This window comes from Staphylococcus sp. GDY8P72P (genome assembly GCF_016890655.1).
In the GTDB taxonomy this organism is placed as follows: Bacteria; Bacillota; Bacilli; order Staphylococcales; family Staphylococcaceae; genus Staphylococcus; species Staphylococcus arlettae.
Genome location: NZ_JAFEQJ010000035.1, coordinates 1 through 83,840 on the forward strand (window position 1 = coordinate 1; position 83,840 = coordinate 83,840).

Genomic DNA, 83,840 nt, shown 5'->3' on the forward strand with positions numbered 1-83,840 from the left:
CAATTATACGGACTTTATCATCGAACTCATAATACTAGTTACTTCTCTAAAAGATTCTTCAAAAGCTTTATCCATATTCTTTCTAACCCGCAACATTGTTTCTTCAAGTATCATTACCAACACCCCTTCAAAGTGAATTAATTAAATTCAATTCGATTATATACCACAACAATTGCTGTATCACTTTAAGACTAAAAAAGTTATTTATTATAAAATTAATTGTGTTATATTAAAATCATATAAACAATTTAATATATTGTTATATAAGGGATGAGACAATAATGAAATTAGCAGTGTATTCCATAAACATAATTAATTATATATTCATTTCAGCAATGTTTCTATTATCTATTACACCACCCAATTGGTATGGAGCTGACAAATTAGATGTCTTTATATCAAATAGTAGTGCGTTATTAATATTTTCTATACTTATGTTTTTTATTTCTAAAAACACTAAGACAATATGGAAAATTAGCATTTTTCTTAATTTAATCAACTTATTTATATTAACTCCACTCATAATGTTCGTGTTATTTTTTGGTATACCATTTACTTAATTACTTAGGAGGTACTAATGAAAAAATTGTTATAACTTTAATGTTAGCTGCTTTATTATTTTCTCAAATATCATTTGAAGGATTAGCTGAAACACAACAATATAAGTGATGAAGAAATTAGAGAATTAGCACAGATTAGCCATTTTCAATTCATATCTATTGTTTCTCAATCGCTATTGTTCCATCAATCATTATTTTTGAAACTCCGCCTAATTTCAATACATTTTCCTTTTTAATATAAACTCTACCATTTCTGTTTATACATTCTCCTTGAGAATTTGAAAATTCTTTTTCCTCTAATAAACCGTATAAATCATTCATTACAGCAACACAACCATTACCACTACCACAAACTGGATCTTCGTCCACACCTTCTTTCGGAGCAAATGAACGAACTTCAAAAGTCGTATCTTTATCTTCTTTGTTTTTACCGAAAATCGTTACACCAGTGGTACCTTCATAAATATATTGTTCCATCAATTTAAAATTAGGTTCAATATTTTTAACAATACTCGCATTTTTTAATTCCAAAGTTAGCCATTCAGCACCGATATTAATATTTTTAGAATGAACTACATCACTTTTTTTGATACCTAAACTATCTATTATTCCATCAAACTGTCGGTCTTGTAACTCACTAATTTTAGGCTCAGGCAAACTAAAATATGTTTTATCTTCCGTAAAATCTATTTTCACCAAACCTACTCCACATTCTTGTACGAGATAATTTTTATTTTTAGGCACTAAACCATTTTGTAAAATAGCAAAAGATGAACCTATAGTTGGGTGACCAGCAAAAGGTAACTCATTGTTGGGAGTAAAAATTCTCAATTTGTAATCTGCATTTTCATCTTCAGGTTTACAAACAAAAGTTGTTTCAGATAAATTAGTCCAACTTGCTATATCTTTCATTTGTTCTGACGTTAAATCATCAGCATCAAAAATTACTGCAACAGGATTACCTTTAAATGCTTCATTTGGAAATACATCAACTTGCTTAAAATTTAAATACTTCATAACCAAACCTCCAAAATTAAATTGAGACTAAAAAAATACATTTACTTATACTTCAATTACTTTCTTTATGTTAATTCTTATAATAATTTATTTAAATGATAACATGAAGAATAAGATAACTAACTATTAATTTCCACAGTAGTATTTAACTTATTGAACATTCATCTAATAAACCTATTAATAATATAATATTCTCGCAGTAACAGGCTTGGTTAATTGTATTACTATCAAAACAAGAAGAAACTCATTTAACAACATACAAAACAAAGGAGCAATATATGGATAATTGGATTAACTTTATTATAATGTCATTACTTATTCTTATAGCGCCTGGACCAAGTTTTTTTGCTGTTATAAAAAATAGCGCTCACGGTGGAATTAAAAGCGGTATTTTTACAACATTTGGTATAGCTAACGCTCATTTAATTTATGCTACTTTGGCAACTCTAGGTATTATATTTATATTCGTAAGTTCCCAAACCGTATTTTTAATAATTAAAATATTAGGTGCAGCGTATATTATTTTTCTTGGCCTTAAAAACATATTAAATGCCCATAAATTTGAATATAATACTATGGAAGTCACGAAAACAACAAATGCGAATTTATTCAAATCATATCAACAAGGATTTATAACTATGATTCTAAATCCAAAAGCAATTCTATTTTATATAAGTATTCTACCTCAATTTATAAATCACCAAAGCAACCAAAATGTACAAGTCGCATTACTTTCAACATTATTTATTATAACTGTAATTACATGGTTCAGTTTTTGCACTTTTGTTTTCAATTATATCAAAGCAGTTTTTGAAAAACCTAAATTTAAAATGATATTTAATTATATTGTCGGGACAACACTAATCGCTTATCAATCAAAATATTAACTACAAAGCATTAAAATTGTGATCTTAGTAATTTTATTCTAATTATCTTTTTAACAATGAACTTCATAAAACTTCAACCATCTCGAAATTTATCGAAGAGTCGGCTAATAATATCATATTATGCCGACTTTTGTTCACAAGTTTACTGTAAATGTCCTTGTCTATGACTAATAAATTGTTTCCTTCCATACTATTAAATAAAGCAGCATATCAACATTTTGCTAAATGAGATATAGCGAGGAATATCGAATAAACGGAGAGTGAGGGATTGGCAAATTCATATTATTATTAAATTACATGGCTTTTATTGTCCATATTTTGCCCGCTTTAAAATTTTCTACATTAATCACTCTACTTAATTTCAATTATATCCTTCAAATTAAACTCACTTAATCCATTTCCAAAAAGTATGCGACATTGCAAATGACGTGAAAATAACACGCAAATAAAAAGACCACCTATAGCAAAGGTAGCCTATCTGTACTTATTAAAAAATCTAAATATTGTTCTATTTATAATACTTTATAAACCTCACTATATATAATATATAGGCTATAAATATAAATATATTCATTAATATTACCTGATTACTATTAATATTACCAAACTTGATACTAATCATTGTCCAAAGTGCTATTACTAAAAATAATAATAAACATACCCATATGTTAAAAACTATTTTCATAGTATCACTCCTTAAATATTAGCAGAAAGTTGCTCCTCCAGTTAATCCACCACCTACTGCCCCACCGACTGCTCCAACTACTCCCCCACCTACTGTACCTACTATTGGTAAAGTTACAGTTCCGACTCCAGCACCAGCTAATCCTAACGTAGTACCTCCTGTAACAGCTCCTCCTGCTATACCAGATATACATTTTCCAATGCCTCTATCTTGGTACATATTTTGAGCATATACACCTAAATCACCTTTATCTTCAAAATATACTAGAGAAATGTTATTACCATTTCTATCTTTTGCAATGGATGGTAATTTTTCAATATCACCCGTGTTTTCATTTCTTAAAGATGCTATACCGTTTTTATCAATGTCATAAGTAAGATTTTGATTCAAATCAATTCTAGCCGTATGGTCATTTACCTTAACGATTTTGCCTGAACTATTTCCTGTGCTGTATGTCTCATTTCTTTCAGCAGCATAAGAGTAATTATCAACTAAATTAGGACTAACTGTTACTCCAGTAGTAATTGCTAATGCAATAAACCCTTTTATAAATCTTCGTTTGTAATTTAATGTTTTTGCCATTTTACTCACTCCTGATAGGTATTTGAGATATAAAAACAACTCTATAAATTTATTAAAATAAGTAGTTTAAAAACTTAATGAATTAAGCATCTCTCCAGCATTTTGGGAAACGTTTACAAAAATAATACAAGCTTATATTGTTAAAATCTATAGAAATTTATAATAAGTAAAAATATTACATATATATGTAATAGCCACTTTAAAACAAAACCCTACTTCTATTAGTAGTCAATATCTTTTTAATACTAGTGTGACGTTAAATACAAATAAAGCAGTCACAACCACTTTTAAAGAATTCTTATTGGAAAACAATACGGGGAACTAAACATTACATGCCTTACGACACACGCGTCTATGCAATTGGGTAAAGGTTTCTCTATACAATATGTTAGCAAAAGATTAGGTCATGCAGACATAACGACTACCCTATCCATATACAGTCATTTATTAGAAGAAAGTCAAAAACAAGAAGAAAATAAAACACTGGAAGTCTTACGTAGCATGTGATTCAAAGGTTTCATGTCAACAAACCTTAAATTTTGACATGAGAGTGACATTTTTTATAAAAACTAACCATAAACAAAAACACCGAAACCCTATTGTATCAAGGATTACGGTGCTTCATAAAAGCTCAAAATATGTATTGAACGGAGAGTGAGGGAGTTTATAAACCCCATAATATAAGTGTTTGAGCCATTTTATTGGCGTACCGTTGGCATAAAAAAATAACCACCCAGTGACATGTGTGGGTGGTGGATAAAAAAGAATATTTGAGAAAGGACTTATGCATGTAAATAAACTATAACATAAAAAAAAATAGGGCAAGTACATAAGTGCCTACCCTTAATATGATCACGTGGTGGTAACAAATCATAGTAACAACTTATTAACTCTACTTATATTATAGCATGTCTAATAAACTTCTACTATTCTTAAACGTTCGTGCCATACCCAACCATTATTATTGTGCGAGTATACTCGACACCAACCGTCTAACACTTCAAAAATATAAAAATCATCATATCCAGCCTTATAAACTTCGTTAGTTAATGACCACTTGTAATTTTCTTTTTTGCCACTACGTTTAGCAACAGTTACCCCATAATGGTCAACTCTACCTCTAAACTTGCACTTTTTACTCCAAGAAACTTTGCTAGGTGGAATACTTCCTACCTTCAAACCACTTGTTTTCTTAGCGTTCGTTTTTTGATTAACAGTTTGTTTATCAGCTTTGTTTTTTAGATTTTCTCCACCACCCGGTTTGTATACTTCTGTAATTCTTAAACGTTCATACCAAACATAGCCGTTGTTACTAGCACTGTATACTCTAGCCCAACCATCTCTAATCTCGTACACATAGAATATGTCTCCTTGACCGTATACTTCATTTGTAAGAACCATTACATTGTTATGGTTAGGTCTACAAATTGTAGCGCCAGCATTGTCTGCAACTGCTTTGAAGTATGGTTGGTTGGACCACGTTAATTTCTTAGGTGGAATGCTGTTTAATTTCAATGATTGACCTTTAGATGGTGATTTAGGTTTTACGTCTCCAATTGTGGTTAAATCAACACTGTCATCTGCAAAATCTGGAACAATAAAATGTGTTAATCCACTATAGTTATCTGTTCTTAATTTAGCAGGAGTATTAGCATTTCCATCATAGTTTTGCTCTAGTATTGTGAATGAATTAGTACCTCCACTGTTATCCCAAACTAAACCTGTGTGACCATATTCTCTATATATTCCTGTAGTGTATACTGCAATAGCTGTAATAGGTGGAATGTAATTAGGAGTGTTTTCTACAACTTTCCAACCTTTAGGCATACTATTTACAACGTGTAAGTCTTTAGCATTACCCCAAAATCTAACGCCGTTCGTTACATGGTCGACAAAATCAACTACTAAGTCAGCACATTGATACGCCCATGCATTATCAAAATCAATATACTGCCCTTTCAAACTATGCATGTATTCAATAGCTTCTTTGTATTTTACGTTACTTTGAGGTGAAGGCGTAGGTTTCTTTTTAGTCGGCTCTGATAAGAATTTAGATGGCTCTTTATTACTGTCTTCTTTAACGCCATTTATATATTTAGCGACTTGTTTATCAAAATTACTTACATTTCTGGAATATCCAGCAGCTTGTAACAAGTTGCCGGGATCTACTTTATCTGATTGAATATCTTGATGTCCTGGAACTTCTGTTTTATAGTCTATTTTCCAATAATTACATAAGTAAGCCATAACACGTGCCATATTATCTAATGATTTTTTTGAACGTGCTTTATCATCAAAATAAGAACCTTCGATACCGAAAGCAGCATCATTTGCATCAGCTTTATACCAGTTATTATCGATAGGTGTATTATATAATACGTGCCACGCCTTTTCTGTCACTGGTATACAAACTATGCATTCTTTGTCGTCTACGAAAATATGCGCGCTAGCAACCAATGACCAATCAATATTATAACTGTTTTTATAGTAGTTCACGTTATCTTGTGCTGTAGTGTTTGGATTTCCTGTGTCATGAGCAACTGCGAAAATTGGCTTACCACTTGTTAATTTTTGCCCACTTCTACGTGTTCCTATAGGTAACCAGTCATATTTAACAGGTACTCCATTCCATTTTTCTGTCATTTTATATTACCTCCACCAATTTTATTATTACTTTCTTTAGTAGTGCCTTCACGAGTACGCAATGTTTCCCATATTCCTGTGGCCATCAATCCACTTATTAACCCAGCTAACAAACGACCTGCTATAGATAATTCCGAAACAATTTCTGGTATAAAAGCAGTTAACCCACCTACTACCACACCAATAAATATTGAAATAATTGGTATAATATTTTTCGGAATTGCTTTTGTTCGTTTTATTACTTCTGTTAGTGCAATAGTTAATACAGAGATAATCCCTGCAAATGTTATAATCTGTTCCATTTATAAAAACCTCCATAATAAAAAGCCGACGCAGTGCGCCGACTTATTTAAAGAAGATGTTTGCTACCAAAGAGATAAGTGGGACTAATACAACCCCTGCAAATCCCAACCAGTAGCCGATTACTTCTCTATTTCCTTTTGCTTCTGCTTCTACAGTTCCTTGCAAACTTTTAATTTCTTTCTCGTGACTTTTTGTTTCATATTCTAAATCAGTGACTCTAGTTCCTACCGTCGATAATGATTCACTCATTTTTTCTAAATGTTTCTCAGATCTAGCTTGTGATTCAAATGCTTTCTCTTGTAGTAATGTTTGTCTATCTACTTTATTAAGCAAACTATTAAAGTTGTCTGTGTGTTTTGTGTCTACTTCGTTTATGCGTTCGTGTATCTTGCCCCTTGATTTCTCCCATTCATGTCTCAATACATATTTATCTTCTGCCATAAATACCTAACCCACCTAAGAAACCAACAAATCCGAGCCATGCAGTCACAGCTACAAATTGTGCCGGTGTTATCCAGTTGATTGAATTATATATACCTGCTGAAGCCATTAAGAAGTGGACAATTGCACTTCCTGTGCCACCAATTAACATAAAGTAGTTAGAAACATTATTGATTGAACGTTTCCCAAAGAATAAACTAGCTAGAATTAAAGATGTGCCAAAAACGAGTAACAAGAATCCCCACAACCATATTGGCATAACTTCATGTAGTGCCCTGTAGAATTCACTTTCATTTAGTACTGATTCTTGGTTAATAAACCAATAAACACCTCTTATATCTACAAACACACCTAAGCCAAATAAAGATAAAGTAGCTAGCTTTTGTGGTAACTCAAATTTACCTTCCATCTGTTCACCTACTTTCTATATAATAAAACCCCAAGCTTATGCTTGAGGTTCTGGGTATTTTTCTCCAGTAATTAATGCGTATTCTTCTTTGTCGATAACTTCCATATCTACAAACCATTTGATTTGGTCGTTTGTGTAACAACCCCAACCATACATTACTTTTATATCTTCAAATGTTGGAAATAACATCTTCATTATTCACTACCTCCATCTAGTTTTTGTTTTATAGATACCACTTCTTGTGATAAATTAGCATTTTGTTGCGAAAGTTGCATAACCATTGTGTTTGCTTGTACTAACTGTACTTGCATATTTGCAAACATAACTCGTAATTCTTCATCTGTGCCAGATAAATTTAAGTTAGGCGGCTCTATCAAATTGCCTTCTTCGTTAGGATGTTCTTTTTCCCACTCTTCTTTAGAGACACCCTCCCATTTTTGTTTATCTATATTGAAATGCAAGGGTTGGTATAAACCTGGCTCTGGGGCAATATCTGTTGCGTTAGTTGGTATATTGTATTGTCCGTTTTCATCAGGGAGTATTATGTCGTTTTCTCCATTGGATTTATAATCATTATCATAATAATAAATAACTTTCATTTAATCCCTCCATTAAATCATTATTGTTACATCTATCGGTAACCAGTGTGTATCTTTAATTGTTGTTAAAGTTGAAGAATCCAATCTAACTTCCCCATTACTTGTTAAAGAAAATCTATTAAAGTTAGTACCATTATCAATACTGGTATTTTGAACAAAACTTCTAGTTTCTCCTATAGCATCTGCTACTACTTTAGGAGCCATGGCGATACTACCTTTACCTTCAACACCTTTTACAGCACCTTTTAAACCAATTATTTTCATACCGTTCATACTAAACATTCTGATTTTAGGTATAGTATTAGAAGCATAAGTTACTGCTCCATTTATTAATGTTAAATTTACCCAACCAGTATCAGTAAATGTACTATCAATGGTTTTTTCTAATTCTTTTTTAGTATTAGATATTAAAGTATTGATTTCTTCTTCAGAGAGCGAATCATCATCTATATTCAAAGCGTTTGATTTTTTCCATTCTTTTATAACTCCGTTGTTAACCCATGCTGTATATTTTTCTTTTGAATTATTAAATGGGTAGATTTCAATTAAACCATCTGAAGTTTCTGGTTGTTCATAATCTGTTTGAGTAGAATTTTTAGCGTACTTCAATAAACCTTCTGAAATATCATTAGGTCCATTAATCCCATTCACGAAATAATATAACCCTGAGGTTTTAATTGAAGCATTAAAGTAATCGAAATCTAAATCTTCAATCTTAATTGCACTACCTAGATCAGTTGTTATTTTTGATTTCTGCCAATCTCCATCATCAATATATTTTCTTAAGTTATCTATTGCAGTATCAATTTTTTGGCTAGCATTCGTTTTAGTTTCCATATCAGAAATCATTTCTCTTACCTGTGATTCTTTAACCAATTCTGCGCTATTGATAGCTTGTGTAACTTCTGTTTTAGCGTTTTCTGCTTGTTGAATAAAGTATTCAGAACGCGCTTCAATTGTTGACTCACTTTCATTTAACGCTTGTAATACCTCTGATTTGTAATTATTAATTGCCGTTTCAATCTCTTGTTTAGTTTGATTAACTAAATTTGTTATATCTTCATATGCTTGATTGCGCACTTCTGTAATCTGTGTTACATAATCAGCAGCATTGTTAATGGCGTTTTCTATATCAACGACCCTTTGTTGAATAGCTGCGTATAAATCGTCAAACATTCTGATATAACTTAATTTAGTATCAGCATCAATTTGATTAATATAATCATCTTCAATAGTAAAAGTGAATTTACGTTCTACTACAATATCTTTAAATCCTTTAACATCAATATAGACTTGTGCATGATGCGTACCTTGATGTGCTAATACATCATCTGGCAATGTGTAACTCAAAATACCATTCAACTCATCATCAAAATCTAAGTAATCCACTTTTTTATAACCATCTGGCGTGATGATAGTGATATAAACATCTTCATTCACTTCACTCAAAGGCACGGGTGAATTGTTTCTTGTAATTGGAAATTTTAATACAGCTGTGTTTTTATCATTGCTGTAAACTTTAACATTGGTGTTTAACAATTTTTGATAATAAGCTGTTGTATCTAAATTAATTTTAGCGATTTTATTTAATGCCATACTAATTCAACTCCGTTCTTTCAAGTCTTGTTTCTGAATAGAATCTAATTCCATCTAATACACAGAATGGTTTATCTGAATTATCTGACGTAGCAACAAGAATCACTTCTGTTAAACCAGTATCGACATTTCGGCTAATCATAATACGATTACTCTTATCTGGATTACCACCTGCCACTGATTTAAAAAACTGATTAGTATAGTTAACGTAAGGATAGGGTAAAGTAAATAACACTTTATTCATCTCAGTCCATTCTTCATTTCTGTTTCTTCGGTTATAGGTACAAACACCTCTAAGTGTTATAAAACCATCTTTATCAATCATATATTGGGGGTGCTCCCACCAATATTTAGAGTATGGTTTAGTATCATTTTTAAAATCTTTGACGAACTTCCAATTAGGTATAATAATATTACTATTATCTTCGTCCACATCAATAACCGCAGCATCTCTTTCCCCTACAATGGTTAAAAAGGCATTTCCAGATTGTGGTAAAACGTGCATTAAAATCAAGTATTCATTCCCATCTTCACCTAAATAAACATCTGAACCTTCTGCTTCATATTCGACTGGAGAATAATTTAATGTTTCATCTTCAAGTGTTTCTGCCAACATGTCTTGCACGCCGTATTTACTTAAAGCAATACTTTTAATAGGTGTACCATTCATATTTAATGTTGTTATTTTAGGTTGTGTTTTCCCTTGTGTTAAAACAAAATGATTACCAACCATTGCGATACTTTGTACTTTCTCATCATATGCTACTGATGCATCAAAACGAATTGTCCGAATTAATTTAGGTTTCATAGCTTTAACTGATTCAAAATCATAAAGATATACACCAAATATTTCGTTTGCATCTCCGAAATTAGAATAATAATATTTCTTGTTTCTATCTGTCCCTTGTTTACTACTTCCTGGTAACACCATATCTTTGTGTTTATAATCACTCTGGTAGTTATAGACACATGCTAATTGATCGTAACTTGTTCTAAGAATAAAACAAACCTCACCAGACTCATTGATAAAGTATGGTAAACCTTCATTATAAGCACTGCTAGAGTTTAATTTAACCACTCTATAATCTATTTCTTCAAAAGTACTTAATTTATATCTAGTGATATTACTATTAGCTAATTTATTGTCTTTTCTTAACACATATAATTCGTTTCGTTCTTGGACGATTGCTAATGCTTGTACAAATGAAATACCGTCTTTCCCACGTATATTAACCTTACCAATTCCCCTTTGATAATTAAGTCTATCCAAAGGATTATCAATAATAGCTAAATTTTTACTTGTATCTTCTTTAAAATCGTTCAACTCTTTCATTATATCTTTATCATTTTTTAACAGATATAAGAAATCTTGTTTAAGGCGATTGTTTAAAGTTGGATAAGATTTTTTATCTGTTATAGCTGTACGAGATTCTCTTGCTTCTTGTACACCGTCACCATTAGCACCTATCACTAAATTATCTTTAATCTCCCATTGGTACTCTAGTTCATCATCAACTGTCCAATTTTTATATTTTATTTGTTTTGAATCATGTGCATTTTTATCTGTTGTTTTATGTTTTTTGAAATTTTCTTGCATTAATTTAAAAGCATTTTCAATTCTATTAAAGTTCTCTATAATATGTCTTCTGAACAGTTGTCCAAGTGATACACTGAAATTCTTTATTAACTTCATTCGCTTTTCACCTTCTCTGTTTGTAATTTCTGTATTTCTTTTTGTAAATTAGCAATTAAATCATCTTGTTCCGATATTCGATTTTCCATCTCCTTAAATTTATCGTTAAATCCGCTTAAATCTTCTTGTTTTGTATAACTTTCCATATCTATTCCTGCCACAGCTTTTATATGTGTTCCTGCAAAATAAGGTTCTCCATTTTCATCTAATGGGTATTTAATTTCTGTTGGTTCATTCATCGACTAACACGCTCCCTATTGAATCAGATGCTAATTTAGGCATAGAAATAGACGCGCCACCAAGTGACCCGCCTTTAACTAGATTATTCATTCGCTTAATATTCCTGTTTATATTTTGTTGTATCTTGATAATGTCTTTAGGTGAGTTACTGAAATCAACTTCAACTGGTTCATTTACCAAGGGATGCGAATACGTTAACTTCACTACTTTCAAATCAAGGTTATAACCTAGTGGTTGATGGATAAAACGTATCTTACTATTTTCATGAATATCATCGTTACCTAAATAATACTTATCTTCCATAGATCCTAAGTAATTAGTAGAAACTTCGACAGTTGGCTCATCATTCAATTCATTTTTTAATTTTTCAAGTAATTCAGCTTTATCTAAAACTTTATCATCAAACACTGTCGGTGCTTCTGAAAAACCAAATACATCATAGTTAGGGGATTTATAAGAAGTGTAAGTGTGATATATGTCTGTACCTTTTAACACAGCAGTGATGTTTAACACTGTTGATTTTTCTGTACCAACATACATACATGGTTTGGACTTTTTATAATCGATACCAGATTTCGCACCTTTGAATATTGCTTTAAACGTATGTTTGCCCTTTGATAAGTTTCTTGCAATGATTATCTTTTCACTTGTAGCTGTTTTGCTATAACACTCATATTGACCAATTAATTTATCGTCTAAATAAACATCAAGTAGACCACCTTTTGACATTTTTTTCAATGTCCATTCAAGTGTTTCATTGCCCCATTTACAATTTATTTCTTTTGAATAACTCGCGCCAATATTTTCTGTTCTCCATGTTCCATCTTTAATAAATGTTCCAGAATAATTCATGTCATTGGGTTTCACTGGATTATAATTTTTGGTTTCTGTTTTTGTTTTCTTTTTACCATAACCTTGGATATAAGTTCTTATATCAGTTGTTGTAGTAGTTGCTTGTACTTCACTAGAGTTATACTTATATATCAATGGTAAATCAGACATCTGATAAAATGTTTTCTCATCATAGATGTAAATCGTTTTATTATTTGCAAAATAAATATAGTTAAACAATTCAGCGCCTTCAGTAAGAAACTCCATTCCGTTTTGATTTCCTAGTTCATCTACTGGTACACGTTCATCAAAATCACCTTTGATTTCATAAGAAAAACCTACTTTATTACCTTTGAATCCGAAGTCTAGATATTGTTCTAATGTCATTGTAGGCTTACTGTCATCTTCTTCATCTTCTTCACTGTTTAGTTCTTCGCTTTCTAAATCTTTCTGGATATAATGATTTTGGAACTCCATGAATATATGTTTCGCAGTAACTTCATTTATTACATTCATTCCATCATATTTAATAGATGTAGACTTTATAACATAATCTTGGCCTTGCCATTCAAGTATCATTTCATTCAGTAAAGATTCGAATATATCCCAATTTGAAGTAGTTTTATAAATAGTAAAGCTAATGGAACGTTCATTGTTCTTTTCATATTCATATTTAAATGAATCGAAATCGAAATCAGTAAGAATTTCACCAAAAGAGCCCTTTCTATTTCTTAATATTAATGCGTCCAATATCTTCACCTACCTATATATGAACGGGAATATCCATTGAGTTTTAACTTCTTTTATATTCTCGCCTGTAATTTCTATATCATTGAATCCTTTTGCCAATGTGAGCCATTGCCAGTTTGTATCAATACCTACACGTTTATTATTAATGAAAGGATGAACTCCGTTTATAACCAGTTGTTGATTTTTCTTGATACTTTTTTTATATTCAAATACATCTGTTTCAGTTCCGTCTTTTAATTTTTTACTCGTTGTTTTGTTCTTGATTTTAAATCCTTTAGGTGCATCAATATTAACTAGTAATTTAAATTGATGTCTTAATAATGGGTTGATTGTATCTGATGAACCATTATAAATTTTAAAAGCTGTTGTATCGTGTGTGTATTTAATTTCATCATCTGATAAAACGCCAGCTTCAAATTGCCAATCTCCACTAGATAAACTGAATTGACTTGTGTCTTTTAATGATTCTGAATAACCTTTGAATACAACGAAAGTTACTTTAAAAGTAGCAAATGAATTAGTTAAATTTTCATTATCATTGCTATCGCAATACACTGCGTATTTTTTACCAGGTGCATCACTGTGCCACACATAATATGGTTCACGTTGGTATAAAATGTTTCTTATTTTCTGTTTATACAGTTTCAAATCTCTAGTATCTAACCCTTTAAATGAAAAGTTTAAAACTAAATTAAAAGGCCCGAACGTAGTCGGACCCATAAGTACTCCATCAGTACCATTGATTTCAGTTGTGTTTGCATTAACTTCCACATCTTCTTCTATATGATCTAAAAACAATAAATTAGGTGTATCAGTCAATTTAACATCAAAATTATCATTAAATAACCTTACTTCTTTTTTCAAATTAGAAAGCACCTCCCATGTTGTATGCCATCATTTGCGCTCGTTTACCTTGTGCCTTACTCATATCTTGCTCGCTCACACCTGTAGGCTTCTGCTCTAAACGTTGATTACTAGCTACAAGTTGCGTTAGCAATTCAACTTGTCTTTGCGTAGCTTCTAACTGTCTAGCCATAACATTCATCATTTCATTGTCATTAGTATTGGTAGTAGAAGGCGTACGCATTTGATTAGGGCGTTTGTTTTTCTTATTACCTTCTATTCTTTGAGTAGCAATAGCAAGTAGTTTCATAGCATCTGATTGTCTACTTGGGTCTGTAGGTATTACAAACTCTGGATGACCACCTTCAGCTAAATTATATAAACCAGATGAATTGATTAATCCACCTGTTGCATATCCATGACCTTTACCAACTACGCCCAGTCCACCATTACCATATTTTCTATGTGCATATCTGATACCAGCTAATAAGTTATCCAAACCGTTCATGATGTTTCCATGGCCCTTAAATTTATTAGCGTTGAATGTACCCGGTTTTACTTGTACTAAACCTTGCGCTCTACCATCTGCAAGTCCGTCAGTACCACCCATAGCTTTAGCGTTTCCGCCTGATTCTGTTTCTATTTGTTTAAGCCATGCGTTTACATATTTAGATGATGTTGGTAAACCGTTCATTTTTAAGGCTTTTTTAACAGTGCCTTTCCATTTACCATTACCACCACCACCGTCATTTTTCTTCAGCCATTTTAAAGGGTCAATTGGAACGCCATTTTTTTGTACCTCAAAGTGTAAGTGAGGTCCTGATGAACGACCAGAGTTACCAGATACACCTAAATAGTCACCTGGTTTTACGTTTTTACTTCCACTGAAAGCGTGTTTGCTCATATGACCATAAATAACTTTAGTTGCACCTTTAACAATGTCAACCATGTTACCAAAGCCACCATTCCAACCTTTGCGAGCAGTGGCTTTACCATTTAGAACTGAATATAATTTGTCATATCTATATCCAAGATCTACACCCATATGCGGTCCTGCAAATGGATAGCCTGGAGCTCTACCATGTGGACTGAACGGGAAGTTGATACCTTTTGAAAGGTCTATATATCCCCCGTCACCTTCTGCTGAATCTTCAAACCATGAAGTAAATGTATCTATAGCAGCTTTTTTAAGTTTGCCGTACATACCTTTCATCATGTTATAAGGTAGCTCTGCTGCTTTTTTAATTCCAAAGCCGTCTAAGTCTAATCCTACACCTTCAAGAACTTTGTCGAGTAATTTACCTGGTTTGTCTATCCAGTCCATTACATCGCCAATTTTATCTTCCATCCATTTCTTACCTTTGGCTGCAGTTTCCAGTGTTTTATTAACCACTGCTTTACCACTGTCTACAACTTTACCAGTAGCAACTTTTGTGCCTGCCTTTATACCAGTAGCTACGTCGCCAAAGAAGTTATCCCCTTTCTTTTTCTTCTTAGGCTTTTTGTTAGATAAAGTACCATTAGCAAATTTAGGAAATCCACTTAACATAGAATGCGTCTGCATACCATTCATAACAGATGAACCTTTAGGTAGGAACGCTGTTGTATCTTTATTAGGTGTAAGTGCCATTTTACCGTTTGGATAACGAATAGCTTCGTGTCTGAAACCATTAGGACCATTCCCACGTCCTTTATCACCAACAGTGGCAAATGTATCACGTGCAATCTTACCGTTCTTAACTACATTTGTAGTCGTATTAGTGTGTTCTGTACCAGTGTGGAGTTTGATTTTAGGAAGTTTATCCATACCAAGTTTTCCGCCAACCCAGTTCACACCATCGATAAGTTTGTTTAATCCACCTTTTACTTTGTCTATCATGCTAGTGAAGAAACCTTTAATATTTCCTGTAACCGACTTGATAGCGTCACCCATTTTGTTCATGACACCAGTTACTTTATTCTTCATTCCAGTAACTAAATTTACTGTACCATTCTTGATACCTTGCCACTTTTTAGACATGAAACCGCCGACTGCATTCATTGTGTTACGTGTTCCTTTAGATAAAGAACCCCAAGCACCTTTTACACCAGACCATAATGCTTTAGCTTTATTTACTGTGCCAGATTTAATACCATTCCATTTGGAACTCATGAAATTGCCTACTGCCTTGAATGTATTAGTTGTGCCTTTTTTAAGATTGTTCCAAGCACCTTTCACGCCAGACCATAAAGCTTTTGCTCTTGAAACGACAGCGTTTTTAATGCTAGTCCACACTTTTAACGCAAAGTTTTTGACTGCGTTGAATATTGCAGTCGTACCTTTTTTAAGCGCATTGAATGTGTTGCGAACACCATTCCAAAGTCCTTTAGCTCGGTTTATAACACTATTTTTAATAGTATTCCAAACTTTAATAGAGAAATTCTTAACAGCATTAAATATAGTTGTTACGGTGTTTTTTATCCCTTTGAATATATTAGCAATACCATTTCTTAAAATTCTAACAATATTTAGTATGCCATTTTTAATCGCATTCCAAACTTTTATAGAGAATGACTTAATAGCGTTGAATATAGTTAGGACAATTCTTTTCACTAAGTTAAAGTTAGATCTAACTTGTGCTACATAAGCTCTAATTATTGCCAAAACGCCATTTTTAAGTAACATCCATATTTTAATAGCTGCAACTTTCATTCCGTTCCATAAAGCAGATAAAACGTTTTTTAATGCTTGTATAGGATGTTGAACAGCAAATTTAATACCGTTCCATATTGTTACAGCGCTTCTTTTAATAGCGTTCCATATAGCAATTGTGGAATTTTTAATGGCATTCCAAATATTAATGATGTAAGGTTTGATAAATCCAAAGATAGATATTGCTGCGTTTTTAATTGCATTCCATGCAGTTATTACAGCATTTCTAAATGTGCTATTCGTTTTCCAAAGATAAACAATAGCACCAACAAGTGCAGTAATCACAGTAATAACTATTCCAACTGGTCCAGTCATAAATCTGATTGCTAATCCTAATCCTCGTGTGGCTAATGCAGCTGCTTTAGTAACACCAGTCCAAATTGTCATTGCTGTTGCTGCAATTTTAGACTTAATAGCCTGTATCGTCTGAGAAGTGGTTAATGTAGTCATTGCAGCTCTATATCCGTTAGCTATACCCCTAGCTGTAGCAGTAACACCATTCCAAATAGCTTGTCCTGCTGCAGCTGTTTTACTTGCAACATTATGACGTATTAAAAATGATATTAACGTAGACATTCCACTAAACATGGTACCTATAGTACTGGTCATTTTACCAAACACTGTTAATACTGGACCCATTGTTACTAAAGTAATACCTAGCCATTTGACTATTCCACCTAATGTCTTTTGAGTGGAACCATCTAAACTTTGCCACCATTTTATGATTGACTGTATACCACTAGCTATTTTAGAAAAGGCGTTACCTAATTGTTCACCAGTATCTTTAGCCCATTCTTGAGCTGCGGGTGATTGAAGTAATTTTTCAAACTCTCTCAAACCGTCTTTAGACTGTTCGAACACACCGCTCAATAGGTTTTCTCCTAATATACCTATATAAGCCTTTGTATTTTGAACCATACCTTTCCACGATTTAGCATAAGAGTTTGCCATACCACCTGCGAAGTCATCCATAACAGTCATGAAATCTTCTGAAGATACTTTACCTTCTGTAACCATTTTTCTAAATTCTTCTTGTGATACACCTAGATGTTTAGACATAGCCATTGCAAATCCTGGCATACCTTCTTCTACCATATTGAGTTCTTCAGTCATTAATTTCCCTTGACCTTGAACGCGGTTGAAAATCATTGCCATATCTCCAACTGGCCTATTCGCACCAACCGCAGCGTCGCCAACTAACTTGATATAATGTTGTAAGTCTTTACCTTCTTTTACGCCTGCTGCCAATGCACCAGCTGCAATATCGGTACCTTCTGCCATTGTGGTCATACCACCTTCAATAGCTTTAGATACTTGGTCAGTGATTGAGCCAACCTCTTTCGTTGAATAGCCTAGTCCTTCTAATTTTGCCTTAGCACTATCTAAACCGACAAGTCTATCGAAACCTAGCTTGGCAGTGATACCTGCCATAGCAGTACCAGCAACTAATGCTGGCTTAGTTATACTACTTGTTAGTGAACGCCCCATGTTTTGAGCTTGATTACCCACACCTTGCATGCTAGTTCCTATACTTCTAAACGAATTACTTAATCGTCCAGCCATAGAAAAGTTTTCTCTATAATACTGATTTAAACGACCGTATTCGTCTTGCATAGCATTAATAGCATTAGCTTGTTTGTTATACTCTGTTTGCAACTTTACCGCTTTAGCACTGTTTGCACCTTGTGATTGTGATACTTGTTTATATTGCTTTTCTAGTTCACCTAAATTTGATGTGCCAACTTTAATAGCTTTGTCGAGATCATTCATTCTTGCTTTATAAGATGATGCACTCTTTTCACCATATTTAAAGTTGTTACTAGATAATTTCAAACTAGAGTTCAAAGACCTAAACTCACGCTTAATACCAGCTAGTGTTTTACTAACTCCCATGTCGCGCATGGATAGGTCAATCTGTAACCCTTTTATTCTTTCTGCCATTACTCCACCTCCTTACTTGTGAGATGTATTACATAAATGCTTGAATCATGCTATCCGTTTTCTTGACGTTTTTCTTATTACTTTCGTCAACTAACTCCATGAAGAAAGCGAAGGGCATATCCAAAATGTCATTAATATCCTTGCCCCCATCTTTCATCATTTGTAGCATGAGTTTCTTCATGTTTTCTTTATGTTCTTTATAAGAGAGAGATTTTAAATTATTCTCGCTAGTTCCTTTTTTCTTTCTTCATCCATTTGTCCTTGTGCGATAAATTCAATTTGTCCTTGTAATTCTTCTACTGCATCTGGTGCATGTAATCTGTCTAATAAGTCGTCTTTTGTGAATTGGTTGTTGTAAATGTCTACGACCATATCTAGCATTTGGTCGATGTTTTCTTGTGCAGAAGTATTTTCATCTGATGCGCCGTCCATTAAATCAGCAGCATCGTATATTTTACGGAATGGAATTTGAGTAGGTGTAATATATGTGTCAAATTTTGCGTTACCTTCTGTATCTGTTACTGCGTTACCTTTTTTGTCGATTTGAGTTAATTTAATAAAGTTACGTTTAGCCATTTATAATTGCTCCTTTAATTTTGTTTTTTATTTGCAAATAAAAAGAGGGCATATAGCCCTCGTTGATGGTTATTCTTCTACTAATTCCCAATCATCTCTGAATGTGAATCCAATAGTATAATCGACATCTTTTGTATCTCTAATGTCTAATATTTCATTTTTCCTTGTATAAATATCAATTGTTTGAGTTCTTTGTTCCAATGCCAAAAGCCTCCCCATTCCGGAAGTTTTATGTCGTGCCCTCTTTTTAAATATGAATATGCTGCTTGAAATTTCATATATTATACACTCCTTTGTTATTCTTCTATTTCTTTAATTAACACCATGCCACGTTTATTATCACTTGTAGTAAGGTCTAATATGCGGTCATGAGTTATCTTTTTGTTTGCTGGTTTAGGATAAGTATCGCCAGCATTATAAACTTTGTTCTTATCTTCTAAATCAATGAATTTGTGTAATACTTCATATTTTTTCTTAGCCATAATCAAACCTCCTGTATGTTATGCGCCTAGTTCTTCTTCTGGTGTACTTGTTCCTTCGTCTGAATTACTACTTTCTGCAGATTCACCAAAGATAGCTTCCCAAATAGCGTCTTTCATAACTGATGTTCCTTTGGCATCATGCCCCATTAACATAGCTTTTTCTTCTTCAAATCCTTTAACTGGTGCTTGCATGAATTCTGCAGTAGTAGAGTCTGAACTGAATTCAACGCCATCTTCTTTAGTGTTACCTTCAACCTCTGGGAATGTGAATAATCCTTTAGGTAATCCTACATATTCACGAGAACCATCTTCCATAGTTTTAGCAAACATTACGGCCACATATGGAGGTGTGTCGTTACCTACAGACACAATGCCACTTTCTGATTTCTCTAGGCCGAATAAAGCTACTCTATCTTCTAAAGGTAGTTTGTGGAAACCAGCTTCTACTTCGATAGTACCGTTAGCAACTGCCATTTCTGCTACTTGGTTATCACCATATGCTTTTTCAATGTCTTGGTCTTTCGATACTGAAATTTCTTGTAAATATTTAATACGCTCTGGATCTGTAACTTGTTGTACATCTTCACCGTGAACTTTGTAATAAAACTCTGTTAAACCTGTAAATGAACGGTAATTTTTCTCTGCCATATTAAAACACTCCTATAAATTAAAATATTGTTTACCTTCAAACCGTTTAGCTTGTCGGTAGATGTTGAACTCCTTGATATATTCGGGTTTCATGGAAGATGTTTCGCCAAATCCCAATACTTCCCACATCATTCTTTGCAATAAAAAAACGAGCCTATCTGATAGGACTCGTCCGTTTACGCCTTGCTTTTGTTTTACAAATACATCTATTTGATAAAAGTATTCGTAGGTTAAATTATCGTTGTCTGCGAAATCAGAAGGTTTAGGTGTGTCTAATGGATCTATGACAATCACTACATCTTTGATTTCTTGTGCGTTAGGATAATCGAAGAACTTTATATTGTTCTTAGGAACATGTTCCATGATTTCTTTGTTATCTGTAATCGCTTGGTATATCTTCATTGTGATGTCGTCCAATAAGTTACACCCTCCTTCTTATTTCTTCTTTTACTGTTCTGAAATACGTTTCTCTACCTTCACGCATAGCGTTTTCAATAACACCTTTACCAGCTGTATTAACCCACTTACCTGCACGGTCAAAGTGACCATATTCATTTAAGTGGATAATCCTATAACGCTGTTTAGGTCCACGCCAATGAATCTTCACTGTACGTACACCGTTTATCGTCATAGGCTTAGATACTGTAGTTTCTTCTACAGATTCTCCAGTATCTTTAAATGACTTCATGTTGTTTTTGATTATTTGAACAACCTTTTGCCCACCTTTAGTTAGTGCAAAGTCTGTTATGCGCTTTGTGGCAGATTTACCATATTTCTTTTCTAAGTACGCGATTATTTCTTTATCACCTTTAACAGTTACTGTCATTGTTCTTCACCCACCACTTTGACGTAGTTAGGAGACTTAGCAGGTGCCACATTTTTGACATTAAAAAACAACCCTGCATACATACCGTTTTGTATTTCAAATGTTTGATTTACATTAGGTATAAATTGAGGTTGAGCATTTCTAATATTTAATGTGACCGACCTTTTACTAAGTTCTAAGTTGCCTAACTGAACATCTTTTTGTGTAGGTTCATACAATCCAGCAAAACAACTATATAATTCGTTTCGTTCGTTCATACCAGCTTCTGGACCGTCATTAGTGTTCTCGTAAAACGTAATTCTGTAATCTAATTGGTTAAGATTCATCGGCTATCACCTCGATGTTATCTCTACGCCATTTAGCCAGGTCGCTACGCAATGTTTGTATTAACTTCATCGAAGAAGCTGGTACATCGAAACTTTGTTCATTTGAAGTGATTGAACGATTGTCATTATGATGAGCAATAATGTTCAACACTGCTAAATTAAACGTTGGATTATCCTTATAAAAAGGTTCATCCTCACTATTTAATGAAACAGCAGTTTTCACTTCATTAATTGCTCCGGGCAAATATACATGCATGATTAAATCATCATCGAAATCATGGTCTACACGTATTGCCCGCTTGATTGATTCAACGTTGTCTATTTTAAACATTGAAGTCACCTACTTTGCTTATGCTCCTAAATCTCCGCTAGGTTCTGCTACATCTTCAAATGTTACGAAGAAACCAGCATTTTTATCAGCTTGTTTTACATCGAAACGGAAAGCACCCATCAAGTATTTACCGTAGATTTCGTTTTCAATCCATTGCACTGACACGTCTGTACGGTCTGCGAATAGAACACCACGTTTTACATCACCAATGAAAGCTTTAGCATCACCGTTAGCACCTAATAGGTCGTCACGAACTACTGTTACGTTCATACCTAATACAGTGTTACCTGCAGTGTTGATAATGCTATCTTGTAATAAATAACGACCGTTACCATCTTTCAAGGTATCTAGCTTTTGGTAGAAACTTTGTGTACAGATGATTTGACGGTCGTAACCTGGATCTAATTTAACGTTGATGATTGCTTTTAAGTCATCCACATCAGAGATTGAAGATGGATTGAATGATTTTAGTACTTCCCCAATACGTTCGTTTAAAGTATTGATTTTTTGTTCATTAATGTTTTCAGACACAATAGCAGTTAAGTTAGCAACTGAATCGTCTAATGCTTCTTGTGAAATTGGAATAGATCCACGATAAGTGTCTACTTCCCAAGCAATCGTTTCGAATTCTGGACGAGCTAACTCTGGGTTTTTCTCTAATTCAGCAACAGTGTTGAATTTAGCGTTAGCACGTTTTAAGATTGGGTACTTACCACTTGCAGTTGATACTGATGTTTTTTGTACCAACTCTGATAAATCTTGTACTGTGTTTACTTCTTTTTCAGGAATATATTTAATATCCTCTGGGATAGTTACGCCAACATCGTCTGATTTAACGTTGTCACGTTTAGCCCCTTTTGATTTCATGTATTGTTCGAAACCTAAGATTTCTTCGTTTGTTTCTGGATTTTGAATTAATTTCGCCATAGAACGTTTCGCTCCTTCTTTTTTCTTTTTGTCTTTTTCTTCTTCTAATTCTTCTTCAGTAGGTTCTTCTACTTTCTCGATAGCAGGCGCTTCTGGTTTTTCTTCAGATTCAGTTGGGCCATCTGATTTCGGTCTATCGTCAGGTTTTTCTTCGTCTGACGGTTTCTCCTCTTTGTCGTCAGATGGTTTACTTTCTGACCCTTCTCCAGTGTTACCACCTTCGTTATCTTCCGCTTCTGCACCTTCGTTTGTAGATGGTGTTTCTTCTAGCTTAGGTGCTGACGCTTCAATTTCTTGTGAAAGCTGTTCGAGTTCTTCAAACTCTTTTTTCTTTGCATCAATATCAGCTTTATAATTACGTGCAGTTTCAAGGTCGCCCTTTTCGACTGCTTCTTGCGCTTGAGAAATCAAACTAGCGATTTCTTTTTTGCGCTCGTCTAAATTAGCCATGTGTATGCCTCCTTGTTAAATTTAGGTATAAAAAATAGCCTTACGTTTTAAAACGTAGGCCGTCCAACTCAATCGATATTTTCAATTTTTCTAACTCTTTAGCTTGCGTTAAGTCTTGTGAACGTTGAGCAACCAACACGCCAGTATCTTTATAGGCAGGTGTGGTAACGATGCTTACATCAATTAGCTTTTCAAACTTTTCAACATTCATGACGTAATCTCCATCTTCAACAGTCCAATAAAAACCAGTTGTTTTACCATTATTATCTTTTAAGTACCAAGCGTGAAAACTACATTCATTAACGTTCCCCACGTCAATATTTTCGTATATATCTTTTGCGTAAGATGTTTGTGGCAACCAACATTTAAATTTCAATCCTTTGTTGTCTACAGATAGTTCAAGAGTTCCAGCTTGTGTCCTACCGATAACATATCTATCTTCGTGATTGATTAAACACTTAACGTCATCTATGTCCACATCGTCTAAAGCATTAGGTAAAACTCTTTCTTTAAAACCACCTAAATCATTGCTCAATGTATTAAAAGTTAAAGCGTAACCTTCAATAACCATATCCTGTGTTGTCTCAACGTTACTGTTCGTCATACTCATCACCCCCTTTAATGGAGTTCTTTTCGACTTCTTTGTCTATCTTAGATTCTTGATAGTTCTGTAAAGTAGAAAGTGGCGCTCTGTTAAGGTCCACAAGCGGTTCTTCACCGTGTTCAATAGGTTGATAACCAAATACACTTCTTGCCTCGTCTGTAGATATAATCCCTTTACTATGCAATTCTGTGATACGTTCCAATTGTAATTCTGGGTCAATATCAATAAGGCGTGATGAATCAAACTCTAATTCATAACCAGAATCAATAAACTTAAATATCTTGGTTTCAAGTTCAGCAATCATCATTTTGAATATTGGATCTAATGTGCTTTGCAAATACTCAAGGTTTGCTTGTGTGATAGATGTATTGACTGTTTCAATACCTAATTTAGATACTGGCAGACCAAACGCTTTAGCAACTTGTGAAGTGCTGAACTTATAACTGTTTAAGAAGTTCAAAACTTCAACTGGTATTTGCAATCGTTTAAAGTCCATCGTGTCGTCAATAGCAACTAAACCACCATTGTTTTTCAACTGACTTTCTGCAAAGTTTTGTTTCAGATCTCTCAATTGTTCTGCGTTAATTTGTCCTTTTTTGTATTGCAACACAGATGTTGAAGTACCACCATTGTCAAAGAAGTTACGCAAGAAACTCTTTGAGCCTTGTGATATACCAATCTCATGTGCTAGTGCATACAAAGGACTGTAGCCAACATATCCATCTAGAGTGATATATCTAAAGTGCAATATATCTTCACTGGTTATCTTAGCTGAATTACCTTCCACATCTTCACTAACGTTATAAACAAGCTCTCCGTCTTTTTCCTCTATTCCTACTAAATCGTTATGTAAGAAGTGGAAGCCGACTGGAAAATCATTTTTATCACGTATAATTTCAACAAAAGATTGGCCGTTAAGTAACATATTCGCAATGATTATGAATTTGAAATGCCAACCCGGTAAATCAGAATGTGGATTGTTATTGAATAGATTTAACACATCATTCATTACCGTATTTGTTTCGTGGCCTTTAACCTTTAACTTGGTACTAGCAATATCCGCAGATATAATACGTGTCGCAGTGAACACATCACTGTTTTTTAACGCGTTTATACCAACATAACTTGCATGTGTACCATGTTCTTGCCAATACAACAATCGTTCTAAATCTCTGTTCATTTTTTCTTGTTTACTTGTAAATCCTAAATCAAGTAATGGCATCTTTAATTGTCACCCCCTTTACTGTTCGAGGTATTGTCGTACGCTTGGTTTAAAACACCTGAGAGGCCTATGAGCAGCAATCCACCAATAATATAAGCTAATGGTTCCCAAAGTATAAACAAGCCGTAGAACAGCCCTATTAAGCCCACAACGAACAGTAATATCACCACAAGTGCATATAAGGTTTTCTTCATCGTCACACCTCCTATAAGAACATCGGCATAAATGTTTCTGCGTCCCATTCATGCTCACTTGCTATCACATAAGCAAATATAGTACTCATGAGCGGATCTATTTTATGTCTGTTCATTTTCTTTTCAATCATTATTGAATCATTCACATTCTTAGCAACAGCGTTTTTTACTGCTGTATCTAACAATGGGTTTTTATGATGCTTAATATCTCCATTGATTACGTTTAACCTAAAATCTAAGTTAGGATTAGAAAGTGTTTGCGGTCCTTGTCTTATTTCATACAAGTCGTAATACCATTCTCTACGCTCAATCTCCGCTAACACGCCGTGTATTGAATACGGGTCGTAACAAATGGCTTGTACATCTAAATTGTGTCTATTCACATAATTTTCAATGTAATCTAAGACTTGGTCTGTATTTATAATCCCACTAGACAAGTTTGTGATAGTACAATAGCCATCATTTGCTAACTGATGATAATCTATAAGGTCTCGCTCAATCTTTCCTTGTAACCCTCCTTTAGTGCCCACAAAGGAGTGAGAGGTTATATAGTATTGTTTGTTGGTTTCATCTAGGTGTATAAAGGATATTGCTGTTAAATCATCTGCGCGAGATAAGTCTAAGCCGATATAAACTTTTGAATTATTAATGTCGAAGTCAGTTTCGTTTTTCTTCCAATCATTGAAATCAAGGTAAGATTCTTCACTAGCTTGCATCCAATAATTGAAGTTTTTCACTAACACTCTGAACATTGTATTTTTCTTAGTAGCTTCTGCTACACGCTTTTCAAGAAAATCTTCTATTTGTTCTTTCAATTCATCTGTCTCGTTAATCAATGGGTTAGATTTAGCCCAAGTGGACTTATCTTGCCATTCATCTTCCGAATCCTGTTCGTAGATCACTGCAAAATATTCATCATCCGTATATACTTCTGCTAATATATCTTTTGCATACGGCCATTCATCTGTGTACATTGGCGCGTTAAGATTAAAGCCCGCTGTTGAGATAATAAAAATTAAACTTTGTAATAAGTTCCCTTGACCAGACTGTATAAGTTCTAGCATTTCGTTTGTTTTAGCTGCATGATATTCATCTATTACTGCTAAGAAAGGTTCGAAGCCGTCCACTGCTCCAGTATCACGAGAGAGAGGCATTACATATGAATCATCTTTAGTGTTTTGCAACAACTCGCGCACTTTCTTAACATCCTTTTTCAGTTCTGGTACCTTAGATACAAAATACATCAATTGTTTGGCAACCATATTAAATACAATACTTGCTTGTTTTTTATCATTAGCTGCAGCAAACATTTGTCGTCCTTCTTTAGGTTCTTTATCAAATAGGAAAGCATATAATACCAAACCACTTACCAATAAAGATTTACCAGATTTTCTTGATACAGAGATAAAAGCTTTTCTAAAACGCAACATGTCATTGTCTTTGGTAAACCAACCACGCACGCTAGCGATAATGAATTTTTGGAACAGGCCAAGCTTGTTGATATTGCCTTTAGTATCGGGTAGTGCTTCAACGAATTTAATAACCTTTTTAGCGCGTTTAGGCTTATAGGTATAATTCCATTCATCATTGTTTATTGACCGTTGTATGTCCTTTAAATGACGAATACAAGCCAATCGAGTATCCTTACACGTAACATAAGCTCCAGACAAGACCATGACACAATATTTATAAGCGTCATCTCTGTATTCATTAGGTATATCTAATAATGTTTCATACGCTTTAGGTATTTTTACGCTAGTCATCTTCATCAACACCAAATTCATCGTACACAGATTGTTTAACTTCACTTTCAGTAGGTACAACTAACCTCATACGTGAATCGATTGTCATTCCTAATTGCCCACAAATAGAACGTAACTCTTTCAACGACTCCATATAAGCCATGAAGGCGCCTGTTTTACGATTAGTTTCTGGGTCAACCATACCTTCAATACCATCTTTCGAACTAATTGCGCGATATAAAGTATCGTTTTGATCTACCACTTCGCAATACTTTTTAATAAGCGAGTAATCTAGTTCAGCTATAGGTAATTGTTCGAGTAATGGAACTACTCTCGACCATTCTTTAGCAGCGTTTTCGGTTAAACCGTCGGGTACAGAATCAACATTTATTTTTGTAAACTGATTTAACCCATTTTCAACCTTTTCAGATTGCTCTAATTCTTCTTTAGTTCGATTTCCTAGTTTATTAGCATTTAATTTTGGCTTTCTTCCTGCCATAACAGCACCTCCAGACGTTATATGACTTTGTGAAAAGTTTCATTTTGGGATTTTGGTCGCAAAAAAGGTCGGCTCGTTGTTCGCTCGTCTCAGAAGCGACGGGGTTTTTCTTCGCCCCGCAAAAATATTTTCAAAAATTTTCAAGAAATTATTTGCCGTGAATTTTGTTGTGGCATGAAACACACACTACCTCTAAATTTTCCATATCCAGTCTTTTCGACCAATCCCGTTTCAATTCAATCTTGTGATGGACAATTAAATCTTTGTCGTTCACAACGCCTTCAGCCAAGCAATGTTGGCAAAGATAGTTATCACGTATTAACACCTGTTGACGTAGCTTACGCCACTGTGTGCTATTGTAGAACGCTGTATACTCCTTATTACGTCTATTCTGCCTAACCTCTTGGTTATACCTTTTGGTATTGGCTTTCCTATACCTTTGCAACTCGGTTTGAGTATAGTTCTTGTTACCAAGTCGAACCTTTGGTTGAACAAACAAATGAATCAACTTCTTTCATTTGAATTTTATTTATTTAATTTTGTTTTATTAATTTCAATTTGTAATTTAGTTTTAGAAATAATAAAAGACAAAACGAAATAAGAAATTATAATCTCAAATCATTTTGTCTTTAACTTTAGAAATTGTTTCATCAATCAAATGCAAATTAATCTAATAAAGTTTATGATCAATAAAACAATTCTTTTAATATTCAATTGTAAAGAAACAACAAACAAACTTTATATTCTAATTATGATTTAATGTTTCAATTAATCTTTATGAACTAATGAAACCTTTTTAATATATAAATGAATGTTCATTGTTCTGTCTGTCATACACTCAATGTGTAAGTGATGACCTTAAAGTATGTGACCTAAACTATGTGACCTTAATTAGTATGACCTTTAATCCCCACCTTAATAAGCAGTGTCCTTTAATATGTGTGTCCTTATTGTGTGGGTCATTAAGATTAGGTGCATACAAAAAGACACGCTACAAAAGTAACGTGCCTCATATAATATAGTATTAAGTTTACACACCTACTGAATAATAACTTCACCTCTAAAGCTACCATCCATTTTACCTATGTGTATATTATATAATGTATTGGTATTAAACATCTAACATCGTTCGATGTGTTCGATTGGTTCGATGTGTTCGATTCGTACACTAATCGAAATGTCCTTGCTGTGCATCCATGTATACATTTACTATTTCGTTTAAACAACCATAGAATGTTGACTTACTTTTTATCTCCATTAAATCCATGACAGTCTTATGTTGCGTACCTAACTTAATCATCTGTAGTATGTGATAATTCATCTCGTTAGTTATGTACTCCTCATACTTATCAATGAACTCAATCTTCTCTATTAGTTTTATATTACGTCTCCGTGCTTTGTTTCTATTCATAACCTTTAGCAGCACCTTATCTCCTGATTGTCCTTTAGCTTTAGGCATAACAGATTCAATACCATACTGTGCAACTGACGTACTATCTACATCATAAACTTGTGATGCTACAACATTGTTCATCCATTTATAATTGTCTATCATTTCTCTTACTTCTTCTCGTGTATACATGCACTACCTCCAGTTATCCTTTAAATCTTTCCCACTCATCTAACGCTTTCTTAACATCCTCATCACTACTTGCCATGTATATAATTGTGTAGTTCAACTGTGCTATCTTCTCACTCTTTTGCGCATTAGATATTAACGTCAATATTGTAATCAATCCCAATATAATACTTACTGCTATCCAGAACATTACTCGTCCTCCTTAATAGACACATTTATAATCTTTCTAGGTAAGCTCACGTTATCTGGATGACTGTTGAACACTTCTTGTGCTTTTGTCTTAGCTTCTTCTTCATCTCTAGCATCTACCACTGTGTAAGGGTGATACATTAAAGGGATAACCCCTTGATACAAATACGGTACTTCGAATTGTACTTTATACTTAGTCATTCACTCACCTCATAATCCATCGGGTACTGATCCACCGCATCGTTCGCTTGTCTGCGTGTAATAATTTCATTCGTAACGTATTTGCTTAGTTCGTATAGGGTAATGATCATTAGTGTTTTGAGTATTCGTTTGCGAATAGTGTCTTTAGGTTGTACTTTTCTGAAGAAACGTTTCAACGTATTGTCTTGCAACCTGAACCCTGTATCTACTATTTCATAATGTAATTCTGCAGAAAAAGTTAAATCTTCAAATTCATATCTTTCCGTTATAGGTTCGTCCAATTTGTTAATTTCAACGATGTCGCCCACTTCATATTCCTTTGGACTGAAATCCATTTTTCTTACACATATATACTTAGTCATTTATCTACTCTCCAATCCTAGAATATCTGTTCTAATCTTCTTAACTTTAAAGCCATAAGTATCAGCTAGCTCTTTAGCGTCTTTGTAAGTATCAAACAATACAGCTCTTTCAGTGTCTAGTGTAGTTGTTACAATCGTTTCCGCATGAGTATCACCATACATTTTTACTACTTCATCAAACATTCTGTGCTCATTGTTAACCACAACGTAATAGTATTTACCTATCTCCAAATTACTCACTGCCCTTTCTATACATACCAGCTTTTAACGCTCTACTAATAGGACCGTTATTAAAACTAGATGGTACTACTTCCAATAATCCTTTAGGTTTCTTAACCTTCTCTTTCGCATCTTCCTTACTCTCTGCATCCACAATAGAGAAAGTTTCATTCTCGCGTGCTTTAATCACTTCTTTAAACTCATGCCCTGTAGAATCGGTAAGTGTGCGTATTAGATATTGCATTGCGTCACTCCTTACCTAATATTATTCGTACACGTTCAACGATGTCTTTATCAGATGTATCCTTTGTCTGTATCTGCTGTTCCATCTTGTCTAGCGTGATTCCTTTCCATTTTCTTTTTATATGCTGTGATTAGTTGGTCGACTGAATAATATGATTTAGCAATATGCAAAGCTCTTAATGCTTGTTGTAACGGTTCTATATCATTTCTCAAAGTTGTGCTTACAATACTCGTTAAATATCTTCTTGTTCCTCTTTCATAACTAAAATCTATAGTTGTATCATTTTTGTTTATAGATTCAGTTGCTATTTCGATTTCTTCTTCCTTAGTCCACGTATCGCTATAACCTAACGTTTGATTTGCAATACTTAACCCAAACGCCAACATATCTGCTAATTCATCTAGCTGCACATCTAAAGGCTTGCCCGGTTTCTTCTTCCAGTTCTTAAACGTTTCTAATGTGTTAAACCATTCAAAGAACTCAACCACATATGCTACTTTGCTATCCTGTAAATTAAGTGTTGGTATTCTACTGTCAAAATCCTTTTGTATTTGTAATAATTCTTTTAACTGATCTACTGTAATTGTGTTAGTCATTTTGTTTGTCCTCCTTGATTTTTACATATCTAACATCTTCAAAATATAAAATATGTTCTACATCTACTAAAAATTCGCTATTATCAAAATTTTCAGGGTAATACAGACTTTGTTCGAGAACTTCTGCTTTATATTCTTTTTCAAATCTTTTTTTAATTTCATCAAACGCCTTCGCTTTGCGATATACCATTTCTAATTCATTAATAATTTGTTGAACTTTTTCTGTAGTTCCCTGTTGTTCATGCACTCTTTTAATACAACTTTCTATTGCTATTTTATTTTCATACGCCATACTACTCACGCTCCTTATACAAATGTCGTTTCTCCAAATCGTCCATAACCAATCCCAAACTAATAAGTTGAGCATCATTTTTATCAATCTCTAACATATCCCTACGCCAATCTTTCAAAGCGTGCCACATAGTACGGTGGATTGTTAGTTTGTGGGTCAAGCGTGTCAGGCGTTTGTTTTCGTGTTGTAGTCTGTCAACCTTTGCTTTATACCAAGTTAGGTCGTCTATTAAAGCTCTTTCTTTGTTTTCGCACATCTTACACATTCACCTCCGAATCATATCTGCTTTTATTGTTAACAATCCTCCAGATAGTAGCTTGAGTCACATTGAATTTTCTAGCTAAATATCTTTGGCTTGATTCTCCTTCAGAATAAATACGTCTTATATCTAAAATTTGAACATCTTTCAACTTGGCTTGCGAGTGTTTTTCTCCTTTTTTCATCAAACCATTTTCATACCCGTGCCTAGTGTTCTCTTTAGGAGTACACCATTCTAAATTTATTAATTTATTGTTAGATTTATCACCATCTATATGGTTGATAACCCTGCCTTTTACTCTTTTGTTGGTAAATGTTTCTAAAACCAAACTGTGGACACTTATAGACTTTTCTTTTTTGTCTTTGTATAAATTAACTCTATAATAACCATGTCCACTATCTTGCGGCTGTAAAACTCTTTCATGAATAAGTTGCTTTTTCCCATCACTTTTTAATATGATTCTTTTTAAACTTTTAACTTTTCCTTTATTACTCACTTGATATATACCTTCATAACCTTCTATGTCCTTCCAAATTTCTTCATAACTCACTCGCCATCACTCCTTATTGATTAGGTAATCCATAGGTCATACATTCGTTGTACAATTCATCTTCTGCAATCGCCTTTTTAAGCTCATCTATAACAATACTTATTTCGTTATGGCCCATATTTTTTATTTCTTTTTCTGTGTAATCTTCTGCACCATATTGTTCTTGTAATGATTGGACATACTTTACTTGTTTATCTGTAGCCACCGCCATCACTCCTCTTCATAATTTCTAGTATTCCATATCTTAACTAATTTACTCACACTGTCAGTTTCTACTCCTAACCAAGTAGATGGTTGTATTTTACACTTAGTGTTAGTACATTCAACTAATGCTTTGTCGAAACTATACCTTAAATCTGCACGACTTCCACAAAAGGGGCAGGGTTTTAATAATTCCACTCGCCATCACTCCTCTACATAGTTGCCCACATTATCAATAGCATCATCGCCAGTATGATTACGACTGCTAGCCAAACTGTGAATTGTTTCATTCAATCAATCTCCCGTCACGCCATATTAATTCTTTTTGCCCTCTTAACGGTTGTGTCAAAGACTTTTCTACACTCCACCCCTTTTTCACTCTTTTCCATAAAGTTTTGTAAGGTATACCTGTTAATTCAGACCATTCAGCCATAGTATTTTTTTCATTATTGTATTCTAAAATATGATTATTTCTTCTATTTCTTTCTTGATGTGTATAATCAGACCATTTACAATTACTAGGTTTGTAATCCCCATCATTATCAATTCTGTCTAGTGTTAAAGTATTATCGTATTCATTATTCATCGCCCATTTATAAAAATTTTCAAAGGAATTAAACCAATTATCGCAAACCTTTATACCCCTACCGCCATAATTTTTAAAACTTATACTGTTCGGATTAATACATCTCATCTTCATATTGTTCCAAATATTATACAATCTGCTGTTTCTATTTCCGTGTTTTCTTGCTCTATCCCCAGCTAATTTTTTATTTAAGCAACCACATGATTTAGTGTTTCCAGTTCGTATATCAGTAGATCTAACTACAAAATTGTTGCCACAATAACATCTACATAACCAACAAACATTCTTACCTTTGTTTTCAGCTCTTTTTAATACGACACATCCATTAAATTCATAATTCGTCATATCTTTTAATCTAGTCATAACTTAATCCCCACTCAATCAACTGTGGTAAGTTTAATTGTTTCTTAGTTTTTATTTTCATTGTCATTACTCCTCATCTCGCCCGAAATAAATATCGCTCATTTCTTCTAAGTGTTTGAACAATTTATCTAACACTGCTCTGATTTCTTGACTACTTTTCATATGTGGATTGCTTTCAGCTTGCCACTTAGTACGAACTAAATCCCAAAGCACATCTCCAATGAAACTATCGATAACTTTTATTTTTTCACATGCTTCGTTATCTGCACTTGTTTCTCCATGAAATCTAATACCATATGTCAAAGTTTTACTTTCTATTTCTGCATTTACATTAATCTTTACCATTCCTTAACCCCTCCATCGCTTTCCTGTTATGTGCTTTATCCTCTGGCAACACTGCTACGATAAAGCTATTTTTATTAATCGCCTTCAAGAATCCACGAAATCGATAATATTTTAATAACTGTGCCATTTCTTTAGTGTTCATCCCACCAGTTTTATATTTGTAACGAATGTTGATTGTGTTGGATAATTGCATTACTGTAACTCACTTTTAAGTTGTCTAGCTATATTAATTAAGTGATCTAATTGTTCTTGTTTAGTTGGTTTATAACTTTTATCTGATACAAGTAACTCACTAATTTCTATATTGAAGTAATCACATAATTTCTCTAATGTAGAAAACTTGATACCTTGTGCGTCATTACGCATTAGTGATAGTAATGTAGGTCTAGTAATACCTGTAGCATTAGCAATATCGGTTTGTGTAACCTCGTGGCGTTCTATTAAATCTTTTAATGTACACTTAATCATCTATTTCACATCCCAATTATCAAACGCACGCTCGATATACCACTTAGCTTTTTCAATATCCTCTTTGCCGTTCTTGTGCGGACTGCGTGCAAGGTACTTAATTGCATTGCCAATGTGATAAGCTACGTTTGGATTATAATGTTGCGTGACTTGTTCTATAAAATCGATTATTTCTATATCACCGTAGTTGTAATGTGATGGGTGATTTACTGTGTCCTCTGCATACTCTGGTACTGCATTCCATTCTATTATTGTGAAATCATAGTTATCATTGATAACTCTATACACACCATCATCCACTTGTATTTCAGCAGATTTACCGTTATCAGCTATTTCAGTAACTTCACCTGTCATGTTGTCACCCAACACTTTGACTTTATAACCGACTTTTAAATCTTTAATTTTAAATAATCCTACATTTTCATCTTTACGCTTACGTTGTTGCACGTCGTTGGATTGATGTTTAACACCTATATACTCCGTCTTATTTTCCATATAGTCATTCCAGTAATCGAAATAGTTATCATCTGTTACTGTGTAACGTTGAAATGGCATGGATTGTATGATTGCAGCGTTATCATCCTCATCATTAAATATTAATTCCACCACTTGACCTACAACTGCCATACCTTCTGAATACTCACTCTTGCCCATGTCATACACAACGATGTATCTACCTTTGTCTAAGTCACGAATTTTCATCTATCTAGCCACCTTTTTAGGGAATATGTTGTTAGTTGCTAAATGTTCGAACCACTTACTACGTACTTTTGCGTTCTGTATGTTACGCAGACGTTGTTCCTCTTTACGTTGTTTCTCTAACATTAATTGTTGCTTACGTTCCTTTCGCTCACGATCTTCACGATTTAAACGTTCGATGCCTTCCTTGCGTTCACAATTTGCCATATATCGTCTTAAGCCAGCTATACTGTCGTTCGCATATGAAATTATTGTTCTGTTGTGAATACCTAATGCTTTGGCCTCTTTATAATCTTCAACAGGTACCAATGCACTTTTCTCTTTATCTACAATTTCAAAGCAAACCTCATTATGTTCATCTCTAACTCTTTGCATTCTCGTTTCCTCCTAGTAATCTCTAACTTGTACGTCTGTTACGTCTCTAAATTTAATTTCTTCAAATCCTAGTAATTCTGGATTGCTTTTATATTTTTCTGCTGCTTTATCTGCTTCACGTTCTTTTATATCGTCTAAATCGTAATTGGGCGGTACTGGAACAGTTACCTCTTGTTCGATTTCCACTTTAAGTTTCAGTGTGATTGTTTCTTCCACGCAGTATCACTTCGCTTTCTGATTATTCTGAATAAATTCCAGATAACCTTTTACTCTATGAATAACTTCATCAAACTCTCCATGTGCTATGCGTTTGTAACCTTTACGTTTGCTACTGTTCAAAATGTACGTTTCTCTCCACGCCATCCATCTCGTATCTATCCATTCAACATATACTGTTGATGTCTTGCTGATAGCCATAAAATATATTTCGTTGGAAATGCCAATGATTAATCCAGCTTTTTTAGCTTGAATGTCGTTATTTATTGTTTCATCCATATTCGTATCTCTTTTCTTGTTCCAGTTTCTGTTCCAAAAATAATACTTTTTTTAAAAATTTTGGAACACCTTCACTCTTACTCTCCCATGACTTTTAGAAGCCTGTTCCAAAAGTTCCAGTATTTTCAACTTCTCACTCATATAATGTTTAATCTACTTACCTATATATTTATATTTATTTTTCTATAGACTTAAAAAAAGTGGAACAATTGGAACAATTGGAACAAAGGTTGATATGAAAGGGTTTATCTGTTCCAAAACTTAAATATTAATGGAACAAAATTGGAACAGTTATTATTTAGCCACTCTGTCTGTATGAATAAAACACCATTGTGGATTAGTGTGGTTGTCTAATCTCAATTTTTTATCTACATATTCTCTCTCTAAAACTTGTTTTCTAAACTCTTTTCTAATAAGTGGCTTCTTATATCCTTCAAAGTTTGCCCATTCTCTGTATTCTTCGTAAGCATCAGAAATTCTTTTACCATCCAAATCAAACTCATCAAGAAAGGCAGCTAATGGATCATTACTCTTTCTAAATTCATCCATTTCATCTTGAACAACTGTTGGTAAGAATATGCCATTATTCTTTAATACTTTCTGTAACCCTTGTAAAGCTACGTTAAAGAGATAAGACTTGGCTTCTTCTGTTGTTACCTTCTCTGGTAGATGTGGGTCCTCTTTATCTGTGCCACGAATACGTGCATTGAATGGAACAATAATTAACCTGTCGAACACACCATTACTATTCTCATACCAACGTGGAATGCCGTTAGCACTAAAGACAAGTTTGGCGTAGTTACTAAATGCGAATACGTCTTGACCCTTGTATGAAGCTAATACTAGCTCGCCCGTCGATAACTTCTTAAAGTTGGATGCGTCATCAACACTTTTAAGTGGAATGTCGTCCCCTGCGTTTAATAACTTATGGTGTAAAGATGAAACGTTAAATTGTTCTGTTAATGCCTGCAATGACACACTGGATGTGTTCTCGTTACCAACTAATGCTTGCATCATTCTTAGTAGTAATGACTTACCGTTACCACCACTACCAACGAATAGGAATGATTTACCGATGAAGTTTTGCTTAAAAAGTAAGTAACCGAATATTTGTGTAAACATTTCAACGACTTCTGTATCTTCATTTGCAATGGTGAATAGTGTTTCTGTTACAATGTCTGATTTTGCATCAGTATCGTAATTAACGTTGAACCGTGCTGTGAATATTAATTCTGGTGTGTGTGGTAGTAATGTCTGCTGTTTAACGTCATACACGCCATTTTTAAGTGGTATCAGATATGGTGTTTCTTCTTCCTTCTCTGGTGCCATTGTTCGCAAATACTCTAATACTTCTGATTGTTGCGTACGTCTTAGTTTAGGTATCTGTGTGACCATTACACGTTTAATTAGACGCTCATCATCTAAATAAATGCCGTTATTATATATGTGCAAACGATTATTAATGTTCACAACGTGGTACTTAGTCATAATGTATTCTGCAAATTCGTCATGATGGAACTTCGGTTGTTTATTATCTTCTTTTCTAAAAAACTTTTCTTCGTTTTCTTTCAACGTTTTATCTGTTAACTTTTGTGCAAAGTCATAGATGTTAGTATCATCTGGCATAATATCCTCCTTTCTTACTTAATGGGTTCGTATTTAATGTTGTTGTTATTACAGTGTGTTTTATATATGCCATTAAAATGATGGAGTAATTTATCTTCATCTAATGGTGGATGATTCTGTAGGTTCCATACATTCAGCATTTCATAGGCCAAATCACGACTGAATTTGTTAATGAAAAGACCAGCTAATGCTTCTGTTGCATGTGTACGTTGGCCATCACCGACACCTTGTAGAAGAGTTATCCATTCATCATCCTCTTTGCTACGCTTGTACGTTCCATTTTTCTGCATCTTCAACTCTTGTTCCTTAACACGTTTGGCTTGTTCCACTAATGGTTGTGGATCTAAGATTTCAGTGTCACGATAGTATATTTGATAATTAGACCCATCATCTTCAGTCGTAGGCAAATTCATCGCATGACACTGTGATAAACTTGCTGGGTCGAAAAAGACAATAGACTTACTATCTTTATATTTGTCTTTCTCTAACTCACTTTTCATCTTCAAAAATTGCAATATATATAAAGCTATTTGCTTATAATATTTAGCTTCTATTTCTTGCGATAATGGAATACACAACCTATAACGTTGATTTGATTCAGAATGTGAATGTGTTGGATAAATCACATAACTGTATTGGAATCTGTTATCTATAAATTTAGGGAAGTTAATTGTGTTTGGTATATCATCAATATCAATAGTTATCATACTTCTTGATTTAGTTTGTTCATTGTTGCGATATGTGGCATAGCCAGCCACCATTACACCGGCACTACCTTTACCTGCATTACTTTTCACTTTAGATAATGATTCAATAAGTTGTTCAAAGGTCAATTGATAATGTAATGGATTGGCTACGTCACTATGACTTTTAAAATATGTGATTGTGTGTTTAATAGTCATCGGAATCAATCACTTTTGTATTACCAGTTTCATCAAAAACTTTTTCACAGTCATCACGTAAATCTACTATGTGCCATTTATCAAGATAAACTTCTTCAGCTGTTTCTTCTGATGGGAGATAATCATATATATCGTCATAAATGTCTATAATTTCGTTTAACTTTTTAGTTACATAATCTTTATGGCTCATTTTAAATGTCCTCCTTAGAACGGTAATTCTCCTTGTAAGTCATCAGAACCATTAGCAAATGGGTTATCTGATTTCTTATCTTGGCTATTATTACTATTCTTGCTATCCAGCAAATCTACAGCTTGAACATTAATTTGTGGGTGTTTAAATTTGTGTCCGTCTTTTTCAGATGTGTTAATGTTTAGCGAACCACTAACTCCTACTTGCGAACCTTTACTTGTATACTTTTCAACAACACCTACAACTCTTTCGTTAAACACAACACAGTCTACAAAGTCTGTTTCATCATTGAAACGATTAATCGCAATTGTAAATCTTGCAAACTTCTTACCTGCTTTAGTTTCTTTAATATCTGCTTCTCTTACTAAACGTCCGATTCCGTTGAATTGATTCATTATTTATCATCCTTTTTATTATTTTTATAGTATTGAATCCCGTTATCTAATCTCATCAATGCTTCCTCTGCATCAGATGATGAAAGTTTTTGTGGTATGTTCATTTTCTTTTTTAATTGTGATTCTGTGAGATTCATAAGTGGCGCTAACACCTTCACCTTTTCGTCTACTTCCTTAATTTCAGAATCACTAGCAGCTTCAAATGGTTGTTCAGGGCCATCTTCACCAAGATACAAATAGTTTCCTAAACCAAATTTAGCTGCACACTTAACCATGCATCTTTTAGTCGCTTTGTTTATGTCGAACGTTGTTGCAGAACCTTTGGCTAACGATTTGTTTCTATAGTCTAAAACTGGTAACCATTCACGTTTGGTCACATTAAAAACAGTTAGTTCCACACAAACCATGTAACCTTCTTCTGTTTTGAGGTAAGGTAAGAATATGTTTTCGTTTGTTGCATCAGGCGATGGAAACTCGATTATTTTCTCAACATAATTGGGATCTAATTTAGTTAACTCTTGTTGAACAAATGCCCAAGATAAATAACTTAAGCCTTGCTTTTTTTCAACATGTTCATTTACATTTCGGCTATTTAACTCATTAAACTTTTCTGCAAAATCAGCCATTTTCAACCTCCTTGTATTCAATGGTTTCTTTCACTGTTTTTTTAATTGCTATGTGATAATCCATATTAATGCTAGCTTCTTCCATACCGTTAAATTCTCTTGCTCTACTTCTGTTAGTTGAATAATTTACTTCTGGGTTGCTATCGCTAGGTTTATTAGTAATGTAGATTGGAATTTCTTTGTGTCGAATGAGGTATGTTATTTTTTCGCTCATTGTTTAACCTCCTCAAGTAAATATAATTTTTCGTCAAAATCTTGCTTATTATCTAATGCTTTCCACACTTGCGTTTCAATAGTGCCTTTCGTCTTATATTTAATTATTTCTACACGTTCTTTGCCGCCATGTCGGATGCATCTGCCACGTGATTGTTGGTATTGTGTATAACTATATGTTGGACAGTAATAGATGACTTGATTAGCGTATTTAAGTTCAATAGCTGCACTTCCTGCTTGAATTTGTACTAGTGTTACACTATTAGTTAATGTTTTGCGTTCATCTTGTGTTGGTAATTCAAAGTGTTGTCCGCTGACTTCAAATACTTTCTTGTCTAGTTTGTTAATGACTTCAAGTATATTGTCTTTTTCTCTTGTGAATTGGTAGAAGATAACTACATTATCATTCGTGCTTTCAAGTAACTCTTTTGTATAAGCAGCTTTAGCTTTTTGATTAGTTAAATATCTTAATGTTGCCCCTAATTTAGGTGGACTATCTAAAATAACTTGTTCACCGTTAATCTCAACAACTCTATCTTTAGCAGCTTGTGTATACGTAGTTGATTTATTAAATTCAACAAAACGTTCACTCACTTGTGGCAAATCTACAAAATATGATGTTTCTTTCATGGTTGCGATTGTTTGCCAATATCGTTCTAAAGTGTAGGTGTGTTGAAAATCGACAATTTGTTTTATGGATCTACCACCAAAATGTTTCGTTTCATATATGGCGTGTTTCTTTAAAAATTCTGTTTTGTTCTTATAAAAACCAAAGATGATAAAGTAGTTCATAAACTTGCTCCAGGATTCACCTGGTGTGGCAGACAACATTACGTAGTTTGTTGAATGCTTACATAGTTTTTGTGCTGCTTTTCCTCTGTTACTCGTAGGGTTCATAAAGTAATGTGCTTCATCTAAAATCACAAAGTAATTTGAATAATCACTGTATTCTTTAGCTAACATCGATGATGCTATTACTTCATAATCAATGTTGATATTTTCGTGCTGTTCCACTTTTTCTATTTCATGGTCCCATTCATTCGATTTCTTTTTCGTAGGTGGGCATACAATTAATAAAGGTTCGCCATTGTTATGTTTCAAATAATGATAGATTGATATAAGTGTTTTGCCGGAACTTGTACCTAGTCCATAGAAAAACGAGGGCTTAGCTTCGTGCATAACTTTCTCTTGTGTTGGGTATAGCATCATTGTTTAACACCCATTTCATTAGCCATATTGATAGCTGTTTGAATATTTTTCCATGCACCTTCTGTTATCAAAGTATCGATAGTTCCTATCAGATCTTCTACATATGAAACATCATTCGAAATAATAGCGATTGTGCCATGTCGTTTTAAACTGTCAATTTGTGCTATTTGAATAGGCTTAACCCTGCCACCTTTTTCACGTTTAACCTCAATGAAAATAGCTATACCTCTATATATTGCAAACAAATCGGGTATACCAACGGGTACTCCAGGACTTCCACCATGTGTTTTCATAACAAAAGCGCCGTTATCTTCTAAAAATCTACGAATTTTATTCTCAACTCTTTTTTCTGGTCCCAATTGCAAACCTCCCGAGTATGTTATATAATTAATTTGTTAAATTTATTAAACGTTTGACTGTTAGCAACTGCCATTGCTAGCGGTCTTTTTTATTGCTTCTAACCAGTTGTTCCAGAATGAGTAGCTTGCGATGAAACTTAAAATGCTGAACACAACGCTGTAATGAAAATCAGATGTGACCATTGCGAAAATCGCTGTAGATAAAACAGCTGTCGACCATGCTAAAAAGTGTTTCATGTTATCCCTCCTTTAAATTTTTAAAATTATCAATCAAGTATTGCTGCATGTATGGGCCAACGAATCTGTATTCATCATTGTTATGTTTTGGTAAATACGAGAAGTCTTTGATTTCAGACCATACATTTTCATTTTTGATTAAATTGTTCATAATCCATTTGCGACTTTCATTCGATTCGTTCATTAAATCTTCCATGTTCCACCATGTTTTAGTAGTCATTGTTTCCACCTCCGTTTCATTTCGGGAACGTTCTAGTCAAAAAAATATCCGACTTCTTTTTTGTCATATCCTAAAATTTTTGCAATGGCTATTAATTCATCAGCACCAATAGATACCTGACCATTCTCTCTTTTAGAATATTGTGATCTAGATTTCCAATTTAATTTTTTTACCATGTCCTCTTGGCTAAGATTGTTGTCAATTCTAGATTGTTTTAATCTCTCTAAATTAATCATTTTCTCACCTCAATCTGTTTCCTATCGGGAACAATTACTATTATTGCATTTACGTTCCCATATGTCAACGACAAAGTACAAATTTCTTTTAAAAAAGTAAAATTACCTAGAATCTTCCTATTATATGCAATTTTTTTAAATATCACTTGTGCTTATTGGGAACGTATGATATATTTAAGATGTTCCAAAAAGGAAACAATAAAAGAAGGTGGTAATTACAATGAGAAACAACGACGAAATCATTTCTTTAATATCGAATTTAATGGACAAGCACAACTTATCAACAAGCGAATTAGCACGTAGAACAGATATGGCTAAATCAACTGTTTCAAGATATTTAAATAAATCAAGAGAATTTCCATTAAATAGAGCAGATGATTTCGCTAGAGTTCTTAAAGTTACGCCTGAATATTTGCTAGGTTTAGAAGAAAAGAAAAATTCTTTCGATACAATAGCAGCACATCTTGAGGGAGAATTAACTGATGAAGAATGGCAAGAAGTAATTGAGTACGCTGAATATATTAAATCTAAGCGTAAAAAATAAGGGGTTGTTTGTTTGAGCAGATATGAAAATATAATGATGGCAAACGATAACTTATGCATTACTGAAACATGCCATCTACCCACTAAATTAAGTGGTGTTACCTTAGATGATATGATTTTTATAAAGAATAGTTTAAATCGAGTACATAAGTTAGAAACTCTAGCAGAAGAAATTGCTCACTTACAAATAACTTATGGAGATATACGCGATCAAACTAAGCTAATTAATAGAAAATTTGAATTAAAAGCTAGAAGATACGCGTATGAAAAATTGATACCACTACAAGGAATTATTGATGCCTTTCACTCTGGAGCATGTAACTTATATGAAGTCGCCCTATTCTTCGAAGTGTCAAAAAGCTATGTGTTAGATGCTATTGAACATTACAAAATGAAATATGGTTTAGATGTTTATTATAAAGGTTACGTAATAAAATTTGAGCCGTTGCAAGTATTCGAGCACCATAATTGGGAATAGCCAATCTGCGCTCACACGTTTTATACGTGTATGCAAATGTAGGTTGTTTAATATATATTAATTTTATTATAAGGAGAGATGCAGAATGAAAAAGGTCTTATATTTATTGTTAGCAAGTTTCTTAGTTTTAGCTGCATGTGGGAATAAGGAAGAAAGTAAATCAGAAGATAAAAAAGAAACAAAGTCAGCATCAAAAGAAGATAAGAAGGAAAATGAAAGCAAGAAATCGAATGACGATAAAAAAGAAGATTCAGATAAAAAGGACGCTACTAACACTGACGAATCACAACAAGCAAATACCGAACAACAACCACAAAATGTTGAACAACCACAATCTACACAAGAACCAATTCAATCACAAGAACAACAACCTGTTCAACAAGAACCTACTGACCAAGAGAAAGCAGAAGCAAATGCAAAAGTAGCAAAAGAAAATGGATACACTGGTATACCAAACGGTGATGCTCATAGCGATGTTCCGGTTGGGCAAATTGAATTACCCCCCGATGAATTAGCTAAAGAAGAAGCGAAACCAGAATATCAAGACGTAGTCGAAACGGAAGAAGAAGCAGACGCAAGAATGGGAGAATAATTACAAGGGCAGTCACCTCTGCCCTATATATTTTTATCTTTTTTAGGAGGAGTACATTATGACAGTTCAAAAATATGCCAATGGTAAATGGGGTTATTACTTTGGCCACGATGGTAAACGTTACCGTAAGCAGGGATATAAGACGAAACGTGAGGCTACAGAAGCAGAAACACAAGCTAAAAATCATTTGATGCAAGGTATCATTATAAATAACAAGAGTTCATTTATCGATTATTATAATCAATGGATAGATGTGAATAAAAAAGGAGTTATTACTGATCGTGCCTATCAAACATTCGTAAATGCTATTAATCAATTTAAAACATTTCTTGAAATAGAAAATATTACAGATATACGTATGGATAATTTCAACACTACTTTATACCGTAAGTTTATTAAATGGTATGGAGAAAATCATGCAACAGAATCAGTACGGAAAATACACAATTGTATTAAAGCGTCAGTTGAAGATGCAATTCAGGAAGGGTTAATGCTAAAAGACCCTACTTATAAGGCTGTTGTAAAAGGCACTAAGCCAACACAACGAGAAGATGATAAGTTTATGAGTATAAAACATTATAAGGGATTAAAAAACTATGTAAAAGGCACATACAAGCAATCATACTTGTTCATCTATATATTAATCATAACTGGTGCAAGATTTGGAGAAGTACAAGCATTGAACAAATCAGATTTAAACTTTTTAAAAAATACTATCCACCTACCCGGTACAAAGACAGAAACATCTGATAGAACAATTGACGTACCTAAAATGGATATGAAATATATTGAATCTGCCCTATCACATATGCCAACGAATATGAGTGGGCAAATATTTAATACTGGTACATCATTAATTACGAATAATGCAGTGACTAAAGTTTTACAAAAATACTGTTTAGAAAATCAATTAGGTAAATACACATTGCACTCTATCAGACACACCCACTGCTCTTACCTACTCCATAATGGCGTATCAATTTATTATATTTCAAAACGACTAGGCCATCGAAATATAAAAACGACAATGGACGTGTACTCCCACCTATTAGATGAAACTGCAGAAATCGAGAAAGACAAGGCTATGACTGCATTAGAAGCAATGCCAACGTCGTTGGCGTAAATGTACATTTTTGAGTGTTATATTGGCGTAACGTTGGCGTAAACATTTTATTACGGTGCATAGCGAAGAATATCGAGATATAACAAAACCCCGTTATATCAACATCTTAACCAATGAAGAATAACGAGGAATATCGAAATAACGGAGAGTGAGGGATTCGAACCCTCGAGACGCTTGTGGCGCCTACACACTTTCCAGGCGTGCTCCTTCGGCCAGCTCGGACAACTCTCCAAATATAAGTATAAAAAAACAGAAGCGATATTTCACTTCTGTTTGTATGACCCCGACGGGACTCGAACCCGTGTTACCGCCGTGAAAGGGCGGTGTCTTAACCGCTTGACCACGGGGCCAATGGCTCCACAGGTAGGACTCGAACCTACGACCGATCGGTTAACAGCCGATAGCTCTACCACTGAGCTACTGTGGATCAATAATTAATATGGAGCGGGTGATGGGAATCGAACCCACAACATCAGCTTGGAAGGCTGAGGTTTGGCCATTAAACTACACCCGCGTTTAACGATTATGGGGCGGTTGATGGGAATCGAACCCACGAATGTCGGAACCACAATCCGATGCGTTAACCACTTCGCCACAACCGCCAACATTAAAAGTAATGGTTCAGGACAGAATCGAACTGCCGACACATGGAGCTTCAATCCATTGCTCTACCAACTGAGCTACTGAACCATAATGGCGGTCTCGACGGGAATCGAACCCGCGATCTCCTGCGTGACAGGCAGGCGTGTTAACCGCTACACTACGAGACCATTATGTAATTGCGGGAGGCGGATTTGAACCACCGACCTTCGGGTTATGAGCCCGACGAGCTACCGAACTGCTCCATCCCGCGGTAATAATATTAATTGGCTTTTATTGGCTTACTTATCTAATATAACATTTCTTTAACTTTGTGTCAACAATTAATTAATTGTTTTTAACATTTAATTAACATGAATTTAAAATTTATATGTCAAAATTAAAAGTTATATGTGGTTTTCTTAAGTACTTAATTAGTATATTAAGTTTTGCTTATATAGTCAATAACCTTTCAAAAGAAATTGGTGTAAAAAAGGATTATAACGATAATTTTCTATTTTTAGTGTGTAATTTATGTAATAATTTTGTTATTTATTATAACTTTGTAAAATACGTGCATGTAGCTTTATAATTTTAAGTTGTAAAACGCTAGAATAAGTAGCTTTTTACTCTAGCGTTAAGTTATTGAATTTTTATAAAGTTAACTACTCATCACTGCTTGCATTTTACTTTGTAACTTAATAAACGTAGAAAAGCCATCTTCTTCTGTAAAGTGGCCACCACTTTCAGTAACTTTACATGTCCCATCTAACGTTTCAATAAGACGCTGAGTTTCTTTATACGAGACTTGTTGATCGTTTTTTGCACATAAACCATAGAACTCACATACTTTACCTTTAATAATGTCATAATTTAAAGTAAGATCTTGGATATTCAAATCTTCTGATATAGCTTGTGCATCATCTTTAAAACCAGCTATGGAGAATAACCCTTCCACTACTGGCATGTCAGCTAATTCAATATATTTTAATGCTGCTAACGTTCCAAAACCATGTGTCACAAAATATGTATCTTCTTTCTTAACTGATATTTGTCGTTTCATCTCTTCTATCCACTGTGCTAAATTGTCATTACTTTCTATAGCAATATTAAACAATGTAACGTCGTATCCTTCTAATATCAAATTGTTTTCTAACCATTCATACCAATGATTACTTGAATCACCATGTTTAGAATGTACTATTATTATATCCGTCATGATTTTACCTCCTAATCTAAAATTGAAACCGATTATACATACAATATAAATATATTAATATTATACTTATTATTCAAGTTTAGCTACTTCTATAAATATAAAACTGGAACATTAATAATGTTCCAGTTAAAATCAGCTCGTTAAATATTCTCTTAAAAATCTTCATTTCACCTTTAAATTGTTCAGTTAAGGTTTTAAAAATGATTTATAGTTCTGATAAAATGTCATCTACTGCTTTTTGGGCTTGCATTACACAATCTGGAAGACCGACAGCTTCAAAAGGTGCACCCGTGATAGCTAGTTTTGGATACGTAGCACGTATATGTTCTTGTATGGTCTTAATTTGTCCGATATGACCGACATGATATTGTGGCATACTATGCGGTAATCTATTAACAATGCTAAACTCAGGATCACCTTTTATAGTCATCATATTACTTAAATCTTTACGCACAATATTCACTATCTCTTCGTCTGAATGTTCATTAACAACATTATCCCCTGGTTTCCCTACATAAGCACGTAATAATACTTTTCCTTGAGGTGTCGTAAATGGCCATTTTTTACTAGTCCAAGTACAAGCAGTAATATTTGTGTTACTTGTTCTAGCGATAACAAAACCAGTACCTTCATAAGTATTTTCAATATCCGCTTCATCAAAAGCGAGGACAACCGTTGCTACTGTCGTTGATTGCATCGTTTTAAAATAATCAAATCCAGGGTCATGGTCAAAACATTTCATAAATGCTTCGTGCGCTGTTGCTACAATAAGTCCATCATATTCTTGCACTTCATTATCTAGGTGTAAATGATAGCTTTGTTGAGATACTTCAATATCTTTTACTGGTGTATTGTATTTAAAGTTAACGCCTGCTTGACGTAGATGAGTTTCTAAAGCTTCTATAAATGAACTCAAACCATGTTGAAATTGTTTGAATTGGCCTTTAGGCGCACCAGGATATAATTTGTTCTGTTTTTGACGTTGTTCTTTCTCATAGCGCATGCCTTTAATTAAACTACCAAACTGGGCTTCTCGTTCTTTAAATTGAGGAAAGGTACTTAAAAGACTTAAATCATCTATATTTGTACCATAGATGCCACCCATTAACGGTTCAATTAAATTCTCTAATACTTCATTCCCTAACCTATATCTGAAAAATGCGCCTACTGAAATATCATTTTCAATTGGCATAGTCTTTTTAAATAAATCTAGTCCCGCTCGTAATTTACCTTTAGGTGAAATTAGTTTTGTTTTTAAAAATGGCTTGATATCAGTTGGAATTCCCATGATTGAGCCACCGGGAATTGGATACAGTTTATTTTTAGCATAGATATATGATTGACCGGTTTGATTTGTTATCAAATCATCTGCTAGACCAATATCTTCAGCTACTTCTGTCATAATTGTTTTACGACCTAAATAGGATTCTGGACCTAGTTCAATCGTATAACCATCCCGGCGATATGTTTGAATTTTTCCTCCCGGTCGATTAGTCGCTTCGTAAATTGTGACATTGACATCGGGTTGTTGCTTTTTTATAAAATATGCACTCGACAGTCCTGTAATGCCAGCACCAATAATTGCAATATTTTTAGCCAATTTGGATCACACTACCTTTAATAAAGATTTCTTATTTCGTCAACAATCGCATTTATAAATAATGGATCAGTATTAGGCATTTCTGGACGATAATATTTTGCTCCAACTTCATCACAAACTACCTTACATTCGTAATCATTATCGTATAACACTTCTAAATGCTCACAAACAAAACCAACTGGTGTATAAATGAAGTTTTTATATCCATGTTCTTGTGCAAGTTTTCTAGTTAAATCTTGCACATCAGGTCCTAACCATGGTGTTCCTGTGTTACCTTCTGATTGCCAACCTTCTGCAACGTGTATAATATTAGACTTTTCTTTTAATAATTCTGCTGTATCATGCAGTTCATCTGGATATGGGTCATTACTTTGTTCTATCATACCTTTTGGCAAACTATGTGCAGATACAACCAATACAGTATCATCATGTTCTTCCGGTGAAATTGTTGCTAATGTTTCATTAATTTTTTCAGTCCAATATTGAATGAATTTTGGTTGATGGTAATAATGTGAAACGTGTGTCAATGAGATTCCATAATCATCTGCTGCTAATTTAGCTCTTTTATTATATGACCCCACGGAGAAATTTGAAAAGTGTGGTGCTAACACTACAGTTATTGCTTCTGTAATACCATCTTTGTTCATGTCTTCAACTGCATCTTCAATAAATGGATGAATATGTTTTAAACCTATATATAATTTAAATTTTACATCACTATATGCATCATTTAAGGTACTACACAGTGCTTCAGCTTGATTTTGTGTCGTACTTGCTAAAGGTGATAAGCCTCCTATAAATTCATATCTATCTTTTAAATCTTGTAGTTCTTCTTCTGATGGACGTTTACCATGTCTAATATCTGTATAATAAGCTTCTATATCGCTTTCGCTATATGGTGTACCATATGCCATAACTAATAGTCCTACTGTTTTTTTCATTGTGTTATCATCCTTTTTATCAATCATTTCTGCGCATTTTAATAATCAATGCAAATTCAAACCCTTATCGCTTAGTGTAATTGTGTACAAATGTTGTTATTTTCTCCAATGTTTGTGGTTGTACTTCTGGGAAAACGCCGTGCCCTAAATTAAATATATGTTTACCATGTGCCATACCTTGATCTAAAATTGGTTTTAATTTTCGTTCTATGACATCCCACGGAGCTAATAATAATGAAGGATCTAAATTCCCTTGTAATGTCTTGGTGATATGCAAATCTTGAGCTTGTTGAATAGAGCAACGCCAATCTAATCCTAAAACATCAATTGGTAAACTATCCCATTGTTTGATTAAATGACTTGCACCTACACCAAATAAAATTACAGGGACATCGTATTGTTGTTTAATTCCTGTAATGAGTTTATCCATGGCAGGCTTAATATAATAAGCATAATCTTCTTCATTTAATGCTCCGCCCCATGAATCAAATACTTGGATTAATTCAGCCCCTGCTTCTACTTGTGCTGAGACATAAGTAATAGACATTTCTACTAAATGATTCATCAATGCAAACCACGTTTCTTCGTCGGAATACATCATGGCTTTAGTATTGTTATAATTTTTCGAAGGACCTCCTTCGATCATATAACTTGCCAAAGTAAATGGTGCTCCAGTAAAACCTATTAATGGCACATTTAATTTCTCTTCAGTTAGTAATTTAATAGTATCTAATACATATGGTACATCGCGCTTAGGATCTATCTTCCCTAATTTTTCAACATCTTGTAGAGATTTTATTGGATTGTGAATTACAGGTCCTATACCCGACTTGACCTCTACATCAATGCCAATTGGTTGTAAAGGGGTCATAATGTCTTTGTATAGCACGGCAGCATCTGTATTATAATTATCAACAGGTAAGTGTGTTACGTATGCACATAATTCAGGTTGGTGCGTGATTTCAAATAATGAGTACTTTTCTTTTAGTTTTCTGTATTCAGGTTGAGAGCGCCCTGCTTGTCGCATAAACCACACAGGTGTATGGTCAACTGGTTCACCTTTTATCATGTGTAGTATTGTGTTATTTTTATTAAGCACCTGCGATTCCTCCTAGATTATAATCATTCTCATCTATATTATCATACTGTACTACCCTGCGTATTTTAAAGTGCATAAATGTCATAAAAATGCCATAGAGTGTACTTTATTGCTTTCTAATCATTTGACTATTGTATTCTAATGTAAATCTATTATAATATTACCAAAGCATAATTTTTTATTACATGTTTATTTAACTAAGGGGGACCAACGATATGAAAATCTATGCATCCTATGGAACATTTGGTTATTTAAATCAAATCCGATTGAATAATCCTAATCACAACTTACTACAATTTTCGACATCAGATTCTTCAGTAATTCTAGAAGAAACAGATAATGATACTGTCTTAAAAGAACCACTGATTTATGAAATTATAAAATCTGAAGGTGATTTAAAAGAAGATTACTTTTATTCGGTCATATTCATACCTGCATCCGAAGATCATGCCTATCAATTAGAAAAAACACTCCAAGGGGTTACGGCAGATTTCAAACAGTTTGCTGGATTTAGAGCTTATCGTTTCTTGAAACCAGATCAAGGTTTAACTTATAAAATTTACTTTGGTTTTGAATCACGTAGTGCTTATGAAGACTTTAAAGCATCTTCTGTTTTTAAAAATCACTTCGATAAGCTTGCATTAAGTCAATTCTTTGGACTAAGCGGGCAACATTCAAGTTACTTCGAAAGATTTTTATATCCAATTGATGATAATTAAATAGCAATGTTAATACACTAAAATAGGAGTGAGACAGAAATCTGATTTTAATAAAAATGATTTCATCGTTTCACTCCTGCTTGTAAAACTAGAATTGAAAGCTTGATTAACGAGCATTTTCAGTCATCTACTGGCAATATAAATTGAGGCTGGGTCATATCAATTATGACCCAGCCTTTTTGTTTAATCTCGTAATAAAGCTTCTTGATATTTAAGTTTTTTTGTCACATTTCTAATTGTGATAGCACCCACTACAAAAAAGATTAAAGCGTAATAGAAAAACAATGGTTGCACACTTGTATAAGTGATAAATAATATTACACCTACAATAGTCATTAACCGATATAAAAATTGTTCGTATCCTTTAATCACTTTAGCATCAGACACTGGCCATACTTGTGGCCACAAACCATAGGCTTGTTGCGTATAAAATTGTGCCATTTGCAAAATAATAATATACATAAATAAACTTCCGATTATTAATGATATTATCATTTGGTCAAGCCATACCATTAAGACGATTGCTATCAAAATCAACCTTAAGATAATGTTAAATGCATCTTTACCTCTAACAAAACTGCGGATAAATAAATATAAATACATATTATTTTCATTAAATCGTTTCCCCTTAGGTGTAGGTAAAAGAGGATCTAAATAACTTCTTCTTACTGCAGTTGTTTTGATATGTTTTACATCTGTAAACATATTTACAAATTTATAATAGTTCATATGATGTTGTTCTTCAGCATTAATCATTCGTTCCCACGGAAACAATTGCTTTTGGTTTAAATAACGCAGCAATACAATTAACGCTATTAATATTATTACGATAGGTAGGCCAGATAAATTTTTAACTTCTAACGTTACATAATACATAGCCGTGTATAGAATAAACAATAACGTATGTACTGACCAACCTTCTAATTTATACTTGTACCATTGCCATTTTAACAGCAAACCTAACATTGGATTTATGAGTGCAACAATAGCAAATACAATATAAAAACTAAAGGTCTGATTATTCAGCACATAAAATAGTGGAAAGAATATGAGAACAATAACAATTTGCATCCCAACTCTCAACATATAACTATAAACAAGACTTTTCTTCATATAAGTACTCATATGTTGTTCAAACGGTAATAAAAAGAGTTTATCTGCTTCTTTCAGCAATGTTCTTATTGGAAACAGTGATGTAATAGCTACAATTATACTGACAATCAACGCATAATTAATATTTTTAGGCATCGTTTGTAACCATTCACCATAACCCAAAATAAAAGCACCTAATAATATAACTAAAAAGACTGAAAAATGACCGTTAAAAATAAATTTATTATAATATTGCTTTTCTTTTGTGATTGCTTGCTTTCTTCTATTAAATAAAGCTTTTGCACTTTGACTCATGATTGTTGTCCACCTTGAGTAACATGGATATAAATTTCGTCTAGTGTTTTATCTGTCATTCCAGTTTGCGACTGTAAGCTTGCTAAATCACCTATTGCTACGATTTCACCTTTATCTAGTATAATAAAACGGTCGCAGTATTTCTCTGCAGTTGCCAAAATATGGGTACTCATTAATACTGTTCTACCCTCTTCTTTCTTTTCTACCATTAAATCTAACATTGATTGTATACCTAATGGATCTAAACCAAGAAAAGGTTCGTCAATAATATATAATTCAGGATTAACGATAAAAGCGCATATTATCATGACTTTTTGTTTCATCCCTTTAGAGAAGTGACTAGGAAATATACCTAATTCTTGTTTAAGGCGAAAAGTTTGTAGTAATGGTTCTGCACGTTCCATAGCAGTCTCTCTATCTATACCATAAGCCATTGCTGTCATATAAATATGTTCTTGTAATGTTAGTTCGTCATATATGACTGGTGATTCTGGTATATAAGACAATTTTTTTCTATAATTTTCAACATCTTCATTAATATCAACATTCGAAATAGAAAGCTTACCTTGCATTGGGTTAAGTAGTCCTAACATATGCTTAATAGTCGTACTTTTCCCTGCGCCATTCAGTCCAATCAGCCCTACTATTTCTCCTGATTTCAATTCAAAATTTATATTGTTAATTACAGGTGTTTTACCATACCCACCTGTTAGATTTTCTACTTTTACTGTCATTTCGCACCTCCATAAAATACATTGTATCAAAAAAATAATTTCAGTGATAAATATATAGTTGAAATATTACGAATCATAACAAGGAATGCTATAATAGTCCATAACAATGATACAAGGAGTGTAGTTTATATGACTGAAACAATCTTTAGTAAAATCATCGCAGGTGACATCCCAAGTTTCAAAGTTTATGAAGATGACTACGTTTATGCCTTTTTAGATATTTCTCAAGTAACTAAAGGTCATACGTTATTAGTACCTAAAAAAGTATCAGCTAATATTTTCGAAACCGATGAAGAAACAATGAAACATATCGGTGCAGCTTTGCCAAAAGTAGCAAATGCTATCAAATCAGCATTTAATCCAGATGGTTTAAATATAATTCAAAATAATGGTGAATTTGCAGACCAATCTGTATTCCATCTACATTTCCATTTACTACCAAGATATGAAAATGATACTGATGGTTTCGGTTATAAATGGGAAACGCATGAAGATATAATTGACGATGCACAAAAAGAAACTATTGCTAAACAGATCGCTGCACAATTTGAATAATAATGCTTAATTATTCTTTAAAATGGGTAATAGTGTAATATTAATTATTGAGATATTTTAGAAATGAGGAGAGTATTTATGAAAGTAGCTCAAGTATTATTAGGATTAGGTGCAGGTGTTGCTACTGGTGTTGGTGTCGTGTTAATGAATCGTGAAAATAAAACACAAAACCAATTAACTGGTAATCAAGTAAAACCAACAGGCGCTGATTCTGAATTAAGTCGTGAAGTAGATTCAATCAAACAAAATATTAACGACATTACAAACTATGTCGCTCAAATCAAATCAGAAAGTACTGAATTCGGTAGTTCAATAGGTGATGAAGTTAAAGAAATGATTGGTTCGTTTAAAGCAGATATCAACCCAAATATTGAACGTATCCAATCACATGTAGAAAATCTACAAAACCGTGGAGAAGAAATAAGTAAAACATTTGAAAAAGATAAATAATCTATAGTTAAATTAATAGTATTTAATAGAGACATTGACGTTAGTTATGCGTGTAATGTCTCTATTTTTTATAAAACTATCTTGACGATTAATTCAATACGGTAGATAATACTTAGATATATTACACTTATCATTTAAAGGAGAATTGGTGTATGTTTTTATGCTCACGTCATATTGATATTAATGCACGCTTTGGTCTGCCAAGAATTGCTTTTTTAAGCTTTGTTGCAACCATTATTTCCTATTTAGTTTGTTTTGAAATTATGCATTATTTTTCAAACACTGCCTTAACAGATAGATATTTTTTGTTATTTCTTGTTATCGTTATTTTGCTTTATCCAGTGCATAAAGCTATACATTTAATTTTTCTGTTCCCTTATTATAAATCTTTTAAAAAATATAAACTCATACGCCAAAAGCGTGTACCTTTTTATAATACTTACGTAAATACACCTATCAATAAAATATACTTTTGCATTGATTTGGTTATGCCATTTATCATCATTTCGTCAATTTGCATTTATCTTTGCATACTTTTTCCATTCATAGGTCACTATTTGATGTTTTTATTAGCACTCAATATTGGTTATTCTATTATGGATTTCCTCTATTTAAAAATCATCGTATTTTCTAATGAAGGGACGCATATCGAAGAACACCAAACAGGTATAAATATTTTAAATTGGGTTGAACGCAGACAACTAAAATCCAATCGCGTATAAACGTTAACTCGAATAAAGCTATTCATATATGACAAAAGTACCTACAATCTTGTTAAAAACATCGATTGTAGGTTTTATCATTTCACAACCATTTACAGAAAAAATTTGATAATATGCTAATAGGTCTTTTGTATAGCGTAGTTACTCTATAGGCTATAACAACTAATACTATAGTCTTATATCATTAGTTTATAATTGGTCAAATCTTGAGTTTATGTTATATTTACCTTGTTATTATTACAAAAGGAGTTTCCAACATATGAAATCATTTAAGAAAGTCTTAATACCAGTCACTGCAAGTGCCCTTTTATTAAACGCATGCGGCAATAATACTACAGATTCTAAAGAAGATACGCTAATTTCTTCAAAAGCTGGAGATGTTAAAGTAGAAGATGTTATGAATAAAATGGGTGATGAACAAATTGCTAATAGTTCATTCCAAATTCTATTGAACAAATTGCTAGCTGATAAATATAAAGATAAAGTTGATACAGAAAAAATTGACAAAGAAATTGAAAAAGAACAAAAACAATACGGTGGTAAAGATCAATTTGAAAGCATGTTAAAACAACAAAGTATGACTTTAGATGATTACAAAGAGCAAAAAAAATTACAAACTTATCAAAAACAATTATTAAATGAAAAAGTTGATATATCTGATAAAGAGATTAAAGAAGATACTAAAAAAGGTTCTCATATTTTAATTAAAGTCAAAGAAAATAAAGACGATAAAGAAGGTTTATCAGATAAAAAAGCAAAAGAAAAAGCTGAAAAAATACAAAAAGAAGTAGATAAAAACCCTGATAAATTTAGTGATATTGCTAAAGAAGAATCTAAAGACACAGCTTCTGCTAAAAAAGGTGGTAGCTTAGGTTACGTCATTAAAGGACAAATGGATGACAAGTTTGAAAAAGCCTTATTTAAACTTAAAGAAGGTGAAGTATCTGATATTGTGAAAACAGATTACGGTTATCATATCATAAAAGCAGATAAAGAATCTGATTTCGATGATGAAAAAGGTAAACTTAAATCACAAATTATACAACAAAAAGTTCAAAAAGAACCTAAACTACTAACAGATGCATACAAATCATTACTTGAAGAATATAAAGTAGACTATAAAGATAGAGATATCAAAAATGCAATTGAAGATTCAATTTTAGATCCCGAGAAAATCAAGCAACAACAGCAACAACAGCAACAACAACAAGGTGCTAGCCCTGCTATGTCATCTGGACAATAGAAATAAAAACGACACGTATGAACTTTATCATACGTGTCGTTTTTTTATTTAGTCTAACGTTGTAGGTTTATAAAATTGTCTGCCATCTAAGCCAAAGATACGTTCTGTAAACTGACCTTTTTCAGTTTTATTATATGCTTTTTCAAACATATTCATTTTCGCATCAATATTATCAATAAAGAATAAGATTTCAGCTTCTTTAATATGAGGTAACTTAGGTGAGCCAAATTCCATTTTTCCATGGTGGGCTAAAATCATATGTTTAAGCAACATGATTTCTTCACCTTCAATATTCAATTCTTTCGCTGCTTCTGATACTTCTTCACTTGCGATGGAAATGTGTCCTAATAAATTTCCTTCGACCGTGTATGTGGTAGCAACCGGTCCACTTAACTCTCTAACTTTTCCTAAATCATGTAAAATAATTGAACTATATAATAAGCTACGATTTAACAACGGATAAATATCACATATTGATTTGGCAACTTGTAACATTGTCAAAACGTGATAACTTAACCCACTGGCAAAGTTATGGTGGTGCGAACTAGCTGCTGGAAACGTAAAGAATGCATCTTGATACTTACGAATCAAATGACGTGTGATACGTTGCAAATTAGCATTTTCAATTTCTAACATATAGTGTGAAATTTCTTCTTGGATTTGGTCTGGTGTTAATGGTGCTCCACCTACAAAATCTTGCGTTTTCATATTATCTTCAGGAGTTGCTAATCTAAATTTATTAATTTTCATCTGCTTACGTCCACGGTAGTTTATAACATCACCAAGCACGTGAATAATTTTTTCAGGTTCTAATAATTTCATATCTTCTTTAGTAACTGTCCATAACTTAGCTTCTATATCTCCACTTTTATCTTGTAAATATAAAGTCATATAGTCTTTGCCTTGTGCTGTAACACCTTGTGTCGCTTTATGAATTAGGAAGAAATGATCTACTGAATCTCCTGCATTAAGTTTCTCAACATTTCGCATTATTTACCGCCTTCCTCAGGTTTATTTAAAGTGACGATTTGTTTTGTTGGTATAGATGAATCTCTCATACATGTGAAGTATAAAATCTGGTAATCATGTGGTAATGTTCTTAAATAATTTAACATCAATTCTTTACGTTTTTTATCAAAATGAACAAATGCATCATCAATAATAATTGGAAACGGATAATACGGTTTTAATGTCATAATCAAGCTCAAACGTAATGCAATGTATAGCAATTCTTTTGTTGATTGACTTAATTCAACAGGAAAATACATTTGACCATTGCTATGTTTAACCATTAAATCATTGTTAGCATAAGTTACTTGAACATAATTCCCACTTGTTAAATGATTAAAGATACTCGTTGCTTCATTAATAACTTGAGGCAATCTTTTATCTTTAATTTGTTGTATGTGACCGTCAACAAGTGCTTGCAGATAACTTAAACTTGCCCAATCTTTCGCTTCATCATTCAAGCGATTTTTCAATATATGATATTGATGTCGTAGATTTGCCAGTGTCGTATCTGTTTCCATATGTGTAATCTTAGAGTTTAAGTCACTAACTTCAGATTGTAGTTCAAGAAATTGATCATTATAGTCATCGACTTGTTTTGATAGAACTGAATCTTCTTGTGCAAGCTGTGCATACGTTTTACTACTTAATTTTGAATTATCATCATAGGAATAATTTTGATTTTCTAGATATTTAGATAAATCATTAAACCTGTTTAGTTGTTGATGATACTTTTGATAGCGTTCATGTTGTTGATAATACGATTCTTCATCTTCAACATTAACATGCTCAAACAATTGAGATACAACGTCTTGATTTTCTTGTAATCTTAATGACAATTGTTTGATTTCATTTTTTATTAATTTAATTTGATCACTATTACGTGTGAATTGCTCTAAATTACTTCTAGCCTCATTTAACCATTGTTTAACATCATGGAAAAACGCGAGTGCATTAAATTGTGTAAACTGATTTTTAGTTACTTCTTGTGCATGATTATAAAAGTTGTCAATATCGTCTTTTAAGTTATTTCTTTGTTGAATTAATTCGTTAATATGTGTATCAAACTCTTTGGCTTTATTGATAGTACTTATAATATCTATAATTAATTCGTCTGATATTTTATCAGATAAATTTAATTCTGTCTTTGCATTAGAAATATTAGTTTCAGCATTATTAAATAATTTTTGCGCATGACTATAGCTATTATTCAAATATTGCTCTTTTTTATCTAAAGCTTCTTGTGTTTTCAGAGCATTATTCCATTGTTCTCTAATGCGATATTGTTCATCTAAATCAAAATCTAAATCATAATTTTGTTCCAAGTCAGCAACTTGTGATTCTAAATCTTCTATCTCTTTAGAGAAAGTTTCGCTGTGACCAACTTGTTTCGTTTTGACAAAGAACACGCCTACAATAAAGACCACTGTCAAGATTGCAAAGACGATAGCGAAAATAAGGTTCGCAGACATAAAAGCAAAAATCGTTAATCCCAAACCAATAATAGATAAAACGATAAGGCTCATTCTTAATAAATTTTGTTTACGTTCTTTTTCTTTTTGCTCGTTATCAAATGCTTCTTTCATTTTATGATAAAGATTATTTTTTTCTTTTAACTCAAATTGTTGACGGCTATGTTGCTTTTTCTTTTCAAATGTTTCTTCTGGAACGATATCTGCTTCTAAAGCATCTAGCTCGCCATCGTTTGTTTCATTATCAATTTTGTTTTCTTCTATATCTCGCTCTAATCGTTGTATATAGGCTGCTTGCTCTTGCTTCACCTTGATCTGTTCATTGACATGACTCTTCATAGCTTCCGAACTGTCTACGTCATGATAAATCTCTTGCCAGCCTATATGTGTTTGCAGACCAGCTTTTTCACGTTGTTTGTCTTGTATCTCTTTATCTAATGATTTAAGTTCAAATTCTTGTTGTTTTATTTTGTTCTCTTGCTGATACAACGCATTAATTGCTTCTATATCTTGTTTTTCAGCGACATTAATTCTATTATTTTCATTTTCTAATTGCGCTAATTTCTCTTCACGTAAGCTAATGTCTGTTTTTAAAGTGTCGATTTGACTTTTTGAAGTTTCATAACGATCAATACCTTGTTCTGGAAAATGTACTGGTTCAATATTGAGTGAACCTTCCAATGATTTCCATTCTTGTGTTTGTTCATGAAGTGCAAGCTCTTTTTGTTTTTCGTTATGCATTTTCGATAATTGTGCCAAATTTTGCTTCAAATTATTTAAACGTCGCTCTGCTTTGTCTTTATCATCTACATATCTTTGGTACGTTGTTAGTTTAGCTTCTTCGTCACGAATTTGAGCTTCTAACTGATTTAATTGTTCCAGTTGTTGATTAATTGTAGGATTCCGTCCAGATTTTTTATAAATTTCATCTTTACGTTCATGTAATTGCGCACGCATACTAGTAAATTCGGTAGAACCTAATGCGCCTGCTTGTAACAAATAATCTTGTAACTGAGTTTCATTCATATTTTTATGAATATCTTGCAGTCCTAAAACATCAAATGAAAATATGCCTTGATATGTACGTTTAGTAATATAATTTAAGTATTGTTTCAACCAGTCTTCGTCTTTAATAGCACCATTAGGTAAATATACTTTAACATCACCTGTAGCACTACCTTTAACTCGTTCAACTTGGATTTCTGAACCATCGTCCGTAATTAACGTTAACTTTCCACCGTATTGATTTCCCAATCTAGGTTCAAGCCTTGGCTCGTTTTCTTTTTTAGTTGGAAAGCCGAACAATATAGAATGGATAAAAGCTTGTATTGTAGATTTACCCGTTTCATTTTCTCCATATATTTCAGTAAAAGTATCATTGAATTCAATTTTACTTTCAATGAATTGACCGTAACCATAAATATCCAAAGATTTTATTTTCAATTTACTCACCTCCCATGTCTTCTTTTAACAAGTTTTCCGCATGTTGTATTAATGTTCTTCTATCAAACTCTGAAAAATTATCTAAATACTTCGATGCTTTGGGATTCAAGTATAAATCGTTCATCGCTCGTTCAAATAGATTATCATCATTTATTAAATCTTGAGAAAATTCATTCACGAGCGGGTGTCTACTTTCTACATTTGGTACGATATTTAAATCTTCTATAAACACAAAATTATGCTCATTTTTTTCATAATCACTAATCATCTCTTGGACTTGCAATTTGTCTTGTTGTGATATAGCCTGGTCAGAATTAACTAATACATCAAGTCGATAAATTGCCTTACCTTGTTCTCTAACACTTGCTTTAAAGCTTTGAATTTCTTCAAACAATCCTTGTTTAGTAGTTTTATCTGAAGTAATTTGAGCTTGTTCGAAACGAATGTGTTGTGTAGCTATAAATTGAGCTGTTAATTTTAAGTGATCTCCTTCTACTAATAGACAACCTTTTTCTCCTTGTTCTTTAAAGTGTCTACCTTGAATATTACCTGGATATTGAATTTGTGGCATTTCACTTAACGTTTGTCTCTCATGTATATGACCTAATGCCCAATAATGATACAGCTTTTTATTTAAATCTTCGAGTATAAATTCTGTATAACGGTCTTTAGCATTTGATTTACTATAAGTACCATGCAAGATTCCGATATGTATGCCTTTTTGACCTTGACTAGATGGGTATGCATCTATTTTATTTTCATAACTGGCATCATTTTGATAACTAAAACCATGTAAATAAATTTCTTCTCCGTTTTTAGTTATTGTTTGATATGTTTCAACATTCTCTGAAAATACAGAAACATTTTCTGGCCATTCAGTTCCAACTTTATTTGACAGTGGATCATGATTACCATGACAAATATATACAAATATTTGTTCTTTATTCAATCTCTCAAATTGTTCTTTTAGAAATACTTCAGCACGCAATGTTCTGTTTTGTTGATCAAACAAATCACCTGCAATAATTAAAAAATCTACTTCTTCAGTTAAGGCTAAATCGACAATTCTTGTAAAACTTTCATAAGCACTATTTTGCATATCTTCAAATATTGATTGACTTAAATAACTTCTAGATTTGAATGGACTATCTAAATGTAAGTCAGCACAATGAATAAATTTAACCATATCCAATAGATCTCCTTTGTACAAGGGTATTTTTAAAGATGACGTGATAATGATTCATGTAACATTGAAATGTTCCTATGGTGAGATTAACACGCACTTTTACATTTATATTTTATCACACTCTTTTCATTTCAGTCGACAAACAAAAAGCCACAACACAAATATTTGTGTTGTGGCTATAATCTATCCGATTAATCAAGTTGATTAGTCAGCATAAATTTCATCTAAAGGTTTTACAATGATTTGATTGATTTCTTGGAATACTTGGCTCATTTTTTGTTCAGCAGCCATTAATTCAGAAATGTTAGAATCATTTTCGATTTGTTGAGCTTGCTCTTGCGCTTTTTGTAGCTCTTCTTCACCGATTTCTTCACCTTGCATTTGTTTTTGTTGGAAACTTAATTGAGTTTCACGGAATTCTTCAAATAATTTTTTTGATTCTTCATTAGCTTTAACATTTTCATAAGCGTTTTGAATAGCTTGGTACTCATCACTTTCTCTTAAAGCTTGTTCTAGTTGGTTTGCATGATCGTATAAATTTACTGCCATAACTTATTCACTCCTTCTGTGTATGTGTGTCTTTTAACCACATCGATAATACAATAACATACTTTTATTTGTTATACAAAGATAGCAATTACACCTTGTAATGCGCCTATAATACCACCTAATAAAAATCCTAAAGACATAATTAATTTTAATTCTTTATTAGCAATATCGATAATTAATTTTTCTATATAATCTAACTCAAATGAATTTACCTGTTCTTCAACAAGACCACGTAAGTTTATTTTTTTCATAATTGGTGATAACTTTTGTGAAACATTATCAATGATTATATGCGTTAATTTAGTAGTGAATGTCGACTCTAAATAAGTAATAAAATTCGGCATTAATTGATTAAATGGTTTATTTACGTTTTTATCTATTTGCATATAACCAATAACTAAATCTTTAAATGCACCTTTTAAAGTCACAAATTGTTCTTCATTTACTACCTCATGTAGCGGTTTTTGTTTTAGATTGCTATATTCATCTTTAATGATTTCTTGAGCAATGCTTTTGGCTTTTGGATGACTTGTCATTCGTATTAATTCACTTTGAATACGATCTGCGATACTTTCTTTGGACATAAACATTTGTAATAAACCAATAATTTTGCCCTTTTCAGCAAAAAATGTATCTAACATTGAGGCAATGTCGTGCGTACCTTTTGCCGATCGTAAGTATGCATTTGCTCTATCAAAAAGCATTTCATGTAAATTTTCGACTTTAGCGTCTACGAGTGTTGTCATTTCAGTTGGTACTATTGATTCAATCGAATCTGTATAGTGATTGTCATAGTATGCTTGAAGTTTATCTGAAATAAAATGATCTGTTTTATCTTCAACTAATGTCGCAATTTCAATATCAAATTTCTGAGCAAATTGGTGTATTGTAGCATTGTCATGTTTTAATTTCCCAATTTGTTCTGTAATCATATCATGTATCGCTTGCTGTGATGTCGCAGTATTTAACTTTGCTTTTATTAAACTTTCTGTTAATAAGTGTTCTTCGATAACTTGTCCGATTTTTGTAGCAATTTCACCTCTACGTTTCGGAATCAGTCCCGGTGTGAATGGGACACGTTTGTTAAAGATATAATACGTTTTAAATGGATGAAATAACATTCTAACTGCAATGATATTTGTAACTCCACCTATAATTGCACCTATAATAACCATAAATAATATTATTAGCAATGCATGCATGCTGTAGCACTCCTTTAAATTGAACTTCGTCACACAAACATTATATATTGAAAAACCAGTATTTTATAATTATTGTACTTACATCATTAAATCTATATGATACTTTGAACAAATAAAAAAGACCTAATGATATAGGTCTATTCTATACAGTGATTAAATCATTAAATATCATATTATATTAATAATCCTACTATCACTTCGAATTACTTATTATACATGCATTAATTCTTCTTTTGAAATTCTACCAAAGTACGTTTCTGCTTCTCTTAATTTTGAAGTACCAAAAATTGGTTGCGTTTCTTGATTTAACACTCTGTAAATATCGCTTACTTTATTACTTTGTAATATGTAACCATTACGAGTATCTACAGTATTCCAATATATATCACTTGTAGTTGAGTGATTTGGATACGCACAATGATTTCTTGAAATAGTTTGTACCATTTCTAATGGATCACATCCGAATGTACTGTTAAGTACATCTGAATCTCTAAATAATGCACAAATCGATACACAAGTTGTCCAATTTGGTAATACTCTTTCTTTTTCTATTTGAACTAAAGTTTTCTTTGATAGTCCTATTGTTTGAGCCATAGTATCTTGTGTATACCCTGCCTCAATACGCACCATTTTGAACTTTGTTTGAATTAAATCTGTAAAACTTTGTCTATCCATTACTTTAATCTACCTTTCATAAAAGAAATATTTTATCCGGACACAAGAAATTGCAATAATACACGCTTCTTGAAACACAAATTACATCTTAATACAATTTTAACTAAAATAAAAGAGTGAAATTCATTTTTCGTAATATTTTATTATTGGCACAATTGTCAAAATAATCTAACGGTTTCCAACCATACTCGTACATTTCAGACTTGTGCAGAATCTTGTATTCGGAATCTTACATATGTAATCGCTTCTATTTTTTAACTTTTTACTCTTTTTTACTAAAATCACTACATTATATTATAACCTACTTTTAGTTACTATTCATCGTTAATTTTAAAGTTCATTAATTTTTCATATTTGGGATAATATAATTTTACAGTTGTCAGAATTTTCATTATAATCAAAGTTACTTTTAAAAATTAGGAGTGGAAAGCAATGCATGATAAATATATGTTACTCGCAACATGTAAGGATAAAGTAGGTATTACTTCTTTAATTACTAGCACCATAGCTCAATATAATTCTAATATTTTACATTTAGATCATTTTACTGAGTATGATAATAAAAATGATACTGAAGGTAATTTATACTTACGTTTTGAGTTTGAAAAGGTAGATGGTGTTAAGGCAGCATTAGAAACGGAATTAGCAAGCCACAATATTACATATGAACTATTTGATAGTTCTGTCAAAACGAAAATTGCGTTATTTGTCTCAAAAGAAGATCATGCTTTTAACGAAGTATTATTACGTGTACAACGTGAAGAAATCCCAGCCGAAATCGTTTGTGTTGTTAGTAACCATGAAAACAATCGCCATTTTGCCGAAAGTTTCAATATTCCTTTTTATTACGTACCAAGTAATGAAGAAAAACCAGTAGTTGAACAAAAAATCTTAGATATTTGTGCCAAACATGACACTGAACTTATCGTTTTAGCTAAATATATGCAAATACTATCAGATAATTTCGTTAATCATTATGAACATAAAATCATCAATATTCACCACTCGTTCTTACCTTCATTCATTGGAGCAAACCCATACAAACAAGCATGGGAACGAGGCGTCAAACTTGTAGGAGCTACGGGGCATTATGTTACGTCTGATTTAGATGAAGGACCCATCATCGATCAAGACGTTATACGTATCAACCATCGTTATAATGTCCAAGATTTACGCAAAGCAGGCCGACACGTAGAATCACAAGTACTCGCACAAGCTGTAGAATATCACGTATTGCATAAAGTAATAGTCACAGCAGGTAATAAAACTATTGTTTTTGCATAAACTTAAAGGGAGTGGGACAGAAATCTGATTTTGAAAAAATGATTTCGTCGTCCCACCCCGGCAAGGATGACTAGCATTGAAAAAAGCTTGGTTTGAAGCGCATTTTCAATACAGTCAGCTACTGCCAATATGCAAAGAGGCTAGGACAATATTGTCCCAGCCTTTTATTATGTTTAAACTGGTTCGTTAGCCCCAGATTGATTGCGTTGTAATTTTTTCTCTTCATTTTTTGAAATAATAAGTGCACATGTTGCATCACCAGTAATGTTTACAGATGTTCTTGTCATATCTAGTAGTCTATCTATACCAAGAATAATACCTATGGCTGCAGGATTTAATCCTATTGCATTTAGTACCATGGCAAGCATGATCAAGCCTACACCTGGCACTCCTGCCGTACCAATCGATGCCACTACTGCAATGACTACGACTGTAATTAATTGCATGAGTGATAGATCAACACCTGATATTTGCGCAATAAATATTGTAGCGACCCCTTGCATTATTGCAGTTCCATCCATGTTGATTGTTGCACCTAGAGGTTGAACAAATGACGCAATTTCTGGTCGCACCCCCATTTTCTTCGAACAGTTCATTGATACAGGTAAAGTTGCGGTTGAACTTGAAGCACTAAAGCCTAATGTAATGGCTGGTAAAAAGCCTTTATAAAATGCCAATGGGTTGGTTTTTCCTAATAATTTCAAAGCAGACCCATAGACGACAAAGAAATGAATAAACAATGCGAGTAAAACAATAAAGAAATACATCCCCAATTGTTTGATAGCACCGAACCCTGCCCCTGTAAATGCATGAGCTACCAAACCAAATGTACCAATTGGTGCAAATAGATTCATTATCATCGTTATAATATACATCAAGACTTCATTAGTTTGTTCAAAAAACTTGTGCACTATTTGTGCTTTTGAACCTATCATGATAATACCTACACCTATAAAAATAGCAAAGGTGATAATTTGTAGCATATTTCCTTCAGACATTGCCTGAAGTGGATTTTTTGGAAATAGATTTATAAGTGTCTGATCAAACGTTTGTTCTGCAGCGTTATCACTGCCTTGACTTTGTTTATCTAATGTTTTTTGATAACTAGAAACATCTTCACTTTTTAATAAATCAGAATGACCATCACCAGGTTTAAATATTAATGCAAGCGCAATACCAATACATATTGCAATAGCAGTAGTTGATAAGAAAAATCCTAGTGTTTTTAATCCAATACCCCCTAATAATTTTGGATCTCCAACACCCACTACCCCTAGCACAATTGATACAAATACTACTGGCACAACTAACATAAATATAAGATTTAAGAAAATTTGTCCAATAACATTAAAGACATATTTATCAATGCCTTCTACAAATTGTGCTTGTGCAAACATATTACAGATTGAACCTACAGCAATACCTAAAATTAAAGCAATAACAATTTTGATACTTAAGTTTTTTGTTTTCATATCCATCCCTCCTTGTTATTATTCTTTATTATATAGAAAAACAATAATATTTAAAGGAAAAATACAATTTCATAATAAAATACCATGTATATAGTAATAAACATGGTATTTTTACACTATTTTATTTTCCATGGCGTAGATTGCAGCTTGTGTTCTATCTGAAACTTGTAGCTTATTTAATATATGACTGACATGAGTTTTTATTGTTTTTTCTGAAACAAATAATGTTTCTGCAATATCTTTATTGGTCTTACCTTTAACCATTTCGGATAAGACTTCAATTTCTCGTTTTGATAATTTGTTCGTCATATGAGGTTTATTACGTACCGCTTCAATTACACTTTGAGCTTGCGGGTGTATAATTTTTTCGCCATTCAACACACTTTTAATAGTATTAATTAACTGTTCAGGTTCAACATCTTTCATTTCATAGCCATCTGCACCTTTATCAACGGCTGAAATAACATGCTCATCATCTATGTAACTCGTTAATACTAGAATTTTGATATCTGGATACTTGGTTTTCAATATTTCAGTTATTTCAATACCATTCATTTCAGGCATAACTAAATCGAGTAATACTATGTCTGGCATATTATCTTGATGCTCTGCTAAATGCGTTAAAAAGGTTTTACCATCTGAGAATCCCATTACAACTTCTAAGTCATCAACTGTTGATAATAAAAATTCTAAACCTTGTCTTACAATATGATGATCATCTACTAACATTATTCGATACATTAATAATCTTCCTCCCTTAGGCTTTAACGGGAATCAGTAACGCGATTGTCGTACCTACTCCCTCTGTTGAGTTAACTTGTAAATTTCCATCTATCATCTTCGTTCGTTGTTTCATATTATTAAGACCATGTGCATTGTCCACTGCTTTTTGACCACTATCAAAACCGTTGCCGTCATCGCTTATTTCAATAAATATATGGCTAGCTGTTTGATTTAAAGTTAAGTGTACATTTGAAGTACCTGCATGTTTACGTGTATTATTTAATGCTTCTTGCATTATTCTATATACATTTTCTTCTATTAAGCTAGGTAATTTAATTAAACCCTCAACATCGACAGTCAATGATAGATTTACCATTTCACTATATTTAGTTATCGCAGAGATTAACCCCTGTTCCAGTCCTATAGGTTTTAATTGCCAAATTAACGTTCGCATTTCATTAACTGCTTGTTGGCTCGTCTCTTCAATCACAGTGAATGCTTGTTGTGACACACTTTCTTTAGACATTACTTTTGCTGCGTGTGCAGTTAATTTTACTGAAAATAACATTTGATTCACTGAATCATGCAAATCTCTCGCCAGTCTATTTCGTTCATTTATACGTGCTGCTTCTTTTTCTTGATCGGTCAACATAATACGTTTAATCGCTGAACCGATTTGAAAAGCTACTGATTCTAGTAATTCTAAATCTTCTTCACTGTAGCGCTTTGTATGCGGTGTGGCAACATTTAACAAACCAAATTGTTCAGAACCTGAGCGAAGTGGTACGGTTGCGTGGTGTGTCACACCATCTGTTTCTTCATGATAAGCATGATTTGCCAAATTAATACGCGAACAATTTATAATATTTGAAGCTTTCGTTAGTTTTTCATTATGATATGCTTGGACACACCAACAAGTGCCATCTTTCATATATTTACAATCATGTTTTGACAGTGCTCCCGGCAAATCGACATCAGATACTAATTCATGATGTCCTTCATCATCTATAAAAAATATCCAACCTGTTGTAAATTCAGTGCCATCGATTAAAAATCTCAACGCACCTTGCATCATATTGTAAGTTTCGGTTTCTTCATTTAAATATTCGGCTATTTCTTTTAATAAAGCCAAACGGGTAGGCTTTTCCATATATTGTCCCCCCTTTTCACTTGTTGCTCACTTTATATTATACAGCTTCATTACTATAAACGAAATATAAGTAAAACTTTTAACTGCAAAGCTACTGAGACTTTAAATGTGTATAGTAACTCTATGTTTACCTAATAAATAGCAAGGACTATATTATTTTATAGGAATACACTATATTCAGATTTTTTTAGTATAAGTGATATGGTATGATAGTTAGGAATGATTGAGGAGGATACCATGAAATTTAAAATCCCAGAAAAGTTTGATCAATATACTATTAGAGAAATTTTTCAACACTTAAACTTACCAAAAAAAGATTTACACACTTTAAATATGTCCAATGAAATTACTGTCAATGATCAGCCTGCTAAGTTAATTAATCAAGTAAATGCAGGTGATGACGTTTACCTACCAAACCCAGCAGAAGAAAGTAATTATTTACCTAGTTATCGATATGCTCAAATTTACTATGAAGATGATGATTTGGCTATTGTAATGAAGCCTAAAGGTGTTAAAACACATCCAAATGATTTAAAAGAAAGTAATACTTTAATGAATCACGTCATATATACTCTAAATAATGACTATGTTGAACCGATTCATCGTCTCGATCAAGAAACTGTAGGATTACTTATTGTTGCTAAAAATCCTTTAATGAAAAAAATTTTAGACCGCATGTTAGAAGATAATCAAATTGACCGCATTTATCGAGCTGAAGTAAAGAGTTTATTACCTATTAAGCCACAAACAATAGACATGCCTATAGGTAAAGATAAATTCCATCCAAATAGACGCCGAATCTCTCAAACAGGTCAACGTGCGATAACACACATTTTAAGTTCGCAAATGGTTGATGAAAATAGATGCCAAATTGAACTAAAATTAGACACAGGACGTACACATCAAATTCGTGTACATTTAGCTGAAATTGGCCATCCTGTTATCGGTGATCCATTGTATGGTAATTCTACTTTGCGCCAACTAAAATTACAAAGTTATAAAATTGAATTTACCCATCCGCTGACACAAAACCAAATAAGCGTATCATTAGATGATGATGTGAAACAGTAATTTCCTGAAAGTTGTCACTGTATTACATGTCAAAAAGAGGCTGGTGCATTTATACAATGTACCAGCCTCTTTATATGTTATTTATTGTTCTTTTATTTAGGCTCTACCATGTCTTCAGGTTTGATCCATTCATCAAATTGTTCTGCAGTTAAATATCCGGATTGAATTGCAGAATCTTTTAAAGTCAGTCCTTCTTTATGTGCTTTTTTAGCAATGTGTGCTGCTTTTTCATAACCAATATGTGGGTTTAATGCTGTAACTAACATTAATGATTGATTTAAATAATTATCAATATTTTCCTGAATTGGCTCAATACCTACAGCACAATTATCATTAAATGTTTGCATTCCATCTGCAAGTAAATAAATAGATTGTAATGTGTTATGCAAAATTACTGGTTTGTAGACATTTAATTCAAAATTACCTTGTGAACTTGCAAAGCCAACAGCTGCATCGTTACCCATTACTTGTGTAGCAACCATTGTTAACATTTCACATTGTGTTGGATTTACTTTTCCTGGCATAATTGAAGATCCTGGTTCATTTTCAGGAATAGCAATTTCTGCCAACCCAGCACGAGGGCCCGATGCTAACCAACGAACATCATTTGCAATTTTAGTTAAATCTCCAGCAAGAGCTTTCAATGTACCATGCAATTGTACAACTTCATCGTGCGCAGTTAACGCATGGAACTTATTGTCAGAAGATACAAATGCATAACCAGTATTTTCTGCGATAAATTTCGCCACTTTATCTCCAAACTCTGGATGAGCATTAATACCAGTACCGACTGCCGTACCACCAATAGCTAAGTTTAAGATGTGAGCTTTCGATTCAGCTAACAGTGTTTCACACTTATCTAACATATATCTCCAACCACTAATTTCTTGGCCTAAACGAATTGGTGTTGCGTCTTGTAAGTGTGTACGTCCTATTTTGATAATATCATAAAATTGCTCTTCTTTTTCTTTAAACGTATCTCTTAAATGTTGTAGTGCTGGTTCTAATTTAGTTTCAATTTCACTATATAGAGCTACATGCATAGCCGTTGGGAATGTATCATTAGAACTTTGTGATTTATTTACATCATCGTTCGGATGAATTTGTTCATTCGAATTATTGTCTTGTAAATATTGATTGGCTACGAAGCTTACAACTTCATTGACGTTCATATTACTTTGTGTACCGCTACCAGTTTGCCATACAACAAGTGGAAAATGTTCGTCTAATTCTTTGTTTAAAATACGATCACATGCATATACAATCGCATTTTTTTTATCATCTGATAGTTTACCTAATTCATGATTGGCTAATGCTGCAGCACGTTTCAATTGAGCAAACCCATATACTACTTCAATTGGCATACGCTCTTTACCGACTGGAAAATTACGTTTACTTCTTTCTGTCTGCGCACCCCAATATTTATCTGCTGGTACTTCAATTTCACCAAATGTATCGTGTTCAATTCTTACTGACATATGTATACTCCCCTTCGATATTCTTAGTTCGTTTTTAGTATAGCATTAAACAATTTATCGGGGCAATTGTATATTGTAGCGTTTTCAAAAAACTACTGTTTCATTTAAAAAAAAGAGTGAAACACCTCACCTTTTTTAATATAAAGGTGGCTATTTCACTCAATATGCTTCAATTATTGCAAATTAGAAACACCATCTATAGCATTTTAACAGATAAAAACAATTAAGCTTGTTCTTTATTTAATACTTTTTGTGCATAGTGTGCTTTGGCTGCTTGGATAATGGCCATAGCAGTCAATATAAGCAGTATTGCACCTATAATCATAGTGATAGGACTAATCGTTATTAAAGTGGCTAAAAATCCTCCTAAACTGTTATAAAAATCATTTAATGGCTTCAACAATAGTATTGAAATCACTATACAACAAACAACACTTACAATAATGCCTGTTTGGTTACTTTTGATAAATGTTTTAGGATTTACTTGATCCACCAATCCTTTAGATAAATTCATTTGCATTTTAATTATTTTAAATAAAATTGGTAAATAAACTGCTCCAATCGCCATAGGAAATCCTTTTATTGAAATCAAATTTATGATAAATGCACTAATCATAATCTTTTTCCAGTTTTTACTTAGCATTGTCTTAAATTCTCCTTAATACTTAGAATGCTCTAATCATAACATATTCAAGTAACCGATAGCGTTTCAAAATAGATAAATATATTCTAAAAAAGGACAAAACAGTAATCAAAAAGTCTATGTTTTGATTACTAATTTTGTCCATTAAAGTTCTTGTTATTGCTACTCATCTAAATCTGAACGTGTTTCAGCATCATGAGATTTATTTAATTTTTCTTCATCATTTTCTTCAGAAATCTGTTCCATCTCTTTACCTAAATCAACTACATCATCAAAACTATCTACCATCTCATTTTCAATTTCTTCATCTTGATGATTATTATGTTTTTCATTAGACACAACAATTCCCTCACTTTATAAATGATTTAAGCAAATCTAGCAGTAAAATATTGGCGTACATCTTCAGGTAAGCCTTCTGCAGCCGCTTCATCTAAAATGACATTAACCATTCTATGTGCTTTTAAGTCAGCAGGCTCGAAATTTGTTTTACCATTTTCTTCATATAATTTTTTAACTGCATCTTTTTTATCGGTACCTGTAATTACCAACAATACTTCACGAGAACTCAATAAACCTTGTCTTAAAGCAACATCTAAATTACCTGAAGCATCTAATGATACTACTTGTACAATAAGTTTTCCTTTGTTTTCTTTTGTTTTAATTTTATCTTTAATAAATGACTCTGTATCTTCACTAAATGACACATTATAAATTTGACCATTAGGTACACCAAGTGCTTCATAATAAGATTTATTGTCATCATAATCTAAAATATTAATTTGACTAAAATCAACTGCGTGTGAATCTACATTCTTTTTTAATTCGTCCAATACTGGTGCATTTTCTTTAGCTAGATGTAGTCCAGCGATAGTTGTTGGATTATTATTAAATTGTTTACGTAAAATATCAGCGACATATTCTGCCACAACGTGTTCGTTTTCTAATACTTTAAAGTTCATTGCCATTGTTATTACACTCCTCGTATTCTATTAGTACAGACATTAATATTCTTTTATAATTACCCTTGTGTTGAGAAGATTAAACGCATAATCCTTGAAGTTAATCTTCAGTATACATGCAATTTAATACTTATTACCTACATTATACAAATCTTGACAAGATTTTTCACTGATATTCAAATAAATTAAGTTAAATCAGGATAATTTTGTTGTCTTAACGCTTCATAAATTAAAATAGATGCTGTGTTAGACAAATTTAATGATCTTATATTATTATTCATCGGCATTCTTAATGCAGTATCTTTATATTTTTCTTTGACCCAGTCAGGTAACCCTGTCGTTTCTCTGCCAAAAACAAAATAATGGTCTTCTTCAGTATTGGAAAAATCAAATGTTGAATAAGTTTGTTGACCAAATTTAGTCAGTAAATAATAATGACCCTCTGTAGACTCAAAAAACGCTTCAATACTTTCATGATACGTTATATTTACGCTATCCCAGTAATCTAAACCTGCGCGTTTTAACATCTTATCATCCGTACTAAAGCCTAATGGTTTAATTAGATGTAAGTGGGTATATGTTCCTGCACAAGTACGTGCAATACTTCCAGTGTTTCCTGGGATTTCTGGTTGAAATAATACAATATGGTTTGTCATCTTAATGTTCTCTCCTCTGTTCCAATCCTTTTAACATTTCTTGTTGAACTTCTTCTATTTCAGTATCGTAATAAGCATCAATAAATGGACGCGCTTCTTCGCCAAGTATTTGACCAATAGCCCAATATGCTGTAGCTCTAATCATTGGTCTAGGATCAGTTAAAGCCACATCTTTAAGATCAGGAATGGCTGCTTCTTCCTTAAAATGAGCTAAGGCTAAAATTGCGTTACGTTGAATAGGTTTTTTGCCACGCCATGCACCTGCTAAATGTCCATAAGTATTTTTAAACTCCTTATTAGACATTTTTAATAATGGCACTAATCTAGGTTTTAATATTTCCGGTTCTAAGACAATATCATCATGTTGTGTATTAATGCCTCTGTTTTTCGGACAAACTTGCTGACACGTATCACAGCCATATAAACGATTACCTATTTTATAACGATATTCGTCTGCCATATAGCCTTTCGTTTGAGTTAAGAAACTTATACATTTTTGACTATTTAATTGTCCATCTCCTACAAGCGCACCTGTAGGGCAACGATCAACACATATTGTACAATCTCCACAGCTATCTAACAGCGGGTCATCTGGTGCAAATGGCACACTAACAAGCATTTCTCCTAAATAGGTCCAAGTGCCTAAATCAGGATTAATGACGAAACCATTTCTACCAGTAAAGCCTAAACCTGCTCTTTCAGCTACAGCTCTATCTGATAATACGCCTGTATCAACCATCGATTTAACTTCAATATCTGCAACTTTCGAACGCAAAAATTGTTCTAATTTATCTAGTCTATTACGCATAATCGTGTGATAATCTTGCCCCCAAGATGCACGAGCAAATAGACCTCGACGATCGCCTCTTACACTTTTCGGTGCACCTTTCAACTTATTGGGATAGCCTACTGCTATTGCAATAATTGAACGTGCTGTTGGCAAAGATAGTTTGGGTTCTGTTCTTAAATTAATATCAGGTTCTTCAAATCCTGAAGCATATCCCTTACTATGATAATCTTCAAGCTTTTGTTTTAATTCATCAAATGGATCTGCAGTCGTAAAACCGATATGATCTATACCAATGGAATGTGCATAATCGATAACTTCTTGTTTCAATTGATTTATATCCATTTTTTCACCCCACTTTTAAGCATACAAGTCATAGTTTAACATAAAATACTAACGCTACGTATGTTGAATTATTGTTGTTAACTAAAAAAATTAAGCGACCAACGCATTTCATCTATCATACGTGATCACTTAATTTAATTATGCTATAACACTCTGGCTAAAAAGCTTTTCGTTCTATCATGCTGTGGTGTTTCAAATATATCTTGCGGTGAACCTGACTCAACAACATAGCCATCTGCCATAAATACCACTTTATTGCTGACGTCTTTAGCAAAATTCATCTCATGCGTAACGACTACCATTGTCATACCTTCTTTGGCTAAATTTTGCATAACTTCTAATACGTCACCAACAACTTCTGGATCTAATGCAGATGTTGGTTCGTCAAATAACAATACTTCTGGATTCATTGCTAATGCTCTGGCTATGGCAACTCTTTGCTTTTGTCCTCCAGATAGTTGTGATGGATAGGCGTCAGCTTTATCAGCTAAACCTACCTTGTATAATAAAGTCATTGCAGTTTGTTGCAAATCACCGTTATTTCCTTTTTTTAATAGTGTCGGAGCTAATAATATGTTATCTATTACCTTTTTATGTGGAAATAAATTAAAATTTTGAAAAACCATACCCATATTTTGTCTCAATTGTTCAAGTTTGGTATCTTTTGCAGTTAAACTATTGCCATTAAATATCACTTCACCACTCGTTGGTGTTTCTAATAAATTCATGCATCGTAAAAAAGTACTTTTCCCGCTTCCTGAAGGTCCGATAATAGCAACAACTTCTCCGCGTTCAATCGATAAGTCAATACCCTTTAATACTTCATTTTGTCCAAAAGACTTAGTTAAATTTTTAATATCAATCACTGACTTTCAATCTCCCTTCAAAGAAATACATAATACGTGACAATGTAAATGTAAGAATAAAGTATAGTACTGCTGCTACTAATAGTGGCGTAAACGGATCAAAAGAAGCACCTTGTACTACTTGAGCATTAAACATAATTTCACTGACACCAATTACAGAGACAATAGATGATTCTTTAATCACTGTAACAAATTCGTTACCTAAAGCTGGTAAAATATTTTTAATGGCTTGCGGTAATATGACACTTTTCATTGTTTGACCATAAGACAAACCTAAACTTCTAGCTGCCTCCATTTGCCCTTTATCAACTGCATTAATACCTGCTCTAATAATTTCCGCAATATAAGCTGAACAATTAATAACAAGTGCTATCATACCGCAAATTAATGCAGAAAGATTCCAACCTAAGACTGCTGTTGAACCAAAATAAACTAAAAAGACTTGTACTAAAAGCGGTGTACCTCTTAAAAATTCAATATAAGCCGATGCTAACCATCTCAACGGTTTAACTTTACTTAATTTAAATAATGCTAACACTGAACCTAAAATCGCACCTAAAACTACTCCTACAATAGAAATTAAGATCGTGTTTTGTATTCCTTTTAAGAAAAAGTTACCATATTTTGTAAAGAAATTACCGTCATCTTTTTTCATTGCTTCTGCTGCATTGTCTTTATAATCAGCAATTAAATTATTATCTTTTACATCTTTAATCGTCGCATTTAAATGTTTCATTAGTTCCGGTGAATTTTTGGGCACTGCAATTGCTGTATTTTTTTCCCCTTCTTCAAATTTAACTCCTTCAGCAAATTTTAAATCTGGGTTTTGTTTTAAATATGCTTCTGCCACTGGTCCTTCGATAACCATGCCACTGACCTTACCACTTTTCAAGGACATTATCACTTCCGGTACTCTCGTTAAAGACTGGATATTAGCATTGTCAATTTCATTTTTTGCTATCGTTTCTTGTTGAGTTTGTTTTTGTACGCCAATTTTTTTATTAGCAAAATCATCTAACTTTTGTAATTTATCGTCTTCTGATTTTTTAATAATCATTTTTTGCGTTACTGTCATATATGGATTGGAAAAATCAACTTCTTTTTCTCGTTCAGGTGTTGGAGTCATACCTGAGATAATAATATCAATTTTCCCTGTTTTTATTGCACCTAATAAACTATCAAATTGCATATTTACAATTTTTAATTTTAAATTATTATCTTTAGCAATCTTTTTCGCTAAATCTATATCTATACCATCATACTTACGTTTACCATCTACGTTGTGTTCAAATTCATATGGTGCATAATCGGCTGATAATCCAACACGCAATTCACCACGTTCTTTTATTTTTCCCCATTGCTCATCTTGTGCTGCATAAGTTGTTGGTTGAACATACATAAGCAATGAGCTAAACATTATGATTGCTACTAATATTAATTTCCCAGATTGTGCCATTCATCAGTGCCCCTTTCAATATATTTTATTATTATACACAATTACGCAATGTTATTCAATATCATTTTAAAGAATTTGCTATTATTAAGGTCTGAAATCGAATGATCAACAATATTATTGTATATTATATGTATAAAAATAAAGCAGTATTAATTCACATGCTGTGAATCAATACTCCTCATTTTTACTTTAACCTAAATAATTATTGTTTGGGTATTTCAAATTGATAAATATCATCAGAATAGCCCGCCATTAACCTTTTACATAGTCCATGAACAAAGAATGCTGCAACGAATGGAATAATAAAGTAAGCAAATACTAACAGTATAATATTCATCATTGCATCTCCTTCCATTCTATTAAAGGCATTAATAGGACCTACTAAACCAGTATAACCAAATCCTGCCGACATCGGTGTTCCTTTAATGCCCACAAAATATGTCAACAAACCACCAATAGTACCATTAATAATAAGTGGAATCATGATGATAGGATTACGTAGATAGACTGGAATCATCATTTTGGCTGCGCCAATGATTAATACTAAATTAACACCTGCTGAATTGATGCGTATGGATCCAAATAAAAACGTCACACAAGCAGCAACAATGCCCATATTAGCAGCACCACTACCTAAACCAGTTAAGCCAATTGCTGTGGCAATAGCTACTACTGAAATTGGTGTAACCATTAATAATGCATATGTAATACATATTAAGATTGACATCAATAAAGGATTAAAATCAGTAAATGAATTTACGATTTGACCTATTGTTTTTGTAACATTTGTGACATAAGGCAAAGTATATAACCCAAGTCCCCCACCAATTACTGGAATCAACACCGGTAAAATAATCATCTCTAATGAACCTAATTTATTTTGTAACAGCATATATAATGCACACGTAATTATTACTACCACGATAACGTTAATGATGTCACCGACACCACTCATATTGAAACTAGTGCCTGTTACTTTGATTACACCACTCCCTATCATTGCAGAAGTTCCAATCATTGTGGCACCTGCACCACTAAATTTAAATTGGTGTGCAGCTAACACACCTATAATAAATGGCATAAATGATTGGATAACCACGACAATTTCATAAATCGTTTGTAATGTCGGATAACCATCTTTAAAAAGCTTTAACAATTCACCCAATAACGCATTAGGTAGTAAAGCGATAACTACACCAGCACCTACAGCATTTAATATATTCATTAAAAAGATTTTAGGTGTCATACTTCCTTTACTCATATTTATTGTCCTCCAAATCACATTAAAGACTTCTTTATCTTATATACTAGTTAAAACCTTAATGTTGATTATAATTGAAAGTGACAAAAAAAGGGAGTACCTAAATACTTATTGTTTTAAATTTTTACCGTAATTAATAATAAAGTATGCAATTATCTATGCTAAAAAAGAGCAAGAAAGTAACTTGTTTTAACAAATCATTTTACTTGCTCTGTATGTGTTATTAATAGTCAACTTTTAACAAAGTATATATTAGTTAAATTTCACTAATTGTTGTTTATTAAGCATTGTTAGTTATAACAACTACTGGAATTATACTTGTACAGGAAATACATTTACTCCCAGTATTTTAAATTCTTCTGAACCTTGACGATTATCTATACGTAACGCTAATGTTTTGGCATTTTCTGGAACTGTAATATTATCTGATACAAAATTACCTTGTGCATCTTTTTGTACACTTATAATCGGTAGTTTTTCATTATTTTCGCCTTTAGTAAATCGATATTCTACTTTTGACTTATCAGCATTGTGTGCTGTAATTACTTGAATCTTGAATTGTTTGCCTGGAGCTAAATCGTTAATTGTATTTAAGTTATAGAAGAAATAACCAGACGGTGCAATTGTTAATGAGCCGTCTTTATCAAACGAATTGTTCGGTGAGCTGTTTTTCGCTTGATAAGATGAAAAATAACTATCTTTGATTGATTTCGCAAAATTTGCGATATGTTGCTGACTTGGAGGCACAACGATTAAATTATTTCTACTTGCTTCATTCGTTAATGCTTCGTGTGCAATTAGAGATATATTTTGAATTGCTACATCACTATTACCATTTCTATTGTCTAAACGTAACATGATAGCATTTGTACCTTTTGGAACCAATATATTATTTAATTGGTATAAGCCATCCTCGACTTTTGGTATCATAAGATTTTTACTTATATATTTATTATCAGCACCTATAAATGCATACTCAAAGCGTGTTTGTTCCGCAACTGACTTAGTTTTAATTTGTAAGTTAAATTTATTACCAGTCGCTAATTTATCTGTCGCTTTTAGCTTATAGAAGAAATAGCCTTTAGGTTGGATAACTAAAGAACTATCTGCATTAAGCGAAATTTTTGGATTTGTATTTAAACTTTGTACACTACTAAAATATTTATCTTTCAATCCTTTAGCATAACTTCCAATATGTTGTTTATTAGTTGGAATGACAATAAGATTGTTGTTAAGTAACGAATTATCAATTGCTGTGTTAATTTCTCTGTTCAATTGTGATAATTGGGTAATGATTTCCTCTTGATTTGCACTTGAGTTAATCGCTTTTAGTTTTTCAGCAAAATGCTCTGTATTACCTTCATTATCTAATAAAAAACCTTGATGCTTAGTTATATGCTTGTTTAATTCCTCTTTAACAATTTGAACTGCATTATTATTGAAATTTGTAGCTACATCATTAGAGTTAAAATCAAATTTACCAAATCCAATATTGGCACCAACATCAGTTACTTTATTTTTTGAATCGCTAATCACATAACCCCATGCCATATCATTATTATGGTCTAATACTTGTCCATGGTTAAATGTCATAACTAACTTCACACTACCACCGGAATGATATTTAACATTGTTATGATTTTGTCGTTCATCGAACCAATAGAATCCATCTTTATTTCGTACTAATTCTTCTTCATAATCTTGTCCATTCCAACGATATTGAACTTTCACAGAAGCGAGTTTAGCATTTAATGCTTCATTCGTACGTAACCCCCAATTTTCAAACCGTTCAATTCTTTTTTTATTAGTAGAAACTAGAGAAACAACTTGTTCTTTATTAATAGCTAACTTAATTTGTTGTCTGTTCAATTCATCCTTAGTAATATTTGAATCCACTGAGTAGCTATTTGTACGGTATTTATTTTGATTATCGTTACTATAATCTTTGAAGTAATTTTCACCGTTACGCATTTGAATTAATTCTTTCATATTAGTCAAAATTTTATTAATCTGACTTACTTGATTTCCTAACACTCTCGTATTTACATTATTTGAAATTTGCTCATATTTACCTTCGTACATTAAGTTCCAATCACGTTCTAAGAAACTACTAAAACGAGACACCATACGTAATAAAAATTTATGCTCTTCACTAGTCAATTTGTCTTTATGAGAGTCAATATATTTAAATACATCTACAAATTTACTTTGAGCATTAACATCAAGACTATTAATTGTTGATGTTTTAAGCTCTTTTACTGCTCTTTCTACACTTGTATTTATTTGTGCTAATGTATTGTGTACTTGTGCAAATTCTTTGACTGTAGTTATATTTCCAAGTGCCTGATTCACTTGTTGTAAATATTTCTGTTTAAGACTATCTTTATTATTAAAGTTATCTGCATTGTCCTTAATCTTTTGAATTAATTGGTTCTTTTGCAATGTCAGCAGTTTTTCATTAAACTTTTTATCAAAATTTTGCTCTGCAAAATCGAACTTTTTAAAACTAAATGTAGCACCAACTATAGTTACTTTATGATTTGAATCGGCAATAATATAGCCCCAAAGCTTATCATTTATCTTATCTATAAATTGGCCTTGTCTCAGTTTTAGTGCAAAATCCATTGCCCCACCAGCACGGTCGTATTTTGCAGGCAAGTCGATCTCCCCTCTAACCCAATAAAAGCCATTAATATCTTTATTAATTACTTTTTCAATAGTTTCATTATTCCATCTATATTTTACTTTGACTTCTTCAATTTTATTAGCTAAGTTTTCATTTAATCTTAATCCCCAAGATTCATAACGTCCAACATTATTGGGTTGTGAGATTGCAATAATATCTTTTGATAAATGAATACCAATTGTTGGATTTTGTGCATTAATATTTTGTTTTAATTTGTATTTGTGCTTTTTAATATATCTTTCAGTATCAGTGGATAATTCTGTATGAAATTCGTCATTATTTCTCTGTTCAATTAAATCATACATTGCTTTCAGTACTTTTTCATTTTTTACTTTACCTACTTCACCTATTTTACGTTCAAAAACATTTTTGGAGATATCTTTATAATTACGGTTATAGATCAATGGCCAATCGTTAGGTAAAAAAGAAGTATTACGTGATGCCATTTTTAAAAAGAATTTACGTTCTTCCTCATTAAGATATTTTTTATTTTTTTCTATAATTTTTAATACACTAACATCATAAGTCGACTTATTAATCTCTTGTCTTTTAACTTTTTTGTCATTTAATGGTTGATAAACAGAAGCTACATTATTTTCTTTTGCTTGTGGAGCATGATTTGTAACATCGTTAGTTTGAGAGGTGCTATTTCGAGGTTCATTTACCACGTTTACTTGTGTAACTTGTTGTTGTTCATAAGAAACTTGATTTGGTGATGCTTCACGCTTACTAGTAGCTGATTGGGCAATGTTCCGATTGCCTGTACCCTCTTTCACGGGTTGCTGAGATGATTTTGTATCAACTGTCACGCCAGATTTCGCTTCTCTATCACCATTTTGTGAAGGTAACTTAACCGGCTGTGCATTCTCAACAGACTTTGTACTACTTTGGACAGTTTGTTTTACAGCCACTGACACATTAGTTTGTTCAGAATTGTTACTAACCGTTAATGTGTCTTGACCAGATTTTTGATTATTTTGAGTTTCACTTGCTTGTGCAGTCATGGTATGCCCTAAAAATATAAAACTTCCTACCATAATTGAGGCAAGGCCAACACTAAATTTCCTAATAGCGTATTTGTTGTATTTACTAGCTGTATATTCTTTATACGTTTTCACTATGTTAATTCTCCTCTACGAGTAATATAAAATGTAAGAAGATAAATATTAATGGTTATATTAATTTTATACCTTTACATTCAACAATTATTATACAAAGGGTAATTTATTAGAGAAAGAAGATTAATCATTATAGTAAAATGTGAATAGTTATTAAGTAAAAATAAAACACAAAAATTAAATTTATATGTAAAACTATATGCAATTTAAATGTAAGATATTAACTATTGTCTTACACTAAGTTATAGAAATTTAAAAAATTAAATAAGCGTAACTAAATATATAAGTGGAACAAAAAAAGAAACCCCGAAGATACGGGATTTCTATACTAGGTTAATACTTTATGATGTTATTATTATACCGGTGGTCGGGATCGAACCGACACTCCTCTAAAGGAACGGGATTTTGAGTCCCGCGCGTCTGCCAATTCCGCCACACCGGCTCAATGTTATAAATAAAAAACTTCCTACCTGGAAGTAATAATTGGAGCGGAAGATAGGATTTGCACCTATACCTTGTTCCGGGAAGGAACCTGTTCTAAGAATTGAACTACTCCCGCATATACATGGAGGCGGCAACCGGATTTGAACCGGTGATAAAGGTTTTGCAGACCTCTGCCTTACCACTTGGCTATGCCGCCAATCTAACTGGGCTAGCTGGATTCGAACCAGCGCGTGACGGAGTCAAAGTCCGTTGCCTTACCGCTTGGCTATAGCCCATTAATATTAAGGGCGGCTGATGGGAATCGAACCCACGAATGTCGGAACCACAATCCGATGCGTTAACCACTTCGCCACAGCCGCCATGGCAGGGGTAGTAGGAATCGAACCCACATCAAAGGTTTTGGAGACCTCTATTCTACCGTTGAACTATACCCCTATACTATTAAATAAAAACAATGGTGGAGGGGGGCAGATTCGAACTGCCGAACCCGAAGGAGCGGATTTACAGTCCGCCGCGTTTAGCCACTTCGCTACCCCTCCATCATGTGATGCCGGCCAGAGGACTTGAACCCCCAACCTACTGATTACAAGTCAGTTGCTCTACCAGTTGAGCTAGGCCGGCTTGCATAAAAATGGTTCAGGACAGAATCGAACTGCCGACACATGGAGCTTCAATCCATTGCTCTACCAACTGAGCTACTGAACCATAATGGCGGTCTCGACGGGAATCGAACCCGCGATCTCCTGCGTGACAGGCAGGCGTGTTAACCGCTACACTACGAGACCATTATGTAATTGCGGGAGGCGGATTTGAACCACCGACCTTCGGGTTATGAGCCCGACGAGCTACCGAACTGCTCCATCCCGCGGTAATAATATTAATGGCGGAGGAAGAGGGATTCGAACCCCCGCGGGCCGTTAAGCCCCTGTCGGTTTTCAAGACCGATCCCTTCAGCCGGACTTGGGTATTCCTCCACATTAAAAATTAAAGTACATTATTATTGAATTATATTTTGAAAAAATGGCGGAGGAAGAGGGATTCGAACCCCCGCGAGCCGTTAAGCCCCTGTCGGTTTTCAAGACCGATCCCTTCAGCCGGACTTGGGTATTCCTCCTTAATTATATGGACCTTGCAGGATTCGAACCTGCGACCGAACGGTTATGAGCCGTTAGCTCTGACCAACTGAGCTAAAGGTCCTAAATATAATTCAAAATAATAATAGTGGCGGTGGAGGGGATCGAACCCCCGACCTCACGGGTATGAACCGTACGCTCTAGCCAGCTGAGCTACACCGCCTTATTTATTTGTTTATATGGTGGAGACTAGCGGGATCGAACCGCTGACCTCCTGCGTGCAAAGCAGGCGCTCTCCCATCTGAGCTAAGCCCCCATATAGTATTAGTAAGTTATCGGGAAGACAGGATTCGAACCTACGACCCCTTGGTCCCAAACCAAGTGCTCTACCAAGCTGAGCTACTTCCCGTATAAATGTTAAGCGCGCCCGATAGGAGTCGAACCCATAACCTCTTGATCCGTAGTCAAACGCTCTATCCAGTTGAGCTACGGGCGCATATATAATTTAGATGGTGCCGAGGACCGGAATCGAACCGGTACGATAATCACTTATCGCAGGATTTTAAGTCCTGTGCGTCTGCCAGTTCCGCCACCCCGGCACTATCAATAAAAAATGGAGCAGAAGACGGGATTCGAACCCGCGACCCCAACCTTGGCAAGGTTGTATTCTACCGCTGAACTACTTCTGCAAATGCGGGTGAAGGGAGTCGAACCCCCACGCCGTAAGGCGCTAGATCCTAAGTCTAGTGCGTCTGCCAATTCCGCCACACCCGCGATCTAATGGTGAGCCATAGAGGATTCGAACCTCTGACCCTCTGATTAAAAGTCAGATGCTCTACCAACTGAGCTAATGGCTCTTAGATGGTGCCGGCCAGAGGACTTGAACCCCCAACCTACTGATTACAAGTCAGTTGCTCTACCAGTTGAGCTAGGCCGGCATAATGCTATCTAAAATGGTGGAGAATGACGGGTTCGAACCGCCGACCCTCTGCTTGTAAGGCAGATGCTCTCCCAGCTGAGCTAATTCTCCTTTTATAATTGCCTGGCAACGTCC

Annotated in this window: 98 protein-coding genes and 32 tRNA genes; 12 read left to right on the plus strand and 118 right to left on the minus strand. The window is 33.3% G+C overall.

All coding sequences use genetic code 11. The features are described 5' to 3' along the window. Window positions 1-716: 716 nt before the first annotated feature. On the minus strand, window positions 717-1,577 hold the full coding sequence (locus tag JVU85_RS12625) for a PhzF family phenazine biosynthesis protein (RefSeq protein ID WP_002510539.1): 861 nt from the start codon (window positions 1,575-1,577) through the stop codon (window positions 717-719). 278 nt (window positions 1,578-1,855) lie between these two features. On the opposite strand from JVU85_RS12625, the gene JVU85_RS12630 reads away from it, so the two are divergent. Then, window positions 1,856-2,464 (plus strand): LysE family translocator, encoded by a 609-nt coding sequence (locus JVU85_RS12630; RefSeq protein WP_002510540.1) that lies wholly within the window; start codon window positions 1,856-1,858, stop codon window positions 2,462-2,464. Window positions 2,465-3,167: 703 nt separating this feature from the next. On the opposite strand, the gene JVU85_RS12635 is transcribed toward JVU85_RS12630, so the two are convergent. From JVU85_RS12635 to JVU85_RS12925, 60 genes are all read right to left on the minus strand, one after another. Then, window positions 3,168-3,731 carry a hypothetical protein gene (locus JVU85_RS12635; protein WP_204171669.1) on the minus strand — a complete coding sequence of 188 codons (564 nt, stop codon included), beginning with the start codon at window positions 3,729-3,731 and terminating at the stop codon, window positions 3,168-3,170. Between the two features lie 912 nt (window positions 3,732-4,643). Then, window positions 4,644-6,374: an N-acetylmuramoyl-L-alanine amidase gene (locus tag JVU85_RS12640; protein ID WP_204172652.1), complete on the minus strand. Its 1,731-nt coding sequence runs from the start codon at window positions 6,372-6,374 to the stop codon at window positions 4,644-4,646. Then, on the minus strand, window positions 6,371-6,676 hold the full coding sequence (locus JVU85_RS12645) for a holin (RefSeq protein WP_204172654.1): 306 nt from the start codon (window positions 6,674-6,676) through the stop codon (window positions 6,371-6,373). Before JVU85_RS12645 ends, JVU85_RS12640 begins: the two co-directional genes overlap by 4 nt. 43 nt (window positions 6,677-6,719) lie before the next feature. Next, window positions 6,720-7,118 (minus strand): hypothetical protein, encoded by a 399-nt coding sequence (locus tag JVU85_RS12650; RefSeq protein ID WP_204172656.1) that lies wholly within the window; start codon window positions 7,116-7,118, stop codon window positions 6,720-6,722. Further along, entirely contained in the window at window positions 7,105-7,527 is a 423-nt protein-coding gene (locus JVU85_RS12655) for a hypothetical protein (protein WP_204172660.1), read from the minus strand. Before JVU85_RS12655 ends, JVU85_RS12650 begins: the two co-directional genes overlap by 14 nt. Window positions 7,528-7,563: 36 nt before the next feature. Further along, window positions 7,564-7,722 carry an XkdX family protein gene (locus tag JVU85_RS12660; protein WP_204172662.1) on the minus strand — a complete coding sequence of 53 codons (159 nt, stop codon included), beginning with the start codon at window positions 7,720-7,722 and terminating at the stop codon, window positions 7,564-7,566. Next, the gene (locus tag JVU85_RS12665) at window positions 7,722-8,126 is read right to left on the minus strand and encodes a hypothetical protein (protein ID WP_204172664.1); all 405 of its coding nucleotides are present in this window, start codon (window positions 8,124-8,126) and stop codon (window positions 7,722-7,724) included. The genes JVU85_RS12660 and JVU85_RS12665 overlap by 1 nt, the downstream gene beginning before the upstream one ends. 12 nt (window positions 8,127-8,138) lie before the next feature. Next, complete coding sequence (locus tag JVU85_RS12670) at window positions 8,139-9,722, minus strand: phage baseplate upper protein (protein ID WP_204172666.1); 1,584 nt, start codon at window positions 9,720-9,722, stop codon at window positions 8,139-8,141. Between the two features lies 1 nt (window position 9,723). After that, window positions 9,724-11,415 carry a hypothetical protein gene (locus JVU85_RS12675; RefSeq protein WP_204172668.1) on the minus strand — a complete coding sequence of 564 codons (1,692 nt, stop codon included), beginning with the start codon at window positions 11,413-11,415 and terminating at the stop codon, window positions 9,724-9,726. Beyond that, complete coding sequence (locus JVU85_RS12680) at window positions 11,412-11,654, minus strand: hypothetical protein (protein WP_204172670.1); 243 nt, start codon at window positions 11,652-11,654, stop codon at window positions 11,412-11,414. Before JVU85_RS12680 ends, JVU85_RS12675 begins: the two co-directional genes overlap by 4 nt. After that, window positions 11,647-13,236 carry a prophage endopeptidase tail family protein gene (locus JVU85_RS12685; protein WP_204172672.1) on the minus strand — a complete coding sequence of 530 codons (1,590 nt, stop codon included), beginning with the start codon at window positions 13,234-13,236 and terminating at the stop codon, window positions 11,647-11,649. The genes JVU85_RS12680 and JVU85_RS12685 overlap by 8 nt, the downstream gene beginning before the upstream one ends. A 9-nt stretch (window positions 13,237-13,245) precedes the next feature. Then, window positions 13,246-14,100, minus strand: a complete 855-nt coding sequence (locus JVU85_RS12690) for a phage tail domain-containing protein (protein WP_204172674.1) — start codon at window positions 14,098-14,100, stop codon at window positions 13,246-13,248. Window position 14,101: 1 nt separating this feature from the next. Beyond that, window positions 14,102-18,712 (minus strand): tape measure protein, encoded by a 4,611-nt coding sequence (locus JVU85_RS12695; protein WP_204172676.1) that lies wholly within the window; start codon window positions 18,710-18,712, stop codon window positions 14,102-14,104. Window positions 18,713-18,740: 28 nt separating this feature from the next. Next, window positions 18,741-18,881, minus strand: coding sequence for a phage tail assembly chaperone GT (gene gpGT, locus JVU85_RS12700; RefSeq protein ID WP_165621421.1), 141 nt, complete (start codon window positions 18,879-18,881; stop codon window positions 18,741-18,743). Window positions 18,882-18,925: 44 nt separating this feature from the next. After that, entirely contained in the window at window positions 18,926-19,288 is a 363-nt protein-coding gene (gpG, locus tag JVU85_RS12705) for a phage tail assembly chaperone G (protein WP_204172678.1), read from the minus strand. A 69-nt stretch (window positions 19,289-19,357) separates the two neighbouring features. Next, entirely contained in the window at window positions 19,358-19,489 is a 132-nt protein-coding gene (locus JVU85_RS14065) for a hypothetical protein (RefSeq protein ID WP_275427744.1), read from the minus strand. 95 nt (window positions 19,490-19,584) lie between these two features. Beyond that, window positions 19,585-19,770: a hypothetical protein gene (locus tag JVU85_RS12710; RefSeq protein WP_108909455.1), complete on the minus strand. Its 186-nt coding sequence runs from the start codon at window positions 19,768-19,770 to the stop codon at window positions 19,585-19,587. Between the two features lie 18 nt (window positions 19,771-19,788). Beyond that, the gene (locus tag JVU85_RS12715; protein WP_204172680.1) at window positions 19,789-20,418 is read right to left on the minus strand and encodes a major tail protein; all 630 of its coding nucleotides are present in this window, start codon (window positions 20,416-20,418) and stop codon (window positions 19,789-19,791) included. Between the two features lie 12 nt (window positions 20,419-20,430). Further along, window positions 20,431-20,835 (minus strand): hypothetical protein, encoded by a 405-nt coding sequence (locus JVU85_RS12720; protein ID WP_204172683.1) that lies wholly within the window; start codon window positions 20,833-20,835, stop codon window positions 20,431-20,433. Between the two features lie 4 nt (window positions 20,836-20,839). Beyond that, on the minus strand, window positions 20,840-21,244 hold the full coding sequence (locus JVU85_RS12725; RefSeq protein WP_069794760.1) for an HK97-gp10 family putative phage morphogenesis protein: 405 nt from the start codon (window positions 21,242-21,244) through the stop codon (window positions 20,840-20,842). Then, window positions 21,241-21,570: a hypothetical protein gene (locus JVU85_RS12730; RefSeq protein ID WP_204172685.1), complete on the minus strand. Its 330-nt coding sequence runs from the start codon at window positions 21,568-21,570 to the stop codon at window positions 21,241-21,243. The genes JVU85_RS12725 and JVU85_RS12730 overlap by 4 nt, the downstream gene beginning before the upstream one ends. After that, window positions 21,560-21,901: a head-tail connector protein gene (locus JVU85_RS12735; protein WP_204172687.1), complete on the minus strand. Its 342-nt coding sequence runs from the start codon at window positions 21,899-21,901 to the stop codon at window positions 21,560-21,562. The genes JVU85_RS12730 and JVU85_RS12735 overlap by 11 nt, the downstream gene beginning before the upstream one ends. Window positions 21,902-21,919: 18 nt before the next feature. Continuing rightward, the gene (locus JVU85_RS12740) at window positions 21,920-23,278 is read right to left on the minus strand and encodes a phage major capsid protein (protein ID WP_204172689.1); all 1,359 of its coding nucleotides are present in this window, start codon (window positions 23,276-23,278) and stop codon (window positions 21,920-21,922) included. Between the two features lie 40 nt (window positions 23,279-23,318). Next, window positions 23,319-23,882: an HK97 family phage prohead protease gene (locus JVU85_RS12745; RefSeq protein WP_204172691.1), complete on the minus strand. Its 564-nt coding sequence runs from the start codon at window positions 23,880-23,882 to the stop codon at window positions 23,319-23,321. Beyond that, complete coding sequence (locus tag JVU85_RS12750; RefSeq protein ID WP_204172692.1) at window positions 23,869-25,104, minus strand: phage portal protein; 1,236 nt, start codon at window positions 25,102-25,104, stop codon at window positions 23,869-23,871. The genes JVU85_RS12745 and JVU85_RS12750 overlap by 14 nt, the downstream gene beginning before the upstream one ends. Window positions 25,105-25,106: 2 nt before the next feature. After that, the gene (locus JVU85_RS12755) at window positions 25,107-25,298 is read right to left on the minus strand and encodes a hypothetical protein (RefSeq protein WP_204172693.1); all 192 of its coding nucleotides are present in this window, start codon (window positions 25,296-25,298) and stop codon (window positions 25,107-25,109) included. Window positions 25,299-25,309: 11 nt separating this feature from the next. Beyond that, window positions 25,310-27,061 carry a terminase large subunit gene (locus JVU85_RS12760; protein ID WP_204172694.1) on the minus strand — a complete coding sequence of 584 codons (1,752 nt, stop codon included), beginning with the start codon at window positions 27,059-27,061 and terminating at the stop codon, window positions 25,310-25,312. Further along, the gene (locus JVU85_RS12765; RefSeq protein WP_204172695.1) at window positions 27,054-27,539 is read right to left on the minus strand and encodes a phage terminase small subunit P27 family; all 486 of its coding nucleotides are present in this window, start codon (window positions 27,537-27,539) and stop codon (window positions 27,054-27,056) included. Before JVU85_RS12765 ends, JVU85_RS12760 begins: the two co-directional genes overlap by 8 nt. Window positions 27,540-27,687: 148 nt before the next feature. After that, a complete protein-coding gene (locus JVU85_RS12770) occupies window positions 27,688-28,038 on the minus strand; it encodes an HNH endonuclease (protein ID WP_204172696.1) in 351 nt (116 codons plus the stop codon). Between the two features lie 669 nt (window positions 28,039-28,707). Further along, complete coding sequence (locus tag JVU85_RS12775) at window positions 28,708-29,121, minus strand: hypothetical protein (protein ID WP_204172697.1); 414 nt, start codon at window positions 29,119-29,121, stop codon at window positions 28,708-28,710. Between the two features lie 13 nt (window positions 29,122-29,134). Then, on the minus strand, window positions 29,135-29,308 hold the full coding sequence (locus JVU85_RS12780; RefSeq protein WP_204172698.1) for a hypothetical protein: 174 nt from the start codon (window positions 29,306-29,308) through the stop codon (window positions 29,135-29,137). Then, window positions 29,308-29,508 carry a hypothetical protein gene (locus JVU85_RS12785; protein WP_204172700.1) on the minus strand — a complete coding sequence of 67 codons (201 nt, stop codon included), beginning with the start codon at window positions 29,506-29,508 and terminating at the stop codon, window positions 29,308-29,310. The genes JVU85_RS12780 and JVU85_RS12785 overlap by 1 nt, the downstream gene beginning before the upstream one ends. Continuing rightward, window positions 29,505-29,870, minus strand: coding sequence for a transcriptional activator RinB (rinB, locus tag JVU85_RS13995; protein ID WP_239441220.1), 366 nt, complete (start codon window positions 29,868-29,870; stop codon window positions 29,505-29,507). Before rinB ends, JVU85_RS12785 begins: the two co-directional genes overlap by 4 nt. Then, complete coding sequence (locus tag JVU85_RS12795; RefSeq protein WP_204172701.1) at window positions 29,871-30,101, minus strand: hypothetical protein; 231 nt, start codon at window positions 30,099-30,101, stop codon at window positions 29,871-29,873. Between the two features lies 1 nt (window position 30,102). Beyond that, window positions 30,103-30,333 carry a DUF1381 domain-containing protein gene (locus JVU85_RS14140; protein ID WP_204172702.1) on the minus strand — a complete coding sequence of 77 codons (231 nt, stop codon included), beginning with the start codon at window positions 30,331-30,333 and terminating at the stop codon, window positions 30,103-30,105. A 50-nt stretch (window positions 30,334-30,383) separates the two neighbouring features. Continuing rightward, entirely contained in the window at window positions 30,384-30,929 is a 546-nt protein-coding gene (locus JVU85_RS12805) for a dUTPase (RefSeq protein WP_204172703.1), read from the minus strand. Then, complete coding sequence (locus JVU85_RS12810) at window positions 30,922-31,221, minus strand: hypothetical protein (protein ID WP_204172704.1); 300 nt, start codon at window positions 31,219-31,221, stop codon at window positions 30,922-30,924. The genes JVU85_RS12805 and JVU85_RS12810 overlap by 8 nt, the downstream gene beginning before the upstream one ends. A 1-nt stretch (window position 31,222) precedes the next feature. Next, window positions 31,223-31,486, minus strand: a complete 264-nt coding sequence (locus JVU85_RS12815; RefSeq protein ID WP_204172705.1) for a hypothetical protein — start codon at window positions 31,484-31,486, stop codon at window positions 31,223-31,225. Beyond that, a complete protein-coding gene (locus JVU85_RS14145; RefSeq protein ID WP_204172706.1) occupies window positions 31,479-32,030 on the minus strand; it encodes an NUMOD4 domain-containing protein in 552 nt (183 codons plus the stop codon). Before JVU85_RS14145 ends, JVU85_RS12815 begins: the two co-directional genes overlap by 8 nt. Before the next feature lie 13 nt (window positions 32,031-32,043). Further along, the gene (locus JVU85_RS12825) at window positions 32,044-32,235 is read right to left on the minus strand and encodes a hypothetical protein (protein WP_204172708.1); all 192 of its coding nucleotides are present in this window, start codon (window positions 32,233-32,235) and stop codon (window positions 32,044-32,046) included. A 5-nt stretch (window positions 32,236-32,240) separates the two neighbouring features. Beyond that, window positions 32,241-32,429 (minus strand): Lar family restriction alleviation protein, encoded by a 189-nt coding sequence (locus tag JVU85_RS14015; protein WP_204172710.1) that lies wholly within the window; start codon window positions 32,427-32,429, stop codon window positions 32,241-32,243. An 88-nt stretch (window positions 32,430-32,517) separates the two neighbouring features. Continuing rightward, window positions 32,518-33,180, minus strand: a complete 663-nt coding sequence (locus tag JVU85_RS12835; RefSeq protein ID WP_204172713.1) for a hypothetical protein — start codon at window positions 33,178-33,180, stop codon at window positions 32,518-32,520. Window positions 33,181-33,246: 66 nt separating this feature from the next. Further along, window positions 33,247-33,525 carry a hypothetical protein gene (locus JVU85_RS12840; RefSeq protein ID WP_204172715.1) on the minus strand — a complete coding sequence of 93 codons (279 nt, stop codon included), beginning with the start codon at window positions 33,523-33,525 and terminating at the stop codon, window positions 33,247-33,249. Continuing rightward, window positions 33,512-33,718 (minus strand): hypothetical protein, encoded by a 207-nt coding sequence (locus tag JVU85_RS12845; RefSeq protein ID WP_165844889.1) that lies wholly within the window; start codon window positions 33,716-33,718, stop codon window positions 33,512-33,514. The genes JVU85_RS12840 and JVU85_RS12845 overlap by 14 nt, the downstream gene beginning before the upstream one ends. Then, window positions 33,718-33,993, minus strand: coding sequence for a helix-turn-helix domain-containing protein (locus tag JVU85_RS12850; RefSeq protein WP_204172717.1), 276 nt, complete (start codon window positions 33,991-33,993; stop codon window positions 33,718-33,720). Before JVU85_RS12850 ends, JVU85_RS12845 begins: the two co-directional genes overlap by 1 nt. Further along, window positions 33,994-34,695 carry a DUF3310 domain-containing protein gene (locus JVU85_RS12855; RefSeq protein ID WP_204172720.1) on the minus strand — a complete coding sequence of 234 codons (702 nt, stop codon included), beginning with the start codon at window positions 34,693-34,695 and terminating at the stop codon, window positions 33,994-33,996. After that, window positions 34,696-35,067, minus strand: coding sequence for a hypothetical protein (locus JVU85_RS12860; RefSeq protein WP_204172721.1), 372 nt, complete (start codon window positions 35,065-35,067; stop codon window positions 34,696-34,698). 12 nt (window positions 35,068-35,079) lie between these two features. After that, complete coding sequence (locus JVU85_RS12865; protein ID WP_145232676.1) at window positions 35,080-35,283, minus strand: hypothetical protein; 204 nt, start codon at window positions 35,281-35,283, stop codon at window positions 35,080-35,082. A 6-nt stretch (window positions 35,284-35,289) separates the two neighbouring features. After that, on the minus strand, window positions 35,290-35,562 hold the full coding sequence (locus JVU85_RS12870) for a pathogenicity island protein (RefSeq protein WP_204172724.1): 273 nt from the start codon (window positions 35,560-35,562) through the stop codon (window positions 35,290-35,292). Window positions 35,563-35,856: 294 nt separating this feature from the next. Then, complete coding sequence (locus tag JVU85_RS12875) at window positions 35,857-37,188, minus strand: DNA primase family protein (protein ID WP_204172726.1); 1,332 nt, start codon at window positions 37,186-37,188, stop codon at window positions 35,857-35,859. Window positions 37,189-37,202: 14 nt separating this feature from the next. Further along, window positions 37,203-38,090: a hypothetical protein gene (locus JVU85_RS12880; protein ID WP_204172728.1), complete on the minus strand. Its 888-nt coding sequence runs from the start codon at window positions 38,088-38,090 to the stop codon at window positions 37,203-37,205. Further along, window positions 38,080-38,280: a hypothetical protein gene (locus JVU85_RS12885; protein WP_204172730.1), complete on the minus strand. Its 201-nt coding sequence runs from the start codon at window positions 38,278-38,280 to the stop codon at window positions 38,080-38,082. Before JVU85_RS12885 ends, JVU85_RS12880 begins: the two co-directional genes overlap by 11 nt. Before the next feature lie 14 nt (window positions 38,281-38,294). Continuing rightward, window positions 38,295-38,675 (minus strand): single-stranded DNA-binding protein, encoded by a 381-nt coding sequence (locus JVU85_RS12890; protein ID WP_204172732.1) that lies wholly within the window; start codon window positions 38,673-38,675, stop codon window positions 38,295-38,297. After that, entirely contained in the window at window positions 38,675-39,301 is a 627-nt protein-coding gene (locus JVU85_RS12895; RefSeq protein WP_204172734.1) for a Sak single strand annealing protein, read from the minus strand. The genes JVU85_RS12890 and JVU85_RS12895 overlap by 1 nt, the downstream gene beginning before the upstream one ends. Beyond that, window positions 39,294-39,515: a DUF2483 family protein gene (locus JVU85_RS12900; RefSeq protein ID WP_204172736.1), complete on the minus strand. Its 222-nt coding sequence runs from the start codon at window positions 39,513-39,515 to the stop codon at window positions 39,294-39,296. Before JVU85_RS12900 ends, JVU85_RS12895 begins: the two co-directional genes overlap by 8 nt. Next, window positions 39,512-40,723: a helicase-related protein gene (locus JVU85_RS12905; protein WP_204172738.1), complete on the minus strand. Its 1,212-nt coding sequence runs from the start codon at window positions 40,721-40,723 to the stop codon at window positions 39,512-39,514. Before JVU85_RS12905 ends, JVU85_RS12900 begins: the two co-directional genes overlap by 4 nt. Further along, window positions 40,720-41,082 carry a VRR-NUC domain-containing protein gene (locus JVU85_RS12910; protein ID WP_185284917.1) on the minus strand — a complete coding sequence of 121 codons (363 nt, stop codon included), beginning with the start codon at window positions 41,080-41,082 and terminating at the stop codon, window positions 40,720-40,722. Before JVU85_RS12910 ends, JVU85_RS12905 begins: the two co-directional genes overlap by 4 nt. A 60-nt stretch (window positions 41,083-41,142) precedes the next feature. After that, window positions 41,143-41,319, minus strand: coding sequence for a hypothetical protein (locus JVU85_RS12915; protein ID WP_185284918.1), 177 nt, complete (start codon window positions 41,317-41,319; stop codon window positions 41,143-41,145). A gap of 1 nt (window position 41,320) precedes the next feature. Further along, window positions 41,321-41,539, minus strand: coding sequence for a DUF771 domain-containing protein (locus JVU85_RS12920; protein ID WP_204172741.1), 219 nt, complete (start codon window positions 41,537-41,539; stop codon window positions 41,321-41,323). A 32-nt stretch (window positions 41,540-41,571) separates the two neighbouring features. After that, a complete protein-coding gene (locus JVU85_RS12925; protein ID WP_239441225.1) occupies window positions 41,572-41,775 on the minus strand; it encodes a helix-turn-helix domain-containing protein in 204 nt (67 codons plus the stop codon). A gap of 220 nt (window positions 41,776-41,995) precedes the next feature. Here JVU85_RS12925 and JVU85_RS12930 point away from each other — a divergent pair, with 220 nt between their 5' ends. The 4 genes from JVU85_RS12930 to JVU85_RS12945 all read left to right on the plus strand — a co-directional run bounded on the left by JVU85_RS12930 (window position 41,996) and on the right by JVU85_RS12945 (window position 44,511). Then, on the plus strand, window positions 41,996-42,319 hold the full coding sequence (locus JVU85_RS12930; RefSeq protein ID WP_165621478.1) for a helix-turn-helix domain-containing protein: 324 nt from the start codon (window positions 41,996-41,998) through the stop codon (window positions 42,317-42,319). A 12-nt stretch (window positions 42,320-42,331) separates the two neighbouring features. Further along, the gene (locus tag JVU85_RS12935) at window positions 42,332-42,796 is read left to right on the plus strand and encodes an ImmA/IrrE family metallo-endopeptidase (RefSeq protein ID WP_204172751.1); all 465 of its coding nucleotides are present in this window, start codon (window positions 42,332-42,334) and stop codon (window positions 42,794-42,796) included. Between the two features lie 85 nt (window positions 42,797-42,881). After that, window positions 42,882-43,388, plus strand: coding sequence for a hypothetical protein (locus JVU85_RS12940; RefSeq protein WP_239441226.1), 507 nt, complete (start codon window positions 42,882-42,884; stop codon window positions 43,386-43,388). Between the two features lie 58 nt (window positions 43,389-43,446). Further along, complete coding sequence (locus JVU85_RS12945) at window positions 43,447-44,511, plus strand: tyrosine-type recombinase/integrase (RefSeq protein ID WP_204172754.1); 1,065 nt, start codon at window positions 43,447-43,449, stop codon at window positions 44,509-44,511. 142 nt (window positions 44,512-44,653) lie between these two features. Here JVU85_RS12945 and JVU85_RS12950 read toward each other — a convergent pair. The 12 genes from JVU85_RS12950 to hemE all read right to left on the minus strand — a co-directional run bounded on the left by JVU85_RS12950 (window position 44,654) and on the right by hemE (window position 49,949). Beyond that, a tRNA-Ser gene (locus tag JVU85_RS12950) sits at window positions 44,654-44,742 on the minus strand. Window positions 44,743-44,789: 47 nt separating this feature from the next. After that, window positions 44,790-44,861 (minus strand) — tRNA-Glu (locus JVU85_RS12955). A gap of 2 nt (window positions 44,862-44,863) precedes the next feature. After that, window positions 44,864-44,938: transfer RNA gene (locus tag JVU85_RS12960), tRNA-Asn, on the minus strand. A 13-nt stretch (window positions 44,939-44,951) separates the two neighbouring features. Continuing rightward, window positions 44,952-45,025 (minus strand) — tRNA-Gly (locus tag JVU85_RS12965). 12 nt (window positions 45,026-45,037) lie between these two features. Beyond that, window positions 45,038-45,113 (minus strand) — tRNA-His (locus JVU85_RS12970). A 15-nt stretch (window positions 45,114-45,128) separates the two neighbouring features. Then, window positions 45,129-45,201: transfer RNA gene (locus JVU85_RS12975), tRNA-Phe, on the minus strand. Window positions 45,202-45,205: 4 nt separating this feature from the next. Continuing rightward, window positions 45,206-45,281: transfer RNA gene (locus JVU85_RS12980), tRNA-Asp, on the minus strand. A gap of 9 nt (window positions 45,282-45,290) precedes the next feature. Beyond that, window positions 45,291-45,364: transfer RNA gene (locus JVU85_RS12985), tRNA-Met, on the minus strand. 387 nt (window positions 45,365-45,751) lie between these two features. Beyond that, window positions 45,752-46,309 (minus strand): RBBP9/YdeN family alpha/beta hydrolase, encoded by a 558-nt coding sequence (locus JVU85_RS12990; protein WP_142019558.1) that lies wholly within the window; start codon window positions 46,307-46,309, stop codon window positions 45,752-45,754. 205 nt (window positions 46,310-46,514) lie between these two features. Next, entirely contained in the window at window positions 46,515-47,909 is a 1,395-nt protein-coding gene (hemY, locus tag JVU85_RS12995; RefSeq protein ID WP_142019557.1) for a protoporphyrinogen oxidase, read from the minus strand. 17 nt (window positions 47,910-47,926) lie between these two features. Further along, complete coding sequence (gene hemH / locus JVU85_RS13000; RefSeq protein WP_142019556.1) at window positions 47,927-48,850, minus strand: ferrochelatase; 924 nt, start codon at window positions 48,848-48,850, stop codon at window positions 47,927-47,929. Window positions 48,851-48,914: 64 nt separating this feature from the next. After that, window positions 48,915-49,949: a uroporphyrinogen decarboxylase gene (gene hemE / locus JVU85_RS13005; RefSeq protein ID WP_204172756.1), complete on the minus strand. Its 1,035-nt coding sequence runs from the start codon at window positions 49,947-49,949 to the stop codon at window positions 48,915-48,917. A gap of 215 nt (window positions 49,950-50,164) precedes the next feature. On the opposite strand from hemE, the gene JVU85_RS13010 reads away from it, so the two are divergent. After that, window positions 50,165-50,668 (plus strand): antibiotic biosynthesis monooxygenase, encoded by a 504-nt coding sequence (locus JVU85_RS13010; protein WP_142019555.1) that lies wholly within the window; start codon window positions 50,165-50,167, stop codon window positions 50,666-50,668. A gap of 183 nt (window positions 50,669-50,851) precedes the next feature. Here JVU85_RS13010 and ecsB read toward each other — a convergent pair whose 3' ends face one another. Beyond that, on the minus strand, window positions 50,852-52,075 hold the full coding sequence (gene ecsB / locus JVU85_RS13015; protein WP_002510548.1) for an ABC transporter permease EcsB: 1,224 nt from the start codon (window positions 52,073-52,075) through the stop codon (window positions 50,852-50,854). Next, entirely contained in the window at window positions 52,072-52,809 is a 738-nt protein-coding gene (ecsA, locus tag JVU85_RS13020; protein WP_002510549.1) for an ABC transporter ATP-binding protein EcsA, read from the minus strand. Before ecsA ends, ecsB begins: the two co-directional genes overlap by 4 nt. Before the next feature lie 129 nt (window positions 52,810-52,938). On the opposite strand from ecsA, the gene JVU85_RS13025 reads away from it, so the two are divergent. The 4 genes from JVU85_RS13025 to prsA all read left to right on the plus strand — a co-directional run bounded on the left by JVU85_RS13025 (window position 52,939) and on the right by prsA (window position 55,779). Then, entirely contained in the window at window positions 52,939-53,364 is a 426-nt protein-coding gene (locus JVU85_RS13025) for an HIT family protein (protein ID WP_002510550.1), read from the plus strand. 78 nt (window positions 53,365-53,442) lie between these two features. Beyond that, on the plus strand, window positions 53,443-53,814 hold the full coding sequence (locus JVU85_RS13030; protein ID WP_002510551.1) for a YtxH domain-containing protein: 372 nt from the start codon (window positions 53,443-53,445) through the stop codon (window positions 53,812-53,814). Window positions 53,815-53,966: 152 nt separating this feature from the next. Further along, complete coding sequence (locus JVU85_RS13035) at window positions 53,967-54,536, plus strand: DUF3267 domain-containing protein (protein WP_002510552.1); 570 nt, start codon at window positions 53,967-53,969, stop codon at window positions 54,534-54,536. Between the two features lie 259 nt (window positions 54,537-54,795). Beyond that, window positions 54,796-55,779, plus strand: a complete 984-nt coding sequence (gene prsA / locus JVU85_RS13040; protein ID WP_021459062.1) for a peptidylprolyl isomerase PrsA — start codon at window positions 54,796-54,798, stop codon at window positions 55,777-55,779. Window positions 55,780-55,827: 48 nt separating this feature from the next. Here the strand turns inward: prsA and yhaM are convergent, their stop codons facing one another. The 6 genes from yhaM to xdrA form a co-directional block, all read right to left on the minus strand. Beyond that, entirely contained in the window at window positions 55,828-56,769 is a 942-nt protein-coding gene (gene yhaM, locus JVU85_RS13045) for a 3'-5' exoribonuclease YhaM (RefSeq protein ID WP_142019554.1), read from the minus strand. After that, on the minus strand, window positions 56,769-59,702 hold the full coding sequence (locus tag JVU85_RS13050) for an ATP-binding protein (RefSeq protein ID WP_107377113.1): 2,934 nt from the start codon (window positions 59,700-59,702) through the stop codon (window positions 56,769-56,771). Before JVU85_RS13050 ends, yhaM begins: the two co-directional genes overlap by 1 nt. A 1-nt stretch (window position 59,703) precedes the next feature. Beyond that, window positions 59,704-60,888, minus strand: coding sequence for a metallophosphoesterase family protein (locus JVU85_RS13055; protein WP_002509208.1), 1,185 nt, complete (start codon window positions 60,886-60,888; stop codon window positions 59,704-59,706). Between the two features lie 204 nt (window positions 60,889-61,092). Continuing rightward, window positions 61,093-61,437, minus strand: a complete 345-nt coding sequence (locus tag JVU85_RS13060) for a YlbF/YmcA family competence regulator (RefSeq protein ID WP_002509209.1) — start codon at window positions 61,435-61,437, stop codon at window positions 61,093-61,095. Window positions 61,438-61,508: 71 nt separating this feature from the next. Continuing rightward, window positions 61,509-62,639 carry a DUF445 domain-containing protein gene (locus JVU85_RS13065; RefSeq protein WP_002509210.1) on the minus strand — a complete coding sequence of 377 codons (1,131 nt, stop codon included), beginning with the start codon at window positions 62,637-62,639 and terminating at the stop codon, window positions 61,509-61,511. Window positions 62,640-62,849: 210 nt separating this feature from the next. Then, a complete protein-coding gene (gene xdrA / locus JVU85_RS13070) occupies window positions 62,850-63,314 on the minus strand; it encodes an XRE family transcriptional regulator XdrA (RefSeq protein WP_002509211.1) in 465 nt (154 codons plus the stop codon). A 432-nt stretch (window positions 63,315-63,746) separates the two neighbouring features. Between xdrA and purU the strand changes: the two genes are divergently transcribed. After that, window positions 63,747-64,598 carry a formyltetrahydrofolate deformylase gene (purU, locus tag JVU85_RS13075; protein WP_002509212.1) on the plus strand — a complete coding sequence of 284 codons (852 nt, stop codon included), beginning with the start codon at window positions 63,747-63,749 and terminating at the stop codon, window positions 64,596-64,598. Window positions 64,599-64,771: 173 nt separating this feature from the next. On the opposite strand, the gene JVU85_RS13080 is transcribed toward purU, so the two are convergent. The 3 genes from JVU85_RS13080 to JVU85_RS13090 form a co-directional block, all read right to left on the minus strand. Further along, window positions 64,772-66,070 carry a dicarboxylate/amino acid:cation symporter gene (locus JVU85_RS13080; RefSeq protein ID WP_002509213.1) on the minus strand — a complete coding sequence of 433 codons (1,299 nt, stop codon included), beginning with the start codon at window positions 66,068-66,070 and terminating at the stop codon, window positions 64,772-64,774. A 111-nt stretch (window positions 66,071-66,181) separates the two neighbouring features. After that, window positions 66,182-66,811: a response regulator gene (locus JVU85_RS13085; RefSeq protein WP_002509214.1), complete on the minus strand. Its 630-nt coding sequence runs from the start codon at window positions 66,809-66,811 to the stop codon at window positions 66,182-66,184. Window positions 66,812-66,827: 16 nt separating this feature from the next. After that, window positions 66,828-67,943, minus strand: coding sequence for a GAF domain-containing sensor histidine kinase (locus JVU85_RS13090; protein ID WP_204172758.1), 1,116 nt, complete (start codon window positions 67,941-67,943; stop codon window positions 66,828-66,830). Between the two features lie 237 nt (window positions 67,944-68,180). Between JVU85_RS13090 and JVU85_RS13095 the strand changes: the two genes are divergently transcribed. Further along, on the plus strand, window positions 68,181-69,014 hold the full coding sequence (locus JVU85_RS13095) for an RluA family pseudouridine synthase (protein ID WP_103388781.1): 834 nt from the start codon (window positions 68,181-68,183) through the stop codon (window positions 69,012-69,014). Between the two features lie 92 nt (window positions 69,015-69,106). On the opposite strand, the gene fumC is transcribed toward JVU85_RS13095, so the two are convergent. From fumC to JVU85_RS13265, 34 genes are all read right to left on the minus strand, one after another. Beyond that, complete coding sequence (gene fumC / locus JVU85_RS13100) at window positions 69,107-70,492, minus strand: class II fumarate hydratase (protein ID WP_135024694.1); 1,386 nt, start codon at window positions 70,490-70,492, stop codon at window positions 69,107-69,109. Between the two features lie 223 nt (window positions 70,493-70,715). Next, window positions 70,716-71,135 carry a hypothetical protein gene (locus JVU85_RS13105; RefSeq protein WP_204171895.1) on the minus strand — a complete coding sequence of 140 codons (420 nt, stop codon included), beginning with the start codon at window positions 71,133-71,135 and terminating at the stop codon, window positions 70,716-70,718. A gap of 162 nt (window positions 71,136-71,297) precedes the next feature. Next, on the minus strand, window positions 71,298-71,474 hold the full coding sequence (locus JVU85_RS13110; RefSeq protein ID WP_002509219.1) for an SAS053 family DNA gyrase inhibitor: 177 nt from the start codon (window positions 71,472-71,474) through the stop codon (window positions 71,298-71,300). A 26-nt stretch (window positions 71,475-71,500) separates the two neighbouring features. Next, complete coding sequence (locus JVU85_RS13115; RefSeq protein ID WP_002509220.1) at window positions 71,501-72,100, minus strand: sugar phosphate isomerase family; 600 nt, start codon at window positions 72,098-72,100, stop codon at window positions 71,501-71,503. Window positions 72,101-72,279: 179 nt separating this feature from the next. Then, window positions 72,280-72,750 carry a tRNA (uridine(34)/cytosine(34)/5-carboxymethylaminomethyluridine(34)-2'-O)-methyltransferase TrmL gene (gene trmL / locus JVU85_RS13120; RefSeq protein WP_103388779.1) on the minus strand — a complete coding sequence of 157 codons (471 nt, stop codon included), beginning with the start codon at window positions 72,748-72,750 and terminating at the stop codon, window positions 72,280-72,282. Between the two features lies 1 nt (window position 72,751). After that, window positions 72,752-73,882, minus strand: a complete 1,131-nt coding sequence (gene queG, locus JVU85_RS13125) for a tRNA epoxyqueuosine(34) reductase QueG (protein ID WP_112369421.1) — start codon at window positions 73,880-73,882, stop codon at window positions 72,752-72,754. Between the two features lie 143 nt (window positions 73,883-74,025). Beyond that, complete coding sequence (locus JVU85_RS13130) at window positions 74,026-74,748, minus strand: ATP-binding cassette domain-containing protein (RefSeq protein ID WP_204171896.1); 723 nt, start codon at window positions 74,746-74,748, stop codon at window positions 74,026-74,028. Continuing rightward, window positions 74,741-76,165: an ABC transporter substrate-binding protein/permease gene (locus JVU85_RS13135; RefSeq protein WP_481906199.1), complete on the minus strand. Its 1,425-nt coding sequence runs from the start codon at window positions 76,163-76,165 to the stop codon at window positions 74,741-74,743. The genes JVU85_RS13130 and JVU85_RS13135 overlap by 8 nt, the downstream gene beginning before the upstream one ends. 241 nt (window positions 76,166-76,406) lie before the next feature. After that, a complete protein-coding gene (locus tag JVU85_RS13140) occupies window positions 76,407-77,465 on the minus strand; it encodes a PTS sugar transporter subunit IIC (protein WP_103388778.1) in 1,059 nt (352 codons plus the stop codon). 312 nt (window positions 77,466-77,777) lie between these two features. Then, window positions 77,778-81,269: a YSIRK-type signal peptide-containing protein gene (locus JVU85_RS13145; RefSeq protein WP_204171898.1), complete on the minus strand. Its 3,492-nt coding sequence runs from the start codon at window positions 81,267-81,269 to the stop codon at window positions 77,778-77,780. A 358-nt stretch (window positions 81,270-81,627) separates the two neighbouring features. Beyond that, window positions 81,628-81,711: transfer RNA gene (locus JVU85_RS13150), tRNA-Leu, on the minus strand. Between the two features lie 42 nt (window positions 81,712-81,753). Continuing rightward, a tRNA-Gly gene (locus JVU85_RS13155) sits at window positions 81,754-81,828 on the minus strand. Between the two features lie 7 nt (window positions 81,829-81,835). Then, a tRNA-Cys gene (locus JVU85_RS13160) sits at window positions 81,836-81,909 on the minus strand. A gap of 7 nt (window positions 81,910-81,916) precedes the next feature. After that, window positions 81,917-81,988: transfer RNA gene (locus JVU85_RS13165), tRNA-Gln, on the minus strand. An 11-nt stretch (window positions 81,989-81,999) separates the two neighbouring features. After that, window positions 82,000-82,072, minus strand: a tRNA-His gene (locus JVU85_RS13170). A 2-nt stretch (window positions 82,073-82,074) separates the two neighbouring features. After that, window positions 82,075-82,148, minus strand: a tRNA-Trp gene (locus JVU85_RS13175). A gap of 20 nt (window positions 82,149-82,168) precedes the next feature. Further along, a tRNA-Tyr gene (locus JVU85_RS13180) sits at window positions 82,169-82,252 on the minus strand. A gap of 9 nt (window positions 82,253-82,261) precedes the next feature. Beyond that, window positions 82,262-82,334: transfer RNA gene (locus JVU85_RS13185), tRNA-Thr, on the minus strand. 11 nt (window positions 82,335-82,345) lie between these two features. Next, a tRNA-Phe gene (locus JVU85_RS13190) sits at window positions 82,346-82,418 on the minus strand. Window positions 82,419-82,422: 4 nt separating this feature from the next. Continuing rightward, a tRNA-Asp gene (locus JVU85_RS13195) sits at window positions 82,423-82,498 on the minus strand. 9 nt (window positions 82,499-82,507) lie between these two features. Further along, window positions 82,508-82,581: transfer RNA gene (locus JVU85_RS13200), tRNA-Met, on the minus strand. A 13-nt stretch (window positions 82,582-82,594) separates the two neighbouring features. Next, window positions 82,595-82,687, minus strand: a tRNA-Ser gene (locus JVU85_RS13205). Between the two features lie 47 nt (window positions 82,688-82,734). Continuing rightward, window positions 82,735-82,827: transfer RNA gene (locus JVU85_RS13210), tRNA-Ser, on the minus strand. 9 nt (window positions 82,828-82,836) lie between these two features. After that, window positions 82,837-82,910, minus strand: a tRNA-Ile gene (locus JVU85_RS13215). Between the two features lie 25 nt (window positions 82,911-82,935). Beyond that, window positions 82,936-83,009 (minus strand) — tRNA-Met (locus JVU85_RS13220). 17 nt (window positions 83,010-83,026) lie between these two features. Further along, window positions 83,027-83,102, minus strand: a tRNA-Ala gene (locus JVU85_RS13225). Window positions 83,103-83,121: 19 nt separating this feature from the next. Then, a tRNA-Pro gene (locus JVU85_RS13230) sits at window positions 83,122-83,195 on the minus strand. Window positions 83,196-83,208: 13 nt separating this feature from the next. Next, window positions 83,209-83,282: transfer RNA gene (locus JVU85_RS13235), tRNA-Arg, on the minus strand. A 14-nt stretch (window positions 83,283-83,296) separates the two neighbouring features. Beyond that, window positions 83,297-83,385: transfer RNA gene (locus tag JVU85_RS13240), tRNA-Leu, on the minus strand. 15 nt (window positions 83,386-83,400) lie between these two features. Continuing rightward, window positions 83,401-83,475, minus strand: a tRNA-Gly gene (locus JVU85_RS13245). 3 nt (window positions 83,476-83,478) lie between these two features. Further along, window positions 83,479-83,560 (minus strand) — tRNA-Leu (locus tag JVU85_RS13250). Window positions 83,561-83,567: 7 nt separating this feature from the next. After that, window positions 83,568-83,643 (minus strand) — tRNA-Lys (locus JVU85_RS13255). Window positions 83,644-83,648: 5 nt separating this feature from the next. Then, window positions 83,649-83,724 (minus strand) — tRNA-Thr (locus JVU85_RS13260). A 16-nt stretch (window positions 83,725-83,740) separates the two neighbouring features. Continuing rightward, window positions 83,741-83,816: transfer RNA gene (locus JVU85_RS13265), tRNA-Val, on the minus strand. Window positions 83,817-83,840: the final 24 nt, after the last annotated feature.

What these genes read in the sequence shown, in the direction of transcription:
- JVU85_RS13135 (WP_481906199.1), bottom strand. Translation starts at nt 76,165, where the DNA reads ATGTTTAGCTCATTGCTTATGTATGTTCAACCAACAACTTATGCAGCA.
- JVU85_RS12810 (WP_204172704.1), bottom strand. Translation starts at nt 31,221, where the DNA reads ATGGCGTATGAAAATAAAATAGCAATAGAAAGTTGTATTAAAAGAGTG.
- JVU85_RS12660 (WP_204172662.1), bottom strand. Translation starts at nt 7,722, where the DNA reads ATGAAGATGTTATTTCCAACATTTGAAGATATAAAAGTAATGTATGGT.
- JVU85_RS12650 (WP_204172656.1), bottom strand. Translation starts at nt 7,118, where the DNA reads ATGGCAGAAGATAAATATGTATTGAGACATGAATGGGAGAAATCAAGG.
- JVU85_RS12940 (WP_239441226.1), top strand. Translation starts at nt 42,882, where the DNA reads ATGAAAAAGGTCTTATATTTATTGTTAGCAAGTTTCTTAGTTTTAGCT.
- JVU85_RS12655 (WP_204172660.1), bottom strand. Translation starts at nt 7,527, where the DNA reads ATGGAAGGTAAATTTGAGTTACCACAAAAGCTAGCTACTTTATCTTTA.
- JVU85_RS12765 (WP_204172695.1), bottom strand. Translation starts at nt 27,539, where the DNA reads ATGGCAGGAAGAAAGCCAAAATTAAATGCTAATAAACTAGGAAATCGA.
- JVU85_RS12905 (WP_204172738.1), bottom strand. Translation starts at nt 40,723, where the DNA reads ATGATGCTATACCCAACACAAGAGAAAGTTATGCACGAAGCTAAGCCC.
- JVU85_RS12750 (WP_204172692.1), bottom strand. Translation starts at nt 25,104, where the DNA reads ATGCCATTACTTGATTTAGGATTTACAAGTAAACAAGAAAAAATGAAC.
- JVU85_RS12760 (WP_204172694.1), bottom strand. Translation starts at nt 27,061, where the DNA reads ATGACTAGCGTAAAAATACCTAAAGCGTATGAAACATTATTAGATATA.
- JVU85_RS13065 (WP_002509210.1), bottom strand. Translation starts at nt 62,639, where the DNA reads ATGCATGCATTGCTAATAATATTATTTATGGTTATTATAGGTGCAATT.
- JVU85_RS12740 (WP_204172689.1), bottom strand. Translation starts at nt 23,278, where the DNA reads ATGGCTAATTTAGACGAGCGCAAAAAAGAAATCGCTAGTTTGATTTCT.
- xdrA (WP_002509211.1), bottom strand. Translation starts at nt 63,314, where the DNA reads ATGGATAGACAAAGTTTTACAGATTTAATTCAAACAAAGTTCAAAATG.
- trmL (WP_103388779.1), bottom strand. Translation starts at nt 72,750, where the DNA reads ATGACAAACCATATTGTATTATTTCAACCAGAAATCCCAGGAAACACT.
- JVU85_RS12680 (WP_204172670.1), bottom strand. Translation starts at nt 11,654, where the DNA reads ATGAATGAACCAACAGAAATTAAATACCCATTAGATGAAAATGGAGAA.
- JVU85_RS13025 (WP_002510550.1), top strand. Translation starts at nt 52,939, where the DNA reads ATGACTGAAACAATCTTTAGTAAAATCATCGCAGGTGACATCCCAAGT.
- JVU85_RS12845 (WP_165844889.1), bottom strand. Translation starts at nt 33,718, where the DNA reads ATGCAATTATCCAACACAATCAACATTCGTTACAAATATAAAACTGGT.
- ecsA (WP_002510549.1), bottom strand. Translation starts at nt 52,809, where the DNA reads ATGACAGTAAAAGTAGAAAATCTAACAGGTGGGTATGGTAAAACACCT.
- JVU85_RS12855 (WP_204172720.1), bottom strand. Translation starts at nt 34,695, where the DNA reads ATGAAAATTCGTGACTTAGACAAAGGTAGATACATCGTTGTGTATGAC.
- JVU85_RS12885 (WP_204172730.1), bottom strand. Translation starts at nt 38,280, where the DNA reads ATGAGCCATAAAGATTATGTAACTAAAAAGTTAAACGAAATTATAGAC.
- JVU85_RS12835 (WP_204172713.1), bottom strand. Translation starts at nt 33,180, where the DNA reads ATGACTAGATTAAAAGATATGACGAATTATGAATTTAATGGATGTGTC.
- JVU85_RS12880 (WP_204172728.1), bottom strand. Translation starts at nt 38,090, where the DNA reads ATGACTATTAAACACACAATCACATATTTTAAAAGTCATAGTGACGTA.
- JVU85_RS13085 (WP_002509214.1), bottom strand. Translation starts at nt 66,811, where the DNA reads ATGTATCGAATAATGTTAGTAGATGATCATCATATTGTAAGACAAGGT.
- JVU85_RS13090 (WP_204172758.1), bottom strand. Translation starts at nt 67,943, where the DNA reads ATGGAAAAGCCTACCCGTTTGGCTTTATTAAAAGAAATAGCCGAATAT.
- rinB (WP_239441220.1), bottom strand. Translation starts at nt 29,870, where the DNA reads ATGACTAAGTATATATGTGTAAGAAAAATGGATTTCAGTCCAAAGGAA.
- hemH (WP_142019556.1), bottom strand. Translation starts at nt 48,850, where the DNA reads ATGAAAAAAACAGTAGGACTATTAGTTATGGCATATGGTACACCATAT.
- ecsB (WP_002510548.1), bottom strand. Translation starts at nt 52,075, where the DNA reads ATGAGTCAAAGTGCAAAAGCTTTATTTAATAGAAGAAAGCAAGCAATC.
- JVU85_RS14140 (WP_204172702.1), bottom strand. Translation starts at nt 30,333, where the DNA reads ATGCAATATCTAATACGCACACTTACCGATTCTACAGGGCATGAGTTT.
- JVU85_RS13035 (WP_002510552.1), top strand. Translation starts at nt 53,967, where the DNA reads ATGTTTTTATGCTCACGTCATATTGATATTAATGCACGCTTTGGTCTG.
- JVU85_RS12805 (WP_204172703.1), bottom strand. Translation starts at nt 30,929, where the DNA reads ATGACTAACACAATTACAGTAGATCAGTTAAAAGAATTATTACAAATA.
- JVU85_RS12645 (WP_204172654.1), bottom strand. Translation starts at nt 6,676, where the DNA reads ATGGAACAGATTATAACATTTGCAGGGATTATCTCTGTATTAACTATT.
- gpGT (WP_165621421.1), bottom strand. Translation starts at nt 18,881, where the DNA reads ATGCTACAAATGATGAAAGATGGGGGCAAGGATATTAATGACATTTTG.
- JVU85_RS12640 (WP_204172652.1), bottom strand. Translation starts at nt 6,374, where the DNA reads ATGACAGAAAAATGGAATGGAGTACCTGTTAAATATGACTGGTTACCT.
- JVU85_RS12745 (WP_204172691.1), bottom strand. Translation starts at nt 23,882, where the DNA reads ATGACGAACAGTAACGTTGAGACAACACAGGATATGGTTATTGAAGGT.
- JVU85_RS13010 (WP_142019555.1), top strand. Translation starts at nt 50,165, where the DNA reads ATGAAAATCTATGCATCCTATGGAACATTTGGTTATTTAAATCAAATC.
- prsA (WP_021459062.1), top strand. Translation starts at nt 54,796, where the DNA reads ATGAAATCATTTAAGAAAGTCTTAATACCAGTCACTGCAAGTGCCCTT.
- JVU85_RS12925 (WP_239441225.1), bottom strand. Translation starts at nt 41,775, where the DNA reads ATGATTAATTTAGAGAGATTAAAACAATCTAGAATTGACAACAATCTT.
- JVU85_RS12625 (WP_002510539.1), bottom strand. Translation starts at nt 1,577, where the DNA reads ATGAAGTATTTAAATTTTAAGCAAGTTGATGTATTTCCAAATGAAGCA.
- JVU85_RS12890 (WP_204172732.1), bottom strand. Translation starts at nt 38,675, where the DNA reads ATGAATCAATTCAACGGAATCGGACGTTTAGTAAGAGAAGCAGATATT.
- JVU85_RS12635 (WP_204171669.1), bottom strand. Translation starts at nt 3,731, where the DNA reads ATGGCAAAAACATTAAATTACAAACGAAGATTTATAAAAGGGTTTATT.
- JVU85_RS12695 (WP_204172676.1), bottom strand. Translation starts at nt 18,712, where the DNA reads ATGGCAGAAAGAATAAAAGGGTTACAGATTGACCTATCCATGCGCGAC.
- JVU85_RS12675 (WP_204172668.1), bottom strand. Translation starts at nt 11,415, where the DNA reads ATGAAGTTAATAAAGAATTTCAGTGTATCACTTGGACAACTGTTCAGA.
- JVU85_RS12785 (WP_204172700.1), bottom strand. Translation starts at nt 29,508, where the DNA reads ATGACTAAGTATAAAGTACAATTCGAAGTACCGTATTTGTATCAAGGG.
- JVU85_RS12780 (WP_204172698.1), bottom strand. Translation starts at nt 29,308, where the DNA reads ATGTTCTGGATAGCAGTAAGTATTATATTGGGATTGATTACAATATTG.
- JVU85_RS13080 (WP_002509213.1), bottom strand. Translation starts at nt 66,070, where the DNA reads ATGAAAACAAAAAACTTAAGTATCAAAATTGTTATTGCTTTAATTTTA.
- JVU85_RS12755 (WP_204172693.1), bottom strand. Translation starts at nt 25,298, where the DNA reads ATGAAGAAAACCTTATATGCACTTGTGGTGATATTACTGTTCGTTGTG.
- JVU85_RS13140 (WP_103388778.1), bottom strand. Translation starts at nt 77,465, where the DNA reads ATGAGTAAAGGAAGTATGACACCTAAAATCTTTTTAATGAATATATTA.
- queG (WP_112369421.1), bottom strand. Translation starts at nt 73,882, where the DNA reads ATGGATATAAATCAATTGAAACAAGAAGTTATCGATTATGCACATTCC.
- JVU85_RS12710 (WP_108909455.1), bottom strand. Translation starts at nt 19,770, where the DNA reads ATGGCTAAGAAAAAATATGAAGTATTACACAAATTCATTGATTTAGAA.
- JVU85_RS12930 (WP_165621478.1), top strand. Translation starts at nt 41,996, where the DNA reads ATGAGAAACAACGACGAAATCATTTCTTTAATATCGAATTTAATGGAC.
- JVU85_RS12945 (WP_204172754.1), top strand. Translation starts at nt 43,447, where the DNA reads ATGACAGTTCAAAAATATGCCAATGGTAAATGGGGTTATTACTTTGGC.
- JVU85_RS12815 (WP_204172705.1), bottom strand. Translation starts at nt 31,486, where the DNA reads ATGTGTAAGATGTGCGAAAACAAAGAAAGAGCTTTAATAGACGACCTA.
- JVU85_RS12665 (WP_204172664.1), bottom strand. Translation starts at nt 8,126, where the DNA reads ATGAAAGTTATTTATTATTATGATAATGATTATAAATCCAATGGAGAA.
- purU (WP_002509212.1), top strand. Translation starts at nt 63,747, where the DNA reads ATGCATGATAAATATATGTTACTCGCAACATGTAAGGATAAAGTAGGT.
- yhaM (WP_142019554.1), bottom strand. Translation starts at nt 56,769, where the DNA reads ATGCGAAATGTTGAGAAACTTAATGCAGGAGATTCAGTAGATCATTTC.
- JVU85_RS12915 (WP_185284918.1), bottom strand. Translation starts at nt 41,319, where the DNA reads ATGAAACACTTTTTAGCATGGTCGACAGCTGTTTTATCTACAGCGATT.
- JVU85_RS12775 (WP_204172697.1), bottom strand. Translation starts at nt 29,121, where the DNA reads ATGTATACACGAGAAGAAGTAAGAGAAATGATAGACAATTATAAATGG.
- JVU85_RS12670 (WP_204172666.1), bottom strand. Translation starts at nt 9,722, where the DNA reads ATGGCATTAAATAAAATCGCTAAAATTAATTTAGATACAACAGCTTAT.
- JVU85_RS13060 (WP_002509209.1), bottom strand. Translation starts at nt 61,437, where the DNA reads ATGGCAGTAAATTTATACGATCATGCAAACCAACTAGAACAAGCTTTA.
- JVU85_RS13055 (WP_002509208.1), bottom strand. Translation starts at nt 60,888, where the DNA reads ATGGTTAAATTTATTCATTGTGCTGACTTACATTTAGATAGTCCATTC.
- JVU85_RS12850 (WP_204172717.1), bottom strand. Translation starts at nt 33,993, where the DNA reads ATGATTAAGTGTACATTAAAAGATTTAATAGAACGCCACGAGGTTACA.
- JVU85_RS12840 (WP_204172715.1), bottom strand. Translation starts at nt 33,525, where the DNA reads ATGGTAAAGATTAATGTAAATGCAGAAATAGAAAGTAAAACTTTGACA.
- JVU85_RS12730 (WP_204172685.1), bottom strand. Translation starts at nt 21,570, where the DNA reads ATGAATCTTAACCAATTAGATTACAGAATTACGTTTTACGAGAACACT.
- JVU85_RS12900 (WP_204172736.1), bottom strand. Translation starts at nt 39,515, where the DNA reads ATGAGCGAAAAAATAACATACCTCATTCGACACAAAGAAATTCCAATC.
- JVU85_RS12860 (WP_204172721.1), bottom strand. Translation starts at nt 35,067, where the DNA reads ATGCAAAGAGTTAGAGATGAACATAATGAGGTTTGCTTTGAAATTGTA.
- JVU85_RS12875 (WP_204172726.1), bottom strand. Translation starts at nt 37,188, where the DNA reads ATGCCAGATGATACTAACATCTATGACTTTGCACAAAAGTTAACAGAT.
- fumC (WP_135024694.1), bottom strand. Translation starts at nt 70,492, where the DNA reads ATGTCAGTAAGAATTGAACACGATACATTTGGTGAAATTGAAGTACCA.
- JVU85_RS13030 (WP_002510551.1), top strand. Translation starts at nt 53,443, where the DNA reads ATGAAAGTAGCTCAAGTATTATTAGGATTAGGTGCAGGTGTTGCTACT.
- JVU85_RS12725 (WP_069794760.1), bottom strand. Translation starts at nt 21,244, where the DNA reads ATGACAGTAACTGTTAAAGGTGATAAAGAAATAATCGCGTACTTAGAA.
- JVU85_RS13115 (WP_002509220.1), bottom strand. Translation starts at nt 72,100, where the DNA reads ATGGCAATGAACTTTAAAGTATTAGAAAACGAACACGTTGTGGCAGAA.
- JVU85_RS12920 (WP_204172741.1), bottom strand. Translation starts at nt 41,539, where the DNA reads ATGACTACTAAAACATGGTGGAACATGGAAGATTTAATGAACGAATCG.
- JVU85_RS12735 (WP_204172687.1), bottom strand. Translation starts at nt 21,901, where the DNA reads ATGTTTAAAATAGACAACGTTGAATCAATCAAGCGGGCAATACGTGTA.
- JVU85_RS12870 (WP_204172724.1), bottom strand. Translation starts at nt 35,562, where the DNA reads ATGGATGAAACAATAAATAACGACATTCAAGCTAAAAAAGCTGGATTA.
- JVU85_RS12990 (WP_142019558.1), bottom strand. Translation starts at nt 46,309, where the DNA reads ATGACGGATATAATAATAGTACATTCTAAACATGGTGATTCAAGTAAT.
- JVU85_RS13105 (WP_204171895.1), bottom strand. Translation starts at nt 71,135, where the DNA reads ATGCTAAGTAAAAACTGGAAAAAGATTATGATTAGTGCATTTATCATA.
- JVU85_RS12715 (WP_204172680.1), bottom strand. Translation starts at nt 20,418, where the DNA reads ATGGCAGAGAAAAATTACCGTTCATTTACAGGTTTAACAGAGTTTTAT.
- JVU85_RS12895 (WP_204172734.1), bottom strand. Translation starts at nt 39,301, where the DNA reads ATGGCTGATTTTGCAGAAAAGTTTAATGAGTTAAATAGCCGAAATGTA.
- JVU85_RS12630 (WP_002510540.1), top strand. Translation starts at nt 1,856, where the DNA reads ATGGATAATTGGATTAACTTTATTATAATGTCATTACTTATTCTTATA.
- JVU85_RS13095 (WP_103388781.1), top strand. Translation starts at nt 68,181, where the DNA reads ATGAAATTTAAAATCCCAGAAAAGTTTGATCAATATACTATTAGAGAA.
- gpG (WP_204172678.1), bottom strand. Translation starts at nt 19,288, where the DNA reads ATGGCTAAACGTAACTTTATTAAATTAACTCAAATCGACAAAAAAGGT.